Origin of the sequence: Rhizobium sp. BK538 (assembly GCF_014197575.1) — a bacterium.
Classification (GTDB): domain Bacteria; phylum Pseudomonadota; class Alphaproteobacteria; order Rhizobiales; family Rhizobiaceae; genus Rhizobium.
In genome coordinates this window covers 113,047-225,178 of record NZ_JACIFT010000001.1, presented here as the reverse complement: position 1 = coordinate 225,178, position 112,132 = coordinate 113,047, and the positions used below count along the sequence as shown (strand labels likewise).

Below are 112,132 nucleotides of genomic sequence, written 5' to 3'. Positions count from 1 at the left end.
GCGAAGGAAAGGTTTTCGACATCCATGTTGATGCCATAGCCAATGACGAACATCAAAATGACACTGCCGACCACCGCAAGCGTCGCACGAATGGGATCGCGTCTGAGTTCAAGCGCTTCGCAGCGCGTGTAGGCAAACATCCTTCGAAAATCGAAAAGTCGCCCCAGCCCACCGGCCGCTGCTTGCCCCGCGGCATCGCCTGTCTGCACATTCGCAGCCAGTTCTTCTTTGCCGGCATGCCGACCTATCAAACTGAAGCGAATACCCGATCACGATCTGTGGTTGATCACAACAATAACAGTAATTTGACGTTTCAATAATCACGAATCTGCCGGATGGCCGCATCTTCAATGCGTTGTGCCACGCCCAGGACGCCAAATAAAAACGAATCAACACAATTGATCCGATCAATTATCTCCGTTAGGTTGATCGCTAGCATAATAGTCGCGCAACAACCGGCGTTGGAAGGAGAGAACCATGAAAGATGGACCCCATGCAGTTGATGTTCACGTCGGGAAGACGATCCGCATAAAGCGTCTGATGCGGAAGGTATCGCAGACCGAGCTTGGCGATCGGGTCGGCGTCACGTTTCAACAGATTCAAAAATACGAAAAGGGATCCAACCGTGTTTCCGCGAGCATGCTGGTTGAGATTGCCGGCGCGCTCGATGTCGACGTCCGATCTTTCTTCGAGGACGTTAACCCCGGCACCGCCAACGACAATCCCACGCCCAGCGAGGAATTCGTCGTCTCCCGTGACGGCGTATTGCTTAACGCCGCGTTTCTGTCGATCAAGAACGAACAGGTTCGCAAGAAGATCGTAAAGCTCGTGCAGGCAATTGCCGGCATGGAACTGGACGATGCTCAATAGCTTTCTGGTCGGAGTTGGACGGTCCGAACGTTAGTGACAGTCGAGAAGCACGAGGTTCTCGCTGGCATCTTTCATTGCGACCTGCGTCTTCTTGCCGATCAGCTTTTCGAGATTGACGTCGAGCTCGCGTTCGGGGTCAATGCCGTCCCAATCGATCACGACCTGAAGAAGAGCCATGTTGGTCAAGTGCATCAAATTATGCAGCTTGAGCTTCTGGGCTTCATCTTTCGCTGCCGAGAGTAACCGGAATATTCTGGCATACTCGCTACCCGTTCCCTCATCCCTCGTCAGAATGTTCATTGCCACCGCCTTCACCTTCTCTGCTGATGAGCCTTCCGGGCTTCAACGAGATCCATCATTCTGGTCAGGCGTTACTCGGGCGTTACAGGCGTGACGGCCCCCGTGATTTCCGCCCGCAAGTGCTCCCAGTGTGAGGTGGCGGCAAAACCCCAGTCACGCTCCTGAACGGCAAACTCCACGTCTTGCAGATACTGCAGGACGAGTTCGGCATCCTGACGCTTGCGCTCAATTTTGGCTGCTCGGATCATCCGCAGGATCGACTTGGCGCGGTCCCCACTGGCGAAAGTGCAGCCCTCGACGACCTTGGGATAGGTACGCTGCGAAAAATGAAGCGCGCGGCCGGCAAGCAACAGCATCTTGTGTTCGGCAAGCGATAGAGCGCCCTGCCGGTACAGCCCGTCGATCGTCGGCTGAAAATCGACCCACGGGATGGAGAGCGGCAGCCAGCCGAATTCTTCGGGCGCGTGCACGAGCGCCACAGCCTCGTCGTCAATCAGGCGACCTTCCGCGTAATCCTCGTAGATCGAACCCAGACCGACCATGCCGAACGCTGCGCATTCGGCCGCGCGCAGCGCCCCCATGCTGGCGCCGCCCGCAACGACGACATTGTGCTGCAATGCGTAGAGGATCTCCTTGTGCCATACCGAGGGCACTTCCCCGAAGTAGCCATCGACAATCCCAATTGCCCGTGCGCCGTCCTGCACGGCCTGCAATATGTCACCACGCGCGGCCGGCCCGCGAAAGTCGATCGAAGGGTTCTCGTCTCGAAGACTGCCAATATCGGCGCCAAAGCTCGGGCCTGCGAAGATGACCTTCATTGCATTGCTCCCTGCATAGCGTTGACGGCGCGCAACCCGAGTTGAATGAATTCGCCGCTGACATCCACCTCGAGGCCAGGAACGATCATGCGGATGACTGAAACCGGCAGGCATGGGTGGGGAAGCGGCACGGCCACCACCTGATCGATACCTTTCGCCTTCAGGCGATCGAGAATGTGGCTGATATTTTCCTGGATGCTGCGCGGCGCCGTTTCGAAAGAAAATTTGGGAGCGACGGGCGCTTCGTCGCAGAGATTGATGAGTTCCTCCATCGGGCCGCCGTTGTCGAGCCTCTGGTAAAGACGCGGAGAAAAGTCGTCGCGGCTACCGGCAATCGCGGTCAAACGGCTCTGTGCCGCCTCAGTGATTGCGCGGAGCGCTGCGCGAATAGGATCGGGGTGGCAGCCGCATCCTCCGCAGACATGGGTCCAGCGCGTATCCACACGCTCCCCAAGATTGCCGGGAATGATAACTGCCAGAAAACTGGGGACGCCAATGTCGGTCGTCATGTCGAGCAGCAGGAGACGCATTCCTGCGCGCCTGATGCGATCTACGACAATATCCAGGACAGGATCGCCGAAGGCGGCCGGATCGATCCGCGTGCCACACAGTTGCTCGTGCGGGCGCAACTGCGTCAGTGCCCAGGCGTCACGTTCAACCAGCTCGCAAAGCCCGTGAAGCACAGCTTCCGCCGGTCGATTTCCGGATGCCAGACCATCACTCGACTGCTCGAACCCGCAGGGACGGACGCCCCGATGATCGAGACCGACGAGCGGCCAGGGCACGAACACAGGGCGGCCGGACATGATGTCCAGACCTTCGCTCCAGGCGATCGGCTGCGAACCGATCTCGGAGGGAACGCAGCGCGCGACCGAATCAAGGTCGATCATCGGCGCATGTTCGGCCTTCATTCCGTGCAGCGTCGCCATCACCAGGTCGCTCGGCTGCATCTCAGCAATGCGCGTCTCGACAGCTTCCATCGCAGCCGAAGTCATAGCGGCCTCTTCGTCGATGCCTTTTCCCTGAAAAACTGAAAGCGTGTAGCTGTTTGGCCGCGTCGCGAAAGCAACGGGGATCTCGACGAGGTCGAGCGCAGTGAGCAAACCCACCCGCGTAATGCCAAGTTCCTTGAAGTGCGGTTTGATGGCCGCGAATGTCTGCCCAGGCGTCAGTGAGCGGTCGTGATAGCTATTGATGCCGGCCGATGAAAGACTGAGATCTTGCGCCAGGCGCTCGAGTGCGGTCTGAACAGACATTCGCATCGACCTCAACGGAACTTCAGCGCGTGAACAATGTTTGCCGTGGCGTTTGTGTCAAGCTGCACGGCTTCCTGTTTCAGGACGGCTTGAGCGGCGGCGGAAAGGCGTACTGCAACTGGCTTGATCTGGGTGGTCGTCATTGTGTCATCTCCTGCTAGAAGCAGCATCGTGCTGCGGACAGGAGGAACATGCGCCGGCTGGCGTTATTTCGGCGTGACCAGGATTCGCGCCAGGACGGCGCCCAAAGCACCGTAGGTGTAACGCTTCAAGACAATCCGGCCATCCGAAGGCCGTCAATCAGCTGACGGGTGTCATCCGGATTGCGGTCCGGCACGAATTGCCAGACATCATCGGTGCGGAAATCGGGAAAATTCTCGAGCACGATAGAGGCATAGCGCGACGCAGTTCGCAGGTCACCGTTCTTGGCGTGGGATGCAGCCAGAAGGCGCGAGGTCGCAGGGCGATCCTTGACGCGATCCAAGACCTCGATCGCCTTTGCATAGTTTTCCTGCACGAAATGGATACCGCCGAGATTCCAGTAGTAATAGTCCGGTGGCAACGGATTGAGCTTGAGCGCTGCCAGGCTCAACTCCAGCGCCCGGTCACTTTGACCATCATGCAGCAGGGCATCCGCATGATCGGCGAGAATGTCGGCGTCATTCGGGTTCAGCATCTGCGCTTCGGCGAAAAATTCGAGACTATCGTCGAAGCGGCGGCGATAAAGAGCGACGAAGCCCAATTCGCGCATCGCCCTGCCACTATTCGGGTCGCTGTCACGAGCAAGCCAGGCGGAGCGGTCCGCCTCCTCCAGCAATTGCGTCTCTTTCATCCCGCGCACAAGCCACTCCATACCGAGCACGCGGGCCATTCCAGCGTGAGCCGATGAAAACCTGTCGTGGCGGGAGAGCGCTGATTTGAACCATTTGCGCGCCTGGCGCAGGTGCTGAAGATCGGTCTTCGAAACGAGCCGCTTTCCTTCAAGGTACAGGCGGTAGGCCGACGGATTGACGTCATGCGTCATATCCAGAAGCTCGCGGCGTTCGATGGTGTCGGCGAGCGTCATCACAATACGTCGGGCAAGCTGAGCGAAGGATTGGTTGACCTTCTGCATGGCAAGCGGCAGGTCGATCGCCCAGAGCACTTCGGCCGTCGAATTCTTCGTCAGTCGGCACGTGGAATAGATGTCATCCTCGCGACCGTGGATCGTAACATAGACGGTATAATCAAACCGCAGCTCGGGCGGCGTCGGCACAAAGGGATCGCCAGCGAGACTGCGATTGACGATTTCCAGGCTCGTGTGCGCAGCAATCACCTTGAAGCCGCGCTGCTGGCTTAGTCCGATCGTGACCTCTTCCAAAAGCGCGCGCCCGACACGCTGCAGCACCGGGTCAGACAAGATCGTATCCGGCGGCAGAATGAGGACCCGCGGCTGACCCACTGGGTCAGAAGGGACGTTGCCGGGTATTTCTTTCAAGGGGCCTGCAAGCGAGGCTGGCGTGATGATGCCGAGCTCCTGCGCCAGAGCCAGGGTCCGGCCATCCGGCTCCGCACCGTATTCAGCCTTCAGCTCGTTGCGGCAGCGCAAATACACCTGACGTGCGGCTGCGAGATCACCGGCGTCCACGTGCCGTTGCATCAGCGCTCGGCAAGCGACTTCGTTCGCAGGATCCGCCTCAAGCAGCGAGCCTGCAAGCATCAGGATGTCGTCGGACGTGCGTTTCTCTGGCGTTTCGAGAAGCGCAATTATATGAGCCTCGCGGCGTTGCTCGATGCGCTGACGCTCGACGACAATTCTCTCTTCGGCCTCGATCGTCGGCGCCTTGAACCCCTCGAGAAGATCACCGCCAAGCAGCTCCCACGCCGATCGCGGCAAGGGCGCCGCCGTATCGCTGAGGACCAGTACGTCTGCGTCCCAATCATCACGGTTGAAGGAAACATGCGCATTCGTCGCCTTGAGCAAGCGCGGCAGGCTGTCGGGAATGCTGCGATCAATCCGCGCCAGAAGCTGGCGCAGGCTGCCGGCTCGCTGTTTGGATTGATCCGACTGCCACAGGATCGCCCGCAGGATTTCCCGCTCCATCGCGTATTGCGGTGCAGTTACCAGAAAAGCGAGCAACGCGTAAGCCTTCTCCGGCAAGACGATCTCGCTGCCCTGCGCGAAAAGCGCGGGCGTTCCCAGTAAACGGAGAAGACGGTTCTGTTTGCCTGTCACGAGCAACTCGCGATTGGAGAATCCGATGGCGAGTATAGGGACAAACAATGGCAACGCAAAAGGATTATGCTTGTCCGGTTGAATTTATCAACCGGTAGATGATTTTGGCACGCAACCTACTGGAAAAGTGCCGCGCCTGAAATGCTATTGCGCCGTGATTCGGTCCGCTGACGTCACCAACAAACAAATGGCGCCGACCCTTCGATCGACGCCATTTGCAGTGCATGCAACTCGCTAGCTTAGGCCGCGGCCGAAGCAAAACCAGCCGTCGGTACTTCCGAGATCGTCTTTAGAACCTGCGAAGCGATCTGGTAAGGGCAACCCTGAGAGTTCGGGCGACGATCTTCCAGGTAACCGCGATAATCATTTTTGACGAAGGAGTGCGGAACACGGATCGAGGCACCACGATCGGCAACACCGTAGGAGAACTTGTTCCACGGAGCCGTTTCATGCTTGCCGGTCAGGCGCTTGTCGTTGTCCGGGCCGTAAACGTTGATGTGGTCCATCAGGTTCTTGTCGAACTGCGCCATCAGGGCTTCGAAATAAGCCTTGCCGCCAACTTCGCGCATGAACTTGGTCGAGAAGTTGCAGTGCATGCCCGAGCCGTTCCAGTCGGTATCGCCGAGCGGCTTGCAGTGATACTCGATGTCGATGCCGTACTTTTCCGTGAGGCGCTGCAGGAGGTAGCGTGCCATCCAGATCTGGTCGGCGGCCTTCTTTGAGCCCTTGCCGAAGATCTGGAACTCCCACTGACCCTTGGCCACTTCGGCGTTGATGCCCTCGTGGTTGATGCCAGCGGCGAGGCACAGGTCAAGGTGCTCTTCAACGATCTCGCGGGCGATCGAGCCGACGTTCGAGTAGCCGACGCCCGTGTAGTAGGGGCCCTGCGGAGCCGGGTAGCCGGTTTCCGGGAAACCGAGCGGACGGCCGTTCTCGTAGAAGAAGTATTCCTGCTCGAAACCGAACCAGGCGTCCTCGTCGTCGAGGATGGTGGCGCGGCTGTTGGACGGATGCGGGGTAACACCATCCGGCATCATGACTTCGCACATGACGAGAACGCCGTTCGTGCGGGCCGGGTCCGGATAAATCGCGACGGGCTTCAGCACACAGTCAGAGCTGCGGCCTTCTGCCTGCATCGTCGACGAACCATCGAAGCCCCAGAGCGGGAGCTGCTCGAGTGTCGGAAAAGCGTCGAATTCCTTGATCTGCGTCTTGCCGCGGAGATTTGGTACCGGGGTGTACCCATCGAGCCAGATGTACTCGAGCTTATACTTGGTCATTTGCGAGTCTCTCAAACATAAATCGTGAGCAAATCCTCAAGCGAACCGACCGTTGAAGCGACCAGGCCGCGAAGGGATGCCAAATTACATGCACGTGGCGTGCCAGTTTGTGTGCGATGATGTCGCTAGCCAATCGAGAGCGCCCGACAAGCCGACTGACCGAGTTTGCTCCACGGAGATGACCGAGCGTGGAACTGGCTGCGGACTCAAGCAGTTAGCTGCCGAAGGCAGTTGCGGAGCGTGAGTTCGGCCGACGCGACCGGAGAAGGCTGCAACATTTTTTTCGCAGTTCAACTCAGGCGATTATTTTTTGTGCATATGATTATATTTTATACCAACTGAGATTCCGATATAAATGCCGGCAGATTCGAATGCCCATAATCCCAACATCTTGTGCATGTTTTTCAATCAGATCGCGCAATTACTGTGCAGTTCTGTTATGGTCGTGTTATCGTCCTCGGGCGTCGATGAGCAAGGAGGCACTTTATGGCCATTGGTGTGCATCACGAGACGGCAACAATTTACGCGTTTCCAGCGAAGCGTTTTGCTGCGGCGGAGCGTCGCCCGGCAGTTGATATGGAACGGGATATGATCCCTTCGGTCTATGAAAGCTGCTGGTATCACGACGAGGCCATCAAAGAAACAGCAGAGCCAGCACAGCCAAAGTTCACGCCCCGCATCGTGGATTGACCTTTTCTTGATCGTGACCCTGCGCCGGACGGCATAGCACTGCGACGTAGTTTAGCCGGGGTCCCGCGAAGTCGCCCGCTCCCAACGCGGCGCTCTAGTTGAGGCTTACAAGTACCTGCCCGTGACGTCCAAGGGCGAAGCGTCGATTGCCCGCCGATGCTGCTCCTCGGCTTTGCCGGGTTTGCCCCGGCCGGAAATCACTGGACTCGACCTTGGTGCCATAGGACCCTTTCGCCTCCATGCGCGTCCAGTCTGGAGCCAGCAGTCGGCCTTGTTTTGCCGCAGTCAGTTGACCCTGCCCTACGCGTGCGATCCAGGCAATCGCCGTAAAAATCCCGATCCCGAACCGCGACGCAACGGATCGCGCCGACATCCTGCCTGCCTGCGCCGCCAGAACACGACTGCGAAGGTCATCGCTCACTGCACGTGCCATCATTGCCGCCTGATTCAAGGGCGCAGGGAATCACGTCAAAGAGCGACTGTCATCCAAATGCCGATTCCGCGTTCAGGGGACTGTCCCAGGTGCCAAGCGACGCGCGCCGTCGGCGCGGTCCGTTTCCAGCAGATACTCTTGCGCATCGCGCTCGGGCAGGCCATGAGGGGTCCTCGATATCGATCCCGGGCGATTTTTGATGGTGAGGAAGCAAATCGCGATCTTCGGCGGCGGCCCGGCGGGCCTGACGGCCGCGGAAAGTTTGTCGTTGGAAGGGCACGCCGTCACGGTCTACGAGGCCATGCCGACAGTCGCGCGAAAATTTCTCCTTGCCGGCAAGTCCGGGCTCAACATCACCCATTCCGAGGATTACGAGCGCTTCGCGTCACGCTTCGGCGCATCAAATGCCCGCTTGCGCGACGCACTGGACAGCTTCAAGCCATCCGATGTCAGAGCCTGGGCGGCGAGACTTGGTACGGAAACATTCGTGGGATCCTCGGGGCGCGTGTTTCCGATAGCCATGAAAGCTTCACCGCTTCTTCGTGCCTGGCTGCTTAGACTTGAGACCCAAGGCGTCAAGATCCTGACCCGGCACCGGTGGATAGGATTCTCTGGCGGGGGCTACCTCATCGAAACGCCGAAGGGCGTAAACGTGATCCAGCCGGACGCGGCACTCCTCTCGCTCGGTGGGAAGAGCTGGCCCCGCCTCGGCTCCGACGGAAGCTGGCTGCCTTGGCTCAGGGAGAAAGGCATCGCAGTCGATGACTTTCAGCCCGCCAATTGCGGTTTCGATGTCGATTGGAGCGAGTATCTGCGAGATCGATTTTCGGGCGAGCCCGTCAAATCGGTCACGGCATCCTCGTCGGCGGGAACGATCCCCGGAGAATTCGTCATCACCCGGCATGGTATCGAGGGCAGCCTCGTCTATGCCCATACGGCCGTATTGAGGGAGAGCTTGACGGCTGGCGAAGCCGCAACACTTTACGTCGATCTAATTCCGGGACGCACGCGAGAGCGCATCGCCCGTGAACTTGGAAAACAGGATCCGAAGGCAAGTCTATCGAACCGACTCAGGAAGGCTGCCGGCATTGACGGCGTAAAGGCGGCGCTACTTCGCGAGCTTGCGGGCGCCACAAATCTCGGCGATCCCCATCAACTGGCCGGTCTGATCAAGGCCTTGCCCATCCCCCTTCGAAGAACCCGCCCGATCGCCGAGGCGATTTCCTCGGCAGGCGGCATCGAGTGGGACGAGCTTGATCGGAACTACATGCTGAAGGCGTTGCCCGGCCTCTTCGTCGCCGGTGAAATGATCGACTGGGAGGCGCCGACCGGCGGCTATCTCCTGACGGCATGCTTTGCCACCGGCCGGGCAGCGGCCCGCGGAATCGAAGCCTGGCTCGGCCGGCGCTAGGTCTGCTATTTCCCGCATCGACACAGCTGCCCAACGCTACCGTTTCGGCTGGAACGTATGTTCCTTGGCCGGGAACTGGCCGGAGCGGACTTCTTCGGCGTAAGTTTGGGCGGCTTGCGACACCAGCGGGCTCAATTCGGCAAAGCGCTTGACGAAGCGCGGCTTAAAGTCGTTGAAAAGCCCCAACATGTCGTCCGACACGAGTACCTGCCCGTCACAGGCAGGCGACGCGCCGATACCGATGGTCGGCACGCTAAGCGAAGCAGTGATGTCGCGGGCGACAGGTTCGACGGTTCCCTCGACAACGACAGCGAAAGCGCCAGCTTCTGCGACCGCCAGTGCATCGCGGCGAATCTTTGCCGCCTCCTCGTCTGAATGTCCGAGCGACCGGAAACCGCCGACCGTATTGACCAACTGCGGCATCAGCCCGACGTGAGCAAAAACCGGCACACCTCGCGCGGTCAGGAAGGCGATCGTCTCCGCCATTTCCTCGCCGCCCTCCAGTTTGACGCCATCGCAGCCGGTCTCCTGCATCAGTCTGACAGCGTTGCGAAACGCCTGTTCTTTCGACTCCTGGTAGCTGCCGAAGGGAAGGTCGACGATGACGCAGGCATGCGACACACCGCGCATGACGGCGGCGCCATGAGCAGCCATCATGTCGAGTGTCACACCAACCGTCGTCTCCATGCCGTACAGCACCATGCCGAGGGAATCGCCAACCAGGAGAAGATCGCAGTGCTGATCGAGCAGGCGGGCGATTGGCGTCGTGTAGGCTGTCAGGCAGACGATGCGGTCGTTGCCCTTCATCGCCCGGATCGCTGCTGTCGTCAGCCGCTTCTGCTTGCCATGGATGCTCACTATGCCGCCCTCGAATTGTTGATTGATTTGATCCCGATCACCCTGTTGTCGAGGAGCCGCGTCGTGCCGATCCGCACGAAGAGCGCAACAAGGGCTGGCGCCGATTGCAGCGAAGACAAGCGCTCCAGCGTTTCAGGATGGCGTACGGCGACCACTTCGGGCGTAGCAAGCGGTTCCACCGCGATGAACCGTGTGAGCGCCGCCTCCATTTCCTCGGGGCTATCACAACCCTTGGCATAGAGCCGCTCGGCTTCTGCCAGCGCATTCGGCACGACCACGGCCGCGGCCCGTTCCCGCTCATTGAGGTAGACATTGCGCGATGAGCAAGCAAGCCCATCGGCCTCGCGCACCGTCGGGACGGCAACAACCCGAACCGGCTGGGCGAGATCCTCGACCATCCGTTTGATAAGCGCCACCTGCTGGTAGTCCTTCTCGCCAAAATAAGCGCGATCGGGCTGCACGAGATTGAAAAGCTTCGTGACGACGGTCGCCACACCTGCGAAATGCCCGGGTCGCACTTCCCCTTCCAGTTGATTTCCGAGTGCCGGGACATCAACGAGCGTCAGCATCGGCCGCGGGTACATTTCGCTCTCTTCAGGTGCAAACAGGATGTCGACGCCGGCAGCCTCGAGCATCGCGCTGTCGCGCGCCAGATCCCGCGGATACTTGCCGAGATCCTCATTGGCGCCAAACTGCAGCGGATTGACGAAGATCGAGACCACGCTCACCTCGTTCTGCGAGCGTGCGCGGGCGACCAACTCCATGTGACCGATATGCAGGAATCCCATGGTGGGTACAAAACCGATCGCTTTGCCGTCGCGCCGAGAGGCGCTAAGCCGATCGCGCAATTCAGCTATCGTGCGGACAACGCGCATAAAACCTCCTCCGAATTCGTCGGACCCGCCGAGCCGGCCGGACAAATGGTGGCGGATAGAACGCGATTTGACGAAAACCGTCAACGCGGGCTGCGCGATTATAACGATTAAGCAGTATGCTGGGCACGCGTTATTTGCGCGGCCGCGATGAAGCGATTGGGAATATTTGCCAGGCTCCATGTGCATCAGTGTCGAATCGAAGGCCACTGCAATGGGACCCCGAGTGACCGAATCGCACATCATGTGCACATGGGTCACAAATTTTCGCAGCGCCAATCCTCGCGACGATCGTCACGCGGCTGCGTTGCGCAATCTGGCGATCTCCTCGTGCGACTTTGTTTATTCTTTTTGTCCAAACTCTGCCCCAGTGATAGTAGAAGAAAGCCTCGATGGACGAATACCCTTCATGGGTGGCACGGCAATGTCCGAACAGCGACGGAGGGATGGTGACCAATCCTTATGAGATTCTCGGCGTCCGGCGAGATGCGACCGATGACCAGGTAAAGGCGGCGTATCGGCGCCGCGCGAAGGCGACGCATCCCGACTCCGGGGGCGATCCGGAGGCATTCAGCCGTGTGCAGAAGGCTTACGAGCTCTTGTTGGATCCAGTCCGCAGGAAGGTGTTCGATGATACGGGCTACGACGTTGAGCTCGCAGACGCCATCGACTTGCAAGCCCTTATGGTCATCGAAAAGTTGGTCAATCAGCTGACCTTGGACGAGCGCGAGCCCGGCACGTTTGATCCGCTCACCCGCATGCGATCTGACCTGTCGGAGGAAATGCGCAAGGCGCGTTTTAGCAAACGCGAACTCGAGCGCCATGCCTCGCGCATCGAGCATCATCTGGAAAGGCTGGAAAAGCGACCGGCGACCGACATTCTTGGCTCCATGCTGCGTGCCCGTATCAAGGCAATTTCGACAGCGATCGGCGAAACCGAAGCCAAGATCAAGGCCAGCGAGCGAGCATGCGAAATGCTCTACGACTACACTTATGAAGTGGATGTTCAGGAAGGCGAGGAGGGCCTCGCCGTCGAGGATCAGTCAGCGCCGGCCTTGCGCAACAAGCGTGACGACCGGCCACTTTGGGTCGTCCCCGCTGCTCAAGAGGGTTGAAGGGCGTTCGCCGCGTGGGTTACGCGGCGCGCTGCTCTGTGCCCTGGATTGCGGCGAGCTTCCACTCGTCCCCTCCCCTGCGCACGAAAGTCCAGACTTCCGTCGTTTCTGTCGGTCGAGTGTTGTCCCCGCTGACGAGCTTGCCGTTCGCCCGCTCGACGAGCGCGTCGATAGAGGAATAGCGCATCGCAAGCGTCGCGTATTCCGTGCCATCCTCCCGCCAGGTTTCGGCAACGTCGCCCTGCAGCAGCTTGACATTCGACACTTCGTTGCGCACGCCGTTCGTCGCATTCTCCCCGAGTTCCTCGGCAAGGTAGGACATGGCTTCCGGCGTCGTTAGGCGGCGCAACGTGCCGTAGTCTTCGGCGCCATAGGCGGTCTGCACCTCTGTCAGCAGTTGCTCGAAGCGGTCAAGATCGCGCTGACCTAGGCCGAGCTCGTCATTCGGTTTCGCGTTTGACTGCCGCTGTTGATAACCTGCCCCCGATCCAATCGACGGGATCTGAAATGACGCGTTACCGCCGGAAGCCATGTTGCTGGCGGTTGGGCGACTGGGACCGCCGTAGGCCGGCTGGCGGCGATTGGCGAAGAAACGCATGGCAAAGGAAATCGCAATGGCGATCAGGGCGACCTGCAACAGCATGCCGAGGAAGCCGAAGCCGCCGCCGAAACCGTGGCCGAGCAACATGCCAAGCAGGCCACCAGCGATAAGGCCACCGATCATCGATCGTCCAAAACCATTGAAAATGCCAGGCCTCTGCGTGCCGAGTGGCTGCTGACCGGCGTATGGCGCGTTGGTTTGCTGGCGGGGCGTCATCGAGCGCTCAATCGGGGCAGCCGGCGAAGGCGCCGTGCTCGTGGCAGGCGGCGCCTGGAACGTTCGCGTGCCGCGGCTGCCGAATCCGGAGCTGCCGGCGCGGCGCGCATCGGCCTCGCCGATCGAGGCAAATACGGTAGCGCCTGTCACAACGGCAATCGCCGCAATCTTGGCAAAACGCGAAACGGCACGAGGCATCCAATCTCTCTCCTGTCATGACAAACAACGCATGTCAGGGGCTTATATAGGGATTGCTTCGCGGGTTTGAAGCTTTAGGCGCGCCGATCTTTATTGGCAGACGTCGACCCAGGTCGCCCCTGTCAGTTGCGCCAAGCGCTCGGTCGATATGCGCACGGCCGAATTGGTGGACCCGGCAGCTGGCACAACTTCATCAAATCGCCGCAGCGAAACATCGCAGTAGATCGGCAAAATCCTTGGCAAGCCGAAGGGGCAGACACCACCAACGGGATGGCTGGTAACCTCCACAACCTCCTGCGGCCCAAGCATCCGGCCCTTGCCTCCGAAGGTGTCCTTGAACTTCCTGTTGTCGAGCCGCGCCAGGCCGCCGGCAACGACCAGCATCGTTTCCTCACCGACCCGCAGGCAGATCGTCTTGGCGATCTGAGCAGGATCGACCCCATGCGCCTCCGCGGCCAGCGCCACGGTCGAAGAGCTTTCGGCGGTTTCGATGATCTCGAGATCGGGAGCATGTGCGCTGAGGAATGCGCGGACGGTTTCTAGACTCATGCGCGAAAGCTAGCGCAGGACAAGGACCGAATGAACCCTAAATTGCCAGTGTCTACCCATGCGCTGATCCAGTCTCGATCAACTTCACGCTGTTTTCCTGACACAGGCGACGGATCGAAGGCGTAATGCACCGATCGGTGATGAAGGTATGTACTTGTGGAAGCTGGGCGATGCGAACGGGCGCAGTGCGTTCGAATTTCGTCGAATCGGCCACCAGAATGACGTGCCGCGCATTCGCGATGATTGCTTGCGCGACCTTCACCTCGCGAAAGTCATAGTCAAGCAGTGCTCCGTCCTCGTCGATCGCCGATGCGCCGATAACGGCATAGTCCACCTTGAATTGCCGAATGAAATCGACAGCCGCCTCCCCCACGATACCGCCGTCAGAGCCGCGCACGACCCCGCCGGCTATGACAACCTCGATTGTAGGAAGCAGCCTCAGTCGATTGGCAACGTTGATGTTGTTGGTAATGACCATCAGCTCATGATGGTTCATCAGCGCCTCGCCGACGGCCTCCGTCGTGGTGCCGATATTGATGAAAAGCGAAGCGTTATTTGGGATAAGCCCAGCGGCGGCCACACCGATCGCTTGCTTTTCGGTCGCTGCGATCTGGCGTCTCGCCTCATATTTCACATTCTCGGTGCCGCTTGGAAATGTGGCGCCACCATGAACGCGCGTCAAAATCTGGGCGTCGCAGAGGTCGTTCAGATCCTTGCGGATCGTTTGCGGCGTAACAGAGAAATGCGCGGCCAGCTCCTCGACGAAAACGCGGCCGTTCGACTTGGCCATCCCGACTATTTCCGTCTGGCGATCGCTCAGGAACATGAGTTCGGTCTCTTTCGCTTGCGTTTCGTTTCGCAGAGTTAGAATGCTTAACAGAGGCTCAGGCGGGCGCAAAGAGCGATCATCAGGCTCAAGAGAAAGATAGCACCTTCGGTTTAAGTGCCCCCACTGTCAGCTTCACCACCGAGGACCCGACGGTAAAGCCGATAACGAACCTTCAAAACTATTGGGAATTTGAGCACCCGCTGCACATCGGGCTTGCAAGAAGCGCCAATACGAATGTAGGAGACACCCGCGTTGAATTTGCAACTGCCATGGGATGCGTCCCGGCCTTTCGAGTTTGCTGTGGCCGAAGCATGGTCTTTGCCCACAAATGTGGATACACACGCAGAAGCTGTTGTAGATAAGAATGGGCGGAAATATGATCCATTCAAGCCATCGAAAGCGGTCTGTGCCGTTGCAGTCTCCCTTAGGCCTCGAAAGCAAAGGGCAAGGCAAGGGTCGAAAGAGTACTACAAGTGACGCGGATCAAATGCTCGAATTGAACACCGCAACAGGGATGAAGCGTTTGCAACGTTTGATCGGTGCCTACGTGATCAACATGGACAGCTCTTCCAAGCGATGGGCGGAGGTTTCGTCGCAAGCAACTCTGGCCGGAATGCAGATCGACAGAGTTCCAGGTGTGGATGGACGTTCAATCCCTGCGGCACAAAGATCCGGGTTTAACGAGAAAGAATTTCTGCGTCGGAACGGCCGACAGATGTTGCCCGGGGAATACGGTTGCTATCGTGCTCATATGAGGGCATTGGAGGCCTTTCTCTCAAGCAGCTACGAAAACGCCATCATTATGGAAGATGACGTGGAATTGCGTCAGGATTTCACGCCGAGGGCAGCTGCGATCTTAAGAGCAGTCCCGTCCGCCGAGGTCGTAAAGTTGCTCAATCACAGGTCAAAATGGTGTCGGACAGTCGCCATCTCGGAGTATGGAGATGCTGTTGGGCGCTGTTTGCACGGTCCGCAGGGTTCAGCGGCTTGCTATTTGGTCACGCGCGAAGGCGCCCGAAAGCTGCTTGAAAGCGCGGGCGATATCGAATTCCCCTTCGATATGACCCTTGAGCGCGGATGGAAGACTGGCGTTAATATCTATACCGTTCGGCAGAATATCGTCGAACTATCCGAACGCTCAGCTGTGAGCCAGATTGCCAACAGGGCTCAGTACCGTGCCGTGAAATTGCGAGGCGCCCGCAAGATCGGAACGCATTTTCTTCGCTTGATCGAATATGCGCGCCGGATAAGGTATGCACTCTCATGACAGTATCTGTACCTCGCAGCCAGACGAAGCCGGCAACCCTCGACTTCGTCATCGCCATTCTATGGCTAGGGATGATGTCAGTCACGTTGATAGAGAGCGACGTCTATCGATATGCTGCCATCCTGCTCATGGCCTTGACCCTTATGCTTCGTAAGGTCCCTCTGCGCGCATCGCTGACCGACTGGTTGGCGATCGTCTGCGTGGCTTGGGGTTTCTTAGCTTTGTTCAGGTTTCTCTTCGGGTTGATCGTAGACGGTGAAAGAGGCGCGTCGGAGTGGCTCTACGCTTTTGCGATCTTTTTTCCTGCGATGGGCGTGGCGCTGCATACGAGCTGGAACCTCATCAAGCCAATTTTGCTGGCTTTCTTCTGCGGCGCGCTTGTCCTCCTGATCATCTCGACGCCGCTATCGACGATCTTGGCGGGAGAGCGGATCTCCCCTGCTTTCCATCATAATTCTATTCACGGCGCGGTCGGATGTGGCTTTATCTTCATCGGGGCGTTTTACTGGGCCCTGCATCAATGGGAGATTGGCAGCTCAACGCGCACCAAGGCAGTTGTCTCAGCGATTGCCGTGATGGTGATCGGCCTGGCGATTCTCAACATTTACGGCGCCAAGTCCAAGGGCGTATGGCTGGCACTACTGCCAGCTCTTGGCCTGATGGTGGCAGCGACCCTTTTCTACCTCCGGCGAAAGACAGTGCTTGCCGCCGCCATGAGCGGCCTTTTGCTCCTGTCGTGGGGGATTTACGAGGTTCGCGACAACGTGGCGCACTTCGGAGCTGCAACGTTTAGTTCCGTTGTGGGGATCGTTGATCGATTGGATAGTGGTGTTTCCGTGCAACGCGTCCTGCAGGACGCGATCGCCTCCTCGGAGACGCCGATCTCCTTGGATGAGCGGCTGCAGCTGTGGGCCAATGCAATCGACGTCATCTCCGTCGCACCGGCGTTTGGCAACGGCAACACGTGGCTCACCATCTGGCAAACGACCCCTTATCGCGGTGTAACCTACACGCTGATGCACAACGGCTACCTCGAGATCCTCGTCCGCTATGGCTTCACCGGTCTGGCGATATTGGCGCTGATCGTTGTGTCGGCCATCTATCGTGTTTACCGGGCCTCCTCGGCAGGCATCATCAGCAAGAGCACCTTTGCTTGCTACCTGACGTTTGCGGTCTACTTCGCCTTCACTATCCTCAGCAATTCGAACAACCGGCTTGCCCTGGGCGAATCCTACGCCCTGCTGTTTGCGGCCACATGTTTTGCCTGTTCGATAAGACTGCGTTCAGGCTCCGTTGCCCACAGCAGTGACGTTCCTTTGCACACTGCCGATTTGCCTAACGCAGTTCCCGTCCGCGTGCAGGGATAGGGGCAGATGCGGGCGGTTTCCGACAGGTACGTTCGAAGCATTCTCGATTTGCCACGGCCTGCGAAGCGTGTTTTGGCCCTGCTTGTCGATTCATGCCTTTGCATCTTGACCATCTGGCTCGCCTTTTGCTTTCGCTTGAATGATTGGGTGACGCTCACCGGGATGCAGCTTGCAACAATCCCTGTGTCACTCGTGATTGCCCTGCCGATCTTCATCACAATGGGTCTTTACCGGGCAATCTTCCGTTTCCTCGGTTGGTCGGCGTTCATCACGGTAATCAAGGCCATAACAATTTATGGCCTTGCATTCATGGCCATTTTTACCGCCATCAGCTTCCCGGGAATACCACGCACGATCGGCATCATGCAGCCGTTGTTGCTGCTGCTGGCGATCGGCCTGTCCCGCTTCATGGCGAGATATTTCCTGAGTGAGGCCTACAAGCGGATCCTGCGACAGAACACGCAGACGAACATGCTCATCTATGGTGCTGGATCCGGAGGCAGGCAGGTCGCTGGCGCGCTCAGCGGCAGTGCTGATTTCAAGGTTGTCGGCTATCTCGACGATGACAAGAGCTTGCATGGAAGCCTCATCGGCGGCGTTGTGGTTTACGATCCAGAGAAAATCGTGGAATTGAGCGCGCGGCTGAACGTGCGCACGATCCTCCTGGCGCTTCCGAAGATCGATCGGTCCCGCCGCAATGAAATCCTGGAGCAGCTTCGTGGAGCACGCGTTGCCGTTCGTACTGTCCCCGACCTGAACGCCCTCGCCGGCGGCCAGGCAGAATTCACCGACCTGCAGGAACTGGATATTGAGGATCTGCTGGGCCGCACGCCGGTTCGGCCAGATCAAGCACTGCTGGAACGCAACATTCGCGGTCGGGTCGTGCTCGTGACAGGCGCTGCCGGATCGATCGGCAGCGAACTGTGCCGCGGACTGGCGCGGCTGAAGCCGGCGGCATTGCTGATCCTCGACCAGAACGAATATGGGCTTTACGCCTTAGAGAACGAACTGCTGGGTAGCAACACGGATACCGGGCTGCAGATCGTGCCCCTGCTTGCAAGCGTTTGCGACGAGCTTCGTATCGAGAAAATCATGGAGACCTGGCGGCCAAACACCGTCTATCACGCTGCAGCGTACAAACATGTGCCGCTGGTGGAAAAGAACCCCGTAGAAGGGGTCAAAACGAATGTCTTTGGCACTGCTGCGGTTGCGCGAGCGGCGATCAATACCGGCGCGGAAAGATTCATACTGATCAGCACAGACAAGGCGGTCAGGCCGACCAATGTCATGGGCGCTACCAAGCGACTGGCGGAAATGGCACTTCAGGGATTGGCGGCAGAGGGCGCCACAACCGTCCTGACCATGGTGCGGTTTGGCAACGTATTGGGATCATCTGGCTCGGTTGTCCCCTTGTTCCGCCAGCAAATTCGCCAAGGCGGCCCCATTACCCTGACGCATCCCGACATCATTCGCTTCTTCATGACGGTGCCGGAGGCAACGGAGCTCGTTATACAGGCAGGCTCCATGGCCAAGGGAGGCGACGTCTTCGTCCTCGACATGGGTGAACCCGTCAAAATCATCGACCTTGCCCGGCGTATGGTAGAGCTATCCGGCCTGACCCTCAAAGATGAGCGAAATCCGTCAGGCGACATCAGCATTGTCACGACTGGCCTGCGGCCAGGAGAGAAACTTTACGAAGAATTGCTGATCGGCGACAATCCCGAGCCGACCGAACATCCCAAGATCATGCGCGCGCGGGAGCGCTTTATCACCTGGGAGGCCCTGTCACCGAAACTTCAGCAACTGGGCTCCGCGGCCGACGGGGGCGATGTCGAGGAATTGCGCCGCATCCTGAGCGAGCTTGTACAGGACTATCGCCCATTTGACGGGGTGGTTGATCTCGTCTCCCTTCGCCAAGGCGTCGCCCAATGACAGCCTGCGTCAAAGGTTTGCCTTGCATCCTGCCGTCGGCTCGGAGCTGAGAATGCTACTGGTTACCGGCGCAACCGGCTTTGTCGGTCAAAATCTCCAGCAGGCATTACGCACTCGCGATGTCGCCTATAGGGCCGCTGGCCGTTCTGCGCAGGCAGGAAGTGTCCCTGTCGGGGACATTGATGGCGCAACGGATTGGAAGGCCGCCTTGCCCGGCGTCGATGGCATCATCCATCTCGCGGCGACAAACCAGAACGTCATCGATGGATCAAGCTCAGGAACTGACGTTTTCCGAAGGGTGAACACCGATGGGACCATCAACCTTGCACAGCAGGCGGCCGCATCGGGGGTCAAAAGGTTCGTCTTTATCAGCACCATCAAGGTGAACGGAGAACGATCGACCAAGGGGCGTCCGTTCACGCCTCACGATTCACCGGATCCGACGACCGAATACGCGGCCTCGAAGCTTGAAGCCGAACAAGCGCTGATTGCACTTTCCAAGACGTCTGGCATGGAGATCGTCATCATTCGCCCGCCGCTGGTCTATGGGCGAGGAGCAGTCGGAAGCTTCCGAGCTCTCACGAAGCTCCTTCGAAGCGGAATTCCATTGCCCGTGGCGTCGATCGACAATCGAAGATCCATGGTACACGTGGAAAATCTCACCGATCTCATCATAACCGCAGCATTTCATCGGGCCGCAGCCGGTCAAATATTGCTGGCAAGCGACGACGAGGCAATCTCGACCCCCGAGTTGTTGAGGCGGCTCGCGGCTGCGATGGATTGTTCGGCACGACTGGTTCCGCTTCCTCCGGCCATCCTGCATCTCCTCGGCCGGGCAACCGGCAAAGGAGATCTCGTAAGTCGCCTTACCGATTGGTTGGAGGTGGACATATCGCATACGCGCGCGCTATTGGACTGGACGCCGCCCCTTGATATGCGAACCGCCTTGAAGCGCTCATTTTGAGAGCTTTGGCGTTAATTTTTGACATAGGAACTAGAATCTCCCGATGCTCAACGGCTTTAACAGATCTCTGAAGCGACTATTTGATATCTGCGCCGCGGGCCTCGGACTTATCGTTCTTTCTCCGGCCTTCATTGTCCTCGTGCTCCTTGTGCGCAAATCGTCGCCTGGCGGCGCGCTTTTTCTTCAGGAGCGCGTGGGCAGGAGCGAGGTACCATTTGTCTGCATCAAATTCCGGACGATGGCGGCGGGCTCCCCCAACGTCGGCTCTCATGACGCTGCGTCCTCCTGGATCACGCCGCTTGGCCGGAAACTGCGGGCCTACAAGCTCGATGAATTACCGCAACTTATCAACGTCTTACGCGGAGACATGAGCTTCGTGGGTCCTCGCCCGTGTCTCCCATCGCAACATGACGTCATCGCCGCGCGACGCAAACGCCAGGTATTCTCCGTGCGACCCGGCATAACGGGACTGGCCCAGCTTCAGGGAATCGACATGTCGACGCCTGAGGCGCTCGCCGAAGCTGATGCCCGCTATATTCAAAAGGCCGGCTTTTGGCAGGACATCGTACTCGTGCTCAGCACTCTGGCCGGGCGGGGGACAGGAGACGCTGCCGCAAAATAGCTGCCAGCCAAAGTCGTGCTTGGCGGCCAACCTAAAAACGTCCACGCACCGGACTTCGATGATCGCAGCTTTCGAACCTGAGCCATCTGCGGTAGAAGAATAAGGAGTAGTGGAGGGGAGAATTGCCATGATGACGGGCAAAATGCAGCGACCCATCCCCAAGATAACCCGCGGCTCCTGTCATTGCGGAGCAGTACACTGGGAGTTTCGAGGCGCCATCCCGGATGCCACGATCTGTAACTGCACTGTTTGCCGGCGTTACGGCGTTTTGTGGGCCTATGAGTATGACGGCCAAGGAATTCACGTCGAAGACAAGACCAATGCACTGACGGCGTATATTCGTGGTTCGCGGACCCTTTCCTTCAACTTCTGTCGTCGCTGCGGCAATCTCGTTAGCTGGCGCGCCTTGAAGCCAAGCAGCAACGGTCAGACAAGAGTTGCAGTCAACCTGCGCCTCGCGGAACCTGCAGACGTGTCCGATATTCGCCTGCAACGCTTTGACGGTCTTCATCGTTTCGAGGATCTGCAGCCAGACGCGCGTAAGGTGGCCGATGTTTGGTTCTAGGCCAGGGGTCTGTCAGTCGCCAGGCAAGGTAAAGACCGCGCAGGGCTCCGCAATGCCCCTCAAGGCATGCTTCCCCAGAGGAACCAAGGTCGCATCGACCTCCGCCGCGAGCGTGCCAGACAGCAATACGGTATGTCCGAGAGGCTTGCACAACCCCTCGAGCCGGCTGACGAGATTGACTGCCGGCCCGATCGCGGTAAAGTCCAGCCGGTCTGCAGCGCCAATATTGCCCCAAAGAATCTCCCCGAAGTGAAGTGCTACACCAAAGGGCAGTGACGGCAATCCTTGGCCTCTGCGGATGGTCTCGAGATGGGTCATACCCGCCCGAGCAGAACCAACCGCACGCAATGCCGCCTCGCATGCGCTCCCGGCAGTTCCCGTAACGGGGAAAATTGCCAGCACTCCATCCCCCATGAACTTCAGCACCTCACCGCCGAAGGCGTGGACTGCACCTGCAATTCGATCAAACCAGGCATCAAGCGTCATGATCATCACCGCCGGTTCCGTCGCTTCCGAGAGCGCCGTAAAGTCTCGCAAATCTGCACACAGCAGAGCGGCACTTATCATTTCGCCCGAGCCGCGAGATAAAGCGCCGGCCTGCACCCGCAAAGCGCTCCGTCGGCCGAGATAGGCTTCGAGAAGCGCGGCCAACCCTGCCCTTGCCGCGAGCGCCGCCAAGGAAGGAGCGGCAAAGCGTGCCGCCAGGTGCAACTCCTCTATCTCGTCCGGGGTAAACGCTCGTGTCCCCGCCCATCCGAGCACCGGACCATCCGGCGCCGGGCCTACGATGTTCTCATGAACTGCTCCAAGCCCGGCCAGCCATTCATGTCCTGCCTGGTTGGGCAAGGTATCGACGAAGCTCAGCGCCTCAATGACGGCACCGGTTTCGGCCCGCCACAGCCATGTACGGCGGGCGATGATTGGGTGCGGCGCCACAAGTGTCAGGGCGCCGCCCGCCAGCGGCAACCCATCCACCAGCAGCCTGCGTCCCATTTCGGCCAGAAACCTCTCGGGATCAGGCGACGTGCCGGCTTCATCGACCAGCCATGCTAGGGAGGTGGGCAGATCCATGCCTGGATCATGCCATTCCGATTGAAAACTGTCACCGGCGCTTCTATCGCGTCAACGCGGAGCCGGAGAATGGCCACTAGGTCCGACCGGCCCAGCGATCCGGACCCGGATCGCGCCCGGCCGCGCATTCCGCCAGTCTGCCGATATAATGCTCCCAGCCTTCCGCATGTCCGGCACACTGCTCGGCATTCGGCAGTCCGGTGTGGGTCAACCGCAACAGGGTTCCGTCCGGTTTCTCGATCAGGTCTATCTCCACCAGGCTCGACCCGGGCGGTACAATCTCGCTCCCGTCCCAGCCAAAGCTATAGGCGAGCCGGTGGACAGGCACGACCTCCCGAAAGGAGCCGCGCGCGAAGCGAGCGCCGGTAACGTTGACGAGATAAAGACCACCTGGCTGCGGCTCGACTTGTGCCTCAGTTCCCATCCAGCGCAGGATCTTTTCGGGATCGGTGAGCAAGGCAAAGACCGCGGAAGGCGGTGCGGAAATGTGGGTCTCGCGGTGGACGACAAGGGGCTCCGGCATCAACTTCTCCAATGGTTGCCGCGACCTGGTCCGTCGACGGCCAATCCAGCTTTCGCGAACTCTCACAGAAGGGAGATAGGCGCAGGGGCTCAGCCAGCAAGTGCATCGGGCCAGTGGGGAACGCTCCGGTCAGATTAACCCGGGACCGAACACAGTTTCGCATGACAGTTGTGCGACGAAAATGGAACGGCAGTGGAAAGCGCTGTTACCGCACTGACACGGGCCACCATTAAAGAGGCTGCACCAAGCGTGCCCAACAATCCGGCACGCTTCCGAACCGGAGAGCGGCCCCCCGTGAAAATCATCCAGATCACCGACACCCATTTCAGCCCCGAGAAGCCGCATTTCAATGGCAACTGGGCGCCGCTTCTAAATTGGATCGAGGCAACCGGCGCTGACCTCATCGTCCATACCGGCGATCTCACGGTCGACGGCGCGGACAAGGAAAGCGACATCACCTTCTGCATGGATCTGATGCGTCAGACGTCGATCCCGATGCTTATCGTGCCGGGCAATCATGATGTCGGCCACATGCCTGGCTCGGATCAGCCAGTGAATGCCGAGCGCCTGCAGCGCTGGCGCGCACTTGCCGGCGACGACCGCTGGATTGAGGACACGAATGACTGGCGCCTCGTCGGCCTCAACTCGCTGCTTCTCGGCCACGGGGACGATGAAGAGGAAGCTCAGTTCGAATGGCTGCAGAACGCTTTCGAAAAGCGCAATGGTCGCCGGTTGGCGCTGTTTGCCCATAAGCCGCTCTTCGTTGACGAACCCCATGAAGGCGACACCGGCTACTGGTCCGTCCGCCCGAGCCAGCGCCGACGGCTCTACGATCTCATCGCCGCCCACGACGTGCCGCTCTTTGCCAGCGGTCACCTCCACCGGGCCTGGCAGGGACGCTTCGAAGGCACCTCGCTTGTCTGGGGTCCGTCGGCTGCCTTCGTCATCGACAAACTGGAGCGTGCGATGCCGGGCGAGCGTCTCGTTGGCGCTGTCATCCATACGCTTGGCGACAACGTCATGAGTGAGATCGTCGCCGTGCCGGGCATGACCGCGCACGTGCTCGATGAAGTGGTGCACGAGGTCTATCCAAAGGCCGTCACGAAGGAGGCGGCTGAGTGAGCGCCCTATCCCTTCGCGGCATTCATAAATCTTTTGGCGAAAACCCGATCCTGAAGGGCGTCAGTCTGGACGCGGAGCCGGGCGAGTTCATTGCGCTTGTCGGCCCGTCCGGCTGCGGCAAGAGCACGCTGCTGCGCATCCTGGCCGGCCTCGAGACCGCCGATGGCGGCGAGATCGTGGTCGCAAACCAGGATATCACCCGCCTCAAGGCGGCCGAGCGCAACATGGCGATGGTCTTCCAATCCTACGCGCTTTATCCGCATCTGACGGCCGCGCAGAATATCGCCGTGCCGCTCGTCATGCGCAGGCTGACGCGCGCTCAGCGCTTGCCTCTCATCGGGCCGTTGATGCCCGGCCAGCGCAAGGCGATCGCCGACATCAAGCGCGACGTGGGCAGCATGGCGGCTTCGCTGAAGATAGAGCACGTGCTCGAGCGCAAGCCAGGCCAGATGTCCGGCGGCCAGCGCCAGCGCGTCGCGCTTGGTCGTGCCATGGTGCGCCAACCGGCGATCTTCCTGATGGACGAGCCGCTTTCGAACCTTGACGCGAACCTGCGCGTGCATGCCCGTGGCGAGATCGTCGAACTGCACCGGCGCGCTGGCGTGCCGACCCTTTACGTCACCCACGATCAGGCCGAGGCGCTTTCGATGGCGGATCGGGTCGCCGTGATGATCGGTGGCGCGCTCCTCCAGCTGTCGCAACCCCGGCTCATCTATGACGATCCGCAGCATATCGAGGTCGCAAAGTTTATCGGACAGCCCCGGATCAATCTTCTTCCCTCGCAGATCGAGGCGGGTTCGACAGTGGTTCTCGGTGACGTTCGCTGTGTGCTTTCCAACCGGACGCTTCCGGTTGGCAGGGCTGTAACGCTTGGCGTACGCCCGGAGTTCGTCGGCATCACGCGCGGCGGTGAAAGCGGCCTGCCGGCCAGGATCGAGCGTGTGGAATTCCTCGGTTCCGAGATCATCATCTATAGCCGTCTGGAGGCGATCGGCGAAACCATGATCGCCAAGATCCCACCCGTCGAAGGTGCCGGTCTTGCCGCCGGCATGCCGGTCCGCCTGCACGTTGCCGGCGAGCATGTTCTTGTGTTCGGCGCCGATGGCGCGCGCCTGCAAGCTGCACCTTTGACGACCAGCGTTGCGCGGGAGGCTGCGCATGGCTGACATTGCCGCCGCCTCAGGCGTCATCGGACGTGCGCCGTCCAGGACCACCGAGCGTAACGAAGCCAGGACGGCTTGGCTCTTGTGCCTGCCGGCCATCGTGCTCGTCTTCCTGTTCATCCTCCTGCCGGTTGCGGCAGTGATCTGGCTTGGCTTCACCGATTTCGAACTCGGCTATGCCGGCTTCAAGTTCGTCGGTTTTAAGAATTATGCCGAGCTCTTGACCGATCGCACTTTCAAGCGCTCGCTCTGGAACACGTCGGTCTATACGGCGATCGTCACACCGATCTCGATCTTCATGGCGCTTGGCCTTGCCATGCTGATCGAGGCCGAGGGTATCGGCCGCTCCTTCTTCAGGACTGCCTATTTCCTGCCCGTCGCCTCGCTCCTCGTCGCCATGGCGACCGTCTGGCAATACCTCTTTCACCCGACCATCGGGCCGATCAACGCGATGCTATCGCAAATCGGCATTGCGGGGCCGAATTGGCTCGGCGCCTCGAGCACCGTGCTCTACGGGCTGTCGATCATCGGCATCTGGCAATCGGTGGGCTTTAACCTGGTGCTCTTCCTGGCTGGCCTTACCGCCATCCCCCGCGAACTCTATGCTGCGGCCGAAGTCGACGGGGCCCGTTCCGGGTGGGATCGCTTCCGCCTCGTCACATGGCCAATGCTCGGACCGACGACACTCTTCGTGACGACGATCAGCATCATCAACTCCGTGAAAGTCTTCGAAACGGTCAAGACGCTGACCGAGGGCGGACCGAACAAAGCCTCTGAAGTGCTCCTTTTCACGATCTACCAGGAAGGCTTCGTCTATCTGCGGGTCGGCTATGCCTCGGCCATGACTGTCGTCTTCCTCGCCATTCTGGTCGTCCTGATGTTCCTGCAATACCGAATCCAGGACCGACAGGTGCACTACTCATGAACGCAACCACCTTCCCCGTCGCTCGCATCATCCGTTTGTCTATCCTGAGCCTCGGCGCTCTCGTTTTCCTCGCCCCGTACATCTTCATGATTTCGACGGCCGGCAAGGCACAGAGCGACATCTTCACATCATCGCTGTCCCTCGTCCCGCAGCAATGGTTCTACGTCCAGAACTTCACCAAGGCCTTGTTGCGCGTCTCGATGGGCAACCTGCTTTTCAACGGCGTCGTGGTCTGCGTACTGATCCTTGTCATCCAGGTGGCGATCGCAATCCCCTGTGCCTATGCGATGGCGAAGCTCAAATTCCGGGCGGCCCGTGCCATGATGATGCTCGTCATGCTCGGCCTGCTGGTCCCGATCCACGCGACCGCGCTGCCGCTCTATGTCGCCTTCGACAAGGTCGCAGGCCTGAACAGCTACTTCGCGCTGGTCGCGCCCTTCACGATCTCGGTCTTCGGCATTTTCCTCTTCCTGCAGTTCTTCCGCTCCATGCCGGACGACCTGATCCACGCAGCACGTCTCGACGGCATGACGGAGGCAGGCATCATCGTGCGCGTTGTCGTGCCGAACGCCTGGCCGGCGATCACTGCCTTCGCGATCTTCTCTGTCGTCGCGCATTGGAACGACCTCTACTGGCCGTTGATCGTCATCTCGAACCAGGCCTATGCGACGCCACCCCTCGGCCTTCTCTACTTCCGCGCCGCGGAGGCCGGAGACGACTACGGTGCGCTGATGGCCGCCACTCTCATCATCACCTTCCCCCTCGTCGCCGCCTTCCTGCTGGCGCAGAAACGCTTCGTCGAGGGCATCACCATGACCGGTCTCAAGGGCTGACCGGTCTTAAACCAGGAGCCATGCGATGAAGCATTTCACACAGATTCTAGCCGCCGTGGCGGTCGCCATGACGGTGTCGCTTCCGGCCCGTGCCGAGACGACATTGACCGTGCATTATCCCATGCCGGGTTTCTTCAAGGACGTGATGGACACGATCTCGAAGAAGTTCATGGAGGAAAATCCTGACATCAAGATCCAGTTCGCAAACCCGTCCGCGACCTACGAGGAAGGCATCCAGACGATCATGCGTCAGGCCGGCACGGCCGAGATGCCGGACCTGACCTTCATCGGTCTGAACCGCCTGCGCATGGCCAACGAGCGCGACCTCCCGGTCGACCTGGGCCCGCTGATCGCCAAGGACAAGAGCATGGCGGAACAGGGCTTCTCGGATAACATCCTGAAGCTCGCGCAGGTGAACGGCAAGCAAGTCGGCCTCGCTTTCGCGACGTCGAACCCGATCATGTATTACAATGCCGACCTGGTGAAGGCTGCCGGCGGCAACCCCGACAATCCGCCGAAGACCTGGGACGAAGTCATCGAACTCGGCGCCAAGATCAAGGCGCTGGGCAACGGCGTCGATTCCATCGACTTCCGCTGGCAGGGCGACGACTGGATGTTCTCCGCGCTGCTGTTCGGTGCCGGCGGCAAGATGCTAAGCGAAGACGAAAGCAGCGTGGCCTTCAACGGCCCGGAAGGCCAGAAGGCGATGACCATCGTCGAGCGCATGGTCAAGGAAGCTGGCATGCCGGTCTTCACCAAGGCCGCTGGCGAACAGGCTTTCGTTGCCGGCAAGGTCGGCTTTGCCTTCCAGACAACCGGCGCGCTGCGCAACACGATCAAGAATGTCGGCGGCAAGTTCGACCTGCGCACCGCCGAAATCCCGCTGCTCGATCCGGTCAACGGTAAGCTGCCGACCGGCGGCAACGCGGTTGTCATCCTGACGCGTGAGGCCACCAAACAGGATGCAGCCTGGAAGTTTGCCAAGTTTGCCGCCGGGCCGTATGGCGCCTCGGTCGTCGTACCCGGCACCGGCTACGTGCCGAACAACGAGCTGGCCGCGAAGTCTCCGCAATATCTCGGCGACTTCTATAAGCAGAACCCGCTCTTCCAGGCCGGCCTGAAGCAGATGCCGCGCATGATCCCTTGGTATGCCTTCCCGGGTGCAAATGGCGTTCGCGTCACGCAGACGATCGTCGACAACACCTCGCGTGTCGTCGACCAGTCCGCAACCGCGCACGAAGCGCTGGACGACGCTGCTGATGAAGTAAAGCGTCTGCTGCCACGCAGTTGATCGCCAAGCTGATGAAGATGGCCACCGCTTCAAAGGAGGCGGTGGTTTGCTTCTTTCAGATCGCGCGAACCGTACCACCCCGCCGCAGGCAATAGGCGATATAAAAATGCCGCGCGGGTGCAGCGTTCTCGGCCATATCCAGGAGCAACGATGCCGCAGTTCTCCCCATGCTGGCGTCTGGCATTTCCATCGTCGTCAGCGGTGGATCTATCATCTGACCGATGGCAATGCCGTCGAAGCCAACCACCGACATGTCGCGCGGCACGCAAAGTCCCTCGCGGCGCAAAGCTCCGATGACCGCAAAAGCCAGGAGATCGTTGGAGGCAATGATCGCAGTGGGCGAAAACCGGGTCAGCGCGCCGCTCAAATCAAGCTGGTCGTAACCACCAACAAAGGGAATCTGTACCGGATCTAACGCTTCGATACCGTCCTCCAGCATGGCCTGCTGGTAACCCTCATGGCGCAGGCGCGCGCGATCGGATGCGGAGAAGGTCCCAGAAACAAACAGGATTGCTTTATGGCCGAGTGCGGTCAGCATTTTTGCTGCTTCGTATCCCGCCCTGAAGTTGTCGACGGTGACGGCTGCGGGAAATATCTCGGTTGGACGGTTGCCAAGCAGCACGGTCGGCGGCATCGACGAGGGCAAGTTCTGGGTGTTCGAAGGATCACATAAGGTCAGGATCAGGCCGGTGGGTCGATCATTCAACAATGCCTGTATCGCAGCAGCCTCCCGTGCCGGTTCATAATGTGATTGTGCAATCAGCACTCCGTGACCGGCCACCAGCATCCTGTCCTCGATACCGGATAGGGAGGAAGAGAAGACCGGGTTGGTGATGCTCGGGATGAGAACCCCAATAACAGGGCGTCTGCCGCCCTTGCCAATGGCAGGTGTTGATCGATAGCCAAGCTCGGCCGCGGCACGCCGAACGCGCCGGCTCATCGTGTCGCTCACGGAACCCTTGAGGCCAAGGGCTCGGCTTGCCGTCGCAAGCGAGCAACCCGCTCTTGCCGCCACCTGCTGCAACGTCGTCATGCTCGTTTTCCCCATCACAATGCCGGCCTCAATGCTCGGGCTATTTCGGCTTTTGCGATGAAGGTTTTATGTCGGTCGAAACGATCACATAGTCGAACGAGAGAAATTCAGCCAATGACCGCGGTAAAAGACGCTTGCACGCACGCAGTCGAAGACCGCGTGCTCGACGAGGTCTTCGGTTGCGCGATGGGAGTGGACGGATGGGTCGGCTTGTGGCGTATTCTTCGAAGGGACTGTGAGGAACTCGAGGATGAACTCAGACGTGGCCTTGTCGCAACGCCCTAGGTTGGAACGCGCCCGCCGGGAATGGCTGCTTGCAGCCAGCATCGCGACGAGCGTTGTGTTCTTCCTTTTCAGCGACGTCATCTTTGGATTGCTTCCGAATCCCCTATGGCTGGCGGTCATCTTCACTTGGCTTTTTTCAGTTGTGCTTGGTTCCGTATTGTCAGTCGTGCGTCATGCCGATCGCCTCGCGGAGCGACTGGGAGAACCTTATGGGACGCTTATTCTGACGCTTGCAATCACGTCGATCGAGGTGATGGCCATTACGGCGGTCATGCTACATGGCGAGAACAATCCAACGCTGGTGCGCGACACTCTTTTTGCCGTCGTGATGATCATCCTCAATGGCATGGTCGGCCTGTCCCTGCTGATCGGTGGCTGGCGACGGCATGAGCAGCACCACAATCTGCAGGGCGCCAACGCCTATCTGGGCGTCATCGTGCCTCTGGCAACCCTCAGCATGATCATGCCGAATTTTACGCATCCGACAAACGGACCGCCCTATTCCGCCGTCCAGCAAACGGTTCTCGCCTTGATATCCGTTGGGCTCTACGGCGTGTTCCTGACCTTGCAGACTGGTCGCCACAGAGGATTCTTCATCGATGACACCAGTGAGGTGGCGCAAGGGCACATCAGAACCACAGAAGAACCTCTATGGCTTCCCGTTATTCTGCTGGTTGCCTACATGGCTCTCGTCGTTTTCCTGGTCGAGCAGTTGGCAGCGCCAGTCGACTACTTCATCGAGACACTTCATGCTCCGTTGGCGCTCGGCGGCGTCATCATGGCTGTCCTCGTCGCGACACCGGAGGCGATCAGCGCCGTGCGGGCTTCGGTCGCCAATCATCTGCAGCGGTCAGTCAACATCTTCCTAGGATCGGTTCTATCCACGATCGGATTGACAGTACCTGCGATGCTGGTCATCAGCCACCTCACGGGGCATCCCGTCGTGCTCGGCCTGGAGCGCACTGACACCGTGATGCTCGTTCTGACACTGGCTCTCAGCATCATTACCTTTGCAAGCGGTCGCACGCACCTGATGCAAGGCGCCGTCCACCTCGTTCTCTTCGTGGCTTATTTCCTGCTGATATTCGAAGTTTAGGGAGCCGATCGCTGGTCACGAATTGGCGAGGCCCGCGGCACATCGACATTGCCGCACCTTCGCGATCAATGCTGATCGCGCATCAAGGCTGAACCATCATTTGGGCGGTGAGTACGGTCAGGTCAAAAAACCCACCGCCGCGGCGACCGGATTACGTCTGGTCTAAGCATGGGCGTGCGGATGATGAACGTCCCAGACCGCCCACAGCGACACGGCAGCAACAAGCACACCGAGTACGACAACCGTCCACATCGCACTAGCAGTGGCCGCAAAACCGAGCAGCCAGGGCGACGCGATCAGCCAGAGGCCGAGCACGAGATTTGCCCATTCCTCCCATTCGGAGAATACCGACAGTGCTGCTGTGGCCAGCGCACCAAGCATAACGGCAACAATCCAGGCGTTCCAGCTCGGCATTGCTTCAGCCGCGAACCCCATGATCCACGGCGAGACGAACAAGCAAACCGCCAGAACCAGGTTAGCCCAATCCTGCCTTTTCCTTCCTTCCATCAGAGTGAGTGCCATGATGACCTCCCAACATGAAGCTACTAGGCGTCGCGTGAACTTCACGCTTAAGTATATGAATTGGTGAGCTGTAAGACTTAAATCAAGACGCGATCCAATAATACTTAAGGCCCCGCGCCTGCAATCACTGCCACGCAAAGTATTGTATCAAGTTGGCAGCACCTCCATTCCGCACTGGTGGCAATTTTTCACCAAATCACAATCACAGGGCGTTTGTCCGCTGGCAAAAAAACAGCGTAACGGTGCATATTGAGCAGCCTGACATATCAGAACACGGCCGAGCTGGAATGCAAACCGATCAGCCGTTTGCTGCGCGCTTAGCGTCGCGGGCGTCGCCAAGCGAAAGAGCCTGCCGCTTTGCCAGCTCAATCAACTTTTCGCGTGCCGGCAGCGGCGTCAAATTGTGGTCTGCGGCAGAAAGCAGATGCAGTTGCACGTTCGGATAGGCGGACAATTTCTCGCCCGCGTCGCCAAAGTTGACCCGGAACATCTCTTGCCCTTCGTCACCTTCCGTATAGATGATCGAAAGCGGCGTGCCACGGCTGGCCAGCGCATGAAAATCGCGATGCACCTGCCTTGTGAGCTGAGTGAGCGGCTTGGCGGGCGCAAAGACGGGAGACAGGCTGCCAGCCATCCGGTCGACGAGACGCATGGAGATATTCTTTGTCACCGCCCCAAGGTCCACGTCGCCGGCCCACAGGCGGCGAACAGTTTCAAGATCCAGGGCATTCCTGAGATAGGCTTTCAGGGTCTTTGGCAAGCCTTTGAAACGCCAGCGGAAAGCTACCGGGTTGACGATCAAGCAGGCGTCCCAGCGCGGATCGTCAACTGTGCTTCTGAAGGCAACATACGCGCCACTGCAGCGTCCGATAAGAATAGTGCGCTGGCTCCTGCCGAGACCATCAATATAGTCTCGAGCGATTCCGACATCAGCAATTTGGGCCTCGTCATAGAGGACCTGCTTGCGACGCGCCACCACCGGAGGGCTATCCCCGACGCCAGCGCTATCGAAGCGCAAGGACGCCACGCCAACCTTGGCGAGCGCGCGTGCAAGCTCGACAGAGGAGCGAGCCCAACCGGCGGTATGATCGTAGGCAGTCGTCAGGATGACCGCGGTCACGCCGGAGGAATTATCAGTCGGCTCGCACAAGATACCATACAGGCGATCGGCCGGACCGAAACGAACGGAGGTTTCTCGGATCGCATCCACCCGGACCGATGCAGTCGCCCCGGGTTTCTTCGCCGGCAACGCGCTGCGGCCCCGATGTTGCGGTAGCGCCTGCAGCCAGTCGATCAGCTCATCGATGAGTGCGTCGGGAATGTCCTGGTTCAGGGGGTTGGACACGAGCGCATCATATCCCGCAAATGGTATCACGCGCAGCTGGCAGCCAGCGGCCTCCAGCCTGTCGCGAAACGTCGTGTCGCCTTCTAAGCCCGGGCGCTCGGCGATGAAAACAGGTGGCTGGTTGGCGATTTGGAGACCGTTGAGGTCGATTGCCTTGACATCCTCTGCTACAGCGCGTGGCATGCGCAATCCAGCGATTGATCCAGGTGCGCTATCACGCAGCTCCGGCTTTATGCCGAGACCATCGTCGATGAGCCTCGAAAACAACGAAAGCTCCCGCAGATAGACACGCCCTTTCAGCACCGGCGCAAGAAGAGCGATCGCTGCAAGCGAGGGCTCGCAATGAGCACGCATGAGGGCAAGACTTGCCCCAATACCCTGGCCGACAAAAATCACGTTCCGGGCGCCCGAAAGCATCTTAAGCTCGCTAGCGGCCTTCCCGATCACCTCGGACCATGCCGACAAACCACGTTCGGCCGAGGTGTCGTCGAGTGAGTTCACTGTTCCTGGATAATCGAAGCGTAGGCTTGCAACGCCGATTTTGGCGAACCGTTCGGCCAGGATGCGATAGAAACGGCGCGTGCACATTTCCTCGATCCCCCAGGGGTTGAGGAGAAGCACCGCAACATCGCTCTTCGGTACGTCACTATCGGCTGGTGCGAACAAACCAATATGCAACCCGAAGGCTGTTGGTTGCGAGGCGGAATGCTCCTTCCCGTCTTCCGAGCTCATAGCAGTCTGTTTCACCGTCAACTTCCCTTGCAAACGTTCTGATTAAGTGCCCGTCGAACGTATTCCTTACCGATATACTTGAGGCGTTAAGAATTGGCAGAAGCCATAGTGGTGTTGTCTTGGCTCTTGGTCGGTGCTTGATCACAAGAACGTGTCTCCCGATCAGGCTGGCCGCAGCCGCCGGGTTAGCGCCAGGCGAACGCCGGCCAGATTGAGCGCAAAAGCAGCCGCTGCGTAGGTGATGACACCCGTAACGATCGGCATAGTCAGGTCGAAGACAGCATTACCGGTCGGATGCCGACCCACGATGAAGGTCGGAACCGCCATTATGGCGGTTGCAAGGCTGACCTTGACGATCGGGCGAAGTTCGAGCGGCAAGCGATGGGCACGGTAAGACAGGAAGTAGCCCGCGATCACACCACCAATTTCGGCAATCAGCAACGCCCAGGCCGCTCCGACCAGCTGGAACCGTGGCACGAGCACAAACATGCCGATGATGTTGATCACCAGAATGATCATACCCTGCGCGCCCATCAGGCTCGGTTTCTTCGCCAGCTGAAAGCTCACATGCACGAACTGATAGGAAATGGAGCGAAACAGCCAGGCAAAGACCAGGATCGGGATCAGGGTTGCAGCGGCGTCGCGAAACTCGGCGCCAAGGATCAGGCTTGCAAAGCCTGGCGCTACCAATGCCAGACCGACGACCATCGGCATGAGAACGCTCAAGAGCACCTCAGCCGCTTCCATCAGATGCCGGTTGGTGGCCTTCTGGCCATCCTGCGTCAGCAGACGGATCGCCACTGGAATTGTTGCGGATCCGATCGCAACACCCGGAAACAGGATAATCTGCCGGACGAGATCTGCAGCCGCACCATAGACACCCGCAGAGGTCTCCCCGATATAGGTTACGATAATCATGCGGTCGAGAACCGTGTGCAGCACGAAGATGAAGGACGAGGCCGTCATCGGCAGACCAAAGCGCAGCATTTCCTTCAGCAATCCGGTATCGAACGGATGGCGCGGCCGGCGCCACACATCAGGCGCATAGATCAACAAGGTCACGAGATAGGAGCAGGCGACGCTCACGAGCAGGCCCTGCCCGCCCATGCCGAACCCCATCACGAGGCCGGCCGAAAAGATGAGCGTCAGCACAGCACGCAGGATGACCGACCACATGTAGGTGCCGGTCTGCTGACGTGAGCGGAATACCTCCTGCACGAACTCGAACAGCCCGACCATGAAGGCAACGAACACGGCAGGCACGACATAGGTCGAGGAGTCTGCGGCGATCAGCCACGTCGCGAAAATAACGAGCGGGCTGAGCAGCATCAGTCCCGCATAGGCGCACAGCGCGGTGGTGCGGACATCCTTCGATCCACCTTCGGAATCGAAACGCAGCACCGAGAATTTTATCCATCCGAACAGTAGGGTCGATATGACGCCGGCGACACCGGTGCCGACGACATAGATGCCGTATTCGTGCGGGCTCAGTATGCGGGTGAAGAGCACGACCGAGACGAACCCGAACAGGGCCGATACGGCGTTGGCAATCATGTATGTCGAGATCTGGCGAAACATCATTCGGCAGCACGCGTGAATTCGTCGATCACCTTCATCAGCGCCTTTGGTCGGCACCCGGCATCGAGCGGCAGCGGACGGTTGGGCTTGCCGTCGTCGCGCTTGAACCACATTGGCACCCAGGTATAACGATCAGTGATGCCCCAGGTCAGAATTGCACCCGGCCGCGCCACGTCAGAGATCGCTTTGAGGAAATCACGCGCTCGCGCCGCGACGATCTGGTCCCGGTCATATTCCCGGGCGGGCAGCTTGTTGTCGATCACGTCGAGTTCGGTCACCAGCACCTCGAGCTGCATTCCCTTCACTTCCTCGACGAATTTCGACAGCCCCTCCTTGTCGATTTCGATGTCGCCCGGAAGATGTCCCTGAATGCCAACAGCATGGAGCGGCACGTCGCGATCCTTCAGATCGCGCAGGAGGTCGAGCAAAGCCTGGCGCCGGTCGCGGCATTGGCGTGTCGGATTCTCAATATTGTAGTCATTGATGACGAGCTGCGCGGAGGGGTCGACGTCAGCGGCAGTGCGCAGGGCAAGCTCGATGTAGCGCTTGCCGAGCAGCTTCTGCCAGATCGAGTCACGGATCGTCGCACCGCTCTTTGGACGTTCGGCGATTGCCTCGTTGACGACATCCCAGCTTGGAATCCGCCCCCGGTAGCGCCCGACGACGGTGGTGATATGACGGACGAGTTCGCGCTCAGCTTCCGCCGTGCTCGCGATGGTCTGTGTCCATTCCGGCATGGCGCCGTACCAGGCAAGTGTGTGACCACGCATCTGCATACCGTTCTGATCGGCGAAGTCGATCAGCCGGTCAGGCTGATCGAAGACGAACTGGTCCCGACTCGGACGCAAGTCGAACCATTTCAATCCACCCTCGCCAACGACAAGCTGGCAATGGTCGACGATTGCCGCCTTGTAGTCGAATTCTGTGTCAAGGAGATCGGTGCGCACCGCCGCGCCGTAAGGAATGCCCCTTTTTTCATAGGCTGCCTTGGCAGTTGGGTTGCTTCCGACAAAGGGGTCGAGTGCGCCGGAGGATGCCAGTCCGGCACCCAATGCGCCGAGAACGAAGTCCCGCCTGCGCATAAATGGATATCCCTAGATTGCGTATAAATGAACCAGAATTCGACCGCGCACGCGGACAAGACCTTCATTCTCTCCTATTTAGTCGAGACTTGCTTCGCGCGCACGCGACAATTGAAATCGCTATTAATGGATACTTAAGGAAAATCAGGTCTCTTAACCATAAGTCTGCGCTTTCGCGCCGTGTCAATCAGAACCCGCCGCCATGTATGAAGCTGCCTCCCGACATCAGACTCCGGTCATCAGTACGCGTGGCTGGACGAGGAGCCGGGAGCAGCAGGATGATGTTGCCACGCAGCCGCGGCCGGTACTCAACATTGCCGGACCCCCTCTTCCGAAAAACAGCTCTTCCGTCTTCGAGGAGCTCTTCCAGTTCGACCTGACGCGCATCATCGATTGGTTACGCTCGGGCCTTGTCTGGATCGTTGCCCTTACCATCCTCGGCATGGTCGCCGGCTATGGCGTGGTGTTTGTGGTCAAGCCGCGCTTTACCGCCGGAATCGACCTCCTCGTCGATCCGTCAAACCTGCGGGTGGTCGCTGACGACATCTTCTCCGAAAGCATGCAGAGAGATACGCAGCTGCTCGATGTCGAGAGCAAATTGCGGGTCCTGACGTCGGGTAACGTGCTAAGCCGCGTGATCGACGACCTGAAGCTCACCGCCGATGCCGAGTTCGTTTCGCCGACCTCGAAGGATCCCGCCGGCGACGCGCTTCGCACACTAGCAAAGCGCGTCACCGCCCGCCGAGACGAGCGCTCGTTCATCGTCAACGTCGCCGTGTGGACGCAGAGCCCGACCAAATCCGTCACCATCGCCAATGCCATCGCGACCGGCTTCCAGGAAGAACTCGCCAAGGCGGAATCGGAAGGAGCCGGGCGGGCCGCGAGCTCGCTGTTTGCGCGTCTCGGAGATCTGAAGGCAGAGGTTGCCAAGGCCGAGGCCGCCGTTGAGGCGTTCAAGCGCGAACAGGGGCTGCAGTCGAGTTCGGGGGAACTCGTCAGCACGCTCATGTCAAACCAGACGAACACGCAGCTGATCGACGCCAAGGCGCGCGTCATACAGGCGCAGTCACGTTATAACGAGCTCGTTTCGACCAATCCGAAGAACCGCCTGAATGCTTCCGCGCTGCAATCGGAAACGATGACCATGCTGCGCACGCAATATTCTACGCTGCGACAACGCGTAACGTCTCAATCCGCCGTCCTCGGACCACGGCATCCAATGATCCTGTCGCTGCAGCCCCAACTCAAAGCACTGGAAGGCCAGATCGACGCCGAGACGGCACGCATTGTGCAAGCGGCCAAAGCCGAGTTCGATCAAGCAAGGTCGGCGCTTGATGCCTTGAACTCTGAGGCCAACCAGATGAAATCCTCGGTCTTCCAGGATACCACCGCGCAGATCCACCTTCGCGAACTGGAACGCGAGGCACGCGCCAAGGCCACGGTGTACGAAGCCTTCATGGCAAGGGCGGGAGAAGCCGCCGAACGCCAGCAGATCGACACCACCAATGTGCGGATCGTTTCGCAGGCAGTCGTCCCGACGGCCCGCAGCTTCCCCCCACGTGGCTATATGCTCGCCGGTGCCGGCGCCGTTGTCGGCCTCGGGCTCGGCCTTGCGATCGCAGTCCTGTCCGGGCTTTGGCGCGACTATCGTCGGCTGAGCGCAGCACAGGGCAAAGCGGATGGCTGACATCGCCAAGACTGCCAAAGGAGAGAAAAGCGCTACCTTGGCAGCCTTTCTCTTCCTGGCTATCTTCAGTTACTTCTGGGTCGGATTGAATGCGTTTCCAGATCCGAACGCCGCCAGCCTTTCCACACCCTATGGCGGTTCCTCAAACGTCCTCAATCAGTTGATCGTCATCGCCATGTCGGCCGTGGTGCTTGTGACGGTGCTGCAGAACCCGGCGCGTCACTTGCTGCTCCGCCCTTATGGCCTGCTGATCTGCCTGCTCGTTTGGCTGCTCTTGACCGGCCTCTTTGCCGGTGATCCGAGCGCCGCCTTTCGGCGCATCGTTTTTGCGATTCTCGTCTGCCTGTGCGCGAATGCGGTGCTGCTCATTCCCAGAGATGGTGAGCAGTTTGCAAAGCTCATGTGCATCGGCCTGACTTTCACGGTCGGCCTCTCCTATTTTGGCGTCATTGCGATGCCGCACCTTGCCATCCATCAAGCGACAGATGCGCTGGAGCAGTCACTTGCGGGCGACTGGCGCGGGCATTTTGGTCACAAGAACGTTGCCGCCGCCGCAATGGTCTATGCCGTTTTCTTCGGTTTTTACATCGCAACAGCGGGACACGCCCGGCTCGGTCTCATGATTGCGTTGTCCGCCGGCTTCTTTGTTCTTCATGCAGGTGGGAAGACCTCGGCTGCGATGCTTCCGGCAATCCTGCTGCTGGCCTGGATTTTTGAGCGCTGGATCAGGCTCGGAATACTGATGCTGGTCGGCGGCCTCGCGGGTTTGAACGCGATATTGCTGACCGCGGCAATCTCCCCGAGTTTCAGCAGCCTGCTTGCCTCAGCCGGGATCGATCCGACCTTCACCGACCGCGGCTCCATCTGGCGCCTTGCACTCTCGGCGATCGCCGAGCGACCGATCATCGGCTATGGCTTCCAGTCGTTCTGGCAGACCGATGCCTTGTTCAACAGCGGCCAGGCCATGACCACATGGGCAGTGACCGCCGCCAATTCCCATAACGGCTATGTCGAGCAGTTGATCAATGGTGGCATCCCGGCGCTGGCAATGGTCGTCATCTGGCTGGTGATCCTGCCCATCGGCTATGCCCGCCGAGCACTCGCCGGCCACAACGACATCGCGTTGACGCGCCTGTTTCTGCGGATCTGGCTCTTTTCGCTGTTTCTCGCCTGCCTCGAAAGCCCGTTCTTCGGCAACAGTGGACCGATCTGGTTCACGATGCTGATCGCCGTCTTTGGCCTGAGATTGCAAGCCAATGCGGGCCTCGTAGTTCACGCGCCGGCCTCCCTGGGGTCGGTTCCGGTAAGGGGCAAATGACACCTTAGAGCGCGTCCGTTGAACGCGGAGCCGGAATTTGGATGACAGGTGCTGTTTGCCGTGTGTGGGTTTTACTTTGTCATTTCGAAAAATGTCACACGCGCGTTAGGTTTAGTCGACAGATGAAGGGCGATTTTCCGCTAAGGATTTCAGCGAACCTTCCTTGATTTGGTTGACACCAACATTGTCTCGCAGGCACCCCGCAAGCGCTGTCCTGGCTGCGCTCGGTCGACCCGCTCAGCATCCATCTGAGTGCGCTGACCCTCGGCGAAATCATGCGCGGCATTGCGCTGAAACAGAAGTCGGATCCCAACGCCGCCGCTCATCTCACCGAATGGCTGCGCAAGCTGCGCCACGACCATGGCGACCGCATCCTGCCGGTGACCGGCCAGATCGCCGTCGAATGGGGCCGCATCGCCACGATCCGGCCGCGTGGTGACGTCGACGGGTTGATCGCCGCGACCGCGATCGTCCACGACCTGATCCTGATCACACGCAACGTCAAGGATTTCGAAGACACCGACGCATCTGTGATCAATCCGTGGGAGACACCGGCGTGAGCAGTTCAGTCTCGGGCTCCGATTGGATGACGCATTCTTCTGGGGTGGATGCGAGCATAAGGCATTCAGCGCCATCTATCGCAATCTGCTAGAGGATGTGCAGCTTTCAAGAGAACGCTTTGTGCTCTATTCGCATTGGTACAAGTCTCTCTGCGAAGAACAAATGATCGCCCAAGGCGGCGAGGCATATCTGCCGCAACAAGCGACAACCGTTCACCTGCAACAGAGTCCCGAAACCGAGCCCCCCCTGGCACTGAAGGCGAGCATCGGTCCCACGCGCATGATCGGCGCAACGGTCCTTGGAAAGGCACGTTAACCTCATGCTCAGCCGTCAATTGTAGAATGCTCGCCAGCCGTTTACAGCTTCACTGCCGATCGTCGGCGAAGTTGCCCTTAACGGTAACGGCAACAACCTTCTGTGCCGATTGAGGTTTGGACGATGCAAGAAAGCAAAGGATCTATTGAGGTCGTCGTCTGCATCCCGACATTCCGTCGGCCAGCATGGCTTGCACGCACGCTGACATCCTTGGCCGATCAGGTCACCGATTTCCCCTTTGCTATCGTCGTTGTCGATAACGACGCAGCCAACCCGACCGGCGCATGCTATGCCCGCGAATTTCTCGCCAAGGCAGATCGGCCATTCCTGGTTCTGACGGAAGAGCGACAGGGCAATTGCTACGCCATCAACCGTGCATTCGCCGAGGCAATGGCGGCGTTTCCGGAGGCCGAATTTCTCCTCATGATTGATGACGACGAAATGGCCCTGCCCGGCTGGCTTGCCGCGATCGTCGGTACGGCCAAACGCGAGGGCGCCGACATCGTCGGAGGACCTGTGGTCCGAGAGTTCGAAGTACCGGTGTCCGACGCTGTCACCCAGCATCTACTCTTCGGCTCGATAGAGGGCTCGACACGGGCAATCGATCAGATCCACGGCTCCGGCAACTGCCTGATCCGCCGGCGGGTATTTGCCGGTCTTGCATCGCCGCTCTTCGATGTCCGCTTCAATTTTCTCGGCGGCGGCGACATGGAATTCTTCACCAGATGCCGCAAGGCCGGCTTCAAGACCTGGTGGTGCGCAGAGGCAGTAATCCGCGAATTCGTACCGGAGGAGCGCGTATCAGCCCGCTTCCTGATGACGCGCTCGCTACGTACCGGGAGCATCAACTATGTCATCGATCGGATCCACAGCACATCGGCGACACGTGTTCTCGCAAAGAACGCTCTCAGTCTGGGCGCCGGCTGCCTGCGATCGATAGCGTTGTTCCTGCGAACCCGGCGGCTGCTGCCGGCAAGCCATCCGCTGCTGGTGTCGCTCGGCCGTACATTGGCGAGCCTCGGGTTCCTGCCGACCCCTTATCGGGCCAACAACTAGGTTGCGTTAGCCAAGAGCAACCTCGCGGATCACCTCGATTGGCGTGCGCGTATGCGACTGAATGGCAATCGTCGTCTGACCGGGCTTCAACCCATTCATGAATGCCTCCAACCCGGCCGCATCGAGAGCCGGCCCCTCCCAGTAGGTCAGGCACGGGCTTTGCGAGACACGTTCGTGCCGCTCGGCAAGTTCAGAGTCATTGGTCACCGCGACGCCATAAATCAGGTATTCTGAAAAATGCCTCATGCGGGCAAGCGCGTGCCACCAGGCAAGGCCGCTTGCCCCTTCGATGCGCTTGACGACGGTCGCTACCGTCCGCCGCTCCCACAGCACCATCTGGCTGATGAAATCATCGCCCGGCAGCGCCGGCGCGTTCAGGCCAAGGAGCCGATGGGCATTTTGCCACCAGCGAACGTGGCTTGGCCGGGACGGATTGATATCTCCCGGCGCAACATAGTGCGCGAGCTTCGGTGTTGATGCGATCACACTCAGGTCGAGCGGACGGCAGAAGCAATTGTCGGAATCGATGCACATCACCCGCTCGCTCGGTTGCGCCAGCGTCATGGCGATCTTGCGCATCTGCTGCAGGTGCCAACCATAGATGGGCAGGCGAAGGTATGGTCCCCACCAGTAGCGCCGTCCACGCCACTTTGGCAGTGACCAGAGTGATGGAAGTAGAGTGGACGAAACGATGACGTGGCGCCTTTCTCCTTCGAAGGAGGCGAAGGCTTCGGCGTCCTCATCGCCGATCACGATGTAGTGCATATCGTAGCCGCTAACGTATCGATCGATCGAGTCGCAGAGAAGACGGCAGCTCTCCAGGTCGCCACGATAGCTCGGTGTGATGAGCGAAATTGAAGAGCCCATGGGATCGTCGTTCCCGATCAACGACCTGCAGAAAGAGCCCGCAGCGAATGCCGGAGCATCGCATAGATCGCAACCGGATTGGTTGTCAGATAGCGCTTTGCCAGTCGACGCGGTTCGAGGATCATGCGATACAGCCACTCAAGGCCCATTCGCTGCATCCATTGGGGTGCGCGGCTCTTGTTTCCGGCCAGGAAGTCGAACAGGCCGCCAGAGGTCTTGATCAAACCGACATTGTGCAGCCTGTTGATGTTACGAACGACGAATTGCTGCTCCAGCGGCACGCCGAATCCGATCCAGAGGATATCCGGAGCGGCCGCATTGATTGCCTCGACGACCGCATCTTCCTCGGCACGGTCGAAGTAGCCGTTACGCCGCCCGGCAAAACGAAGCCCAGGGTAGGCCTTGGCCATATTCTCGACCGCTCGGGCATTCACCTCTTCGCTGGCGCCAAGGAAATAGAAGCTGACGCCGACCTGCACCGCGCGCTCGGCGACGGCATGCACGAGATCGGTAGTGGCAACGCGCTCCGGCAAGGGTTTGCTGGAAGAAAGCCTGGAAAAGAGCACGACTGACATGCCGTCGGCATGGATCTGGTCCGCCTGACGTGTCATCGAGCGAAAGTTGGCATCGTGCTCGCAGAGCGCGATCACCTGACCGTTCGCCGAGGTGGAGTAGAAAGGACGCCCACCGGCGCCCCTACGCTCGAGCGCCAACCGAATGAAGGCGTCCGCAGAGTCCTCCATGCCGGCCCGCACGATCGGCAGGCTTCCAAGCCGGCTCGTCGGCCATTCATTCATCGAATAACTCAGACGCGCTGACGCACTACTAGGCCTTGCCATTCACGCACCTTCGAAACAGGCATCGGTTCAAGCCCGATCAATAGCTGTTTCGACGGACGGTCGCTGTAAAACCTCACGCTATAGTTAATCCCCGCTGCACACGTGATGGTCGCAGGCGCTCCTGCTGAAGACACACCAAACATTGAACCTGAAATTGTAAGCCGACCTTTACGAAAAGGCGGTATCAACGCGGTGTGGCCGCCCGCCCGTTCAGAAGGTTCGATATGCCGAAACGTCGCTATCTCGCACTCGTCTCCGACGCCGCCCAAACCTGCGGTGTCGAGGAATTTGCGCGGCAGAGCGCAGTGCGCCTCGGTGAGCGGGCTCATCAGCATGTGTTGGACGGCGATATTCGCCGACTGACGTCAGCACTTGCTGATGTGGAGGCCGCCATCCTCAACTTTCCCGTTGTGGCCTGGAAGAGGAAGCTGGCGCAACCCGTTGTCGCAGCGCTCACCACCCGGCTGCATCGCAAGCAGCTCGTCGTGGTCCTTCACGAATGGGGCGCACTCGATTGGAAGCGCCGCCTGGTATTGGCCCCGGTGGTGATGCTCGCAACCCGGATCTTGTTTTCAGCGCCTGAAGTCGCTGCCGAATTTTCCAGAAGTCCACTGTCAGCTCTGTCAACCGGCCAGCGCGGGGTCATTCCCATCCCGCCGAATCTTGTTTTGCCGACTGCGCTGCATGACGGCTCTGTCGCCCGGACACTTGCACAACAGCGCAAGGCCGGGCGCATCATCCTTGGACAATTCGGCTCAATCTATCCCAAGAAGCAATCGACGGCCGTTCTGGAGATTGCCGCGCGCCTATTGGCACTGGGTCACGATGTCGGCGTCGTGTTCATCGGATCATTCATCCGCGGCACCGACAATGTGGAGCGCGACTTTTATGCGCTCTCAGACAAGCTTGGCATCTCGGGTCGGGTCGTCGTGACAGGCTACGTTGCCGGAGCCGAGGAACTCTTCGGTATTTTCAAGCAGGTCGACGTCTTCTGCTATCTCTTCTCGGAGGGATTGACAGCGCGTCGAGCAAGCGTGCTGGCGGCAAGCTTTTCTGGAAAGCCCGTCGTCGTCAACGGGCCGCAGCGGCGCGACGCCCTCTCCCACCATAGCCTCTTTCGCAAGCTGGTCGACGGCGGTACGTTACGCCTGGTCGACACCCATGCCGACGCAAACACCATGGCCGAGGCCGTGTTGGAAGCGAGCCAAAGTGATGTCGCATCGATCGACGCAAACGCGGAGGTCGACACCTTGTGGAGGACCGTCATCGCGGCACTTGATGACGAGCTGGCGGCCACGCGTTCCTAAGGCTCTGCGACGCTATTGCCGCCGGGACCGGGAACAATGGGTCGCGATGATCGTTGTTTGAGAAAGCGGCAGATGTGTCGCGAGGCCAGATGAAAGGACGTGGTTCGAGATGGAAATGACGGAGGGCCGCCGGATTGCGGAGGAGTATCTCCGGCTCGGCGGGAAGAGACGCGTCAAGATCGACGACAACCAGCAGACTGTTCGGGTATGGGAGGCGGATCCGCCTGCCGCAGAGCAGTTCTGGCATGATCGTGTAGAGGGTTTGGAAGCACGCCGCCGCAGAGAGGTCGAGTTCTTCCTACCGTCGATCAACTCCCCGTAACCCAAGTGGGGAGGCAGAAGGCGACTTCATGGTGGCCTGGACAATCGAGCCCGGCCGGCACAGTAAGGTATTCGCGCAGCTCGTAACGTCGCCGCGGCGGCGAAGCTGACATTCTTGCCTGCTGCGCGCAGCTTACAGGTCAGTTCCGAGACGGATTGCCGGCCCGCAATCGGCTAGGCTTCTGGGGGCTTAAGAAGAAAGCCTATCAAGCTCATAGAGCTGGTCCATGCTCAATGTCGCGATCTCGGCAAAAGATGTCTGGTTCTTGACGCGGCCACCATGAAGTATGACGACTTCGTCGCAAAACGAGATGGTGCTGCGGTGATGGCTGATAACGATTGTCGTGCGGCGACCGGCTCTTGATTTCAAGGTTTCGACAATCGCTGCCTCCGACAGTCCGTCCATGGCATTCGTGGCCTCGTCCAAAATGAGGATTTCCGGATCGCGCACCAGCGCCCTTGCAAGCGCAATGCGCTGTCGTTGACCTGCCGAAACGGTGGCTCCCCTGTAGCCAACGACGGTCTCGTATCCATCAGGTAGCTTGTCGATGAACTCGTGCGCCTCGGCAAGTTTGGCTGCGTTCATGGCCTCGGCAAGCGAAGCACTGTGGCCATAGGTAATGTTTTCCAAAATAGTACCATCAATCAGCTCAAGGTCCTGGCTGGCGAGCGCAATTTGTCTTCGCCACTGAACAGGATCGACATGATTAAGTGGGATGTCGTCGACCAGAATGTTCCCCTCATCGGGCTCAACAAATCGACACAGAAGATTGACGATTGTCGTTTTTCCGGCTCCCGATCGCCCAATTATTGCCGTCGAACGGCCTTTGTGAATGTCGAAGGTCGCGGCGCGCAGCACGACGGGTCGCGAGCCAGAGCCCGGATACTTGAAAGTCACGCCCTCGAACTTGATGTGCTGGCGAAGTCCCTGTACTGGACCATCGCCCTCCGGCGCCTTTGGCTTGTCAGAGGAATCCAGGAGCCATCTGACCTCTTCCAAAGAACCGCTCCAGCCTTGCACCGCGCTCCAAGCCATTTGAAGTGCACGCACATGGGGTTGCAGCCGATAAAGCAAGACTACGAAAGCCACGACAATCGGAAAACTTACGCCCCAAAGCCAGGCGCTGATGACAACAGTCAAAAAGAGAGCTGAATGCAACACCTCTGTCAGTGGTGGCAATACTGCCTGGCGGGACTGCAGAACGAAGCCCGCCTTTCTAACTGCATCTGAAGAGGAATCGAAGATTGCCTGCTCGCGCTGTTCTTGCCCGAAGGCGCGGATGAGGCGCCCGGCGTGCACCAGATGGAGCATCTTGGCAGCGAGTTCGCTGTTGAACGACGTGACGTTGCGGCTCGGGCCTTTGAGGCTGGCGGAGAGCAGCGCGTGAAGAGCCTGGATCAGCACGAGCCCGAGAGCAACGCCAAGTGTCATCTGCCATGAAAGAAGCAAGAGAAAAGCGAGCAGAATGACGACGGCCGATGCGTTTACGATCGTCGCAAGGGTGGTCTGTATTGCATCTGAAGCCCGCCAGGATTCGTTGGAGATGATATTGAGCAGCCGCCCAGGGCTTTCCTGAAGGAAGAATGGGAATCCGATCGTTAGAAGCTGGCTGGCAAGAGAACTTCGCATGGCATGGCCGGCTCTGCCGTAGATCATATTGGTGAGCACGGCGTTTGCGAACGCCAGCACATTCTTTAAGGTGATCAATCCGAGGATCGCGGCGGCAATCGCAATCAACCTTGCCCTGTCGTCCAACCCGGCGCCCACTTGTTGGAAGACCGCTGAGAGCCCGGCCATTCCCGACGGCTCCCTCTCGCCCGCGATGATGCCGAGCATCGGGATAATGAGACCAATGCCGGTGCCTTCGAGGACAGCCGTGCTTAGTCCCAAAACGACGACAACCGCAAGCAGGCCGATCTGCCGGCCGAGCGCCTGACGCAATAACCGAAAACTCAACGTCACGAATTCTAGCATGGTGGCTGTGACCTCACCGAGTGATGGGCGCGTACGCGCGCGAATTCGCGATATTCTCCAGCCATCATGCGAGCCCCTGAAGCGGCTCTACGGTTCTGGCTGGCACCGACTGATAGTACCGCGCCATGAGATCCATGCGCCGGGTCGCGCCGTCTGAAAAACGGCACAGCCACGGTGCATAAGTGGCGGAACGAAGGCCGTATCGCTCCCGACGCCGGATGAGCTGCCACTTTCCCGTTAGCGTGAGAAATGCATGTGTGAGCTCCGGTCGTTGCTCGTCAATGATGAGTTGATACAGGAAATAGAAAAAACACAAGGTTCCGTGCGCATAGCTCAAGGATGCCCGGCCTGCTTGCTCGGCGATTTTTCTTTCGATCGTGAGAATGCAAGTGGCAGCACGGCGCACCGTCTCAGGGGTCACTGCCACCCCAATGTCATAAAGGGCGCCGGAATCGTCGCAAAGAGACTGCCGTTGGAGGTTCTCGGCGACGATCTTCAGGTGGGTTTGGCGCATTTGCCGCTTGTGCCTGCTTGAAACGCTGTCGCTGTGGATACGATAGGCGACCAGGCTCTCATCGATCATTGCGGCTGGAAATTGTCGCGCAATGCGTCCGAAGAGATCGAAATCCTCGGCATGCACATAGCCTGCGTCATACACCAGCATGTCTTCGGGAATGACGTTGCGGTTATACATCACCGTCGAGTGCAGGAAGATGGTGAAGAACATCGACAATATGTGCCAATCGCCAGTCTGATAGATCGGATTTGGCCGACCGCGGACCACCCGATTGCCAAGAAGCTGGTCGATGCCGGTGCCACTGATTGCGAGTTGAGGCTGCTGGGCGAAGAGGCCGACCTGGCGGGAGAAACGGGATGGGTAGGAAATATCGTCCGCGTCCATTCTGGCGATAAGATCGCCTTTCGCCAAGGCGATGCCCTCGTTCAAAGTCGCAATCAGTCCACGATTTTCCCGCGAGACGATACGGATGCGATCATCGGCATTTCGATACCGTTGGAGGATCTCCAGCGAGCCATCGGTCGACCCGTCGTCAAGCGCGATGATTTCAAAGCGCCTGTAATCCTGGCGTAGAATGCTTTCGAGTGCGGCGGCAACGTGGGGTTCGCCGTTATAGACCGGCAGCACGACGGAGATCAGCGGAATAGACATCCTTCAGCTCCCACGTTCATCGCGGTTGGCATAGCTTGGGCGGTAGGCTGAAGCATCACGCTCCCGCTCGTCGGCCTGGCTTCGCCGCATCGACGGTGACACGCGGGTCCTTGCGGAGCTGACATAAGGGAAGTAGCGTTTGAGCTGGTTGAGCGGTTTCTCGAATGCCAGCCAGGAAATTGAAGCCAGCATCAATGTAGCTGTGGTTGCAATCACAAAGCGGCCGAGGCCCTGCTCTGAGACGTTGGCCGGGATCCAGGGCTGAGCCTTGACGACCAGCGACAGCACAACGGGATGAAAAAGGTAAACGCCGTAACTCATACGTCCGACGGCAGTCATCGACGGGCGCTCCAAGAAGCGGCCAAATGCTCCGCGCACGCCAGAGGAACAGCATCCGACCAGCACGACGAGTGGTATGACGGGGAAAACCTCCGCACCGATCCACGTCAACCATTCCACGACGGGTGCCATGGGGACTGACTTCAACCACAGGACGATCGTGGCGGCGGCCGTCAAAGGGACAATGCTCAGCCCGATCCATGCCGGCCAACACTCAGTTCTTCTTCGATGGACGGCCAGAAGGGCGCCGGCCACGAGCGCATCCACCGACGCCGGAGGAAGAAGGTCACGCGCAAGAGACGGTGTACCTGTAAATGGCCAATAGAAGCGGTAAGTCAGCGAGAAAGCTATGACAGCGACGCAAATCGGTGCAATCAACCGGCGCGGAGCCAGCAGGATGACCAACGGCCAGGCGATATAGAACTGTTCCTCGATGCTCAAGCTCCAGGTGTGACACAAGACCCAGGGCGTCCACTCGTTGCGAAGGGCATACCAGACGTTCGATAGATACAGCGCATGCCACTTGATGCTGCCCCGAGCCCCTTCAAGGTTGACAAACCAGATGAAGCCCAACATCGCGAAGTAAGGCGGAAATATGCGTAGCGCGCGGCGGAGGTAGAATGCTTTCAGCGCAGCGCCGGACTGATAGCCGACGGAAAAACGCGCATCTAACAGGAGCCGCGTGATCAGGAAGCCGCTAAGGACAAAGAACAACCGTACGCCGAGATGACCCAGAACCGATCCATCGACCGCGAAAAAATGGTGGTAGAGGACCATTGAGACGGCGACAGCCCTTAGTCCGTCCAGTTGCCGGTCGCGTGCAAGAGACATGGATCCCCTCAGCCTACTGGGACACACTCCTTGCAGAGCATTTCCCGATGGCATCCTTGCAGCCGGTTCTGCTGCTGATTGTTCCGTCCCGGACGGGACGCCTGAAGTATCGACGCAGGCACGAAAAATTCTGGTGGAATCGGGCCAAACTGTGACCTTGGCGCGCGATCAGACTTTAGTCCGATGCCGCGCCAAGAGCGGGCAAACATTTTTGAGCGCTCTATGGCGGGCAGGACGACATTCTTCTGGTCATGGGCTCCCTCTCATGCAGGCGGTGCAAGACGTGATCTAAAATGCAATGAGAGTGTGCCTGACAATGGCAGGCGAGTTCCCGATATCGCACCAGAAAGCAGGCTGGCGACTGACTATCACTCCCATGCACAACATCAGACTCCGTTTCAGGACAACCGCGGTTGTGGAATACCGCCAGACCAAAAACATGAGCTTCCTGAACTGTTTATACCATCGTGAAGCCGGTAGCAGAGACCAAGTTTACTACCATCCCTTGTCGGAAACTTCACTCGTCCTAACTTAGGAGCGGTACTGTTGAGGCAAAATTGGTTGGTCCCTTCGTCGCTGCCGAGGTCGGATATCAAAATGTTATGGAACCATCGTGTAGTCCGAATCACAGTCGGTCTCGTTCTGTTGGTGCTTGCCGCGATTGTTTTTTTACCTGGCCTAACGGGGGTCACCAGTCTTGATGGGACGGTCAACGCGCGTTTTGCCACAGTAAATGCGCCAATCGACGGTGCGATTGCGGAAGCGCCAGCGAGAGTGGGCGTCCCAGTGGTTGAAGGACAGCCCCTTCTCAGGATTGTTAACGCCCGAGTGAATCGAGCAACTCTCGCCTCGCTCCGGGCCGAGCACAATGCGGCTCTTGACCGCGCTGCGGCGCTCAGACGGGAGCGCGACGAGCTGATTGCACTTCGCCAGCAACTGTCTACACGATTAGAAGTCTATAAGAGGACCGCGGTCGCCAATCTTGAACGCGAAGTTGAAATCTTACGCAAGCGGGTTGCGGTTTCCCAAGCACAGGATCTTGTTGCGCAAGTCGATCTCGACCGACGACTGACGCTCGAATCGAAGGGTATTTTGACGAAAAAGCTCGTCGAATCGGCCCGGGCGGCCGGAGCAGCCACAGGTGGGGAAGTCGAAATCAGCAACCTGACTGTTGAGCAGCTGGAACAGAAGCTCGATGCCGTCCGGCAGGGCATATTTATCGGCGACGGACAAAACGATGTCCCTTATTCCCGGCAGCGTGAGGACGAAGTGCTCGTTCGGATTAATGATCTCAATACGCGCGTAGCGGAAAACGAAACACGCGCAATCGAAGTCGAAAAGCAGATCGCCGAAGAAAGCAACCGGGTTGACAGCCTGGCGTCGGCAACCGTCTTTGCTCCATTCGATGGGGTCGTATGGAGTAGCAACATCGTGAATGGCTCGAACGTCCTTTTGAATAATGAGCTAATGCGCGTCCTCGATTGCCGCGAGTTATTCGTGGATATTCTCGTACCCGAGGTCGACTATGACGAAATTTATGCTGGTCGGGCTGCCGAGGTGCGACTTTTCGGGCGCGGCGACGTCTTCAAGGCCGTGGTCCTGTCAGTCAGAGGCAGTTCTGCGATTATCGAGAAAGACGCCTTTGCGGCCAATCAGCCTGTGACGACGGCGCGTAGCGCTCGTATCCGGCTTAGTCTTGCTGCCTCCACCCTCAATACCGATTTTGCGAATTTCTGTCAGGTTGGACGCTCGGTGCAGGTGCGCCTGTCTAAGCACAATGTCGGTTTCAAAAAATGGATCGAAAGCCTGTGGTTCAGCATCTCGTAGCGCTGGCGCCGACCTTTCTCGTCCTTGCCTTCTTTTTTCTTGGACCTTTCAATTGGTCGCGTTCCCACACCTGGGCTCGGACAATTACGTGTGCTTTCGTGGCCGCGGTCGCACTGCGCTACATGGTGTGGCGATTGGTCGAAACCGTCCTTCCCTTTCCGAATGATGATCCAGGTTTTTACTGGGTCTGGTTCCTGTTCGTCGTCGAAATTCTGGCCGTTTTTGAGGTCGTGCTGTTTCTGATATTGATGAGCCGAAGCGTCGATCGCAGCGCCGAAGTCGACAGGCTCGCGCAGGCTTTCTTCGACCGGGACGAAGATGAGCTCCCAACGGTCGATATATTTATCCCCACCTACAACGAACCCCTCGATGTGCTGGAAAGGACCATTATCGGAGCACTATCGCTCGACTATCCGGCCCACAAGGTAAAGGTTTTTGTCCTCGATGATCAGCGTCGGGACTGGCTCAAGGCCTATTGCGAAGCAAGGGGAGCAATCCACGTCACGAGACCCGACAACACCCATGCCAAAGCGGGCAATATGAACAACGGTCTGAAGGTGAGCTCGGGCGACTTTATTGCAATCTTTGATGCGGACTTCGTGCCCTACCGGCATTTCCTGCGCCGGACGCTACCTTTCTTTTCCGATGAAAGCATTGGGATCGTCCAAACACCGCAGCATTTCTTCAATACCGATCCAGTCCAGTCAAACCTCGGCCTGGAAAACATCTGGCCGGATGAGCAGCGACTGTTCTTCGACGAAATCGCGCCAAGCAGAGATGTCTGGGACGTAAGCTTCTGTTGCGGATCGTGTTCGATCGCGCGACGCAAGGCAATCGACGTGATCGGCGGCTTTCCCACCGAGTCCATCACTGAAGACCTGTTGACCACGCTTGCCATGCTCAACAGGGGTTACAAGACACGCTACTTGAACGAGCGGTTGTCGATGGGGTTGGCGGCGGAGAACCTGACCGGCTATTTCGTGCAGCGTGAGCGGTGGTGCCGGGGCGGCATTCAGACGCTCTATCTGCACAACGGGCCCTTGCGCGGACCAGGTTTGTCGCTCTTTCAGCGGGTCATGTTCCTGCCCATTTCGTGGCTGGTACAATATTTGGTCCGATTCACCATATTGGTCGTTCCGATAGTCTATCTATGGTTCGGCGTGCTGCCGCTCTACTTCACCAGTGCGACTGACTATGTGTCCCACCAGGTGCCGCTGCTGGCCGCCTATTTTCTCTTGATGCTCTGGATAACACCGACGCGATATTTGCCGCTGATCTCAAGCGCGGTCGGTGCCTTCGCCACGTTTCGTATGCTGCCAACTGTTATTTCGAGCGTGGTGCGTCCGTTCGGCAAGCCGTTCAGGGTCACCCCGAAGGGTAGCGGCAACGAAGTTGGTGGATTCGACGGATACAGTTTGGCCTGGATCGCCAGTTTGATCGCGATCACGGCACTTGGCTTGCTCATCAACGTCGTGCCGGAGACCTCGTACGTCACGGGGCAGTTCTCGCCGGTCGCTGCTTGCTGGTCGGGGATCAACATTCTCGTGCTCGCCATTGCATCCCTGATCTGCTTCGAAAAGCCTCGACGACTATTCCACGCCTTTAAACTTGACGAGCCTGCAAATGTGGACGGCATTTCCGGTCGCGTCGTCAGTCTTGCGTTGGACAAGGCTGTCGTCACCGTACCGGCAGGAACCCGTTTGCAGTCAAAAACAGTGACACTGTCTCTTGATGGCTTTGAGCCCTTTGACGCCGAACTAACGCAGGTCACTCAGCGGCGCAGAAGCATAAGCCGTACCGGCGACAAGCAGTCCTATTACCTGCATCTCCATTTCGAGCTGGACGGGCAAGCGCGTGACGAACTGATCGTAAAACTCTATACCGGTCGTTATTCACAGGATGTGCCCGACATCGATAAGGTCGCTGTGTCGGTCAATCTTTTTTTGCGTACGTTCGGGCGAACACGCGGTTTATAGCTGAATTTCATTATGCGGAACTCCACCCTTCGGCCATTGGGTGCGCCGGCATCACGCTGCCGGCGGCGGATGGAGCCTGGTGGCGAGAGCGAAGGTTTCCTGAAACGCGAGTGAATAGAAGCCTGCCGCTTTGCTCCCTATGAACACAAGGTTCCAGCTACGGTTGGAAACGGCACTCGGGATTGCCACGAAACGATACCCTTGAAGGAGGTCATCACCGAAAGCCTGCTGGCCGGCGCTTGGAATGCCCGGGCCCAGCCAATTGGGATTGGGTACGGTCGCGGGATCGACGACATGCACTTCAGCCTATCGATGATGACGGCTGCCGTGAGTACGTGGGAAACCGTGTCGAGCGCACGAAAGCCGTTATGAAAATCTCCCTCTGCGGTCTAAGGCCCGTGAAGAGGTGGCTGAGATTGCTGACGCGTTCGGGAACCATCCGACATAGGTGAGCGTTAAGTCGACGTACTCTTCCTATAACAATCCCTAGCCCCGCTTCGGTGGGGCTTCCTTTAGCCCTGCAAGCGGCGGACCTCTCGCGAGAAGCGCATTGCCGATATTTGTCGCGCTCAGATAAACATGGCTCGCCCACCCTTTACTATTCTCAGGAGCCACGTATGAAAATCGAGCCGCAGCAGCGCATCTATGTCTGCTTTTTCCTTTTTGCGGTATCGATGGGAGCAATGCTCTCGCGTCTACCCGATCTTCAAGACGCTTTGCAGATCGACAAATCCGAGCTTGGATTGACGCTGATTGGAGCTGCGATTGGCGCTCTCATATCACTGACCTTTTCATCTGCTGTTGTGGCACGCCTTGGCGCGCGCACGACGGCATTCCTCACCGTTCTTGGAACCTCTGGGCTGCTTGCTCTCGTGCCGTGGATGAGTGCAGCACCTTTCGTCTTTGGGCTTCTCCTCTTGGAAGGGCTTCTGGCGGGAGCGCTGGAAATCAATCTTAACGTCGAGATCGATCGCATCGAGGCGCAGCTTGGCCGTGGCGTCATGAATAGGGCTCATGGATTTTGGAGTCTTGGTTTTTTCGTGACCGCCCTGGTTTCCGCTATCGTCCGCCAGGCGGGGCTTTCGGTGCAGCTTCATCTCGCTCTGACATTCACGTTCGTACTCCTGACTGGAACGATGGTCATCGCGGGCATGCGTAACGCCCCGGCCCGTCCAACGCTCGAACACGCTGATGCAGGGCACATTGCGCTTCCGACGCTTGGGCTGCTTCCGCTGTGCGTCATCGGCATCGCAGCGTTTCTTGTCGAAGGTGCAGGGATTGATTGGTCGGCGATCTATATGCGCGACGTCTTTAGCGCGGAACCGTTTGTCGGAGGGCTGGGTCTCACGCTCTTCACGTTTTTCATGGCTCTAACACGGTTGTTCGCCGACCCGTTTGTCGATCGCTTCGGCTCGCGCACGGTAGCCCTTACTCTGCTTCTCATATCCGCGGCCGGGCTTTGCGCCGTTTGGCTCGCTCCGCACCAATATGCTGCCCTTGCGGGGTTCGCACTCATGGGTGGGGGGTGTAGTGCGGTCTATCCGCTCGCTGTCTCGGCGGCGGCACAACGCGCGGATCGAGCCGCTTATCTCAACGTCGCAGCACTCGGCCAAATGTCGTTCGTCGTGTTTTTCCTTGCTCCTCCACTCCTTGGCTTTGTGGCAGAGCACGCCGGCATCCGCACCTCCTATCTCGTGTGCCTGCCGGTGATCTTTTCTGCCGTGGGATGCATCCGATCCCTGCCTTTTTCCCGAAAGATGGTTGCCGCATAGAATGGTGGCGCTCATCCGAACGCCGACAGCCGGTGCTGCTTGCTCGAAATTTCAACCGGAGCAACGACCAATCACAGCGTGAGCGATCCCGGGGCATGGCGATCGGAGCACAAACGAAAAAGCCTGCCGCGGGAGGAGGTGCGGCAGGCTTTTTCTGAAATAACCGAACAGCAGCTGGGAGGAGGAGTGCTGCTGTTCCGCAAGCGACCTTGGGAGGAGGATAAGGACGCTTGCCATACAAAGCGCTGCGGGAGGAGGTGCATCGCTTCGATGAATAGACTTTTACACCTTTTCCGCCCAAATGACAGGCAGGTTTCTGCATGACTGCCATGCGCTATGCGTCTAGCGGTCGGCTCGACAGGCATTCCGAACCGGCCTCATGCCAAAGAAAAAGCGCCCGCCAGAAGACCGGCGGACGCTCGAACAATCGAAAAATTTTGGCGCTATGTTCGCCTTAACGGCCAATCGCTGCCCGGGCAACGCTGCGGATATCCGCGCGATCGATGCCGAGATCGAAAAGCTCTCTGGAGCTCATGCGGCCGAGTTCGGAGACCGTCTGACGGTACTTGCGCCAATTGTTGAAAGAGCGTGCTACATTCATGATAAATCCCCTTTCCTGGGCTTTCGAAGCACAGCTGCCAGTCCTTGGCGCTTCGTTTGCTTCGATGGCATCGATATAGGCTCATCGCTGACCGGAGAACAGCATCAAGAGCTCACGCCACCCATGCAACAGGCGCATAGCAGTCTGGTAACCTCGCGTCCCGCACGTGCGGCGGCTGGGTGACCTCCACGATGCGATCGCTAGGTCCGGTCGGACCAGCCTTGTCCCAGATAGCACCCAGCCGAGTACTCGATTTTGCGATAGCGTGGACCCTGTTTGTGGAACTCGGTGACCCGCACTCCGTCGTTGCTCTTTAGAGCAACATCGATGCTCCGCGATCAAGGTATGTGTCGAGGAATTGCTCGAGACGTGCGTTTCTCGGCCTCCTGAATACCTCTTGCGGAGGGCCGGTGAAGACGATCTTGCCATGGTCGAGAAATGCGATCTGCTGCCCGACGGTGGCCGCAAAGCCGATTTCGTGCGAGACGACGACCATCGTCATCCCTTCGGCGGCGAGATCGCGCATGACATTGAGCACTTCGCCGGTCAGTTCCGGGTCGAGGGAGGACGTCGGCTCGTCGAAAAGCATGATCTTCGGCTTGAGGGCAAGAGCACGGGCAATGGCGACGCGCTGTTGTTGCCCACCAGAAAGCTGCGATGGGTAGTGCCCTGCGCGGCTTTCGAGGCCAACTTTCACAAGTTGAGCCATGGCCCGCTCTTCGGCATCCTTGCGATTCATCTTGTGAACGGTCTTCAGCGCCTCGCTGACATTTCCAAGCGCTGTCATGTGCGGCCAGAGGTTGAACTGCTGAAACACCATGCCGATCTGCGCACGGATCGCACGGTTTGCGGCTGGCGCAATACGCTCCCGCATGCCCTGTGCATTTTCGGTGAAGCCGAGGACCTCGCCGTTGATCGTGATCGTTCCGGAGGTCGCTTCCTCGAGAAAGGCCATGCAACGAAGAAGCGTGCTCTTGCCCGAGCCTGATGGTCCGATCAGGCAGGAGACCTGTCCCTGCGGGATCTCGAGATCGATGTTCTGGAGAACGGTGGTATCTCCAAACTTCTTGACGAGGTTTTTAACTGCGATTGCAGGGAGGCTCATGCGTTGAAAAACCTGAATCTGTTGAGTTTCGTTTCTACGAGCCGGCCAAGCCGACCGGTGATCTCTACAAGTACCCAGTAGAAGAGTGCGAGCACTGAGAGGGCTTCGACGAAGGCATATTGCTGGGCGCCGATGGCGCTCAGCGTCGCGGTCAGCTCGGGAACGGTGATAATCGAAAGGACAGCCGTCTCCTTCATCAGGAGAACCGCCATGTTGAGCGACGGAGGCAGCACGAGCATCGTCATTTCAGGCAGCAGGATGCGTCGGATGATTTGCCCCTGCGTCAGGCCCACGCACTCGCCCGCCTCGATGTGGCCCTTGGGCACGGCCATGAAGCCGGATCGGAAAATTTCACTGTAATAGGCCGCACCATAGATCGAGATGCCGATCAAACCGGCTGGCAACGGATCGAGCGAAAGGCCGACGAATGGACCACCGTAGTAGACGAGAAAGATCTGGATGAGGAATGGCGTACCGCGCAGCACTGCGACGATAAGGCCAAGCGCCTTGTCGAGCAGCACGCCACCGAAGCGGCGGCCGACAGCGACGAAAAACCCCAGAATGGCGGCGGCGATCGTCCCGACGACCCAGATCAAGACCGTGACGCCGGCGCCACTTATGATCGCCGGCAGCTGGTCAAGGATGACGTTGATGTCAAAGGTCATCGCGGCACTCCCGGAAGAGAACGCTCGATCAGGTCGCCGGCAAGCGCCACGATCCAGTTGATGACGAGATAGATGAGACCCGCAGCCGCAAATATCTGTAGCGGCAGGAAGGTGCTGCCTGCGAGGTCCTGTGCCATCCGCGTCAATTCGATGACGCCGACGACGGAAACCAGCGACGATGCCTTGAGGATGAGGATCGCCTCGTTGACCAGCGCCGGGAAGGTCAGCCTCAGTGCGATTGGCGCCTTGATACGCCGGAAGATCTGACCCGGCGTCAATCCCACCATTTCGGCGGACTCCACGAGACCGATCGGGACGCTTGCAAATCCGCCGCGCATATTCTCCGCCTGATAAGCCGCCGTGCAAAGCGAAAGGCCGATGATCGCAGCAACGATGCTCGGCACGTTCAGGCCGATCGCGGGCAACATGTTGTAGATCAGGAGCAACTGCACGAGCAGAGGCACGCCGCGGAAGAAACTGATAAAAATTTGTGCGGGAATGACGAAGGGCGCCTTCTTCGACAACAGCATGCCGGACAGAAGGATTGCGATCGCAAAGCCGATCAGAATGGAAACGACGCTTAACAGCACCGTATAGATCGACGCGTAAAGAAGCAATTCAAAGAGCTTGATGGACATGTCCGGCTTTTGCCCGCCTGGCTGTCATGGAGGCACAATGGCGTCTTTGATTGCGCCCCTAGGCCGGGGCGCATTCAACGATCGGCCCGCTATTAGAACGCAGGGTCCTTGACGGCGTCGGGCGTGTCGAAGGTCGCGCCGAACCACTTCTTCTGCAGCTCGGCCATGCGGCCGTCAGCCTTGATCTTCAGCAGGGCTGCATCGATGGCGTCCATCAGCGCAGCATGATCGGCATCCTTCAGGCCGATGAAACCGAAGTAGGACTTCTTGCCGAACGGCGGCAGGACGACTTCAAACGTTCCCTCGCGCTGCTTGGCAACGAAGGCGATATTTGGCAGTGAGTTGGCAACACCGGCAATACGGCCGGCCGCGAGATCCGCATAGGATTCGGTGAAGGCCGGGTATTCGCGGATATCTACCTTGGAAGGCAGCGTTGCCGAGAATTCCTTCAGCTGATCGAGTTGCGAAGTGGCTTTGCCGACACCGATCGTCTTGCCGGCAATGTCGTCGGGCTTGCTGATGGTCGCGTCGCCCGCCTTCTTCAGGATCGCGATGGTGGCTTCGGCAATCGGCGGCGTGAAGCGATAGCGCTCCAAACGCTTCTTGGTGATGGTCGCGGGTCCGGCAACCACGTCGAACTTGCCAGCTTCAAGTGCCGGGAACACGCCGTCCCAAGGAAGCGCCACCCATTCGATCTTGACGCCGAGTTCCTTGCCGATTTCCGCAAAAAGATCAACGTTCAAACCAGCATGCTCGCCGGCATCGATAAAATCAAAGGGAGCAAAGGCGGTTTCCGTGCCGACCTTGAGCGTGCCGGCTGCCTTGACGGCCGCAAGCGTATCGGCAGCATGCGCCGACAGGGTCGCTCCCACAAGAAATGCGGCGCCGACGAGGCCCTTAAGCAGTGAACGTGCGATCATGATTGTCATTTCTCCAGTTTCCGCACCCACCAGGATGCGTTCGAGTTCCCGAGTTCAGTCCCGTGTGCGGACTTCTGCGATCCGCTTTTGACTATACAAATAGATATACGCTAGCCTAAGGTGTCAACGTCAAAGTCGACAAACGCAATTTTTGTGCCGAACGGCCGCTTGGAGGCGCGAGTTTCGCGTTTGCATCGTTTTGCTGCGAGAGTGATGAGGTCGCGTCTTGGAGCCAATTTATCTCAGGATATTCACGGATATCGAGGCAAAGATCCTCAGCGGAGAATGGCGCCCGGGTGATCGCGTTCCAAGAGAACATGACCTCGTCAATGACTACGGCTGTTCGCGTATGACCGTGAGCAAGGCCCTGACGGCGCTTGTCGACCGTGGTCTTGTCGTACGGAAGCGGAAAACCGGGTCATTCGTCGCCTCGCCGCAGATCGACCGCACCGTCATGGACATCCAGGATATCGGCACCGAGGCGACCTTGGCGGGCTATGAGCATCGCCATCAGATTTTGACGCGAAGGATCGAGACCCTAGACCCTGTCGAGGCTGCCCGGTTGGACAGCACCTCGGGAGCCGAAATCCTTCGGATCCAGTGTCTGCATATCGTCGATGGTAGGCCCACGGCAATAGAGCGACGCATCATTTTGCTGGATACGGTGCCGCTTGCCAGAAACGAGAGCTTTGCGGGCGCGCCTCCTGCGAAATGGCTCCTTTCGCAAGTGCCGTGGTCGAAGGCCAAGCATGTGATACGGGCAGTCTCGGCCGATGCCGCGACGGCGCGCATTCTTGAGATTGACCGTGGCGAGCCCTGCCTCACCCTCATTCGTCAGACCTGGCAGAATGATCGCATGGTAACCTATGTCGAGATCACGCATCCTGGCGATCGCTTCCAGTTTGCAGGCATTTTTCATCCGGCCGAAAAGCGTGCGTCACGTCGACAGCCATAGTGAGGAACGCTTTGAGCGAAGAACAGATATTCCGGGGAATACCCCTCAAAGGGCTGCAGGCATTCGAAGCTGTCGGCCGCTGCGGCAGCGTGATGGCCGCTGCAGCGGAGCTGGACGTATCTCCCGGTGCCATCAGCCAGCAGTTACGCAAGGTCGAGAGTTTTCTGGGCATCACGCTTGTGGAACGGAGCGGCCGGACTGTCGAGCTGACGCAATGGGGTCGGCTTTACCACCGCGAGATATCGAAGGGCTTTGAGCAATTTGCGCTCGCCCAGCAGGTGCTGGAGCGTGCACGCAACGAAAATGCGCTCGTTCTCAGCGCACTGTCGTCCGTTGTCAACAAATGGATCGGCAGGCGCATTTTCGACTGGCAAGCGCTCCATCCCGATGCGCATGTGCGGGTGACCGGTCGCGACAAGGAGCCTCGAATGGGGTTTGATGAAGTCGATTTCCGCGTCAGTTACGGATCCGACGTCTTGCAGCATGACCACTACGCCGAACTGTTTCGCGATTGGGTCGTTCCGGCCTGCTCGCCGGCCCTAATTGAAGGCAGGAGACCGGCCGCCGCCGATCTGCTGTCCTATCCGCTGCTGCATGTCGAATGGGAGCGACATTTCACGCCCTACCCGAGTTGGGCGGAATTTGCCGCGAAAATCGGGGCGGACGTCAAAGGCCCACCCTCGGGTGTGTCGTTTACCCTATCGAGTAGCGCTATCGACGCGGCCGTCAACAAGCGAGGCATCGTGCTTGCGCAGATGTCGATGATCGCAGACGAACTGGAAGCGCAGACATTGGTCATTCCCGTCGATATCAGAATGCCGCTGCGCGAGAGCTATTTCCTTGCCTGGGATCGCTCCGCGCTGCAAAAACCCTACGGCTCGGAGTTTCGCGACTGGCTCATTGCCATCTCTCGACGACAGGCGCAGATCTCGGCGCCTCTCACTCTTTAGAAAAACTAAATCGGAAGTCAGTGCTGCGATATTGATGAAAAAAGTCGCGTGACGCTACCTTGGGCGCTCACAGATCAAAGCCTGCGGGAGAATGTCATGGCGCGTACCGACAAGATGAAACTGGGCACCTTCGTCTATACGTTCGGCTTTCATCCGGCCTCCTGGCTGCATCCGGCAAGCAATGTCCACGGCGCCAACGATTTCAGTCATCTCCTCGACGTTGCCAAACGGTCGGAGGCGGCAAAGTTCGACTTCATGTTCATGGCCGACTCTCCGGCTGCCGCCGTCGGCGACCCCGACGCTCTTGCCCGCATTCCGACCAAGATGAACCGCTTTGAACCGCTGTCGTTGCTATCAGCCCTGTCAGTGACAACGAAAGATCTCGGGCTCGTGGCCACTGTTTCAACCAGCTACTACGAGCCCTACAATGTCGCGCGCCTCTTTGCTTCTATCGACCATTTGAGCGGCGGCCGCGCCTGCTGGAATGTCGTGACGTCGGACCACGACGAGACGGGCTACAATTTCAATCGCGAGGGGCTGGACCCGCACGCGCTGCGCTACGAGCGCGGCAACGAGTTCGTGGACGTCGTTTTTGGTCTGTGGGACAGCTTCGAAGAGGGTGCGTTGCTCCTCGACCGCGAAAGCGGTGTCTACTACGACAAAACCAAGCACCACACGCTCAACCATAAGGGTAAACACTTCCAGGTGCGCGGGCCGCTCAACATCGCGCGATCACCGCAAGGCCGGCCCGTCATCGCGCAGGCCGGCGGCTCCGAACCCGGTATGGATATGGCAGCGCGCACGGCCGAGATCGTTTTCAGCCTCGCCTCGAACATCGATCGAAATCGCGCATTCTATGAAAACGTCAAAGGACGCATGCCCGCCTACGGTCGCAATCCCTGCGACCTCAAGATCATGCCGGGTGTTGTGCTGAACGTCGGCGAAACGGAAGCCGAGGCGCAGGCCAAGGTCAATTACCTCATCGACAAGATGCATCCGGACGTCGGTCGCCTGATGCTTTCCGAGTTTCTGGAAGCCGATTTGCGCGGCGTCCCATTGGACAAACCGTTTCCGATGGACCTTCTGCCGACGCAACCCAAGGGGTCGCGCGCGCTGTTCGAAGAGCTTACCGATTTCGTCAAGAGCGGGCGCCCCGTCGGCGAGTTGGTGCGGCACTATGCGGAGAAGCATACGGGCAACGGCATCACCGGCACGCCGGCACAGATTGCCGACTTCATGGAAGAGTGGTTCGAGACCCGCGCGGCGGATGGTTTCATTCTGATGTTCCCGACACTGCCCTCGAGCCTTGATGATTTTGTGAAGCTCGTCCTGCCTGAATTGCGCCGTCGTGGGCTCTTCCGCCAGGAATATGAAGGCAAGACGCTGCGGGAAAACCTCGGCCTTTCAATGCCGGCCAACCGTTTTGCGAAGGCACAGGTCACGAGCTAACAAGGGAGAGAGCAGATGGAAAAGGTGGCAACCAAGCCTATCGTCGATCAATCTGCGTTCAAGCTGTCGATGCGCCACCTGGCCGGTGCCGTGAGCGTGGTCACCGTTGGTGAATGCGAAGAACGGACAGGCTTTACCGCGACCTCGGTTTCTTCCCTTTCCGCAGATCAGCCGTCGGTGATCGTCGGCCTCAATCGCGGATCGTCCTCCTGGCCCGTGGTTGAACGGTATCGCCGCTTCTGCGTCAATGTACTTACCGCCGACCAACAGCATATCGCGCAATCCTTTGCGGGGTTCTGCGGCCGGCGCGGCGTCGAACGCTATCAAAACGCGCAATGGTATAGCCTTTCGACTGGAACACCAGCCTTGAAAGATGCGCTGACGGTTCTCGACTGCGAGCTCGAAACGGTGCTCAATCACCATTCGCACGCGATCCTTATCGGCCGCGTTTGCGCGATCGAAACGCGCGAGGATGTCGAACCCCTGCTCTACTGGCGCGGCGGCTACCGACGGCTGTCGGAAGAGGCGGTCATCCACCCCTGACCGCCGGCAGTGCGCCTATCCGCGACCTGTTTGGCGATGACGCATAGAAGTTCGAACATCATGGTGGCGCCAGCAAGCGCCGTCATGCCGGCCAGATCAAATGGTGGGGAGACTTCAACGACGTCGGCACCCACGATCTGTATTCCGGCAAGCAGCCTGATCATCTGCTGGGCCTCGCGGGTCGTGAAGCCGCCCGCCTCTGGCGTTCCCGTTCCCGGCGCCATGGATGGATCGATACTATCGATATCAAAGGTAACGTAGGCTGGCAGTTCACCAGCGATTTCTCGCGCCTCGCGCATCACGTCGTCAGCCCCACGGCTGACGAATTCTTCCATGTAGATGATCCGGATGCCCTGCTGCTTCGCCCAGTCATGTTCGCCCGGATCGTAGATCGAACCGCGAATTCCGATCTGAACCATCCGCTTCGGGTCCAGCAGTCCCTCCTCGATCGCTCGACGAAACGGCGTCCCGTGGGTGTACGGGTTGTTTCCGAAATAGCGATCATTGGTATCGGAGTGCGCGTCGAAATGGATCAGTCCAACCGGCCGGTTTTTCGCCACCGCGCGCAGCACGGGGAGCGTGGTCAGATGGTCACCGCCCACCGACAGGGGAATGGCGCCGACGGCGACAATCTCATTCATCCCCTCTTCGATGCGTTTGAGGCCGTCCATAAGGTCGATGGGGTTGACGGAGAGATCGCCGACATCGGCGACATTCGCGATACTGAACGGTTCGGTCCCTGAGACATGGTGTACGCGCCGCATGAGGCTCGACTGATTGCGAACCTCCCGTGGCCCGTGCCGGGCGCCCGCCCTGTTCGTTGTGCCGCCGTCCCAGGGAATACCGACAAGGGCAATATCAAGCCCGGCAGCCGTCTGCACGGCGGGTAGGCGCATGAAGGTAGAATGCCCGGCGAAGCGTGGAACTTCAGCAGCATCAACCGGTTGAAAGAAAGGTCCACTCATCGTTCTGTCCTGTGTCCGCAATGGCTGTCGCGCAATCTGCGATGCTCATGTCGCGCGCGCAAGCCCATGCCTGAAGAGAAGGGGGATGTTCGCGTTCTTTGAAACATTGCCTATGGCATCAGACAAATCGCGGGAATGCCCACCAATTTCATACCCATCGCCCGCCGCTTGCGGGCCAGCGGTCAGCGGCGAGTGCCGAGCACCCCGCACGAAACCGAAATTGGGATGGTGAGCCGGCGTAGTCGGGGCGTGCAGACAGCATATTCAACGAGGGCTCGCTCAAGTGGCTCTTTATCATTGTGACCAAGTATCGACTGCCGCCGGCGTAGTCAGGACTGTCCTCGAATATGAGGGTCCACGCGATCTGCTTGACGTCGCAAGGCAAGCTCGAGCTGTCGATCGTTCTTTGGAAATCGACAATCTGACGGCGCCCCAATGCGTAGAGGCGCTGATCACATCGACGCGGCAGGATACTGTTCACCAGTAGCCTTGCCAATCCGGAAGGCTATAACGTCGCGGCGAAACTGCTTATCGAACGTTTCCGGCACGGGATGACCTCTGCCGACGACCTATCCAGGGAACTGGAAAGGCATTTTGGCAAGGTGATTTCGGCAGTATCTCCGCCAAGTTTCGAGCGGACGCGCGCCTCTATTCAGGGCCGCCCCCTCCGGTAGAAACTTCGGGGAATTACGGGACTACTTGGCCTTTTGATACGGCAGGCTAATAGCGTGGAACAATGTGTCACGGCTGGGGTTTACAGAGTGGATCGCCAGGTGAGAATTTTCTCCTCAAATGTCGAGCGCTGGCCAAAGTGCGATCCACCATTTGCCCGTCGCTCGTAAGCCGAATCGGAGATCTTGTGTCGACCCCGGACTGGCTCGTCTTAGTCGTCGAGCGCCATCAAGCCTTCCACGTCATTGGATCTGCAGAGGAAGCCCTTGACATGCTTTTTGCCAATTGGCCGACCGCGAGTGGCGCCGCCTTCGTCCTTGCGATGGAGGCCTGTGCTGGGACAGCCACCGGCACAGTGACCCAGGACGAAGCCGAACTATCTTTCCTGGCGGCGGCCCTTGATGCAAACGTCGCATTCAGGTTTGCCTAAGTACTTCGGCGGCCCGTGACGGGCGCCGTTGCCTGATCTCAAACAGCCGCGCGAAAGTTCATCACAGCTCGATAACGCGACAACTCCCTGCCGATTGTTACATGCCAAAGACGTGATCCTGAACGTGGAGAAGCAATATACCTCCCAGATAGCGGTCATCCAGGCACGCGAAGCGACTTTGCGATTTGGTTCTTTATTTGTTCTGGTGCCTATGGCAGCCTACGGCAAGCTTGGCTGTGGAGGGATACAGGCATCATGAAAGACAAACGAACTGAATTTCGATTGCTGCATGAAGAACCGGGCGCCTTCATCATTCCCAATCCGTGGGACGTTGGAGCAGCCAAACTACTTGCAGCCTTGGGCTTTCGAGCTTTGGCAACAACGAGCGCCGGCATGGCGTTTTTGCGTTGCTGAAGGACAAGCGTCTCGGGAGGAGACCTTGAACCATTGCCGTTCTCTGGTGTCGGCGACACCCCTTCCGGTTTCCGCCGACCTCGAAAAGGGATTTGGCTCGGGCTTCATGCAGGGATGTGGTCGGCCTCGCTGGACCTCAGGCTTCCGGCCCACGGCGAGAACCTGCTTTGCGCGGCATTTCATCACAGCGGCTTTCGACGATGATGCTGACGCGCTCATCGTTGAAACCGTTGCTATTGCCGCTTCGCAGCAGCGAGCGTCGCGACAGTTCGACCTGGCTGCAGTTCTGCTCCCCATGTCTTGCCGAGAAAGCGCAGCCGTACTTTCGGCGGCGATGGCGGTTGGCAACCCAGGTTGCATGCGCGACGCATCGTTGCGGATTGCGGGATCGGTGCCCATCCTGCCACAGCCGCATTGAGGCTTTCGACCAGACCGAACTCGTTCCACAGCACGATTGCGTCCGCCCGCTAGCGGACTATATAGTCACGATAGTCACAATAGTCAGGAGATGTAAATGCAGCTATCACCGCACGACGAGAGAAGCTGGACCGTTGCCAACGCGAAGGCGAAACTCTCAGAAGTCATTGACCGCGCGCAAACCACGCCGCAGACGATCACCCGAAACGGCAAGCCTAGCGTCGTTGTCGTCTCTGCTGAAGAATGGCAGCGGAAGACCGCACGCAAGGGCACGCTCGCTGAGTTTCTGATGGAGTCGCCACTACGCGGTGCCGATCTCGACCTCGACCGTCAACGCGACCAACCACGTGATCTGCCGCTGTGAGACTGCTGCTCGACACCAATGTCCTGTCAGAAGTGACAAAGCCGCGTCCCGAGGGCCGCGTTCTCGAATGGTTGGATGGCCTTGACGAGGACCGCACCTTTATCAACGTCGTGTCGATTGCGGAAATTCGTCGCGGTGTTGCCCTCATGGACAACGGACGAAAGCGCGATGCACTGGTCGAGTGGCTCGCCCGGGATCTGCCACAACGTTTCGAACGCCGTGTCATTCCAGTGGACGAACGTGTGGCTCTGGCCTGGGGTGATTTGATGGGCGACGCAAAGCGGAGCGGCCGAGGCATGTCATCGATGGATGGCTTGATCGCGGCCACCGCGATTGCCCACGACCTCGCTCTCGCGACACGCAACACCAAGGATTTCGAGGGCTTCGGTATCGAACTCATCGATCCATGGGTCGAGTGAGGTGCCGGGTCGTCCGAGCACTTGCTATAGCGTGCTCGTGCGTATTGCCTTCCGTCTTGCGAACAACGTCGGCCCCCGGAACCAAGACTATTTCGCGGCTCAACGGCTGGCCTATGCACTCCCCTGCCGACGCCCTCACTGACGCCAACGCACGGCTCGGGGCCGGTGTGGGTCGCTAATCCTTCACCGAAATGGCCTTGCACTCGCAAAAGTCGGTCGCAAATCTCTGACTTTCGCCAGAGACTTTTGCGACAGAAACTCCTCGTTGTTTTTCAGCGCCGCCGACCAAACGACATCATCCTGTAAAGCGGCTGTCAAAGGCAAGCGAGTGGCGTAAAAGGCAGGCAGAGCGGCGCCAACGATGCCGACTGACAAACCGAGAAGCCCCGGTGTCAGGAGTACGCCCTCGTTTATAGTGAGTTCGAAGGATATGCTGGCGTTGTTTGCACCGATGGTGCTGGCCTGCCATCCGTTGAATACGAACCACGACACCACGAGGCCGAAGATCACTCCGACCGCCGCCAGCGCCACCGCCTCTGCCCCACATGGCAATGAAGGCTGACAGGCGGCTGAAACCCAGGGCGCGCACCGTAGCGATCTCGACCGCCCGGTCAGAAACCGAACTCATCATCGTATTGAGCGCGCCTGCAGTCGCGCCGAGTGCCATCAGCAACGCCACCGGCCATCCAAACATACGAATGAGATTTGATCAGGCAGCATCGGGACGGTGGAGTGTCTTCAATTCCATAAAATCCTCCAGTCCGAACATTCCGCCTTCTCGCCCGTTGCCCGATTGCTTGTAGCCGCCAAACGGGCTTCCATAGCGATGCGGGGCCCCGTTGATGTGGACCATTCCGGCGCGCAGTCTTGTCGCTACGCGCTCGGCGCGAGCAGGGTCACCGCTCTGAACATAAGCAGCCAGTCCATAGCTGGTATCGTTGGCGATCGTGATTGCCTCGTCTTCCGTGTCGAATTGCATGATGGCCAGCACTGGCCCGAATACCTCCTCACGAGCGACCCGCATGTCATTGTTGACATCGGCGAAGATGGTTGGCTTGACGAAGTAGCCTGTCTCAAAGCCTTCGGGCTTGCCGGCTCCGCCGACGAGAACGCGTGCACCCTCGGCAATGCCCGCCTTGATCAGTGCCTGCACGCGACCGAATTGGACATCGCTGACAAGCGGGCCGATGTGGCCACCTTCTTCTTCGGGATTGCCGACCTTGGCTTCGCGGCCGACACGCTCGGCAATCTCGACGACCTTGTCGTAGACCGATCTCTGAACGAGGAGGCGGGTCGGCGCATCGCAGGATTGGCCGGAATTGTTGAAGCATTCAAGGACGCTTCCCGTGATGCGGTCCTCGAGATCGGCGTCCTCGAAGACAATGTTGGGAGACTTGCCGCCAAGCTCCAAGGTTACGCGTTTGACTGTGTCTGCCGCGTCCTTGCTGACGGCGATGCCGGCGCGTGTCGAGCCGGTGAAGGACATCATATCGACGTCCCTGTGCCTCGAAAGCGCGGCGCCGACATTGACGCCGTCGCCGTTCACGAGGTTGAAGGTGCCAGCCGGGAAACCGGCCTCATGGATCATTTCTGCGTAGAGCATGGCATTGAGCGGTGTAAACTCCGAAGGCTTCAGCACACAGGTCGAGCCTGTCGCAAGTGCCGGAACCACCTTCAGTGCAATCTGGTTGATTGGCCAGTTCCAGGGGGTGATCAGCCCACAGACGCCGATCGGCTCGCGCAGCAGCACGTCGCCGTTCGGCAGCGTGTCGCGAATCTTCAGGCGCTTCAGGGCATCGATGAAACCCTGCAGGTGACCGACGCCGACGTCGGCTTGCTGTTCGCGGCTCATGGTGATCGGCGCGCCGAGCTCGAGTGTGATCGTCTGCGCCATCTCCTCGTAGCGGCGCTTGTAGATCTCAAGCAGCCTTTCGAGCAGCGCCAGGCGTTCCTCGACGCTTGTGCGGCTGTAGGTCGCAAACGCCTTCTTCGCAGCCGCTACCGCACGGTCGATATCGGCGGCCGTACCCATCGAAATCGCCGCAACCGGCTTTTCGGTAGCCGGATTGATGACTTCGAGATCATTCGCCGCCAGCGGCGCTACCCACTCACCATTGATGTAGAATTTGCGCTTGTCGAGCATATGGTCACTCCCGTCAGATCTTCTTCCGTTTTTCGTTCAGCCAATCCGTGATCAACTGGCGGTATCGCTCGCCGCTGAAGCTTGGAAAATGTCCGCCATGCACGACGCGGGCCGGCATGGTCAAAAGCCGCTCCATCGAGGCGAGATAATCGGCAGCGTTGGAATGGTAGCTGTCCTCGATCAGCGGCCCGTCATAAAGTATATCGCCGGAAAGAAGCGTTTCCGTCTGCGCTTCCCAAAGAGCGATACCGCCCGGCGAGTGGCCGGGCGTATGGATGACCTCGAAGGACCGGTCGCCGAGATCGATTATGTCCCCGTCCTCCAGGATGCGCGTCGCCGGCGCTTTCTTCACACTGTAGCATTTCGAGCAGTAGGGTTCCGGCGGCAGCGCGTCGAAGATGCTGTCGGTGACGTAGGGGTCGGCTAGGGTGTTTGCCCGCGTCGGATCGGCGAGCAGGTCGGCCTCTGCTGAGTGGACCGCCCGGCACTCGAACTCGTGATGGCAGCCGATATGGTCGAAATGGGTGTGGCTAGCGACCGCGATCAGATCGCGCTCGGTGACGAGAGGCACCCATTCGCGCAGCGACACGACGCCCATACCGCTGTCAACAAGCATATCGCGATCGCGCCCGCGCACGTGCCAGATGTTGCATCGGTAGAATTCCTGGATGAAGGGCTCAGAAATAAGGGTGACATCGTCCGCCAGCCGTTTCACTTCGTACCATTTGTCCGGGGCGACACGTTCCATGGTCTCAGCCTATGCCTGTTTCGACGGCAAGGCTACGATATCGCTGACATTGACAGCGAGCGTGACCGCTTGACCTGCTATCACCGCCGCCGATTGCGGCATGTGCGCGACGATGCTCGTTTCGGGAGCGCCGGCGGGCGTCAGATGGCAGCGATAATGCGTTCCGAAGAAGGCGCTGCCGGCAACCGTGGCCTGGCCCAGCGCAGTGACAGGGCCACCCCCCTCGCCGGCCCGGCGGAAATGTTCTGGCCTGATGCAAAGTGTCGCCGCCTGCCCGACGGACGGCAAGCCTGCCGGGAAGCAGGCTTTCGGCAATGCGACCTTCCCCAGCGTCGTCTCGACGATTGCTTGGGTGCTGTCAACATCTGTGAGCGTGCCGGGAACGAAGTTCACCTCACCCATGAAGCCGGCTGCAAACAGTGAGCGGGGATGCATGTAGATTTCGGACGGTGGGCCAAAGTCTTCGATTTTCCCTTGATTCATCACCACGATCCGGTCGGCGATTGCCATTGCCTCTTCCTGATCGTGGGTGACGTGAACGAAGGTTGTGCCGACGCGTTTCTGGATTGCTTTCAACTCGTCCTGCATCTGTCGGCGAAGCTTGAGATCCAGCGCGCCGAGCGGTTCGTCGAGCAGCAGCACGTCGGGATCGACAGCCAGGGCCCGGGCGAGCGCCACGCGCTGGCGCTGACCACCCGATAGCTCGTGCGGCTTCTTGTCGGCGGAGGACCTGAGGCCCACAAGGTCAAGGAATCCCTTCGCGCGCTCCTCGCGCTCCGCCTTGCCGACACCGCGCATTCTGAGGCCGAATCCGACATTGTCTTTGAGCTTCATATGCGGGAAAAGCGCGTAGTCTTGAAACATCGTCGTCGTCGGACGCTTTGCCGGTGGCACGTTGGTCATCTCCTTGCCGCCGATCGCAATCCGCCCTTTGGTCGGCGACAGGAAGCCTCCGAGGATGGACAGGAGCGTGGTCTTGCCGCAGCCGGAGGGCCCGAGCAGGACGATGAATTCACCCGCATTGATGTCGAGGGAAACGTCGTCCAGCGCGGTAAAGCTGCCGAAGGTCTTCGTCGCGTTCTCGATTGAAACTGGCGCGGTCATGATTTCTTTGTCCTTCCAAAAAGGAACAGTTCCAACACGATCAGCAAAGTGACTGAAACGAGAAACACCAGTGATCCGATGGCATTGGTCTTGGGATTGAGACCGGAGCGAAGCAGGCTCCAGATCTCGACAGGCAGCGTCACGTCGAAGCGCGAGAGCAAGAAAGCGATGATGAACTCATCCCAGCTGAACGTCATCGACAGGAAGAAAGAGGCGAGCAGCGACGGCAGCAGCATTGGCGCGGTCACGAGAGCCATGACCTTGATGTCGCTGGCGCCGAGATCGCGTGCTGCGCGCTCGATGTTGATATGGTGGTCGCCCATCGACGAATAGATGATCGCAAAGCAGAGCGGCAGATTGATCACCACGTGACCGATGCCCACGGTCCAGAGCGAAAGACCGATGCCCAGCACGTTGAGGACGGTCAGTAACCCAAGCGCGATGATAAGGTAGCTGACCGTCATCGGCGCGATGAGCAGTCCGCGTTGCCAAGCCGAGCCTGGCAGCTTGAAGCGCGCGAGCGCATAGGCCGCCAGAAATCCGAGAAGGCAGGCAACGAGAGACGATAACGTTGCCACCAGGAAGGAGTGCAGCAGCGCGGACATCAGCTTGCGATCGGCGAAGACGGCTTCATACCATTGCAGGGAAAACCCATTGAACGGCGGCACTGGCAGGCGTCCATCCTGGAAGGAAAACAGCACCAGCACAATAACCGGCAGGAAGATGAAGCCGAAGATCACGACGGCGTAGACGCTGGTGGCGATGTTTGTGAGCCTATCGCGCGTCATTACGTCCTCTCGATTTTCAGCCAACGCGCGCAGGCGACGTAGGCGGCGGTAACCGCGAGCATGAGGATGATCGAAAGCGCTGCGGCCATCGGGAAATCCGCGCGTCGGCCGAGCTGCAGCATGATGATCTGCGGCAGGACAAGCTCATTGTTGCCTCCGAGAATCTGCGGCGTGACATAGTCACCGATGCAGAGCACGAAGGTGAGGAACGCACCTGTCATGATCCCCGGCATGGTCAGCGGCAGAATGACATGCCAGAAGGTCTGAAAAGCGTTCGCTCCGAGGTCGGCTGCCGCGCGGCGATAGTTCGGCGAGAGCTGCACAAGATTGGCATAAATCGTCAGGGTGAGAAGCATGACGAAGAAATGGACGAAGCCGATCACCGTTGCCGTGCGGTTGCTGGCGAGCTCAAGCGGCTCGCTGATGACGCCCAAATTCATCAGGGTCTGATTGATTACGCCATTGCGCGACAGCACAAGCAGCCAGGAATAGGATCGAACGACGTAGGAGGTCCAGAACGGCAGGATCGCAAGAATCAACACCGTTCGTTGATATTTTTGCGACACCTGCCCGGCGATGATCCAGGCCAGAGGATAGGCAAGCAGGATCGAGAGAACCGTGACGATGGCGGTAATTTCCAACGAATTCGTCAGCCCGCGGAACAGCGCGTCCTTCTCGAAGAAGGCGATGTAGTTGCCAAAGTTCCAGACGCGGACGATCGATCCGCCCTGCTGCGCCCACAGGCTCATGGCCGCCATGAAGAGAAAAGGGGCGACGAAGAAGACGATCGTCCAGACAAGGGCTGGAGCCACAAAACCCCAGCCTTTGCGGCGTTCGGCATCTTCAAGAGGAAAAGCAGCCACGGACAAGCCTCCGAATGCCCCCTCCCGACAATAAGGGAGAGGGATGTGATGATGGCATGACGGATGACACGAAGCCGTCAGTTCTGCAGCATCTCGGTCCAGGCGTCCTGCATCTTCGCATCCAGTTCCGCGCTTGGGATCGGATAAAGTTGCGTGCGCTTGAGATAGTCAGCCTGCTCGTTCCAGCGCAAAGCGGTCTTCTGTTCGCCGGTCAGATGCTCGCCGGCCTTGGCGTTCGCCGGCATCGCCCAGTAGCACGAAGACGTCGCAAGCCGCGCCTGCCCTTCGGGGCTGACGATGTATTGCACGAACTTCAAAGCAAGATCCTTTTTCGTGGAATCCTTCATGACGCCGATCGATTGCGCCCAGCGCAGCGCGCCCTGTTCCGGAATGGTCCAGTCGAGGTTCGGCTTGTCCTTCACCAGTCCAGCCGTCAGCCATTCCCCGCCGCCGAAGACAATATCGACCTCACCTGTCGCAAGCGCCGTCTGCGACGAGACAACGTCGCTGACCTGCTTCGCGTTGGCCTTGAGAGCGAACAGTTTGTCCTTGATCGCCGGCAGATCGGCATCCGTCAGGCTTGCCGTCGCTTTGCCGAGATCAATCCCGGTCAAACCGATCATCGGCAGATAGTAGTCATAGACGGCGATCCGGCCCTTGTATTTCTCCGACCAGAGTTTCGACATGTCCTTCATGTCGGCCGGATCGACCTTCGTCTTGTCGTAGGAAACGGTATTGTACCCGAACTTCTCGGTGACGGCGTAGGTCTTGTCGTCGCGTGTATTGTTGGCCTCCATACGCACTTCCGGGAAGATATCCGCGTTCGGGAGCGCATCGGCCGGCATCTCCGCAAGGATGTCCTTGTCGACAGCGCGCTGCACGTCGACGCCATCGATAACGAGCACGTCCCAATCTCCCGGACGCGACTGATCGATGATGGAAAGCCCGGCACCGGTGCCCTCGTATTCCTTCAAGTTGACCTTGACGTTGTTCGCCTTCTCGAAAGGTTCAATCAATGCCGGATCGGTGTGGTCGCACCAGACAAGCGCGTTCAACTCTTCCTGCGCCAGGACTGGCGCAGAGGTAAGTGCAGCAGTCGCGGCGGCAAGCGCCAATGTCGCGGCGGAGGTCCAAAATCTGCGCGCAGATATGCCTTCAATAAAGTCAGTCATGATGTTGCCCTCTGGTCGGTGACGCTCGTTCCGGCGTCTTCATGAAAAAAGATTGAATGAGTTCATTTTTTAAGTCAATATGATTTTTGAGGGCATTCATTATTTGAGAGAGTGGACATGACGGGACTGCGCGCCAAGCAGAAAGCCGATCGCAATCGTCGCATATTGGAGGCGGCGGCGAGCCTGTTTCGCGAGGTTGGCTATGACAGTGCTCGGATCGAGGACATAGCGGAGCGCGCGGAGGTATCGGTCGGCACGTTCTACAACTACTATGAAAACAAGGGAGACATTCTCGTCGCCACGGTGTCCATGGAAGTTGAAGAGGTCCTGGAATCGGGCAAGGCAATCGTCGAAAATCCACCGCCAACGACATTGGAAGCACTACAGGTGCTTATCGATCAATATTTCGATCACTCGCTGGTCTATCTGAGCAAGGAGATGTGGCGCACCGCCATGGCGACGTCCATCCAACAGCCAGAAAGCCCGTTCAGTCGCCGATACACCGAACTCGACGGGCGTCTCTGCGATCAGGTTTCGATGCTGGTCCAGAAACTGCAGCTTCGCGGTGCCGTGATGCCGGGGATCGACGCGGTGGCAGTGAGCCAGATGGTCTTTAACAATCTCAACATGATGTTCCTTGAGTTCGTCAAAGATGAAGCGATGACACTTGAGACACTCAAGGAGCGTGTGGCGCGGCAGAACAGGCCGCTTGCCGTTTTGATCAGCAGCCCAAAAATTCAATAGCAGGAAACATAAGGGATGGACCATCAGCAATATGCCGTGCTTGCGGCGGCAGACCGCCTCGTCGAGGCCTTTGGCAGGCACGATCGCGACAGCTATTTCTCGGCATTCGCGCCCAATGCCACCTTCATATTTCACAATCTTGACCGCCGGCTCGCCACGCGCGCCGAGTACGAGGCCGAATGGGCCCTCTGGGAGACGCGCGACGGCTTTCGCGTCAGCGCTTGCCGTTCGAGCGACAGAGATATTCAGATCGCCGGCCCCATCGCCATATTCACCCACTCCGTCGAGACCGACCTAAGCTTCAACGGCGAACCCTCGACGAGCATCGAGCGCGAGACCATCGTTTTCGAGAAGCAGCCAACCGGTGAGTGGCTGGCCATTCACGAGCACCTCTCGCCACGGTCTTGAGAGCAGCCGATCGGGTGCCGCCCCTTCACGAGAGGGGCTGCACCTGGCAGTGATATTGTTGAGCAATTTGGGATGAAGGACAGGACGATGGCTGAGTTGAAGAAGCATCTAGAGGATCTGCGGAAGAAGTTTGGAGACGGCGCGGAGTTCTTCGACCCGCGCTTCCGGCGCGTGGCCGAAAAGATCTTCAAGGGCGGCACCCGTGCCGCGCCCTATTCCGGCATTTCGACCTTCGCAGGCTTGCCCTACAAGGAGGTCAATTTCGCCACTCCCGATTTCGGCGACCTGCAAGTTGCGGCAGTCGGCATCCCGATGGATCTCGGCGTCAGCAATCGGCCGGGCTCGCGATTTGGACCGAGGGCCGTGCGCAGCATCGAGCGGATCGGCCCCTACAATCACGCCCTTGACTGTGCTCCTGCTTACGATCTCAGGGCAGCCGATATCGGTGATATTCCGTTTGGCAGTCGCTACCGGCTGGAGCAATGCCATGACAATATCGAGGCGGCGATCCGAAAGATCGCAGAGGCCGGTGTCATTCCGCTCTCCGTCGGCGGCGACCACTCTATAACCCATCCAATCCTCAAGTCGGTCGGCGCCAAGGAACCCGTCGGTCTGATCCATATCGACGCCCATTGTGATACCGGTGGTCCCTTCGACCAGACCAAATTCCATCACGGCGGTCCGATGCGCAACGCTGTGCTCGACGGCGTTCTCGATCCGACCCGTACGATCCAGATCGGAATTAGAGGTCCTTCCGAATATCTCTGGGAGTTCTCCTACGAATCCGGGATGACGGTCATCCATGCCGAGGAAATCAACGGGATGGGCATCCCCGCGATCATCGAGAAAGCGCGGCAGATCGTCGGCGATGGCCCCACCTACCTGTCCTTCGATATTGACAGTCTCGATCCGGCCTTTGCGCCCGGCACCGGTACGCCCGAGATCGGTGGCCTGACCACCCGTGAGGCGCTGGAACTCTTGCGCGGTCTGAAGGGTCTCAACTTCGTCGGCGGCGATGTCGTCGAGGTCGCCCCGCAGTATGACAGCACCACCAACACCGCGCAGGCGGGCGCTCAGGTGCTGTTCGAGATCCTGAGCCTTCTGGTCTACAGCCCGGCAGTGACGGGCCATAAGTAGGCGCTATCGTTGAGCCACTGGCAGCTTTGTCCGAGCGTTGACTATTTTCACGCCTCTGAGCCGGCGCGCATCACGCCGCTTCTTGCGGTGACGCTGATCCGGGAAAGCCTGAGCTTCGCTCGTAAAAGCAGGTTCATGCTGGCGGCAGACTGGTTTAGCGCTGATTGTCCAAGAGATTTGAACCCAAAGCTTGGTTTTGGGATTCTGTGCCGATCACAGACGCTCTTGCGCGACACTATAGTCCGAATGACGCATTTAGGCTGATGCCGCGATCTTCGGTGCTAGATGAACCTCACAAAGGGGCGAGTGATGAAGAGATTGCTGATGTGTTCGCTGGCGGGTCTGGCGCTTGCAAGTTGCACGCCGACACAGCAGGGTGCCGGTATAGGTGCCGCAACAGGTGCGGTGGTTGGTGGCGCCGTGACGAATAACGTGCGTGGCGCCGCCGTTGGCGCTGCGATCGGGGGAGCCTCCGGTGCTGTGATCGGTAACGTGGCCGGTCGTCCGGGACAATGCGAGTTCCAGGATCGCAACGGTCGGCGCTACATCGCCGCCTGCCCGCGCTGACGGGTGACGAACATGCAACCGCCGTCGGGCCAATTCGCGCCAGCGGGCTAAGCACCAGCACATTGCCAGGCGGGCTTGGTGTGTTGTTTCTAAAGCAGCAACGGGCAAACTTCTTGCGCTCTAGCCCCGATACGGCTTCTGTCAGCCTGATCGCCAGCAAATGCGCGCCGTCGATAAGGCGAAATCCAGTCTTAGTCGCTTGCCCTCCCGTATCTCCGCGATTGTTCTGCGGAGGCCTGCGCGAGCCCACTCAGTACACGGCTTGGGAGAAAGATCCCCAGGGATGTGGCACCCTCTACCACCGATGCGCTGTTAGCGAGCATTGTCTGGCCGACCGGCCCCTGGTCCTCTCTAACAACGCTGCGCATCAGGGCATCGTTGTTGACGATCTCCATCAGTGTCGGTGAGCTCGCAAAGACGTTGTGGCGACCGCCATCGATATTGGAGACATCGATGACCGCGATCTCTCTCTTCTGAAGGATAGCGACCTCGGAGCCGTTGCCGACACGTGGGTGGCCGCCCGCCAGTCGCCGGAAAACCTAAGCGCGCGGTCGCGCTGCGAAACAATGATTGTGAACGGTCGCGGGATATCGCCAATGTCGTCAAGCTGGCTCAGGAAGACGTCGACGTCGATATCAGGTGCGGCAAGAACGACGCCACCCAAACGCTTCAGGCTGCTGGTGTGTCCCCTCAGGGCCAGATCGCGTAAGGCTTCGGTGACGACGAAGGCGCCCATCGAATGGCCGACCACGATTATTCTCTTTGCGTTGGTCTGCGCCCGAGCGCGGTAGTTGAATTCCGGGTGTCCTTGCTCAAAACAGAGTTGCGTGTCGTTCAGGTGACAAACCGACGGCGTTTCAATCGCGCACAAATCGGGTTCCCTTCCACGAGAGACTGCCAAATCTGGACTGCGGGCATGGTTGCGGGATTTTATGCTGATCACTTCGCTTCTTGAACCGCTCTATAGTTCGCAGCGGAGTACCGCGTCCTCGGGTTCTGGAGGACTGCGCAAGCTGAGCAGGGCATTTAGGGGAGCATCATCACTTGAGTTCTTACTCAGGACTTCTACCTTTCGCGCTGACCACCGAGACAAATGGATCGACGAATGAAAGGGGCATTTTTTCGCGGCCACGACATCTTGGCGATACCGTTTCAGCCGGGTTGCATTTTTTGTCATCGATAAGCTTGGCTGCATCAAGCACGCGAAGTGCCGCGTGCGATCGTAAAAGATGCGTTTATCCCATTGACTCCATGTCACGTTTTTCAACTTCCCGCGCATGGTGGGAAGTGGTCGTGTCGGTGAAGCATTGGGGGAATGACCGGCGTTTCCGATTTGGTGCAAGCACATCCAGTAAAGGAGAATTGATCATGTCTACTTTGATTGCAATTGTTTATCCGAGTGAAGCCAAAGCCGAGGAAGTGCGTCAGCGCTTGTTCGAGATGCAGAAGGAATACCTGATCAAGGTCGGAGATGCCGTCATCGCGACGAAGAACGACAGCGGCAAGATCAAACTCAATCAGCTGGTCAACACCACGGTTGCCGGCGCAGCATCGGGCAGCTTTTGGGGTTTGCTGATCGGTGTTCTATTTCTCAATCCGCTTCTGGGTGTGGCGGTGGGCACGGCATCCGGCGCCATCGGCGGCGCTCTGACCGACGTTGGTATCAACGATGCTTTCATGAAGGAGCTCGCCGCCAATCTTGATCCAGGCAAGGCCGCCTTGTTCGTGCTGATCCAGGAGATGACAGCGGACAAGGTCTTGAAGGAGATATCAGCCTTTGGCGGCGTCGTGCTCAAGACCTCCCTCGATGAAACAAAAGAGCAGGTCTTGCGCGACGCATTGCAAAAGGCGGCCGCTGCCAGCTAGTTTGTTTACAATGATCAAGCATGTCGGGCAGTGCGCGCATTTGGCCAGAAGGCAGGCTGGTGCGCGCCAAAACGATGGGCCCCGGCCTGGGGAATTCTCACGCGATGCCACTCCCCGTCAGTTCTGACGGAGGCCGGAAGATAGGACAACATTCCAGGGGCAAGTATGCAGGAAGCGGGCGGCAATCGCATGATCGGTTCAGTTGCAACCGGTATCCTTGTGCTTGCTTTGCTTTATGTCGCGCAATCGATCTTCGCACCGCTCATCTTTTCCTTGTTTGTCATCGCGCTCGTCTGGCCGTGTCAGGCCGCGTTGCAGCGCTTTCTTCCAAAGCTTCTTGCGCTCCTGATCACGCTGAGCGTCACCATGGTCGCCATTGTCGTCATCGGATCATCGGTTGCCTGGGGGTTTGGTAAGCTCGCGCAATGGCTCTTCGTCAATGCCGACCGTTTCCAGGCTGTCTATCTTGACTGGACAAACTGGCTGGAAGAGCACGGCCTGGCTGTCGCGGGTCCCTTGGCCGACCGCTTCGATGTTGCCTGGCTGGTCGGTTTTGTCCAGGGGATGGCTGGGCGGTTAAACAGCTTTGCCGGTTTCGCGGCTCTGGTCTTCATCTTCATCATGCTGGGCCTGCTCGAAGTGGAAGACTTCAATGCGCGTCTCGTCGCCCCCGCAGCACAACCTTACGGAATGCGCATCTTGGCGGCCAATCGAGTGCTTGGCGCAAAATTGCGCCGCTTCATGATCGTTCGCACCTTCGCGAGTATCCTCACTGGGTTGGTGGTCTGGCTGTTTGCGCTGGGTGCGGGGCTAGAACTTGCGCCAGCCTGGGGAGCGATCGCATTCGCGCTCAACTACATCCCTTTTCTCGGGCCCTTTGTCGCGACCGCGCTTCCGACGCTGTTTGCCATCGCCCAATTCGAAGCATGGCAGACGGCGGTCGTCATTTTCGCCAGCCTCAACTTTATCCAGTTCATCATCGGCAGCTATCTGGAGCCACGATTGACCGGGGCGTCGCTGGCAATATCCCCATTTTCCGTAATTTTTTCGGTGTTTTTCTGGAGCTTCATGTGGGGCATTTCGGGTGCCTTCATCGGTGTGCCCATCCTTATCGCGTTCATTGTGTATTGCGCCGGTACGCCGTCTGGAATGTGGATTGCAACGCTGCTCTCGGGCAGTTCCAAGGCTGACGCCGATCGCGGGTCGTGAAGCAGGCTCAGCAGCCAAGGACGATGTAGGGTACAGAACGACCACATAAGACCACCGTATAGCGACCTCGTTCACGGATCGTGCATCTGACGGTTGAGGAAAGAGGTCGAAAGGGCTAAATTGCGACGGGGAGGAACAACGAGTGCCCCAGGCAGCTTGCCGAAATATACCGGAACAAGCGCTGGAGATTCCGCATCGGCCGTGCGAACGGTTGTCCCCCTGAACCGCAGAAATCAGTTCGCTTGCATCATTCAGACGTCACGCTGCCTCGCTCCTGGGCCCAAGAGGAAAGTACGAATGAACTGCACATTTTTTTCTGTCGACTCAAGCAGCCTTTCCATCGCGGCATACCCGGCGCACGGCATCACGCTCCAAAGGATCCTTTCCATTTCGAGCGGTGGCATTGCCCACAGTTCCGCGACATCCGACGGCACTGCCTGCCGGGAACGCTTTCGCACTATGTTGGGCATGATCGGCGGCAATCACGGCCGCACGATGTCTGCTGGGCGAGCCACACATTACTGCACCGCCTTGCCTGCGGCCAAAAAACAGATGATGTGAAGATGATCGAAGGCGTCACGAACCATGCCAGGTTACCCGAGCTCGTGCCGGACCGCGAGGGCTTCGCGGGCCTGGATTGCGGGGCCGTTGAGGCAATCTCAGTAGACGGGAGGGCATCGTCCTTGCCTTCCTTTGAATTTTCGACCGCGGGCCTGCCGCGAGCGGATCAGTTTGCGACATGGCACAACAGTTTCGCGCCCATGCTCGAACTTTCTGATATCGACCCCATGACCGCAAATTTCAGCGGTCGGCAAAAGCTTTGGGATCTTGGCAGTCTTGTCCTTGCCGAAATCAGTACGGACCGCCTCGCATTTTCGAGCCTGCCGGGACATGTTCGGCGCGATCCGGTCGATCACTGGACGATGACGATCCTGTTGTCCGGACGGACCCGCACGGATGCCGTAAAAGCCGCGTTCACCGCGGGCCCGGGTGAGGTTCAGATCCACTCACTCGGCCGCTCCTTCGCCGGCGTCGTAGATAGGAGCGAGATGCTCATGCTGTTCGTGCCGCGTGATCTTTCCCTCGAGACATCGGCCACACTCGGCTCGGCGGAGTTTTCGACGCTCGGGACAGGCATGGGGCGGCTGTTTTCGGATTATCTGGTTGACGTCGCCAATCGCCTGCCGATGCTCGTTCAAGCCGATCTGCCCGGGCTAGCGGCAGCCACACGCGCTATGATCCTTGCCTGCGTGCAGCCATCTGCGGACCATATCGAGGCGGCCGAAGGACCGATTGCCAACGTGCTCCTCGAAAGGGCACGCCAACTGGTGCACAGCCGGTTGCTCGACCCCAAACTCGGGAGTGAGTTGGTGCGGCGGGAGCTCGGCATCTCGCGCACGCGGCTCTACAACCTGTTCGAGCCCTTCGGTGGGGTAATGCACTACATTCAGCACCGTCGACTGCTCAGTGCCTACGCCGCGTTGACAGACCCCAATGATCGGCGCCTCATATTCCAGATCGCCGAAGAGCGGGGGTTCAGCGACGGCGCAGAATTTGGCCGTGCGTTCAAGCGAGCATTCGGCTACAGCCCGAGCGAGGTGAGGAACCGAGGAGGCGGTGGCATCCCAGCTCGCTCGGACCTTGAGGATTGCCCATCGGAAGAGCGACTTGGCGTGCTTCTCAGAAGACTGCAAGGGTAAGCTAAAGGCCCAGGAAGCGATCCATCAGGCCAATTTGCGACCAACAAGAGCGCAATCTCACCGAACAAGAAAGCCAAGAACCGCTGCGTTCGCCAGATCGATAAAGAACGCCGAAACGAGCGGCAGGATGATGAATGCGATCGTTGCCGCACCATGGATTTTGGTTACGGCGGTCATATTGGCGATCGCTGTGGGCGTAGCGCCGAGCGAGACGCCGCAAAAACCGGCAGAAATCACGGCGGCTTCATAGCTGCGCCCCATTGCCGGGAACACGACGAACAGGATGTAGGCTACGGCGACGATCGTCTGGATCGCGAGCACTATGACGAGCGCGAGACCAAGCCCACTCAGGCCCCACAACTGCATGCTCATCAACGACATGGCTAGAAACACGTTCAACGAGAGATCGGATATGAGCGAGAGCGCGCGTGTGCGCGTCGGCCAAGGCAGGTTCGCCGCCACGAACGGGACCGTATTCGTCATCACGATTGCGACCAGCAGGCAGACGACGAACAGCGGAAGATTGATGCCGGCGTCTACGATGATCTCATGCAAGGCATAGCCGATGAGGATAGCAAGATTGGTTACAAGCAGGGTTCGCAACAGACTGACGTAACTGACGTCATCGTGATGGCTGCTTGTTGCTGCGCGTGACACACCTATCGTCAGCTCCTCGTTTGCGCGAGCGCTCAAGCGATGGCGTTTAATCAGAAACTGTGCGATCGGCCCCCCGATCAGGCTGGCGATGACGAGGCCAAGTGTTGCGCTTGCAATGCCAACCTCGAGCGCGTTCGTAAGACCGAAACGGTTGGTTATGATCGGAGCCCAGGCAATGGTCGTACCATGTCCGCCGATCAGCGACGTCGATCCGAGCAATATTGCAGTGCCTGGCGCAAGACCAAGGATGTTGCTGGTGCCAATGGCCACAAGATTCTGGATGACGAGGAAGACCAGCGTTATGCCGAGAAGGATGAGGAAGGGCTTTCCGCCTGCCGCCAGATCGGACAGTCTGGCATTCAGCCCGACACCCGTGAAGAAGTAGAGAAGCAGCATGTCCCGCGCGGCCAGGGTGAAACTGATCTCGACGCCAAAGAACTCATAGGCGATGAGCGTCGAAAGTGCCGCCAGAAGGCCCCCAGTGACCGCTTCCGGAATGCTCCAGTGGATAAGGATTGGGATTAAACGGTTGAGGTTGGCGCCAGCGAAGAATACGAGAATTGCGATGGTAAAGGATAGTAGTCCCGGGACCTGTATCACCGACATATGTCACCCCTACTGACGCCGCGACCCTTGCCACGTTTGCGGTTGTAGTCGTCACTTTGACACACGACATGCGGTTGAGCCAGTGCAAACGGCTTGCGCTTGTCACATGTGACCTTCCACCAGCCCGTCATGCGGCTGCGGTTTAAACCCCCAGGCGGATTTTGACCGGCGGGCCCGGCCAGTCTTTTGACGCATCGATCACAGGGAGTATGCAATTGGCAGGTGTCGATGACGCAGCCAACGTCGGCCCTGGTCCAGAAGGGGGTTTTCCGCGGATGACGGGTTGCTTGCGGGCTTTCGATCGCTCCAGTCGGATGAGGTAGCGCGAACGCACAGCTCAACGCGCTGGTGCACTCTGCCCGCAGATCCTGAAGAATGTCTGAAAGAAAGTCGCATGAGCACAGAAACTACCCCGGTCAAGAGCCGCAGTGATTTTGCGTGGTGGGCGGTGCTGAGCGGTCGACCTCTCAGGGGCACCTGCCCGCACGTCGGGAACAAATTTGGACGCAATTCATTTTGCTTGCTGCACAGAGAGGAGAACGACATGACGTACGACCCCAATGATCCCGTCCGCAACCCCAGTACCGATCCCGACCTGCGCACAGCGCCCCCACGCGGCCGCTCGAGCACCTGGATCGGATGGGTTGCTGCGATCGCAGTGATACTCGTTGCGGCGTTTGCGATCACGGAATGGTTCGGCCGGTCTGACACAGACCCGAATCCGACCGCTTCGACGACTGAATCTCAGCCGATGAAGCCGCCGGTGGCGCCGGCTGCACCGTCCAGCGAGCCGGCAACGCCAGCCCCGGCCAATCCTTCAACGGGCGGCACCACGCAGCAATAAGCATATTGTAGAGCGGGAGCCTCCTCTCTGGAGAGGCTCCCGCATTTTGTCGAACGCTGGCTTGCCCCCTCAAAGCCCTCGGCCTGCACGATTTATGAAGGATGCACCGCTGCCAGCAGCAGTGTCAGGACGCGTAGACAAAGCGAGTTTGTGCAGCAATCGCCGCCGGGTGAGGCAAATAGCGAAGAGCGCGCTTGACGAAATCCGATCCTTTCAGTTCGATGGCGCCGAAACAGGCGACCTCGATCATGACAGCCCTTGAAACCGGATGCATTATCGCACTGCTGTTGGCATGCGCGGCCTTAGTTGGCACGCGTGTTAGCCGTCGTCTGCCTGGCCATCACCTGTCCACAGACTCCAAGGAAGCGATCAAGCTCGCTACCGCCGTTGTCGGCACCCTTTCAGCACTTGCGCTCGGCTTTCTGGTTGCATCCGCCAAGACCGCCTTCGACGATGCGGAAACAGAATTGAAGACATCGGCCGCTCGCCTCGTTCTCCTTGACCGCGTATTGGCGCAGTATGGCGCTGAAACGGCAGAGGCGCGCGGGAGGCTTGCCAATCTCGTCGGGGCTCGCATTGAGCAGAGCTGGGGAGGTATTGCTGGCGTGCCCATTTCGGTGGGAACACCGGATGATCTCGGCGTCGAACCTATCCAGACGATATTGAGGGCGTTGACACCCGAAGACGACATACACCGCCTGCTCAAGACACGCGCGCTCGACGTCAGCGGCGCCATTGCCGAGGCGCATTGGCTCGTTCTGGAAACGGGGAGCGAAGGGCTGCCGGCAGCCTTCCTGGTCGTGCTGACATTCTGGCTGATCGTGATTTTTCTCACGTTCGGCCTTCTGTCGCCTTACAATGGCACGGTCATAACGATCGTTCTCGTCTGTGCGATATCCGTCGGAGGTGCGATCTTCATCGTCATCGACATGGCTCACCCTTACGGCGGTCTGATCTACGTGTCAGATGAGCCTCTGCGTATCGCTCTGTCCCGTATGGGGCGCGGTTAATCGCAGCAGCCCTTGAGGAGCTGGCCGCGGCGTACGCATCGATCAGTGCGTCGCCGTGCGCTTCCTCAAGGCAGCAAGAATATAGTCGTCCGCAATATCCGCGATCGCCATGGCGATTTCGGTCGACGAAAAGCCGACGAGTTTTTCCCCCTGGATGATCAGGTATACGGCTTCTTCAATCTTTTCCCGGCAGGCAGAAAGACTGTCGGCGTGATTGATGATGATGGGACGTAATTCCATGGCCCTTGTCTCCGGTCGATGCGGCACACGCTCTTGATGTGCGTTGAATGCTGATGTTGGTTAAGCAGCGCACCTATTCGTGACAACCGAGATGCTGTCGAATGACACCCCAACCATCGATCAGTTCAGCGAAAAGGCATTGCGGCCCATAGTCTCCTGCGCGGGAGCTAAGGTCTAACGCTTCAACTTAACCGTGCCTCGAAGATAGTCACAGAAATTGGGAATGGCTTGTGAAATTGACGTGACACTACCATTAATAGAACAGATAAAATATATACCTCCCAAAGTCGGTAATATGATAAAGGCGATATTTGCAGCTTCAACCTCTCAGTCTTGGCTTACATTTTCGCGCAGAGGCAAATTCGCCATGCGGCAGCAAAAATGTTGTGAACCTGCGATTAGTTTCTTGAAAAAATTTACTCTTGGTTGTATTTTGTCCAAACATCATCATAATGCCAGTCTGACACGAGGAAACGGGGGGTGCCATGAAGGCCAAGACTCCAAACGCTATTGATGCCTATGTGGGTGAGCGTGTCAGGTTAAGGCGAAAGCTACTTGGCATGAGCCAGGTTAGCCTGTCGGAATCGCTGGGCATTACGTTCCAACAACTCCAAAAGTACGAAAAAGGTGTCAACCGCATAGGAGCCAGCCGCCTGCAGCGGATTGCGGAGGTCCTTGGCGTGCCCGTTGGGTTCTTTTTCGACGAGGAGAAGTCGCAGGCCGCCGGCCTGCGTTTGAGCGCGGATACCGATGAAGTCGCGCATTTCATCGCTTCAAAAGAGGGACTGGCGCTGACACGGGCCTTCGTTGCGATCGAAGATCCGAATATTCGTCGAAAGCTGCTTGCACTTGCACGGAGCCTCGGCTCCACGCAGTCGGTCGCGGATGAGTATGGCTGGGAGCATGCGGACGAAACACGAGGATAACGGGTGCTGCATCTCCAAACATTTGGCGAACTGCGTCTGACGGACGAGGCCGGCAATGCCGTGGGATATCCCGCCAAAGCGCTGTTGACGATGGCGTATCTCTTCACATGCAAGGGCCGCGCGCTCACTCGCCAGGAGGTAGCGGCGTTTCTCTGGTCGGATGCCGAGCCTGATCAGGCCGGCCTCAATCTGCGAAAGCTGATTTCCCGCATTCGCCAGATCGATGACAGCGACACCGCGCCGCTGCAAATCACCGCGACGTCGGTGGCGCTGCGCGCGCACCGCCTCACCGTCGATATGCAGATACTGGATAAGCCGGGGCCGGCGATGAAGGGGCTGAAAGCGTGCAGCGATCTGCTTCAGCGCGATTTCGCAGGCAATGTCCGATCAGCAAGCAAGGCGATCGACAACTGGATCGCACGGGAGCAGCGAAGCCATAGGGTCAAGTTGCGCCAGATACTCATCGAGGCTGCGAAATCTGCACTGTGTGCAGATGACTACCGAACCGTGTCCGGCGCAGCCCTGCTGCTTCTCGAGCAGGATCCGACTGATGAGCCGGTTCGGGCGATGCTCCGCGGGCTGCCGGGCGTTGCCGGCCCGGGCGTACTGCTTGTCAGCGAAGGCGAGACAGCCAACCATGTGGTCCCGGCGCAGGCACGGAGCGCAAACCGCCGCGAGCCGGAAGAGCGGCCTGCTTCGACCCTGCCGCGACTGGTCTTGCTTCCTCCAACCTCACAGAGCGGTGTTGTGGGGCTGTCGCTTGCCGCCGCGCTGATAGAGGATGTCACGATCGAGCTATGTGCTCTTAGGAACGTTTCCATCGTTGCGCCGCACACCGCAGAGCAAATCCGGCGGGACTCTGACAAAGCGGCCGCTATTGCCCGCCACTCGATCTCCTATCTTCTCGACACGAGACTTTCAGGCGAAGGCCTATACGCACAGCTCGTCTACTTCCCGACCGACGAAATCATCTGGGCGACGCGCTTTCCCATGACCGCGGCAACACTGCCGACCCAGCGGCGGCTCATTGCTCTAAACCTCTCATCCTCTGTCGTGGATGAGCTTGCCAGGAGGGAGAAAGCCCGGCTCAGCCTGGAGGCCAACCCGCAAGCTTATCATTCCTATCTTGTGGGTGCGAGCCTGATGGGCAAGCTGACCCTGCCGCACATTCGCAGGGCGAGAGCCGCCTTCAAGGAGGCGTTGAAATACAATCACGATTTTTCGCCCGCGTTTACCGGCCTGGCACGGACCTATACCAGCGAATGGCTGGTGACCGCTCAAGGCAATGCGGAATTGTTGGGTCTTGCTGAGCAGAACGCATTGAAGGCAATCGAGCGGGACGAGGTTTTCGCCGGCGGCCACCGCGAACTCGGCGTGACAAAACTCTATCTCGGCGACGTCGATCAGAGCGTGGCGGCGCTCAGTCACGCGGAGGAATTGAGCCCGCATTTCGCCGACGTGATCTACAGCCACGCCGACACACTGGTGCATGCCTCACGTCCCAGGGACGCGCTGGCAAAGATCCAGAAGGCGATGTCACTCAATCCTATCTCGCCGGACAGCTATCTTTGGTGTGCCGCAGGCGCAAGCTACTTCCTCGAGCAGTACAACGACGCCATTGCCTATGTTGAAGCCATGAAGGACAAGGCGCCGGCTTACCGCATTGCGGCTGCGAGTTGTGCAATGATCGGTGACCGCAGGCGGGCACAGTTCTATCGGCAACGTGCGGAAACGCTGAACCCGGTCTTCGATGTGGAAAAATGGCTCTCCCTCGTTCCCATGAAGGAGCAGTGGCAGAAGGATCTCTACAGAGAGGGGCTTTTAAAAGCTGGATTTTGACACCAACGAAAGGAAGCATCATGTCAAGGGCAGTTGTATTTGGCATTGCAGGGGATGCGAAACTTTGGATTGCCGACCTCGATGCGGGGACCGTCAAGGAACTCGCGCCAACCGGTGAACTGGCGAAGATCGTGGACCTGCGCAAGGCGGGTGCCGCCGTCGTCAAAAAGGTGGACTTCGCGGTTGCGGTCTCTACAGCGAAGGCGGCGTTCTCCGGTCACTTCGAGCCCGCACCCTGACCGTCATTGAGCTGGCTGCCTATTGCGATCGAACGATCCCACCCTCTGAAACCCTTGCCCGCACCGGGCCCTTGCTGGCGGATTTCGGTATAACGCGGGTGGCCCGGCATACGGGCCTGGACAACATCGGCATACCGGTGTGGTGTGCTTACGTGCCAAATGGGCGGTCGATCGCGATCGCTCAGGGCAAGGGTTTGACCGATGACGATGCCAAGGCTTCGGCCGTCATGGAAGCGTTGGAGCGCGTCGTTGCCAACAGGCCGGCCGTTCCAACGTTGCGTACGTCGGCTCAGGATCTTCACGCGGCGGGCTTGTCTTTCGATACGCTCTCCTGCCTGATCGGCCACCAGGAGGAGGACATCCGGCCGGACGAGCAAATCGACTGGGCGCGCGGCAGGGAGCTGCTGACGGATCGGGAGATTTATGTCCCATTCGAGGCGGCGCTTTTGGACAGGACGCGACGCAACCGCTTCTGGATGTCTTCTGATGGTCTTGCCTCCGGCAACACGCAAGAGGAGGCAATCCTGCATGGGGTGCTTGAGCGTATTGAACGCGATGCCTATTGTCTTTGGCAGATCGGCAGCGAAGAGGATCGGCTTGAGCGCTGTATCGATCCGCTGGGCTTCAGCGATCCGGTGGTGGACGAACTTGTTCGAAAGATCGAGGCGGCAGGGCTCGCTGTGCGCCTGTTCGACATGACAAGTGATATCGCTGTTGCCTGCTTTACCGCCATCCTCGGGCCTGCAAAGCGAGGCAAGGAAAACATCCGCTTTGTCGAAGTGACTGGTGGCAGCGGCGCGCATCTTTCACCTTTGCGGGCGGCCATACGGGCAATGACCGAGGCCGTTCAATCCAGGGTCACCTATATCAGCGGCGCACGCGACGACTTATCGCCAAAGGCGTTTGAGTGGCCTGTGCCCGCAGAGACCTTGCGCGCCCTCGATGCCATGCCGGTCGCTCGTACCAGGAACGTACCCTCGCAGCAGCATGGCGTCAGATCGCACCTCGCGGAGGTCCTCGATGCGTTACGTGACCGACAGATCACATCCGTCATCGCGCTGCCACTCAGCGATCCGCGCCTTCCCTTTCACGTTGTCAAAATATTTGCTCCGAATCTTGAAAATCCCGAAGGCGCGCGGGCGCGTCGTTTTGGCACTCGCGCGGTTGCCAAGGCGGTGTTCTCATGAAGGTCGTCTTTGTCGGGCCAAGCCTGCCGGATGCCGCCCTCTTTGTCGGGAACGAGGTCACCATATGCCCGCCTGCCGTTCAAGGCGACGTCTTGGCCGCTGTAGGCAGGGGCGCCCGCGTAATTGGCGTCGTCGATGGCGGTTTCGAATACATCGCGCCGGTATGGCACAAGGAAATCCTTTATGCGCTTTCGCGCCACGTTCGAGTGTTCGGCGCCGCAAGCATGGGCGCATTGCGGGCGGTTGAATGCGGGGTTTTCGGTATGGTCGGCATTGGTCGCATCTACAGCGAGTATGCGACAGCTGCGACAGTAGACGACTCGGATGTTGCATTGCTGCATGGACCGGAAGAACTTGGATACAAGGCGCTGACAGTACCGCTGGTCAACGTCAGGGCGACTCTCGATGAGCTCGAGCGTCATCAGGTCTTGACGCGAGGGCTTCGCATGGCGCTTGAAGCCGCTGCGGCAAATCTGTTCTTCAAGATGCGGACATGGCGAGCAATTGTAGCAAATGTCGATGTTCCCGCGGCAGACAGGCAGCAATTGCTGTCGCTGCTTCGATCGAGCGAGGTCGATCAGAAGCGAGCAGACGCTCTCGCCCTGATCGAGGCCGTTCGGGCTGCGGATGATCACCCTGTGCCTGCTGAAGTTACATGGCAGTTCAACGAGACCTTTATTTTGTCGGAAAAGCTGTAATTTGTCGGCCAGCACATGAAATGCAACAATAAAGTGTGTCACGTGTTTTTCACGGGCCTTTTGCGCGTATCCTGAATATTCTCTCCCCCGTTCGAGGGAGAACAAAAATGAGTGCAGCATCGGCGAACAGACCGATCGACCTGGGTAGCAGTGAGCGATCTTCCGACGATTTGGAAGAACTCGTCGCACTGGCGCGCATGATCGCTTACGCAAAATACGCGGCCGAAGACGTCGACCTGGTGGGGGCGATGCACTGTCTTGGGATGGCGCTGAATGAAGTTCTGCGTGAAATTGGCGACGGTCCGCATGAGGGTTTGGCGGACGTGCTGGCGTCTAAAGGGGCGATCTGCCTGAACTGACATTATTGAGGGGACTGCGGGATAGGCCGGCGCCATGCGCCGGCCTATGTCAGTTTCTTGGAGTAGACACAGAGCTTTTCAGACTGCTGATAATCATTGCTCTTATAGTAGTCCGCAACGCCGCCGGTACTGCGAGAGACAAGCCACACGTGCACGTAGCCCATGATGCGCGCCTCCTCCTCCAATCGTTTCAATAGGCACGAACCGATTCCTGAGCGCTGGTGCTGTGGCCGTATTGCGATTTCCGCGACGTGAATCCCGCGACCCATCACAGACGTGTGCGGCAAGCCAAAGGCAAAGCCGACGGGCCTTTGTGCGTCAAACGCTGCCACGGCTAGGCACATGGGCGTCGTTGTCAGTTCGTCGATGCGGGAAATGGCGTTCTGAATGGACCATTCTTCGTGCCAAGGCGGCTTGGCGTAGGCTTGAACGATGATGTCAGCGCTTTGCAGCGCCTCATCCCGTGTCATGCGTCTATAAATGATCGGCATTCACATCACTGTCACCATAACTGCGCGTGAACACGCGTCATGGTGCCTTCCTGTTCATTCCACCCCGTGACGTTAAAGCACAGGCGCGGCGGGCCGTGTTGTGACTTCATCGTGACACGCCCACTGCGCGCAGGCAAAGATTGAAATTACGAGCACTTTTCGATTGGTATAGTGACATATGCACGCCAGAGTTTAAACCCTTGCGCTATAGCGCGCTGGACGACGCCCACGACCTTGACACCAAAAGAAAGTGACTTAATCTAATCTTCGGATCCGAGATGCTCGATGTGTGGAGGCAACGAGCTCGGCCTGGATCCTGTTCAGGGAGGAAATAGGGTGAGGAAGAAGGCAATTACGCTTGCGCTTGCTGCCAGCACGATTTTCACACTGCCGCAGCTCAGCATCGCTCAAGACACCATCACCGGTGATATCGTCGGCAAGCCCGATGCGCCAAACAAGATGGTTTTCCGCATGACAACGGACGGCCCGCGCAACAACGAGCCGGCTTATGCTCAGGGCTATAGCAAACTGTTCAACGACTTCATTGCCAAGCGCCCCGATTGGCAAATCGAACTGCAGATGATGTCGGGTGACATCGGGCAGGAGCAGGCGCGCATGCTCGAGCAGGCGAAGTCCGGTTCGGCTCCCGATTGCGCCGCAGTCGATTCCTTCGTGTTGCCACTCTTCAAGAAGGCCGGTGTACTGCAGTCCTTCTCGCCCTACTTCAGCAAGGATGAGATTGCGCAACTCTTTCCATTTATCCGCGATGGCATAACCGGCACCGATGGCAACATCTATGCATGGTGGTGGTCGACGGATCTGCGCGTCCTTTATCGCAACAAGGAAATCGTTCCGGATGCTCCCCAGACTTGGGATGACCTGAAGAAGGCAGCATTGTCGTCTGTCGAACAAGGCATGGAAGGTGTTCTGTTCAATGGCAGCCGCTATGAAGGAACGACCTTCGACTGGCTTGCGAATTTTTGGGCGCAGGGCGGCAAACTGGTTGACGACGAGGGCAAGCCGATATTCGGTGAGGGCGAAAATCGCGAGAAATTCATCAAGGCCGTCAATTATTACCGCGACCTCGTCGAGTCCGGGGCAGCGCCGAAGCGCGTAGCAACAATCGGCAATTACGACGACTTCAATGCGGCCGCGGCAGCTGGCACGACCGCGCTTTTCGTCGGCGGCAACTGGCAGTATGCCCAATTGAAGACGGCACTTGATCCGGACGAATTTGCGAAGTGGAGCTTCTCGCCGCTTCCAGGACCAACGGCAGATCAGCGCTCGACCGGTACTGGTGGCTGGACCGTCGCCGCGTTCAGCAAGGATCCCGCCAAGGTCAAGGTCTGCGCCGATCTCGCGCGCGAGGTCTACATGGGGCCGGCCAACGCACTGCAGGAGCAGCTTCCCACACGTGCTGACCTCTACGACAAGTACGAGGTGTTTTCGAGCGACGCGAACAAGACATTCGCTGCAGCCTTGAAGGTCGGCCAAGCAAGGCCTGGAGCGCCTGTCTATCCGGAGATCTCGAACCAGATCCAGATCATGATGGGCAAAGTCCTGACCGGTACCCAGGCGACCGAGGCTGCTGTTGACGAGGCCTTCAGTGCTTCTCTCAGCGCCTTCAAACGGAGCTGAGGGATCGATCGGCGGCGCAGAGTCCCTCCTTTGCGCCGCCGGCTCCAACTGGCGGCATCCTTTAAGGACAATGGACCGGATTGATCGATGATGAATGCTAGCATCGCGGCCGAACGCCCCCAAAGGCTTGGCGCAGGTACCTTGCGCCGGCGCAATCCTTCGCCCCTGCCCTGGCTTGTTCCGCTCATTTTCGTGCTGGGCGTCTTCTACCTCTATCCGCTGCTCGACGTGTTCCGCTTTGCGTTCACGAACATTTCGCTCGTCGGTACCGATGAGCAATATACGCTGCAGACGATCATCCATACCCTATCGAAACCCGAACTTGTCCAGATACTGTGGGTCACCTTCGTGTTCACCGCGTCCAGTGTCGTTGCGCAACAGGTGCTCGGGTTCTTCATCGCTCAGGTCGTCGTGCGCAGCGAGAAGCGGGGCCTGTTTGGATCGACCATCGTGCGAACCACGGCGCTCGTCGCATGGGTCGTGCCCGGCATTGCCGGTGGCATTATCTGGAAGATGCTGTTCAACGAGGCGCCCTTCGGCGGCCTGAACAGCCTGCTACGGATGGTGGGGGCTGCGCCGGTACAGTGGCTCTCCGATCCCGCCATGGTCATGTGGTCCGTCGTGATCTCCAATGTCTGGCGCGGGACGGCCTTCTCGATGGTCGTCATGTATGCGGCCATCAAAGCGATCGATCCCGAGCTCTACGAGGCTGCCGAGATGGACGGTGCCAATGCACGGCAACGCATGTTCTACATCACCCTGCCGCAACTGCGCACCGCGATCCTGGTCAACATGATCCTCATCACGATCCAGACGCTGAACACCTTCGACGCCATCATCTCGCTGACGGGCGGCGGGCCGGGACGAGCAACCGAAGTGCTTTCGCTCTACACGTTCAATGTCGTGTTTCGAAACTACGACCTTGCGGCCGGCGCTGTGTTATCGATCCTGATGCTCGTCATCAGTCTCAGCCTGGCGCTTGTTTACGCGCGCTTCCTTCCACGAGGAGAGCCGGTATGAAAACTTCGAGAGAAGATAGGCTCGGCGATCTATTCAGCTACATTTTTCTGGCTGCTACGTTCCTGTTCTTTGCCTGGCCATTGCTGTGGCTTCTTTCATTGGCGCTCAGGACGCGCAAGGAAGTGTTTCTCGGCGTCAGTCGGTTCATTCCGAAAGCCCCTACCCTCGATAACTTCGCGACCATTCTGTCCTCCGACAAGTTTGCCGGATACCTCTGGAATGCCTTGATCCTGTCGACATCAAGCGCCATCGGCTGCCTGGTGGTGGCACTGCCGGCCGCTTACGCCTTCTCGCGCTTTCCGTTCCGCGGGAAGGGCCCATGGATGATGGTCCTGCTCGCCTTCCAGATGATCTCGCCGCTCGTCATCATGGTGCCGCTTTATCGCTACATGGCAGCCATCGGTCTGACAGACAGCCATTTCGGCGCGGCAATGGTCTATATTGCGCTTGCGGTGCCGATGGTAACCTGGATCCTGAAGGGCTTCGTCGACGGCATTCCTCGCAGCCTCGACGAGGCCGCGTTCATCGATGGGTGCAGCCATTTCGCGGTTTTCTGGCGGATCATATTGCCGCTATCGACTCCCGGCATTGCATCTGCCTTCATCATTACCGTGATTGCCGGCTGGTCGCAGTTCCTCGTACCCTTTCTGCTTATCAGCAAGGAATCTCTGATGCCGATCGGCGTTGGGATTTTCCAATATGCCGGAACGCAGAATGATTCTTCCATTCAACTCCTGGCCGCGGCCTGCCTGGTATCGGTCGTACCGGCGATCGTCGCCTTCCTTTCCCTTCAACGGCTCATCCTCGGCGCGATGACGGCAGGGGCCGTCAAGGGCTGATCTTTGTTTCAAATCGCAGGATATCATTATGACGCTTACGCTCCTCCAACGCCTTGAACGCATCCGTGCCCGTTCCGCGGAACTCGAATACTGGCGCTCGCGTGAAACCGTCCAGATCGACGGCTGGACATTCGGTGGAGAGCCGATTGCCATCGGCGCACCATGGCCGCGCAGCGACGGTACCGTTCATTTTGCGGCGACTGCCAAACTGCCCGGCCATTGGCCGCTGGAAGATGCTCGTCTTTTCCTCGATCTCGGCGGGGAAAGCCTGATCACGATCACCGATGAGGCAGGGAACGAAAAGAGGCTTGGCCTCGATCCATATCACCGGGAATTCCTCCTCCCTTCGCGGAATGTCCAGATCGCATCGGAGACGGTGGCACGCTTGCCGTTCGGGGAGCCCGTGCGCGGTCCGAAGCTGGAGCGCGCAGCGCTGATCTGGCTGGATACGGCAGTCGACAAGCTTTGGCTGCTTCTGCGCCAGATCTGCGAGGCAGTGGATATTCTCGATCAGCATGAAGTGGTTCCGCACTTGCTCGATATCGCCGAGGATACGATGCGTGGATTGGAATGGCCGTCGGCAACCACAGCCTACGTGGCGCGCACCGCCCCTTCCCCGATGCAGCAAAAGATCTGGCAATTGCCGCCGCTGGAAGTGTCACCTGAGGGCCTCAATCAGGCCGAGCGCGCCAGCGTGGTTTTTGCCTACGAGACGCTGCTTGCGCGGCTGAAGAGACTGCGTGAACGGTTCCCGCCACAGGGCGAGATCGCGCTGACGGGACACGCGCATATCGATCTGGCCTGGCTGTGGCCCTATGGCGAAACGAGGCGGAAGATGCGCCGTACCTTCCATACCGCGCTTTCTCTGATGGAACAGTCTTCCGATTTTCGCTTCAATCAGTCGACTGCTCACTACTACGCGCAAATCGCGCAGGACGATCCAACACTTTTGGCGCGGATTATCGAGCGTGCCCGAGAGGGACAGTGGGAGACAGTGGGGGGCATGTGGGTCGAGCCTGATACGAACATGCCGACCGGTGAAAGCCTTAGCCGGCAGATTCTCTATGGGCAGCGCTATTTCGAAAAGACATTCGGCGTTCGCCACAGTGTTTGCTGGCTACCGGATTGCTTCGGCTTCTCCGGCGCCCTGCCCCAGCTGTTACGCCAGGGCGGAATGAACAGCTTTTTCACCATCAAGGTCAATTGGTCGGAGACCAATAAATTCCCATCCGATCTCTTCTGGTGGGAGGGCCTGGATGGCAGCCGGGTTCTTACCCATACGTTCGATAACCCAATGCATGGCTATAATGGCTTCGTGCGGCCGGATTGCTTTGTGCCAACCTGGCGGAACTTCAAGGACAAGGACAAGCACGACACGACCCTGCTTGCGGTGGGGTATGGGGATGGCGGCGGCGGCGTCACGCCTGAGATGATCGTGCGCGAAGAACAACTGCGGGCATTTCCCACCTTACCGAAGGCGCGCTGGACGAAGGTGCACGACTTCTTCAAAGGCGCGCATGAGCGCGCAACGGAGAAGGATCTGGCAACCTGGCGCGGCGAAATCTACCTCGAACTGCACCGCGCGACCCTGACCAGCCAGAGCGTCGTAAAGCGACTGCATCGCAAAGCTGAACGCAGCCTCATTACGGCCGAGACGCTGTTTGGACTTGCGCATCTGATGGGAGCCGACCAACCCAGATCGATGGAGCCGGAGTGGCGGGTCGTCTTGAAGAATGAATTCCATGATATCCTGCCTGGCTCGTCCATCGCGGAAGTCTACGTCGATGCCGCCAACGAACTCGAGTCCGTCATCGCCGCGGGGAACACGGCACAGACCAAGGCGATGGAAGCAATCGCCGGGCAATTGCCGGCCGGCACCGGCGACAACGTACTCGTTGTCAATCCGTCCCTGTCCGCACGCCCGCTGCGGCTGACGCTTCCCGACGGAAAAACGGTCTCCTGCGAGGCGATGATCGCGCCGCTCGGCATTGCTGTCGTCGCCCCCCAGGCGCTGCAGCCCGCGCCCGGCCTTTCCGTCAGCCGTGAGCATTTGGAAAATGCCGTTCTGAAGGTCACCTTGGCCAAAAATGGTTCGATCGCCAGCCTTGTTCACAAGGCGACTGGTCGCGAAGCGCTGGAGGGTGGTGGCAATCGCCTCTTCGTCTACCCGGTAGACAAACCGCGCAACTGGGATGCCTGGGACGTCGAGGAAGACTACGCCCAGCGCGCAGAAGAGATCACCGCACTCGATAGCCTCGAGGTGATCGAGAACGGGCCACACCGGGTGGCGATCAGGATCGTCAGAACGTGGCGGCATTCACGCATCACGCAAGTGTTGTCGCTTGGCGCCAATGCGCGGCGTCTCGATATCGAGACCGAACTCGATTGGCACGATCGCCGCGCGTTTTTGCGCACCGAAACGAGCGTGGCCGTTCGCAATGGTCGGGCAACATGCGAATGCGCCTATGGCGTGGTCGAACGGCCGACGCACTCCAATACGTCTTGGGATGCCGCCATGTTCGAGGCGCCCGCCCACCGATTTGCAGACCTGTCGGAACCGGGATTTGGCGTCGCCATTCTGAACGACGCGAAATATGGGCATAGCGTTCGGGGAAATGTCCTTGGTCTGTCGCTTCTTCGCTCACCGATCTATCCTGATCCGCTTGCCGACGAAGGAGTGCAGACCTTCACCTATGCGCTGATGCCGCACGAAGGGACGTGGTATGACGGCGGGATCCGGGAGGAAGCCGAAGACCTGAACCAACCGCTCTTGGCGGCGCCTGTGGCAGGACGTGCGATCGGCAACTGGCAGCCGCTCGGGGCAACCGGGATCGATGCGGCACTCTCGGCCGTGAAGGCTGCGGAAGAAGGCGACGGGCTGATCGTGCGCGTCTACGAACCGGCGGGGCGCCGCGGCGCATTTGAGCTGAAGCTCCCGTCCAACTGGCGCAACCAGGGAGCGGTCAGCATCCTGGAAGAGCCGATGTCTGAAACGCCCGCCACCGGGTTGAAACCCTTTGAGGTCAAAAGCTGGCGAATTTCAAAGGCTTGAATCAAGGGATGATGAGAAAGGGGCCGGCAATGGCCCCTTTTCCTGTTGGAGCCGATCACATAGTGTCGCTTGAGACTGGCTTGGGCCATGCAGAAGGGAGATTGAAGGTGTTGGTGTCGGGCTCGAACACGGAGCAGGCTGCAGCCGCGAACCGGGCCATGATCCTTTCCGCGATCCATCGTGGTGGTCCGATCTCACGCACGGAACTGGCCGAGCAGTCCAGGTTGACCAAACAGGCCGTGACGCGAATTGTCGAGCGGCTGCTTGATGAAGGCCTGATTATGGAGGCGCGGCGGCGACACGGTTTAAGGGGGCAGCCGGCCATTGAGTTGGAGATCGATCCGGACGGCGTCTTCTCGATCGGCGCGAACATCGATCGCGACCATCTGACGATCGTTGCTGTGGACGCCGTCGGCACTGTACGTGGGCGCATCCACCACGAGCGTCGCTTTCTGTTGCCAGACGACTTCGTCGCGCTCGTGGGCGACGCGCTCTCGTCCTTTCGTCGTCGCAAGATCATTCAGGAAAGCCGGCTCGCAGGCATTGGTCTTGCCATCCCCGACTGGCTTGGCGAGGTGCCGGTGATCGGATTTCCCGCGCAATATCGGCGTTGGAATGGCTATGACGTACGCGGCGCTTTGGAGGCACTCTCCGACCATCCCGTCTTCATCGACAATGATGCCAATGCTGCTGCGCTCGGCGAGATCGAATATGGCCTTGGCACTGAAATCGACAGTTTCTTCTACATTTTGGCGAATGCCTGCCTTGGCGGCAGCCTGGTGATCGACGGTGTTCGCCACAAGGGGGCCAGTGGTATCGGGGGAGAAATCGGCTGGCTGCCTGTTGTCTTTGATGAGGGACCCTATGCCGGCAGCACCCAACCGCTCGGCGAGATGTTTTCGCTCTTCATCCTGCTTGACTATTTACAGCGAAATGGGATCAAGGCGAGGACGCCCTCCGATCTCCTGGAGCTTGATGAGGCCGGCCGCAATCTCATAAGCGCATGGTTGCGCAAGGTGAGCGTCAAGATTGCGCAAGCGGTGGTCAACATAGGAATGATCGTCGACCCTGAGGGGGTCCTTATAGGAGGCCGTTTTCCGGTTCGCCTGATCGACGAACTCCTCCTTTATGTGCACGAAGAAATTGCCCGCATCGGTGCGCAGGCGCCGTCGCTACACCGGGCGGCAGGATCAGAAGATGCGGCCGCACTTGGCGCCGCCGCAATTCCGCTCGCGCACCGGCTCGGACTTCCCTCGGCCGAACCGGCACAACGGGTTCGCAACCCGCTCGGCGGACATCCGGCCCAGACGTCGAACTTGGCACCGGCGTAAGACGGCATGACTGTCGTTGAGGCTTAAGCTCGTGTGTCCGGTAGCGCCATTGCGTCCAGGGGGCGCAAGGCTGCACCGAGCGCAACACCCGCCCAGGGAAACGTCGCGCGTCTGATCTGTTGGATCCATGGCGCAATGACCAGGTCGCGGATCTTGTCGTCGCGTTCCTGCGACATGCGCTCGACCACCGCATCCAAGACGTTATTGGGCAAGGCGCCGCCAAGGAGGATGGCACCCGGCGCTATAAAGCCTGAAACAGCGAGCACTGCCTCGTGCAGATGGCGGGCGGCGGTCGCGAGCCAGCTGTCCTCGTCGGCTGAGCCAGCTTCCAGCGACGGCAACGTTGCAACATCGTTCAGACTGGCTCCGTCGATCCCGGAGCGCATTTCGCCGATTTGTCCGGCGCGTCCATGGATGCCCCGGAACACCCTGCCCCCTATCAGGAGACCTGCACGAACCGTGTAATCGGTAAGGATCATGACCATCCCGCCCTCGGGGTCTCCGATACCCAGCGCGCGTTCGGCTTCGATTGCTGCCTCGGTGTCATCGAGGAAGAAAAGCGCCTCGCTCTCTCCGGCCAGAACGGTTTCTATCTCTTGGCGAGCCAAGAAAGTGTCGGGCGACGTTGCGATACCGCATCCGACAAGCTTGGAAGGACCCGCGGTTCGGCGAAGATCGGCGACCGCGGCGACAAGATCGTCGCGCGTCGCGAAAGCTTCCTGGCCAACGACCTCGCCCGCGAAATCCACCAAGGCGACATCACCATTGAGCTTGCCGATACGGACGCCGAGTGAGTAGCGAGCTTCGGCACGCAATCCGAATTCGGCGGCAGTGTAGTGTGCGGTCGTGGAGCGCTTGCGTTCGGTGACGAGTCCCGCCAGCCCAAGGCGGCGGACAATTCCAGTGATGGCCGGTTCTGTTAGGCCAAGCTCCCTGGAAAGCTCCTGACGTGTCAGCGCACCACGGCGCCGTAGCAACCTCAGGGTCGTTCGTGAATTGTGCTCGGCAATATCGACTGGACTGATGCCGGGACGATCATCGTGTCGGGACCGCTGCCTGGCTACGCCGGAGATCGAATGGCGTCGAAGTGTTTTCAAGCAAGCGATATCCCATAAGCTGCAGCTACGCTGGCGATAGATCACGCGCAACCGACAAACCTATCGCGCAATTTTCCAACTGCATCAAGAACCTGGCGCCTGGTAGACCGGAATTTGGCGCCAGCGGCACTCAGGCGGTCGCACCAGGGGCGCGATGGGCTGTCTGTCGCAATACTGCGACAGTTGGCGCCCTGCAATCTTTTCTATCACCTCCTGCGTCCCCGGGCCTGGAATTGCCAAAGCGACGCCTTTGCGCCAAGTTGGTCTCACAATTGGTCGGAGGAGCCAATGGGTGAACTCGCTGCGCATGCGAAGCACGTCTACACGTGTACCCAGGGGGATTCGGCGGCAGCCAACTCATCCATCGTCGCGTCCTGGCGGCGGTGCATTGCCATGCACAGGCTCGCCCCGGAGCAAATGCGCGCGCCGCTTCGACTTTCCGAACAGGAGCTGAAAAAGGCTCGGGAAGCCTCCGGGAAACTCATTGCCGACGCGTCTGCCGAACTCGATCGTTTGTTTGCGACGGTGGGCAAGAGCGGTTGTTGCCTCATATTGACCGATCACAACGGCGTGGCGCTCGAACGCCGCGGTGTGGCTGGCGATGATAAGCATTTTCATGAATTGGGCCTGTGGACCGGCTCCGTTTGGACCGAAGCGAGCATTGGCACCAATGGCATCGGGACCGCGATTGCCGACGAGCGTTCAGTGACGATCTTGCGAGATCAGCACTTCTTTAGTTCGAATATCAATCTGAGTTGCACGACGGCGCCGATCAGGGATCATCGTGGCCAACTGGCCGCCGCGCTCGACATATCGACGTGTCGCGACGAGGTGAACGAGGTCACGTTGGGAATCCTCGGTCAGATGGTTCGTGACGCGGCCCTGCGCATTGAAATCAATCTCTTCAGAAGCGCCTTTGCCGGAGCCCGCTTCGTCATGGTACCTGCCGCCAGCAACCCAACGGCAGCGCTGCTCGCTGTCAACCGACATGATCTCGTCCTCGGCGCTACCCGCGCCGCACGGCTGGCCCTGCAGCTTGATGATCGGCGTATTTCGGTGGGGCTGCCCGCCGCCGATGCCCTTCAGGAGCAGAGCATTGCCGCAGACGAGGATCTTGTTGAGGCAGAACGGGCAGCCTTGGTGCGCGCCCTTTCGCGCTCAAGCGGAAATGTGTCTCAGGCTGCCGTTGCACTCGGCATGAGCCGGGCAACGCTGCACAGGAAGATGAAGCGGCTCAATCTGCATTGACAGCCTTGGCGCTGGCTTGTCGCACGGGTGCGACACTGTGCACTGCGGTATTCTCCAGGGTAACTTTCTCCCGTTGTAAAACGCGCGCAGTTTCCTCTCACCGGTTCGCTCCGAACCTGGCCCTTTCAAGGAGGAGGATCAAATGCTGCATCAGAAGATCGTCGAGTCGCCGTTCAAGACGAGATATGGCAACTTCATTGGCGGAGAATGGCGCGAGCCGATCGAGGAGCGCTACTTCGACAACATCACGCCCGTTACCGGAGGAAAGCTTTGCGAGGTGGCCCGCTCCAGTGAACTGGATGTCAATGCCGCACTTGATGCTGCACACGCCGCCAGGGAGAAATGGGGCAGGACGTCGGTCGCCGAGCGGTCCAATATTCTGATGAAGATCGCCCAGCGCATGGAGGATAAGCTAGAGCTCCTCGCGCAAGCCGAAACATGGGACAACGGCAAGCCGATCCGCGAGACGATGGCTGCTGACATCCCTCTGGCGATCGACCATTTCCGCTACTTCGCCTCCTGCATTCGCGCGCAGGAAGGTTCTATCGGCGAGATTGACCACGATACCGTAGCTTATCACTTCCACGAGCCGCTCGGTGTTGTCGGCCAGATCATCCCCTGGAACTTCCCGATCTTGATGGCGGCATGGAAGCTTGCTCCCGCACTGGCCGCCGGCAATTGCGTCGTGATCAAGCCGGCGGAGCAGACCCCGGCGTCATTGCTGGTCTGGGCCGAACTCGTCGGTGATCTGTTGCCGCCGGGTGTCCTCAATATCGTCAACGGTTTCGGTCTTGAAGCCGGCAAACCCCTGGCGTCCAGCCCGCGGATCGCCAAGATTGCCTTTACTGGCGAAACGACGACCGGTCGTTTGATCATGCAGTATGCCAGCCAGAACCTCATCCCGGTGACGCTTGAACTCGGCGGCAAGTCACCGAACATCTTCTTTGCTGACGTCATGACCGAGGATGACGACTTCCTGGACAAGGCGCTGGAGGGCTTCGCCATGTTTGCGCTGAACCAGGGCGAGGTCTGCACATGCCCCAGCCGTGCACTTATCCAGGAATCGATCTACGACCGGTTCATGGAAAGAGCGGTCAAGCGTGTCGAAGCCATCAAGCAAGGCAATCCTCTCGACGCGGCAACGATGATTGGCGCTCAGGCATCGAACGAGCAGCTGGAGAAGATCCTCGCCTATCTCGACATCGGCAAGCAGGAGGGCGCTGAAGTGCTGGCGGGCGGCACGCGCAATGATCTCGGCGGCGAGCTCGCCAACGGCTACTACGTCAAGCCAACGATCTTCAAGGGCCACAACAAGATGCGGATCTTCCAGGAAGAGATCTTCGGGCCGGTCGTGTCCGTAGTCACCTTCAAGGATGAAAAGGAAGCACTCGAGATCGCCAACGACACGCTCTACGGTCTCGGCGCCGGCGTCTGGAGCCGCGACGCCAACCGCTGCTACCACTTCGGTCGCGACATCCAGGCCGGTCGTGTATGGACGAATTGCTACCATGCCTATCCGGCGCATGCAGCCTTTGGCGGCTACAAGCAGTCGGGCATCGGTCGTGAAACCCACAAGATGATGCTCGACCATTATCAGCAGACGAAAAACATGCTCGTGAGCTACAGCCCAAAGGCCCTCGGCTTCTTCTGAGAGCAGTCGTTTGCGCGCGATCAACGGTTCGCTCCCATAACGGGAGCGGGCCGCTTCAGGAGAGATGGTGATGGAAACAACGAATAATGCCCAGCCACGCGTGACCGCAACAGACAGTGCGATCGCACTCATCGAGGAGATCAGGAAAGATCATCCGGACATACTCTTTCATCAATCTGGCGGCTGTTGCGACGGCTCATCGCCGATGTGCTATCCGGCTGATGATTTCATTGTCGGCGACCACGACGTCAAGCTCGGCGAGATCGCAGGCGTCCCTGTCTATATCAGCGCCAGTCAATTCGAGGCCTGGAAGCACACACAACTGATCATCGACGTGGTGCCGGGGCGCGGCGGCATGTTCTCGCTCGAAAACGGCCGAGAAAAGCGCTTCCTTACCCGTTCCCGCATGCTTGCGCCGGGCCGTGACCAAGAGGGTTGGCGCGACAAGTAGGGCGAGGCAAAAAGGCAGCAGACAACGCAAGCCTGCCTGTGCAACGCGGGCCGAGCGACGGATGTTGTAAAAAGTTTGGGTTCCGACTTGATATTTGGCGGCAACGATGCCATTTAGCGCTCACCACCCGTATCGATAGCCTGCAGACATGTCCTCTGGATGTGTCGCGTTCGCTGTCCGGGACAGAAAAGGCGCTCCCCGAAAGGGTTGAGCGCCTTTTTCTCTTTGACATCTGCTGTTGCTCGCCCGAAACAGCGTATGATGCGGCACGAGGAGAAACTGTAGATGAACGATAACGTCATTCAATTCCAACGTCGCAAGCCGCCGCGGCCGCCGCGGCCAGGCCTTCGCAAGCTCGCGATTGCAGTGGCTATTCTTGCGTTGTTCCTAGCGGCATGGGCTTATTTTACTTTTTTCAGCGCCCCGGTCTGACGTCTGTTCCTCCGGCGCAAAGGCGTGCGGCTGACCGCGGCAGGTCCAGCGCGTTCTGATAAAGCTCTCCCATTCAGACTTTCATCTCCGACGAACCGCGCTACTCTGTGAACGGAACGGCATGCAAAACCCGTTCTGAATGCAGAGTTTCGCCGGAAGTGTCGTAGCATGAGAAACGTACGTGTCGCGAAATGAGAGATTCCGATGAAAATGCCCGAAATCGACAATGTCGACCGAAAGATTCTCAGACTGCTTCAAAGTGAGGGCAGTCTCAGCCACGCCGCGTTGGCCGAGCGGGTCGGGGCATCGAGCGCCTCATGCTGGCGGCGCATCAAGGCGCTGGAGGCAGCTGGCATGCTTGGGCCGACTGTGCGGCTAGTCAGCCCCGAGGCCGTTGGTCGTGGTCTGACCGTGTTTTGCCAAGTGCGGATGAAGGCACATGATCCGGTCGCGAGAAGTGAGTTTGAGCGCTTCGTGGAAAGTCACGAGGAGGTGCTCGAATGCTATTCGATGTCGGGCGATTGGGACTATCTGCTGCGGGTCGCCGTCGCCGATGTTCAGGACTATGAACGGCTGCTTATGCAAGGGATTCTGACACACCACGCAGTATCGACATCCTCGTCGCATTTCGCCTTGAAGCGGGTCAAGTACTCGACGTCGGTGCCGGTGTGAGCGGCGTATCTTACAAGGTGTCGATGTCTTGCGTTACCTCAGTCGTGTTTCCTCAACTGAAATCCCCGGACCTTGGTCCTAGGCTAGCCGGACAAACGTCCTGCCGCCATCGAGGAAAGGTCTGAAAATGGCGATTGCGAATTGACGATCCGGTCGAGCCATGGGCAAATTCCAGGCAGGAATCTTGGAATGCATAGGAATGACGATACTCGCACGTCGAAAATTTGTTGCGGCCCTGTGCTGCACATCAATCGCGCTATCGCTGGTGGCGATGCCGTACAAGATCGTGGTCTCAGGCGCCTCGCTTAGGCTTGATCTCCAGACTGCCGAGGCCGCCAAAGGTGGCAACGGCAATGGTGGCGGCAACGGCAATGGAAACGGCGGAGGCAATAGTGGCGGCGGCAATGGCAATGGCAATGGCAACGGTGGAGGAAGCAGCAACAGTGGAGGAAATGCCCACGGCAACGGGAATAGCGGCGGCAGATCGAGCAGCGGCACCAAAACCGGCAGTGGCTCGACGACTGATCCCGACGATGAAGACAGCTCAGCGATGGAAGTTCGTCACCGGGATGGCATGAGCGAAGTTATAAGGAATGGCCGTTACATCATGAAAGACGCCAGGGGGCGCACGATTGTCAACCGGCGCGCGACCTCAGCGGATGAAACGCGCCTCGAATCCTTTTCTCATTGATCCTCGCGCCCGTCGATGGCATCTCGCAGTGCCATCGCCGCTTCCGTTCGGTTGGCGACACCAAGCTTGGCCATGATCTGGGTCATGTGATGTTTTATGGTCTTTTCGTGAAGATCGAGCTTGCGTGCGACATGCTTGTTGCTCAAACCGGACGCGACGAGTTGCAGGACCTGTTGTTCACGCGGGGTCAGTGCCACAATAGCCGAGGATCGCTTGGGAGCGGGCGAAGAGCGACTGGAAAGCAGCCGTGCTGATAGTGCCGGGGCGACATAGCTTTCGCCGGCCGCCACGCTACGGATGATTTCGGCAAGTGCCCTGGAGCCGACGCCCTTTAACACATACCCTTTTGCACCGCTGTTTAATGCAGCCGTAACGTCGTCGCTGGACTCGGAAACCGTGAGCATGACAATCTTCTGTAAGGGTACTGTTTCCAGAATTGGAGCGATCGCGTTCAAACCGCCGCCAGGCATGGAAATGTCCATAAGCAGGACATCCGGCTGCAGATTCTCAGCCACGTTGATCGCATCGTCCTTCGTGCTTCCTTCCGCGACGATTTGAAATCCGTCGATCTCCGAAAGGCTGCGAGTTACCCCCTCCCTGAATAACGGGTGGTCATCGATCACCGCGACGCGAATTGCTGTTGTCATGCCTGGGTAATCTCCTCGTTGCTGAGCGACATGCTGACAATGGTGCCTTGTGCGGACGATTGGAGATGGAAGGTCCCCCCAAGGCTCTCGATCCGCTCTCTGAGACCCGCAAGGCCGAGGCTGGTGGGCCCGACGTCATCGGGATTAAAACCGGAACCGCCGTCAGAAACCTCAATGCTGATGCGGTCACCTTCCATGCGATGCACCACGCGTTGTTCTATGCCGCCGCCGTGGCGGTAGCCGTTGTTCAACCCTTCCTGCACGAAGCGGTAGATACAGATCTTTGCGGAGGGCGAGAGATGCTCGGGCGCTTCTGCTATCGATAAATCAACGCGTGATCCGGTTCGCTGTTCATGCGCACGGACGCCGCGCTCCAATATCTCTGGCAGGCTCGCTGCCTCGATCTGCGGCAACACGAGGCCGTTGCAGATCGTCCTGATCTCATGCATGGCCTCGTCGAGGCTTGCCTTGATGGCTGCAATTTCGCGTTCGCGTAATGTCGCGGGCGTCGCAGGATCGACCAGCATATTGCTGTCCAGGCGTAGCGAAGCAAACGCGACGAGTTGCGCCGGTCCATCATGAAGGTCGGCGCCAATGCGCCGCAGGTGGCTCTCGTTGAGCGCCGCGGCGCGCTGAGACGCGCGTTGGACGCGCGCCCGCAGCGCCTGATTTTGCGACAATAGTGCGGAAAGATCATCAATGCGGCGTCTCAGAGCGCGCCGCTGCTCTTCGATGGTCCTGCTGCCTCTCAAGACGATGGCCGACAGAACGATGAAAAAGGCGAGCGTGAACGCCGCAACGGCCATCCAGCTATGCAAGCGCGCCCGATTGAGGCTGCGCTGGAAATCGTTGGCTACTTCATAGAATTCGGAGACGGCGACGACCTGCCCCGACCATGGCTGCAGAACAGGATTGTAGATTTCAAGCAGAGGCTTGTCGCTGGCCCGCTCGGCCTGATCCTCCGGGTCTTCCAGGCGATCGAATTGGGCGACCATCTTGCCGGAAAAAGCCGTCCTGAGATCGTCGCTTAGTTCGAAGCGCTTTCCTTGCATGCTTTTGTCGTTCGAGTAAAGAACGGTGCCGTCCGCGCGCCAAAGCCTAAACGACATCAGGCGGTTTCCAAGTGCGCCCTGCCCGAGGGTCTCGTCGAGTGCGCGGGAGACAGTATCGTCGAGCTCCTGGCCCGCGAGCATGTCAGGCAGGAGGGGCGCGATCACGCTGTCGACATAGAGGGCCGTCGACGCCGCGGAATTACGGGTGACCGCGTCCTCGATTAGACTGCTCACGAACGCGCCGACGAAAGCCATCGCCACCAGCGATACGACACCTCCGGTGAGCAGAAACTGCTTGGTAAGCGATTGCGAATTCCATCGTCTTATGAGTTCACGGGGCCGCACGAGATATCTCGGATCGACCGCCCAGCGGCGGCTCTTCAGTTCATTGAAATTGCAGAATTACCGCCTTCCTCGGAGGGGTCAAACAATATCGCGTCACAGCGAGTGGTTTTCAGACCTTTGGTCTGTGACGGATCAGACCTAGGTCCTAGATGGCTGAGCAATGGTCTGAGCGCCGTGGAACTGATGCCGAACGCAAGCTAACGTCGTTGTTGATTTGGAACGCGGGGTGACCGCGCCAGGCCGGAAAGCTGGCTTCGAGCCCGCCCCGCTCTCCGTCATGCTTTCCGGCCGAAGGAACAACGCATTGCGAAGTGGCATTGAGCCAGGAGGTTAATATGAGCATTTCCACTATTCTTGGACGCAGCCTTATTGCGCTAACAATTGCAGTTGCGCCGTTGGCAGGCGCCGCAATGGGCTTGCCCAATATCGCCTATGCGAAGGGCGGTAACGGCAACGGCAATTCCGGGGGTGGCAGTGGAAACGGGAATGGAGGCGGCAACGGCAGTGGCGGAAGCCATGCCGGCGGCAACTCCAACCACGGAAAATCGAGCGCTGCTGGTACCCATGGAAAGAGCAAGGATCGCGACAGCAGCCAGCGCCCCACGTTGAGGTCGTTGTTCACGCATGAGAAGAAGTCTGGAGCAGCAACAAAGACCAAGGTCACGTCGACCAGTGCGAAAGCTCCGAAGTCCGATTTTGCCGGAATGAGTTCGCTCAACAGAAACTACCACGCCTACATGCATTCCAACGATCCGCGAATGGCGGCGGTTTCGGCCTACGTGATGGCCTATGCCGAGTTCGAGGCCGAGAACGGGCCCGACGCCATTCCTACAGACCCGGCTCTTGGCGACGAAGCGCTGCGCGACGCGCTTTCGGGCTTCACCAAGGATGGCGTTGTGACGGACGCAGCTCTTGCACGCGCGAAGGACATCTTGGGTGTCGGACCAGCCGTCGGCAAGATTGATCAAATTAGAGATACTCTTCCCGTCAAAGAACCTGTGTCCGATCCCGATGCCAGCGAGCCGGTTGAAAACGAGGCGCCAGCGGCCGTGATCGTCGTGCAGCCCTGAGGCTTACGAAATGCAAGGTCATCGCGGGATGCACTCACATGAGGAGCCCCGCGGTGGCCTGCTACCTACGCCTGCTATGAACCATCTTGCTGCCTAAGACATTTGTGGGCCGATTGCGCCTCCGGTTCATAAGCCAACTGACGTCGTTTTACGTCGTTACCACCCCGTGTCGTCGCAGTCCGAGGACAACTAGGTCACGGTAGCTGCCACCTGCTAGGCTCTTCCAAACTCCCACAATTGCACTAGGCTCCTCGTCAAGGCGCTGAGGAGCGCTCTGCTGCGCGCCTGCCACCATGCAGGCGACACCAGGCATCCGCGAAGGGTTTGCCGAATCTCCCGAATCGAGTTAGTTCTGTAACTACGCAAAAAGGGCGAATTATCGTCCCAGGGCGAAACAACAACCGCATCAACCTTTCACGAACGATATCGGCGCTTAGGCTATTGAAACGAACTGAGGAAAGAATCGTGAACCGGCACTTAAGCAGCCTCGACTTCATGCAGAGCTTTTCCACCAAATTGGAACTCGCGCTGCAAAATCTCTCGATGGCGCAATATCCACCCGATGCGCGCCGCGAGATGCGGAAATTCTCCTCATCGGAAGTCGCAGCGCTCCTGGATGTCTCGGAAGCCTATATCAGGCAGATCGTTCTGAAGGACAAGGGTCTGTCGCCCGAGACGACGTCAAATGGCCGTCGCATGTATACGCTCGAGCAGATCCTCGAGCTTCGCCTGATGCTGGCTGAAAAGGGGCGCAAGAAATGGATGAACCCGCGCCGTGTCGAGGACGAGGAATGCCAGATCATTGCGGTCACCAACTTCAAGGGCGGCTCCAGCAAGACATCCACGACCATCCATCTCGGTCACTACCTGGCACTCAAGGGCTACCGGGTGTTGGCGGTCGATCTTGATCCGCAGGCATCACTTACCAGTTTGCACGGTACCCTTCCTGATTTCGATCCTCGGGAAGACGAAACGCTCTATGCTGCCATCCGCTTCTTAGATCCCAAGCCGACGAAGTCGCTCGTCCACAACACGCATATTGCCGGCTTTGACGTGATCTGCGCGGGTCTCGATCTGACGGAGTTTGAAACAGCGGTCGCTCTCGAGATGCGTAAGAACGGCGGCACGAGCTTCCTCCTGCGGGTCTCGCAGGCGCTCGAACAGGTCGCCGACGACTACGATGTCATTCTTATGGATTCGGCGCCTTCGCTGAACTTCCTGACGCTTTCGTCGCTGACCGCCGCCACCGGCGTCGTCATACCGGTTCCCGCCCACATGCTCGATGTCGATTCAACTGGGAAATTCCTCGAACTTGCCTCGTCATACATGCAGATATTGAGCGAGATGGGAACCTCGGCGCAGTGGGATTTCGCGAAGTTCCTGGTGACGAAGTTCGAGGCCAACGATCACCCGCAGGCCAATATGACCGCCTTGATGCGACAGGTTTTCGGTGAAGACCTGTTGCTGAACATGGTGGCGAAATCAACTGCGGTTGCCGACGCCCTGACATGGAAGCAGAGTCTCTACGAGGTGCAGCGCTCCCGGTTCTCGGCACCGAAAACCTACGACCGTGCGATGGAGTCGATCAACGCGGCCAATGCTGAGATCGAGAAGTTGCTCTGGGCAGCATGGGGGCGCGAATGAGCCGCAAAGATTCCCGTGGCATGTTTGCCAATGTTCTTGGCCAGCTTGAACAACCGACCGCTGCGCCGGTCGCCAAGCCGACGACGTCTCCGCACCTTCTCAAGGTCGCTGCAGGCGTCAGGCAGATACAAGAAAAGGGCGAGGTGCTCGACAGGCTTCTCAAGGACGGCGACCACATCGTTGAGGTAGACCCCGATGACGTTGCGCCGTCCACCATCCCGGACCGCTTCGACGGCGCCTATGACGAGGCGGCGATCGAAGAGATTGCGACATCCATCAGGGAGCGCGGGCAGATTGTCCCCGGCTTGATCAGGCCGCACAAAGGCGATGGGCTGCCCTACCAGATCGTGTTCGGTCGGCGGCGATTGGCGGCAGTCAAGGCGCTTGGACTGAAGTTCCGTGCCATTGTGCGGGAACTTAGTGACGAAGAGGCAATCGTCTTCCAGGGCGAAGAGAACGCAAATCGCAATGATCTGTCGTTCATCGAGAAGTGTGCATTCGCATTGTCGCAAGAACAGGCCGGATATCGGCGTGACGTGATCTGCGCATCGCTGGCAACAGGAAAGTCGCACGTGTCGGAGATGCTGAGGATCGCAACCGCGATCCCACGAGATGTACTGCTTGCGATTGGCTCCTCGCCGGAGATCGGCCGCCGCCGCTGGATCGACTTCGCCGATGCCTTTGCCACGCGCCAAGACGGTGCGACACGCATCAGGCAATCACTGGGTGAGGACAAGGCCGGAACCGGAAAGGATCGCTTTGCGATCGCTCTTGGCGCGCTCAAGGCTGAAGCGGCGCCGACGGTTGCGCAGTCTGCCGTGACGGAAATACGAGCAAATGGCTTTCTTCTGGCGACTGTCAGCTACGCGAAGACGGGCGCCAAGATCAGCTTTACCAAGGCTGTTCCGGCGAGTTTCGTCGATTTCTTGAATGATCGTATGGAAGCGCTTCACAGCGAATTCGTGCAGTCGACACAACGCAGCAGCAAAGGATAACACCGCAAAAGAAAAAAGCTCCCGAACGTTGCCGTCACGGAAGCCCTTCTCATAGGTTAGCAGCTAGAGAATCGCATTTCCGGGAATCGCTGTCAAGAGTTGGCACCAGTCTGGTGGGCCTATTTCTTTTGCCTTCGACAAGGTGAAGGTGATGGAATCAGGAAATGTGACGACGCCCTTTGGGCGGCGTTCAATGACGCTTGGCATGCTCGCCAGCCAGAAGGCGGCGAGCGAGCTTCAGGCCGATCAATCGGTCGACAAGTGGAAAGTCTACAGGTCATTGTGTGCAGCCAAGCCTATGCTTGGCGTGACGGATCGCGCTCTTGCAGTCCTGAATGCGCTGCTCAGTTTCTATCCGAAGAATGTCCTATCGGAAGAAAATGGTCTTGTTGTCTTTCCATCGAACGAGCAGCTTTCGCTGCGTTCGCACGGCATGGCCGAACAGACGATCCGTCGCCACCTGGCGGTGCTGGTAGACGCCGGACTGATCATCCGCAAAGACAGTCCAAACGGCAAACGCTATGCCCGTAGGGCCAGGCAAGGCGAGATCGGAGAGGCGTTTGGCTTTTCATTGGCGCCGTTGATCGTACGCTGCGAGGAAATCGAACGCTTGGCAGCGGAGGTGGCGGCGGAACGGCTTCACCTGCAGCGTTTGCGCGAGCAGTTCAGCCTTTGTCGCCGGGATGTTGCGAAGCTGATTGAGACCGCGATGGAAGAAGACCTGGCGGGCGATTGGGAAACTGCGTTCAGCTACTTCAGGGAACTGGTCGATACCATACCGCGCACGCCGACGGCCGATCAGATTGCAACGGCGCTTGAAGAAATGACGACGCTGCGCGACGACATCACTAACAGATTGGAAACACTGCTAAAAACAAGAAATACGAGCGGCAATCCCGCTCAAAATGAGCGTCACATACATAATTCAAACCCCGACTCTATTTTTGACCTTGAACCAGCTTTAGAAACAAAGCAGGGGGAAAACTCGGCATTCAAGATTGAGCCTCACACCGTTGCGCTGGGGCAAAAGCAAGAGCGTGATGATCGAGGTGCGGCCCGGCCGCAAAACAGTGCAAGAGACGACGGCTCGGGCCTGAAGTCCTTCCCGCTCGGTCTCGTGCTGCAGGCTTGCCCCGACATGGTGAGCTACGGGCCTGGTGGCAAGATTGCCAATTGGCGGGACATGATGGCCGCGGCGGTCGTTGTCCGCGGGATGCTGGCTGTCAGCGCGTCGGCCTATGAGGAGGCAGCCACGACGATGGGACCGGAGAATGCAGCAACAGTGATGGCATGCATCCTTGAGCGCGGCGGCCACATCAACTCGGCGGGCGGTTATCTCAGAGATCTGACACGTCGCGCGGAAAAAGGCGAATTCTCGGTCGGGCCGATGTTGATGTCGCTTGTGCGCGCGCGAGGTGGCGGAACGAGAAGGGCTGGGTAGCGGCACATGCGGATGGGCAACAACGGAAACGGGCCGAGGGTCGTGTGTCATCGATCCGGGCCGGAACCGCGGCATTGCAGATATCGCAGAAGGTTCGTGGTTTGGTGATCGGTCGCCTAATCAGGTAACGCGAAACGGTAGCGGCAGCGGAGCTGGCACATCCAGCGAGGTTTCAATTGGGAACATCATGCCTGCTAGGCGTCGTTGGCCCAGATGACCTGGGCTCGCGCCACACCCTGGTCGGCATTGGCTATGGGTGACAGCCCGAGATTCGTTGCGTCCGCCAGGATCGCTGCCAAAAGAGGACTTTCGTTCCGGCACGTGCCGCCGGTCCGCAGATTGGTGAATGTGCCGAGGAAACCAGTGTGCTCGACAACCTCGTTGAGCAATTCGGTAATGCGAATTCTCGGTATCATTGCGTCTGCTTGATTGGCCAGGACTTCACCTTCGCCGGAGATGACGGCCTTCACGGGTGTAATGCTCAGACGGCTTCCGTCGAAGCTGACGTCTTCGGAATTGCTCGAAATCGTGAAGATGCTCCGCGATCGCCAGGTCGACCTGCTGAGCCTCGAAGAGAAGATCGACACGTCTTCAGCCGCCGGCGAGCTAATCTTTCATGTGTTCGGCGCCATCGCGCATTTCGAAAGACGTCTCATCTCAACAAAGGATCGTATTGCCGCTGCGCCGGCGAAAGCAAATAGCCCGGCCGCGAACCGCTCGACGTGAAAAGGATCGAAGCGGCGATCAAGCTTATCGGGGCCAGAAGAGCGAGTTTTCGCGCATGAACTCTGATGTTCATTGTAAAGTAAATTCTGCAAACCTTCGGCATTCCCTTGTTATGGGGCCTGTTGTTTGGAGCGGCTGCGCAGGGCTGGAGACAGAGCTTTAAAACGACGGTTGAGCAGACTCTGATGCGCGGGTTGAATACCGCATTTCCGTGTGTTCGTCCTGGGCTGCCTCGGTCTGCCAGCGGGCGTCGATTTGGAAGTTATCGGCCACACCCTTCCGCGGGCAGACGGCCCCAAAGATGTGGGCCCGCATTTGCTCTTCTACGTTTTGAGAGTAGAATTCGCGTTAGGGCAGAATGGAGCGCCAAAGCCCACTTTTGGGGGGGTAGATCGATGTATATTTCCCACGACGCGTCGCATGTGCGCCAGCGAGAGGCGAGCCTCGCCCGGGAAAACCGAGCCGAGATCGTCAGAGCGCTAAATCAGCAACAAGTTACCCGTCGCGAATTGCTGCGCTGGGGTATTTTCACAGCGAGCGGATATCTCGCCTGCAAAAACGGCCTCAGTCCTTTTGCCAAGAGCGCTTACGCCGCCGTTCCGACCGGCGCGCCGCGGACACCGCTGTTCGGCATCAGGAAATTCTCCCAGCGGCTGAGCCGGCTACATCTGCCCAAGCCGCTGCCAATGGTCCGGACGCCCGACGGCCATGCCGCCTTTCCCGCCCGCCTGGGCGAGCGGCCGGCAAAGCGCCTGTCCTACCACACCGACTTTTCGGCCGATCCGACGAACCCGGCATTTGTTAATCCGCTGACACACCGTGGGCCGATTGAAGGCCGCCCGCCCGGCGAGATCTTCGCACATCAGCGCTGGGACGAGTTTTTTCCAAAGGTCGGCTACATACTCAGGCTCGGCCAGATTACCCAAAGCGGAACCGGCGGATTCCTCCACGACGATTTTCCGCACCAGCAGCCAAACAGCGTCTGGACCTATGGCGATGGCAGGGCTGCCGAGTGCACGCTGCCCCCGTTCCTGATCAAGGGCCGGTACG

Annotated in this window: 111 protein-coding genes and 7 pseudogenes (2 of these 118 running past the window's edge); 70 read left to right on the top strand and 48 right to left on the bottom strand. The window is 58.9% G+C overall.

Annotated elements, in window-relative coordinates; translation table 11 throughout:
* A protein-coding gene (locus tag FHX09_RS01105) for an ABC transporter permease (RefSeq protein WP_184449089.1) crosses the window boundary here: on the bottom strand, positions 1-140 show its beginning. 499 nt of this gene lie to the left of the window's left edge; the window shows 140 of its 639 coding nt (coding positions 1-140); the start codon lies at positions 138-140; its stop codon lies beyond the left edge, outside the window.
* A gap of 337 nt (positions 141-477) precedes the next feature.
* Between FHX09_RS01105 and FHX09_RS01100 the strand changes: the two genes are divergently transcribed.
* Positions 478-870, top strand: coding sequence for a helix-turn-helix transcriptional regulator (locus FHX09_RS01100; RefSeq protein ID WP_007795623.1), 393 nt, complete (start codon positions 478-480; stop codon positions 868-870).
* A 30-nt stretch (positions 871-900) separates the two neighbouring features.
* Here the strand turns inward: FHX09_RS01100 and FHX09_RS01095 are convergent, their stop codons facing one another.
* The 6 genes from FHX09_RS01095 to FHX09_RS01075 form a co-directional block, all read right to left on the bottom strand.
* A complete protein-coding gene (locus FHX09_RS01095) occupies positions 901-1,170 on the bottom strand; it encodes a hypothetical protein (protein WP_007795619.1) in 270 nt (89 codons plus the stop codon).
* Between the two features lie 71 nt (positions 1,171-1,241).
* Positions 1,242-1,988: a TfuA-like protein gene (locus tag FHX09_RS01090; protein WP_132588021.1), complete on the bottom strand. Its 747-nt coding sequence runs from the start codon at positions 1,986-1,988 to the stop codon at positions 1,242-1,244.
* A complete protein-coding gene (locus tag FHX09_RS01085; RefSeq protein WP_132588022.1) occupies positions 1,985-3,244 on the bottom strand; it encodes a YcaO-like family protein in 1,260 nt (419 codons plus the stop codon). Before FHX09_RS01085 ends, FHX09_RS01090 begins: the two co-directional genes overlap by 4 nt.
* Before the next feature lie 11 nt (positions 3,245-3,255).
* A complete protein-coding gene (locus FHX09_RS30265) occupies positions 3,256-3,387 on the bottom strand; it encodes a hypothetical protein (RefSeq protein ID WP_007795609.1) in 132 nt (43 codons plus the stop codon).
* Between the two features lie 125 nt (positions 3,388-3,512).
* Positions 3,513-5,459, bottom strand: coding sequence for a tetratricopeptide repeat protein (locus tag FHX09_RS01080; protein WP_184449087.1), 1,947 nt, complete (start codon positions 5,457-5,459; stop codon positions 3,513-3,515).
* A 239-nt stretch (positions 5,460-5,698) separates the two neighbouring features.
* On the bottom strand, positions 5,699-6,739 hold the full coding sequence (locus FHX09_RS01075) for a glutamine synthetase beta-grasp domain-containing protein (protein WP_007795602.1): 1,041 nt from the start codon (positions 6,737-6,739) through the stop codon (positions 5,699-5,701).
* Positions 6,740-7,225: 486 nt separating this feature from the next.
* Between FHX09_RS01075 and FHX09_RS01070 the strand changes: the two genes are divergently transcribed.
* Positions 7,226-7,429, top strand: a complete 204-nt coding sequence (locus FHX09_RS01070; RefSeq protein WP_184449085.1) for a DUF2735 domain-containing protein — start codon at positions 7,226-7,228, stop codon at positions 7,427-7,429.
* A gap of 283 nt (positions 7,430-7,712) precedes the next feature.
* On the opposite strand, the pseudogene FHX09_RS01065 reads toward FHX09_RS01070, so the two are convergent.
* Positions 7,713-7,862, bottom strand: a pseudogene (locus tag FHX09_RS01065) (IS630 family transposase); the annotation flags it as partial.
* A 199-nt stretch (positions 7,863-8,061) separates the two neighbouring features.
* Here FHX09_RS01065 and FHX09_RS01060 point away from each other — a divergent pair.
* On the top strand, positions 8,062-9,273 hold the full coding sequence (locus FHX09_RS01060; RefSeq protein ID WP_132588025.1) for a TIGR03862 family flavoprotein: 1,212 nt from the start codon (positions 8,062-8,064) through the stop codon (positions 9,271-9,273).
* A 36-nt stretch (positions 9,274-9,309) separates the two neighbouring features.
* Here the strand turns inward: FHX09_RS01060 and panB are convergent, their stop codons facing one another.
* Both panB and panC read right to left on the bottom strand, forming a co-directional pair.
* Positions 9,310-10,131 (bottom strand): 3-methyl-2-oxobutanoate hydroxymethyltransferase, encoded by an 822-nt coding sequence (panB, locus tag FHX09_RS01055; protein ID WP_184449083.1) that lies wholly within the window; start codon positions 10,129-10,131, stop codon positions 9,310-9,312.
* On the bottom strand, positions 10,131-11,006 hold the full coding sequence (gene panC / locus FHX09_RS01050; protein WP_184449081.1) for a pantoate--beta-alanine ligase: 876 nt from the start codon (positions 11,004-11,006) through the stop codon (positions 10,131-10,133). Before panC ends, panB begins: the two co-directional genes overlap by 1 nt.
* 446 nt (positions 11,007-11,452) lie before the next feature.
* Here panC and FHX09_RS01045 point away from each other — a divergent pair, with 446 nt between their 5' ends.
* Entirely contained in the window at positions 11,453-12,118 is a 666-nt protein-coding gene (locus FHX09_RS01045) for a J domain-containing protein (protein WP_132588274.1), read from the top strand.
* Positions 12,119-12,137: 19 nt separating this feature from the next.
* Here FHX09_RS01045 and FHX09_RS01040 read toward each other — a convergent pair whose 3' ends face one another.
* From FHX09_RS01040 to FHX09_RS01030, 3 genes are all read right to left on the bottom strand, one after another.
* The gene (locus FHX09_RS01040; RefSeq protein ID WP_184449079.1) at positions 12,138-13,133 is read right to left on the bottom strand and encodes a Tim44 domain-containing protein; all 996 of its coding nucleotides are present in this window, start codon (positions 13,131-13,133) and stop codon (positions 12,138-12,140) included.
* Positions 13,134-13,223: 90 nt separating this feature from the next.
* Positions 13,224-13,682 carry a YbaK/EbsC family protein gene (locus tag FHX09_RS01035; protein ID WP_184449077.1) on the bottom strand — a complete coding sequence of 153 codons (459 nt, stop codon included), beginning with the start codon at positions 13,680-13,682 and terminating at the stop codon, positions 13,224-13,226.
* 52 nt (positions 13,683-13,734) lie between these two features.
* Positions 13,735-14,508, bottom strand: coding sequence for a DeoR/GlpR family DNA-binding transcription regulator (locus FHX09_RS01030; RefSeq protein ID WP_007801638.1), 774 nt, complete (start codon positions 14,506-14,508; stop codon positions 13,735-13,737).
* 490 nt (positions 14,509-14,998) lie between these two features.
* On the opposite strand from FHX09_RS01030, the gene FHX09_RS01025 reads away from it, so the two are divergent.
* The 6 genes from FHX09_RS01025 (at position 14,999) to FHX09_RS01000 (ending at position 21,228) form a co-directional block, all read left to right on the top strand.
* A complete protein-coding gene (locus FHX09_RS01025; RefSeq protein WP_165933026.1) occupies positions 14,999-15,778 on the top strand; it encodes a glycosyltransferase family 25 protein in 780 nt (259 codons plus the stop codon).
* Positions 15,779-15,963: 185 nt separating this feature from the next.
* Entirely contained in the window at positions 15,964-17,145 is a 1,182-nt protein-coding gene (locus FHX09_RS01020) for an O-antigen ligase family protein (protein ID WP_246699361.1), read from the top strand.
* A 6-nt stretch (positions 17,146-17,151) separates the two neighbouring features.
* A complete protein-coding gene (locus FHX09_RS01015; RefSeq protein ID WP_132588031.1) occupies positions 17,152-19,077 on the top strand; it encodes a nucleoside-diphosphate sugar epimerase/dehydratase in 1,926 nt (641 codons plus the stop codon).
* A gap of 52 nt (positions 19,078-19,129) precedes the next feature.
* Complete coding sequence (locus FHX09_RS01010) at positions 19,130-20,041, top strand: NAD-dependent epimerase/dehydratase family protein (RefSeq protein WP_184449073.1); 912 nt, start codon at positions 19,130-19,132, stop codon at positions 20,039-20,041.
* A gap of 43 nt (positions 20,042-20,084) precedes the next feature.
* A complete protein-coding gene (locus FHX09_RS01005; RefSeq protein ID WP_184449071.1) occupies positions 20,085-20,663 on the top strand; it encodes a sugar transferase in 579 nt (192 codons plus the stop codon).
* A 127-nt stretch (positions 20,664-20,790) separates the two neighbouring features.
* Positions 20,791-21,228, top strand: coding sequence for a GFA family protein (locus FHX09_RS01000; protein WP_184449069.1), 438 nt, complete (start codon positions 20,791-20,793; stop codon positions 21,226-21,228).
* Positions 21,229-21,240: 12 nt separating this feature from the next.
* Here FHX09_RS01000 and FHX09_RS00995 read toward each other — a convergent pair whose 3' ends face one another.
* Both FHX09_RS00995 and FHX09_RS00990 read right to left on the bottom strand, forming a co-directional pair.
* Positions 21,241-22,299: an adenylate/guanylate cyclase domain-containing protein gene (locus tag FHX09_RS00995; protein WP_184449067.1), complete on the bottom strand. Its 1,059-nt coding sequence runs from the start codon at positions 22,297-22,299 to the stop codon at positions 21,241-21,243.
* Between the two features lie 76 nt (positions 22,300-22,375).
* Entirely contained in the window at positions 22,376-22,822 is a 447-nt protein-coding gene (locus FHX09_RS00990; RefSeq protein WP_007801623.1) for an SRPBCC family protein, read from the bottom strand.
* 294 nt (positions 22,823-23,116) lie between these two features.
* Between FHX09_RS00990 and FHX09_RS00985 the strand changes: the two genes are divergently transcribed.
* Genes FHX09_RS00985 through FHX09_RS00965 form a run of 5 tightly spaced genes read left to right on the top strand, consistent with a single transcriptional unit; the run spans position 23,117 to position 28,156 of the window.
* Positions 23,117-23,944: a metallophosphoesterase gene (locus tag FHX09_RS00985; RefSeq protein WP_132588036.1), complete on the top strand. Its 828-nt coding sequence runs from the start codon at positions 23,117-23,119 to the stop codon at positions 23,942-23,944.
* Entirely contained in the window at positions 23,941-25,110 is a 1,170-nt protein-coding gene (locus FHX09_RS00980) for an ABC transporter ATP-binding protein (protein WP_184449065.1), read from the top strand. Before FHX09_RS00985 ends, FHX09_RS00980 begins: the two co-directional genes overlap by 4 nt.
* Positions 25,103-26,032, top strand: a complete 930-nt coding sequence (locus FHX09_RS00975) for a sugar ABC transporter permease (RefSeq protein ID WP_132588038.1) — start codon at positions 25,103-25,105, stop codon at positions 26,030-26,032. Before FHX09_RS00980 ends, FHX09_RS00975 begins: the two co-directional genes overlap by 8 nt.
* On the top strand, positions 26,029-26,865 hold the full coding sequence (locus FHX09_RS00970) for a carbohydrate ABC transporter permease (protein WP_184449063.1): 837 nt from the start codon (positions 26,029-26,031) through the stop codon (positions 26,863-26,865). Before FHX09_RS00975 ends, FHX09_RS00970 begins: the two co-directional genes overlap by 4 nt.
* Before the next feature lie 25 nt (positions 26,866-26,890).
* A complete protein-coding gene (locus tag FHX09_RS00965) occupies positions 26,891-28,156 on the top strand; it encodes an ABC transporter substrate-binding protein (protein WP_184449061.1) in 1,266 nt (421 codons plus the stop codon).
* 55 nt (positions 28,157-28,211) lie between these two features.
* Here the strand turns inward: FHX09_RS00965 and FHX09_RS00960 are convergent, their stop codons facing one another.
* Complete coding sequence (locus FHX09_RS00960; protein ID WP_184449059.1) at positions 28,212-29,189, bottom strand: substrate-binding domain-containing protein; 978 nt, start codon at positions 29,187-29,189, stop codon at positions 28,212-28,214.
* 114 nt (positions 29,190-29,303) lie between these two features.
* Here FHX09_RS00960 and FHX09_RS00955 point away from each other — a divergent pair, with 114 nt between their 5' ends.
* Positions 29,304-29,474, top strand: a complete 171-nt coding sequence (locus FHX09_RS00955) for a hypothetical protein (RefSeq protein ID WP_165933027.1) — start codon at positions 29,304-29,306, stop codon at positions 29,472-29,474.
* Positions 29,440-30,570 carry a calcium:proton antiporter gene (locus FHX09_RS00950; protein ID WP_184449057.1) on the top strand — a complete coding sequence of 377 codons (1,131 nt, stop codon included), beginning with the start codon at positions 29,440-29,442 and terminating at the stop codon, positions 30,568-30,570. The genes FHX09_RS00955 and FHX09_RS00950 overlap by 35 nt, the downstream gene beginning before the upstream one ends.
* 162 nt (positions 30,571-30,732) lie before the next feature.
* On the opposite strand, the gene FHX09_RS00945 is transcribed toward FHX09_RS00950, so the two are convergent.
* From FHX09_RS00945 to FHX09_RS00930, 4 genes are all read right to left on the bottom strand, one after another.
* Entirely contained in the window at positions 30,733-31,092 is a 360-nt protein-coding gene (locus FHX09_RS00945) for an SPW repeat protein (protein ID WP_132588043.1), read from the bottom strand.
* A gap of 298 nt (positions 31,093-31,390) precedes the next feature.
* Positions 31,391-33,184, bottom strand: a complete 1,794-nt coding sequence (locus tag FHX09_RS00940) for an alpha/beta fold hydrolase (RefSeq protein WP_184449056.1) — start codon at positions 33,182-33,184, stop codon at positions 31,391-31,393.
* 147 nt (positions 33,185-33,331) lie between these two features.
* Positions 33,332-34,750: an oligosaccharide flippase family protein gene (locus tag FHX09_RS00935; protein WP_132588045.1), complete on the bottom strand. Its 1,419-nt coding sequence runs from the start codon at positions 34,748-34,750 to the stop codon at positions 33,332-33,334.
* Positions 34,747-35,829 (bottom strand): endo-1,4-beta-xylanase, encoded by a 1,083-nt coding sequence (locus tag FHX09_RS00930; RefSeq protein WP_184449055.1) that lies wholly within the window; start codon positions 35,827-35,829, stop codon positions 34,747-34,749. The genes FHX09_RS00935 and FHX09_RS00930 overlap by 4 nt, the downstream gene beginning before the upstream one ends.
* Positions 35,830-36,031: 202 nt before the next feature.
* Between FHX09_RS00930 and FHX09_RS00925 the strand changes: the two genes are divergently transcribed.
* The 5 genes and pseudogenes from FHX09_RS00925 to FHX09_RS00905 all read left to right on the top strand — a co-directional run bounded on the left by FHX09_RS00925 (position 36,032) and on the right by FHX09_RS00905 (position 40,766).
* Positions 36,032-37,516 carry a GumC family protein gene (locus FHX09_RS00925; RefSeq protein ID WP_184449054.1) on the top strand — a complete coding sequence of 495 codons (1,485 nt, stop codon included), beginning with the start codon at positions 36,032-36,034 and terminating at the stop codon, positions 37,514-37,516.
* Positions 37,509-38,834, top strand: coding sequence for an O-antigen ligase (locus FHX09_RS00920; protein ID WP_184449053.1), 1,326 nt, complete (start codon positions 37,509-37,511; stop codon positions 38,832-38,834). The genes FHX09_RS00925 and FHX09_RS00920 overlap by 8 nt, the downstream gene beginning before the upstream one ends.
* A gap of 168 nt (positions 38,835-39,002) precedes the next feature.
* Positions 39,003-39,394, top strand: a pseudogene (locus tag FHX09_RS00915) (type II toxin-antitoxin system VapC family toxin).
* 22 nt (positions 39,395-39,416) lie between these two features.
* The gene (locus FHX09_RS00910) at positions 39,417-39,710 is read left to right on the top strand and encodes a hypothetical protein (RefSeq protein WP_184449052.1); all 294 of its coding nucleotides are present in this window, start codon (positions 39,417-39,419) and stop codon (positions 39,708-39,710) included.
* 123 nt (positions 39,711-39,833) lie between these two features.
* The gene (locus tag FHX09_RS00905; RefSeq protein WP_132588050.1) at positions 39,834-40,766 is read left to right on the top strand and encodes a glycosyltransferase family 2 protein; all 933 of its coding nucleotides are present in this window, start codon (positions 39,834-39,836) and stop codon (positions 40,764-40,766) included.
* Positions 40,767-40,772: 6 nt separating this feature from the next.
* On the opposite strand, the gene FHX09_RS00900 is transcribed toward FHX09_RS00905, so the two are convergent.
* Positions 40,773-41,633 carry a DUF6492 family protein gene (locus FHX09_RS00900; protein ID WP_132588051.1) on the bottom strand — a complete coding sequence of 287 codons (861 nt, stop codon included), beginning with the start codon at positions 41,631-41,633 and terminating at the stop codon, positions 40,773-40,775.
* Between the two features lie 17 nt (positions 41,634-41,650).
* Positions 41,651-42,430, bottom strand: coding sequence for a WecB/TagA/CpsF family glycosyltransferase (locus FHX09_RS00895; protein ID WP_184449051.1), 780 nt, complete (start codon positions 42,428-42,430; stop codon positions 41,651-41,653).
* A 266-nt stretch (positions 42,431-42,696) separates the two neighbouring features.
* Between FHX09_RS00895 and FHX09_RS00890 the strand changes: the two genes are divergently transcribed.
* The gene (locus FHX09_RS00890) at positions 42,697-43,779 is read left to right on the top strand and encodes a glycosyltransferase (RefSeq protein ID WP_184449050.1); all 1,083 of its coding nucleotides are present in this window, start codon (positions 42,697-42,699) and stop codon (positions 43,777-43,779) included.
* A 109-nt stretch (positions 43,780-43,888) separates the two neighbouring features.
* Complete coding sequence (locus FHX09_RS00885; RefSeq protein WP_037084232.1) at positions 43,889-44,101, top strand: hypothetical protein; 213 nt, start codon at positions 43,889-43,891, stop codon at positions 44,099-44,101.
* A 189-nt stretch (positions 44,102-44,290) separates the two neighbouring features.
* Here the strand turns inward: FHX09_RS00885 and FHX09_RS00880 are convergent, their stop codons facing one another.
* The 3 genes from FHX09_RS00880 to FHX09_RS00870 form a co-directional block, all read right to left on the bottom strand.
* Complete coding sequence (locus tag FHX09_RS00880; RefSeq protein WP_184449048.1) at positions 44,291-46,075, bottom strand: ABC transporter ATP-binding protein; 1,785 nt, start codon at positions 46,073-46,075, stop codon at positions 44,291-44,293.
* Positions 46,076-46,139: 64 nt separating this feature from the next.
* A complete protein-coding gene (locus FHX09_RS00875; RefSeq protein WP_184449046.1) occupies positions 46,140-47,243 on the bottom strand; it encodes a glycosyltransferase in 1,104 nt (367 codons plus the stop codon).
* Between the two features lie 3 nt (positions 47,244-47,246).
* Positions 47,247-48,413 (bottom strand): acyltransferase, encoded by a 1,167-nt coding sequence (locus FHX09_RS00870; RefSeq protein ID WP_184449044.1) that lies wholly within the window; start codon positions 48,411-48,413, stop codon positions 47,247-47,249.
* Positions 48,414-49,010: 597 nt separating this feature from the next.
* Between FHX09_RS00870 and FHX09_RS00865 the strand changes: the two genes are divergently transcribed.
* Both FHX09_RS00865 and FHX09_RS00860 read left to right on the top strand, forming a co-directional pair.
* Entirely contained in the window at positions 49,011-50,240 is a 1,230-nt protein-coding gene (locus tag FHX09_RS00865; RefSeq protein ID WP_184449042.1) for an HlyD family efflux transporter periplasmic adaptor subunit, read from the top strand.
* Positions 50,222-52,216, top strand: coding sequence for a glycosyltransferase (locus FHX09_RS00860; protein WP_184449040.1), 1,995 nt, complete (start codon positions 50,222-50,224; stop codon positions 52,214-52,216). The genes FHX09_RS00865 and FHX09_RS00860 overlap by 19 nt, the downstream gene beginning before the upstream one ends.
* 51 nt (positions 52,217-52,267) lie before the next feature.
* On the opposite strand, the pseudogene FHX09_RS29540 reads toward FHX09_RS00860, so the two are convergent.
* Positions 52,268-52,587 (bottom strand): annotated as a pseudogene (locus FHX09_RS29540) (RES domain-containing protein); the annotation flags it as partial.
* 246 nt (positions 52,588-52,833) lie between these two features.
* Here FHX09_RS29540 and FHX09_RS00855 point away from each other — a divergent pair.
* Entirely contained in the window at positions 52,834-53,988 is a 1,155-nt protein-coding gene (locus FHX09_RS00855; RefSeq protein WP_184449038.1) for an MFS transporter, read from the top strand.
* A 454-nt stretch (positions 53,989-54,442) separates the two neighbouring features.
* On the opposite strand, the gene FHX09_RS00850 is transcribed toward FHX09_RS00855, so the two are convergent.
* From FHX09_RS00850 to FHX09_RS00830, 5 genes are all read right to left on the bottom strand, one after another.
* Positions 54,443-54,589, bottom strand: a complete 147-nt coding sequence (locus tag FHX09_RS00850; protein WP_007801566.1) for a DUF1127 domain-containing protein — start codon at positions 54,587-54,589, stop codon at positions 54,443-54,445.
* Between the two features lie 313 nt (positions 54,590-54,902).
* Entirely contained in the window at positions 54,903-55,694 is a 792-nt protein-coding gene (locus tag FHX09_RS00845; protein ID WP_007801564.1) for an amino acid ABC transporter ATP-binding protein, read from the bottom strand.
* Positions 55,691-56,359 carry an amino acid ABC transporter permease gene (locus FHX09_RS00840; RefSeq protein ID WP_007801562.1) on the bottom strand — a complete coding sequence of 223 codons (669 nt, stop codon included), beginning with the start codon at positions 56,357-56,359 and terminating at the stop codon, positions 55,691-55,693. Before FHX09_RS00840 ends, FHX09_RS00845 begins: the two co-directional genes overlap by 4 nt.
* Complete coding sequence (locus FHX09_RS00835) at positions 56,356-56,997, bottom strand: amino acid ABC transporter permease (RefSeq protein ID WP_132588060.1); 642 nt, start codon at positions 56,995-56,997, stop codon at positions 56,356-56,358. The genes FHX09_RS00840 and FHX09_RS00835 overlap by 4 nt, the downstream gene beginning before the upstream one ends.
* Before the next feature lie 92 nt (positions 56,998-57,089).
* Positions 57,090-57,917 (bottom strand): transporter substrate-binding domain-containing protein, encoded by an 828-nt coding sequence (locus FHX09_RS00830; protein WP_132588061.1) that lies wholly within the window; start codon positions 57,915-57,917, stop codon positions 57,090-57,092.
* Positions 57,918-58,143: 226 nt separating this feature from the next.
* Between FHX09_RS00830 and FHX09_RS00825 the strand changes: the two genes are divergently transcribed.
* The 4 genes from FHX09_RS00825 to FHX09_RS00810 all read left to right on the top strand — a co-directional run bounded on the left by FHX09_RS00825 (position 58,144) and on the right by FHX09_RS00810 (position 61,814).
* Positions 58,144-58,872: a UTRA domain-containing protein gene (locus FHX09_RS00825; protein WP_132588062.1), complete on the top strand. Its 729-nt coding sequence runs from the start codon at positions 58,144-58,146 to the stop codon at positions 58,870-58,872.
* Positions 58,873-58,883: 11 nt separating this feature from the next.
* Positions 58,884-59,822, top strand: a complete 939-nt coding sequence (locus FHX09_RS00820) for a LysR family transcriptional regulator (RefSeq protein ID WP_184449036.1) — start codon at positions 58,884-58,886, stop codon at positions 59,820-59,822.
* 96 nt (positions 59,823-59,918) lie between these two features.
* On the top strand, positions 59,919-61,271 hold the full coding sequence (locus FHX09_RS00815) for an LLM class flavin-dependent oxidoreductase (RefSeq protein WP_183718741.1): 1,353 nt from the start codon (positions 59,919-59,921) through the stop codon (positions 61,269-61,271).
* A 15-nt stretch (positions 61,272-61,286) separates the two neighbouring features.
* Positions 61,287-61,814, top strand: coding sequence for a flavin reductase family protein (locus FHX09_RS00810; RefSeq protein WP_184449034.1), 528 nt, complete (start codon positions 61,287-61,289; stop codon positions 61,812-61,814).
* Here FHX09_RS00810 and speB (FHX09_RS00805) read toward each other — a convergent pair.
* Positions 61,775-62,779, bottom strand: coding sequence for an agmatinase (gene speB / locus FHX09_RS00805; protein ID WP_132588066.1), 1,005 nt, complete (start codon positions 62,777-62,779; stop codon positions 61,775-61,777). The genes FHX09_RS00810 and speB (FHX09_RS00805) overlap by 40 nt on opposite strands.
* A 736-nt stretch (positions 62,780-63,515) precedes the next feature.
* Between speB (FHX09_RS00805) and FHX09_RS30260 the strand changes: the two genes are divergently transcribed.
* The 6 genes and pseudogenes from FHX09_RS30260 to FHX09_RS00775 all read left to right on the top strand — a co-directional run bounded on the left by FHX09_RS30260 (position 63,516) and on the right by FHX09_RS00775 (position 65,495).
* On the top strand, positions 63,516-63,881 hold the full coding sequence (locus tag FHX09_RS30260; RefSeq protein WP_281412114.1) for a DUF982 domain-containing protein: 366 nt from the start codon (positions 63,516-63,518) through the stop codon (positions 63,879-63,881).
* A 28-nt stretch (positions 63,882-63,909) separates the two neighbouring features.
* Positions 63,910-64,140: a hypothetical protein gene (locus tag FHX09_RS00795; RefSeq protein WP_132588069.1), complete on the top strand. Its 231-nt coding sequence runs from the start codon at positions 63,910-63,912 to the stop codon at positions 64,138-64,140.
* Positions 64,137-64,392: pseudogene (locus FHX09_RS00790) on the top strand (isocitrate lyase/phosphoenolpyruvate mutase family protein); the annotation flags it as partial. The gene FHX09_RS00795 and the pseudogene FHX09_RS00790, both read left to right, overlap by 4 nt.
* Positions 64,393-64,495: 103 nt before the next feature.
* A pseudogene (locus FHX09_RS29530) lies at positions 64,496-64,618 on the top strand (hypothetical protein); the annotation flags it as partial.
* A 191-nt stretch (positions 64,619-64,809) separates the two neighbouring features.
* On the top strand, positions 64,810-65,076 hold the full coding sequence (locus FHX09_RS00780) for a type II toxin-antitoxin system Phd/YefM family antitoxin (RefSeq protein WP_183718787.1): 267 nt from the start codon (positions 64,810-64,812) through the stop codon (positions 65,074-65,076).
* A complete protein-coding gene (locus FHX09_RS00775) occupies positions 65,073-65,495 on the top strand; it encodes a type II toxin-antitoxin system VapC family toxin (protein WP_132588070.1) in 423 nt (140 codons plus the stop codon). The genes FHX09_RS00780 and FHX09_RS00775 overlap by 4 nt, the downstream gene beginning before the upstream one ends.
* A 300-nt stretch (positions 65,496-65,795) precedes the next feature.
* Here the strand turns inward: FHX09_RS00775 and FHX09_RS29525 are convergent.
* The 7 genes and pseudogenes from FHX09_RS29525 to FHX09_RS00740 all read right to left on the bottom strand — a co-directional run.
* Positions 65,796-66,201, bottom strand: a pseudogene (locus FHX09_RS29525) (ABC transporter permease); the annotation flags it as partial.
* Between the two features lie 3 nt (positions 66,202-66,204).
* Positions 66,205-67,638, bottom strand: coding sequence for an aldehyde dehydrogenase family protein (locus tag FHX09_RS00765; RefSeq protein WP_184449029.1), 1,434 nt, complete (start codon positions 67,636-67,638; stop codon positions 66,205-66,207).
* Between the two features lie 13 nt (positions 67,639-67,651).
* Positions 67,652-68,386 carry an MBL fold metallo-hydrolase gene (locus FHX09_RS00760; RefSeq protein ID WP_132588072.1) on the bottom strand — a complete coding sequence of 245 codons (735 nt, stop codon included), beginning with the start codon at positions 68,384-68,386 and terminating at the stop codon, positions 67,652-67,654.
* A gap of 9 nt (positions 68,387-68,395) precedes the next feature.
* The gene (locus FHX09_RS30395) at positions 68,396-69,490 is read right to left on the bottom strand and encodes an ABC transporter ATP-binding protein (RefSeq protein ID WP_184449027.1); all 1,095 of its coding nucleotides are present in this window, start codon (positions 69,488-69,490) and stop codon (positions 68,396-68,398) included.
* Complete coding sequence (locus FHX09_RS00750; protein ID WP_184449025.1) at positions 69,487-70,278, bottom strand: ABC transporter permease; 792 nt, start codon at positions 70,276-70,278, stop codon at positions 69,487-69,489. Before FHX09_RS00750 ends, FHX09_RS30395 begins: the two co-directional genes overlap by 4 nt.
* A complete protein-coding gene (locus tag FHX09_RS00745) occupies positions 70,278-71,141 on the bottom strand; it encodes an ABC transporter permease (protein WP_184449024.1) in 864 nt (287 codons plus the stop codon). The genes FHX09_RS00750 and FHX09_RS00745 overlap by 1 nt, the downstream gene beginning before the upstream one ends.
* A gap of 77 nt (positions 71,142-71,218) precedes the next feature.
* Positions 71,219-72,313, bottom strand: a complete 1,095-nt coding sequence (locus FHX09_RS00740) for a spermidine/putrescine ABC transporter substrate-binding protein (RefSeq protein WP_184449022.1) — start codon at positions 72,311-72,313, stop codon at positions 71,219-71,221.
* A gap of 117 nt (positions 72,314-72,430) precedes the next feature.
* Here FHX09_RS00740 and FHX09_RS00735 point away from each other — a divergent pair, with 117 nt between their 5' ends.
* The 4 genes from FHX09_RS00735 (at position 72,431) to FHX09_RS00720 (ending at position 75,169) form a co-directional block, all read left to right on the top strand.
* Positions 72,431-73,057, top strand: a complete 627-nt coding sequence (locus tag FHX09_RS00735) for a TetR/AcrR family transcriptional regulator (RefSeq protein ID WP_184449020.1) — start codon at positions 72,431-72,433, stop codon at positions 73,055-73,057.
* 15 nt (positions 73,058-73,072) lie between these two features.
* A complete protein-coding gene (locus FHX09_RS00730; protein ID WP_132588076.1) occupies positions 73,073-73,465 on the top strand; it encodes a nuclear transport factor 2 family protein in 393 nt (130 codons plus the stop codon).
* An 87-nt stretch (positions 73,466-73,552) separates the two neighbouring features.
* Positions 73,553-74,602: an agmatinase gene (gene speB, locus FHX09_RS00725; protein WP_132588077.1), complete on the top strand. Its 1,050-nt coding sequence runs from the start codon at positions 73,553-73,555 to the stop codon at positions 74,600-74,602.
* Positions 74,603-74,911: 309 nt separating this feature from the next.
* Positions 74,912-75,169: a glycine zipper domain-containing protein gene (locus FHX09_RS00720; RefSeq protein ID WP_007801507.1), complete on the top strand. Its 258-nt coding sequence runs from the start codon at positions 74,912-74,914 to the stop codon at positions 75,167-75,169.
* A 394-nt stretch (positions 75,170-75,563) separates the two neighbouring features.
* Here FHX09_RS00720 and FHX09_RS00715 read toward each other — a convergent pair whose 3' ends face one another.
* Positions 75,564-75,920 carry an alpha/beta hydrolase gene (locus FHX09_RS00715; RefSeq protein ID WP_348649145.1) on the bottom strand — a complete coding sequence of 119 codons (357 nt, stop codon included), beginning with the start codon at positions 75,918-75,920 and terminating at the stop codon, positions 75,564-75,566.
* 617 nt (positions 75,921-76,537) lie between these two features.
* On the opposite strand from FHX09_RS00715, the gene FHX09_RS00710 reads away from it, so the two are divergent.
* The 4 genes from FHX09_RS00710 to FHX09_RS00695 all read left to right on the top strand — a co-directional run bounded on the left by FHX09_RS00710 (position 76,538) and on the right by FHX09_RS00695 (position 79,944).
* Positions 76,538-77,035, top strand: a complete 498-nt coding sequence (locus FHX09_RS00710) for a DUF1269 domain-containing protein (protein WP_007801503.1) — start codon at positions 76,538-76,540, stop codon at positions 77,033-77,035.
* Between the two features lie 189 nt (positions 77,036-77,224).
* Positions 77,225-78,244 carry an AI-2E family transporter gene (locus FHX09_RS00705; RefSeq protein ID WP_245505395.1) on the top strand — a complete coding sequence of 340 codons (1,020 nt, stop codon included), beginning with the start codon at positions 77,225-77,227 and terminating at the stop codon, positions 78,242-78,244.
* 297 nt (positions 78,245-78,541) lie between these two features.
* Positions 78,542-78,805 carry a hypothetical protein gene (locus FHX09_RS00700; protein WP_183718726.1) on the top strand — a complete coding sequence of 88 codons (264 nt, stop codon included), beginning with the start codon at positions 78,542-78,544 and terminating at the stop codon, positions 78,803-78,805.
* Positions 78,806-78,927: 122 nt separating this feature from the next.
* Complete coding sequence (locus FHX09_RS00695; RefSeq protein ID WP_246699359.1) at positions 78,928-79,944, top strand: helix-turn-helix domain-containing protein; 1,017 nt, start codon at positions 78,928-78,930, stop codon at positions 79,942-79,944.
* Between the two features lie 57 nt (positions 79,945-80,001).
* Here FHX09_RS00695 and gltS read toward each other — a convergent pair whose 3' ends face one another.
* Positions 80,002-81,207 (bottom strand): sodium/glutamate symporter, encoded by a 1,206-nt coding sequence (gltS, locus tag FHX09_RS00690; RefSeq protein WP_183718722.1) that lies wholly within the window; start codon positions 81,205-81,207, stop codon positions 80,002-80,004.
* A gap of 544 nt (positions 81,208-81,751) precedes the next feature.
* Between gltS and FHX09_RS00685 the strand changes: the two genes are divergently transcribed.
* Positions 81,752-82,051, top strand: coding sequence for a hypothetical protein (locus FHX09_RS00685; RefSeq protein WP_132588080.1), 300 nt, complete (start codon positions 81,752-81,754; stop codon positions 82,049-82,051).
* Between the two features lie 124 nt (positions 82,052-82,175).
* Here the strand turns inward: FHX09_RS00685 and FHX09_RS30255 are convergent, their stop codons facing one another.
* Positions 82,176-82,301, bottom strand: a complete 126-nt coding sequence (locus FHX09_RS30255) for a hypothetical protein (protein WP_281412112.1) — start codon at positions 82,299-82,301, stop codon at positions 82,176-82,178.
* On the opposite strand from FHX09_RS30255, the gene FHX09_RS00680 reads away from it, so the two are divergent.
* Complete coding sequence (locus FHX09_RS00680; protein WP_183718720.1) at positions 82,300-83,061, top strand: DUF4239 domain-containing protein; 762 nt, start codon at positions 82,300-82,302, stop codon at positions 83,059-83,061. The genes FHX09_RS30255 and FHX09_RS00680 overlap by 2 nt on opposite strands.
* Before the next feature lie 42 nt (positions 83,062-83,103).
* Here FHX09_RS00680 and FHX09_RS00675 read toward each other — a convergent pair whose 3' ends face one another.
* Complete coding sequence (locus FHX09_RS00675; RefSeq protein WP_184449016.1) at positions 83,104-83,301, bottom strand: hypothetical protein; 198 nt, start codon at positions 83,299-83,301, stop codon at positions 83,104-83,106.
* A 485-nt stretch (positions 83,302-83,786) separates the two neighbouring features.
* On the opposite strand from FHX09_RS00675, the gene FHX09_RS00670 reads away from it, so the two are divergent.
* The 6 genes from FHX09_RS00670 (at position 83,787) to FHX09_RS00645 (ending at position 88,549) form a co-directional block, all read left to right on the top strand.
* A complete protein-coding gene (locus FHX09_RS00670) occupies positions 83,787-84,227 on the top strand; it encodes a helix-turn-helix transcriptional regulator (protein WP_132588083.1) in 441 nt (146 codons plus the stop codon).
* A gap of 3 nt (positions 84,228-84,230) precedes the next feature.
* Entirely contained in the window at positions 84,231-86,066 is a 1,836-nt protein-coding gene (locus FHX09_RS00665; protein WP_184449014.1) for a peptide antibiotic resistance protein, read from the top strand.
* A gap of 20 nt (positions 86,067-86,086) precedes the next feature.
* Positions 86,087-86,305 carry a hypothetical protein gene (locus FHX09_RS00660; protein ID WP_132588085.1) on the top strand — a complete coding sequence of 73 codons (219 nt, stop codon included), beginning with the start codon at positions 86,087-86,089 and terminating at the stop codon, positions 86,303-86,305.
* A gap of 35 nt (positions 86,306-86,340) precedes the next feature.
* Positions 86,341-87,492: a YcaO-like family protein gene (locus FHX09_RS00655; RefSeq protein WP_183718785.1), complete on the top strand. Its 1,152-nt coding sequence runs from the start codon at positions 86,341-86,343 to the stop codon at positions 87,490-87,492.
* Entirely contained in the window at positions 87,489-88,190 is a 702-nt protein-coding gene (locus tag FHX09_RS00650; RefSeq protein ID WP_184449012.1) for a TfuA-like protein, read from the top strand. Before FHX09_RS00655 ends, FHX09_RS00650 begins: the two co-directional genes overlap by 4 nt.
* A 107-nt stretch (positions 88,191-88,297) precedes the next feature.
* A complete protein-coding gene (locus tag FHX09_RS00645; protein WP_007801476.1) occupies positions 88,298-88,549 on the top strand; it encodes a hypothetical protein in 252 nt (83 codons plus the stop codon).
* Between the two features lie 44 nt (positions 88,550-88,593).
* On the opposite strand, the gene FHX09_RS00640 is transcribed toward FHX09_RS00645, so the two are convergent.
* Positions 88,594-89,040 carry a GNAT family N-acetyltransferase gene (locus FHX09_RS00640; RefSeq protein WP_184449010.1) on the bottom strand — a complete coding sequence of 149 codons (447 nt, stop codon included), beginning with the start codon at positions 89,038-89,040 and terminating at the stop codon, positions 88,594-88,596.
* A gap of 351 nt (positions 89,041-89,391) precedes the next feature.
* Here FHX09_RS00640 and FHX09_RS00635 point away from each other — a divergent pair, with 351 nt between their 5' ends.
* The 5 genes from FHX09_RS00635 (at position 89,392) to FHX09_RS00615 (ending at position 96,920) form a co-directional block, all read left to right on the top strand.
* Positions 89,392-90,678, top strand: coding sequence for an extracellular solute-binding protein (locus FHX09_RS00635; protein ID WP_085990715.1), 1,287 nt, complete (start codon positions 89,392-89,394; stop codon positions 90,676-90,678).
* A gap of 90 nt (positions 90,679-90,768) precedes the next feature.
* On the top strand, positions 90,769-91,698 hold the full coding sequence (locus FHX09_RS00630) for a sugar ABC transporter permease (RefSeq protein WP_183718781.1): 930 nt from the start codon (positions 90,769-90,771) through the stop codon (positions 91,696-91,698).
* Positions 91,695-92,537, top strand: coding sequence for a carbohydrate ABC transporter permease (locus FHX09_RS00625; RefSeq protein ID WP_132588089.1), 843 nt, complete (start codon positions 91,695-91,697; stop codon positions 92,535-92,537). Before FHX09_RS00630 ends, FHX09_RS00625 begins: the two co-directional genes overlap by 4 nt.
* A 28-nt stretch (positions 92,538-92,565) precedes the next feature.
* Positions 92,566-95,589, top strand: coding sequence for a glycoside hydrolase family 38 C-terminal domain-containing protein (locus FHX09_RS00620; RefSeq protein WP_184449008.1), 3,024 nt, complete (start codon positions 92,566-92,568; stop codon positions 95,587-95,589).
* A gap of 158 nt (positions 95,590-95,747) precedes the next feature.
* Positions 95,748-96,920, top strand: coding sequence for an ROK family transcriptional regulator (locus FHX09_RS00615; protein ID WP_245505403.1), 1,173 nt, complete (start codon positions 95,748-95,750; stop codon positions 96,918-96,920).
* Positions 96,921-96,943: 23 nt separating this feature from the next.
* On the opposite strand, the gene FHX09_RS00610 is transcribed toward FHX09_RS00615, so the two are convergent.
* Positions 96,944-98,017 (bottom strand): ROK family transcriptional regulator, encoded by a 1,074-nt coding sequence (locus FHX09_RS00610; RefSeq protein WP_183718708.1) that lies wholly within the window; start codon positions 98,015-98,017, stop codon positions 96,944-96,946.
* A gap of 288 nt (positions 98,018-98,305) precedes the next feature.
* Here FHX09_RS00610 and FHX09_RS00605 point away from each other — a divergent pair, with 288 nt between their 5' ends.
* The 6 genes from FHX09_RS00605 to FHX09_RS00580 all read left to right on the top strand — a co-directional run bounded on the left by FHX09_RS00605 (position 98,306) and on the right by FHX09_RS00580 (position 103,162).
* On the top strand, positions 98,306-99,265 hold the full coding sequence (locus tag FHX09_RS00605) for a helix-turn-helix domain-containing protein (protein WP_184449006.1): 960 nt from the start codon (positions 98,306-98,308) through the stop codon (positions 99,263-99,265).
* 142 nt (positions 99,266-99,407) lie between these two features.
* Positions 99,408-100,916 (top strand): aldehyde dehydrogenase, encoded by a 1,509-nt coding sequence (gene adh, locus FHX09_RS00600; RefSeq protein WP_184449004.1) that lies wholly within the window; start codon positions 99,408-99,410, stop codon positions 100,914-100,916.
* Positions 100,917-100,986: 70 nt separating this feature from the next.
* On the top strand, positions 100,987-101,367 hold the full coding sequence (locus FHX09_RS00595; RefSeq protein ID WP_184449002.1) for a DUF779 domain-containing protein: 381 nt from the start codon (positions 100,987-100,989) through the stop codon (positions 101,365-101,367).
* A gap of 285 nt (positions 101,368-101,652) precedes the next feature.
* The gene (locus tag FHX09_RS00590) at positions 101,653-101,799 is read left to right on the top strand and encodes a hypothetical protein (RefSeq protein ID WP_184449000.1); all 147 of its coding nucleotides are present in this window, start codon (positions 101,653-101,655) and stop codon (positions 101,797-101,799) included.
* Positions 101,800-102,003: 204 nt separating this feature from the next.
* Positions 102,004-102,471, top strand: a complete 468-nt coding sequence (locus tag FHX09_RS00585; RefSeq protein ID WP_007800464.1) for an Lrp/AsnC family transcriptional regulator — start codon at positions 102,004-102,006, stop codon at positions 102,469-102,471.
* Positions 102,472-102,670: 199 nt separating this feature from the next.
* A complete protein-coding gene (locus FHX09_RS00580; RefSeq protein ID WP_184449244.1) occupies positions 102,671-103,162 on the top strand; it encodes a hypothetical protein in 492 nt (163 codons plus the stop codon).
* Here FHX09_RS00580 and FHX09_RS00575 read toward each other — a convergent pair.
* Positions 103,156-103,809, bottom strand: coding sequence for a response regulator transcription factor (locus tag FHX09_RS00575; RefSeq protein ID WP_184448998.1), 654 nt, complete (start codon positions 103,807-103,809; stop codon positions 103,156-103,158). The two genes, FHX09_RS00580 and FHX09_RS00575, sit on opposite strands and share 7 nt — an antisense overlap.
* Positions 103,806-105,206 carry a sensor histidine kinase gene (locus FHX09_RS00570; protein ID WP_184448996.1) on the bottom strand — a complete coding sequence of 467 codons (1,401 nt, stop codon included), beginning with the start codon at positions 105,204-105,206 and terminating at the stop codon, positions 103,806-103,808. Before FHX09_RS00570 ends, FHX09_RS00575 begins: the two co-directional genes overlap by 4 nt.
* Positions 105,207-105,541: 335 nt before the next feature.
* Between FHX09_RS00570 and FHX09_RS00565 the strand changes: the two genes are divergently transcribed.
* From FHX09_RS00565 to repC, 4 genes are all read left to right on the top strand, one after another.
* Entirely contained in the window at positions 105,542-106,276 is a 735-nt protein-coding gene (locus FHX09_RS00565) for a hypothetical protein (protein WP_184448994.1), read from the top strand.
* A 465-nt stretch (positions 106,277-106,741) separates the two neighbouring features.
* Positions 106,742-107,920 (top strand): plasmid partitioning protein RepA, encoded by a 1,179-nt coding sequence (gene repA, locus FHX09_RS00560; protein ID WP_007800474.1) that lies wholly within the window; start codon positions 106,742-106,744, stop codon positions 107,918-107,920.
* Positions 107,917-108,915 (top strand): plasmid partitioning protein RepB, encoded by a 999-nt coding sequence (repB, locus tag FHX09_RS00555; protein WP_183718692.1) that lies wholly within the window; start codon positions 107,917-107,919, stop codon positions 108,913-108,915. The genes repA and repB overlap by 4 nt, the downstream gene beginning before the upstream one ends.
* 151 nt (positions 108,916-109,066) lie before the next feature.
* Complete coding sequence (gene repC / locus FHX09_RS00550) at positions 109,067-110,356, top strand: plasmid replication protein RepC (RefSeq protein WP_183718690.1); 1,290 nt, start codon at positions 109,067-109,069, stop codon at positions 110,354-110,356.
* A gap of 197 nt (positions 110,357-110,553) precedes the next feature.
* Here the strand turns inward: repC and FHX09_RS00545 are convergent.
* Positions 110,554-110,805: pseudogene (locus FHX09_RS00545) on the bottom strand (Tn3 family transposase); the annotation flags it as partial.
* Positions 110,806-110,833: 28 nt separating this feature from the next.
* Here FHX09_RS00545 and FHX09_RS00540 point away from each other — a divergent pair.
* Positions 110,834-111,082 carry a recombinase family protein gene (locus FHX09_RS00540; RefSeq protein ID WP_246699358.1) on the top strand — a complete coding sequence of 83 codons (249 nt, stop codon included), beginning with the start codon at positions 110,834-110,836 and terminating at the stop codon, positions 111,080-111,082.
* Between the two features lie 185 nt (positions 111,083-111,267).
* Positions 111,268-112,132 carry the beginning of a multicopper oxidase domain-containing protein gene (locus tag FHX09_RS00535; RefSeq protein ID WP_246699357.1) on the top strand. 1,670 nt of this gene lie beyond the right edge of the window, so the window shows 865 of its 2,535 coding nt (coding positions 1-865); its start codon is at positions 111,268-111,270; the stop codon falls past the right edge of the window.

What these genes read in the sequence shown, in the direction of transcription:
- FHX09_RS01100 (WP_007795623.1), top strand. Translation starts at nt 478, where the DNA reads ATGAAAGATGGACCCCATGCAGTTGATGTTCACGTCGGGAAGACGATC.
- FHX09_RS01095 (WP_007795619.1), bottom strand. Translation starts at nt 1,170, where the DNA reads ATGAACATTCTGACGAGGGATGAGGGAACGGGTAGCGAGTATGCCAGA.
- FHX09_RS01090 (WP_132588021.1), bottom strand. Translation starts at nt 1,988, where the DNA reads ATGAAGGTCATCTTCGCAGGCCCGAGCTTTGGCGCCGATATTGGCAGT.
- FHX09_RS01085 (WP_132588022.1), bottom strand. Translation starts at nt 3,244, where the DNA reads ATGTCTGTTCAGACCGCACTCGAGCGCCTGGCGCAAGATCTCAGTCTT.
- FHX09_RS30265 (WP_007795609.1), bottom strand. Translation starts at nt 3,387, where the DNA reads ATGACGACCACCCAGATCAAGCCAGTTGCAGTACGCCTTTCCGCCGCC.
- FHX09_RS01075 (WP_007795602.1), bottom strand. Translation starts at nt 6,739, where the DNA reads ATGACCAAGTATAAGCTCGAGTACATCTGGCTCGATGGGTACACCCCG.
- FHX09_RS01070 (WP_184449085.1), top strand. Translation starts at nt 7,226, where the DNA reads ATGGCCATTGGTGTGCATCACGAGACGGCAACAATTTACGCGTTTCCA.
- FHX09_RS01060 (WP_132588025.1), top strand. Translation starts at nt 8,062, where the DNA reads ATGGTGAGGAAGCAAATCGCGATCTTCGGCGGCGGCCCGGCGGGCCTG.
- panC (WP_184449081.1), bottom strand. Translation starts at nt 11,006, where the DNA reads ATGCGCGTTGTCCGCACGATAGCTGAATTGCGCGATCGGCTTAGCGCC.
- FHX09_RS01040 (WP_184449079.1), bottom strand. Translation starts at nt 13,133, where the DNA reads ATGCCTCGTGCCGTTTCGCGTTTTGCCAAGATTGCGGCGATTGCCGTT.
- FHX09_RS01035 (WP_184449077.1), bottom strand. Translation starts at nt 13,682, where the DNA reads ATGAGTCTAGAAACCGTCCGCGCATTCCTCAGCGCACATGCTCCCGAT.
- FHX09_RS01030 (WP_007801638.1), bottom strand. Translation starts at nt 14,508, where the DNA reads ATGTTCCTGAGCGATCGCCAGACGGAAATAGTCGGGATGGCCAAGTCG.
- FHX09_RS01025 (WP_165933026.1), top strand. Translation starts at nt 14,999, where the DNA reads ATGCTCGAATTGAACACCGCAACAGGGATGAAGCGTTTGCAACGTTTG.
- FHX09_RS01015 (WP_132588031.1), top strand. Translation starts at nt 17,152, where the DNA reads ATGCGGGCGGTTTCCGACAGGTACGTTCGAAGCATTCTCGATTTGCCA.
- FHX09_RS01010 (WP_184449073.1), top strand. Translation starts at nt 19,130, where the DNA reads ATGCTACTGGTTACCGGCGCAACCGGCTTTGTCGGTCAAAATCTCCAG.
- FHX09_RS01005 (WP_184449071.1), top strand. Translation starts at nt 20,085, where the DNA reads ATGCTCAACGGCTTTAACAGATCTCTGAAGCGACTATTTGATATCTGC.
- FHX09_RS01000 (WP_184449069.1), top strand. Translation starts at nt 20,791, where the DNA reads ATGATGACGGGCAAAATGCAGCGACCCATCCCCAAGATAACCCGCGGC.
- FHX09_RS00995 (WP_184449067.1), bottom strand. Translation starts at nt 22,299, where the DNA reads ATGGATCTGCCCACCTCCCTAGCATGGCTGGTCGATGAAGCCGGCACG.
- FHX09_RS00990 (WP_007801623.1), bottom strand. Translation starts at nt 22,822, where the DNA reads ATGCCGGAGCCCCTTGTCGTCCACCGCGAGACCCACATTTCCGCACCG.
- FHX09_RS00975 (WP_132588038.1), top strand. Translation starts at nt 25,103, where the DNA reads ATGGCTGACATTGCCGCCGCCTCAGGCGTCATCGGACGTGCGCCGTCC.
- FHX09_RS00970 (WP_184449063.1), top strand. Translation starts at nt 26,029, where the DNA reads ATGAACGCAACCACCTTCCCCGTCGCTCGCATCATCCGTTTGTCTATC.
- FHX09_RS00965 (WP_184449061.1), top strand. Translation starts at nt 26,891, where the DNA reads ATGAAGCATTTCACACAGATTCTAGCCGCCGTGGCGGTCGCCATGACG.
- FHX09_RS00960 (WP_184449059.1), bottom strand. Translation starts at nt 29,189, where the DNA reads ATGACGACGTTGCAGCAGGTGGCGGCAAGAGCGGGTTGCTCGCTTGCG.
- FHX09_RS00955 (WP_165933027.1), top strand. Translation starts at nt 29,304, where the DNA reads ATGACCGCGGTAAAAGACGCTTGCACGCACGCAGTCGAAGACCGCGTG.
- FHX09_RS00950 (WP_184449057.1), top strand. Translation starts at nt 29,440, where the DNA reads ATGAACTCAGACGTGGCCTTGTCGCAACGCCCTAGGTTGGAACGCGCC.
- FHX09_RS00945 (WP_132588043.1), bottom strand. Translation starts at nt 31,092, where the DNA reads ATGGCACTCACTCTGATGGAAGGAAGGAAAAGGCAGGATTGGGCTAAC.
- FHX09_RS00935 (WP_132588045.1), bottom strand. Translation starts at nt 34,750, where the DNA reads ATGATGTTTCGCCAGATCTCGACATACATGATTGCCAACGCCGTATCG.
- FHX09_RS00930 (WP_184449055.1), bottom strand. Translation starts at nt 35,829, where the DNA reads ATGCGCAGGCGGGACTTCGTTCTCGGCGCATTGGGTGCCGGACTGGCA.
- FHX09_RS00925 (WP_184449054.1), top strand. Translation starts at nt 36,032, where the DNA reads ATGTATGAAGCTGCCTCCCGACATCAGACTCCGGTCATCAGTACGCGT.
- FHX09_RS00920 (WP_184449053.1), top strand. Translation starts at nt 37,509, where the DNA reads ATGGCTGACATCGCCAAGACTGCCAAAGGAGAGAAAAGCGCTACCTTG.
- FHX09_RS00905 (WP_132588050.1), top strand. Translation starts at nt 39,834, where the DNA reads ATGCAAGAAAGCAAAGGATCTATTGAGGTCGTCGTCTGCATCCCGACA.
- FHX09_RS00900 (WP_132588051.1), bottom strand. Translation starts at nt 41,633, where the DNA reads ATGGGCTCTTCAATTTCGCTCATCACACCGAGCTATCGTGGCGACCTG.
- FHX09_RS00895 (WP_184449051.1), bottom strand. Translation starts at nt 42,430, where the DNA reads ATGAATGAATGGCCGACGAGCCGGCTTGGAAGCCTGCCGATCGTGCGG.
- FHX09_RS00890 (WP_184449050.1), top strand. Translation starts at nt 42,697, where the DNA reads ATGCCGAAACGTCGCTATCTCGCACTCGTCTCCGACGCCGCCCAAACC.
- FHX09_RS00885 (WP_037084232.1), top strand. Translation starts at nt 43,889, where the DNA reads ATGGAAATGACGGAGGGCCGCCGGATTGCGGAGGAGTATCTCCGGCTC.
- FHX09_RS00880 (WP_184449048.1), bottom strand. Translation starts at nt 46,075, where the DNA reads ATGCTAGAATTCGTGACGTTGAGTTTTCGGTTATTGCGTCAGGCGCTC.
- FHX09_RS00875 (WP_184449046.1), bottom strand. Translation starts at nt 47,243, where the DNA reads ATGTCTATTCCGCTGATCTCCGTCGTGCTGCCGGTCTATAACGGCGAA.
- FHX09_RS00870 (WP_184449044.1), bottom strand. Translation starts at nt 48,413, where the DNA reads ATGTCTCTTGCACGCGACCGGCAACTGGACGGACTAAGGGCTGTCGCC.
- FHX09_RS00865 (WP_184449042.1), top strand. Translation starts at nt 49,011, where the DNA reads ATGTTATGGAACCATCGTGTAGTCCGAATCACAGTCGGTCTCGTTCTG.
- FHX09_RS00855 (WP_184449038.1), top strand. Translation starts at nt 52,834, where the DNA reads ATGAAAATCGAGCCGCAGCAGCGCATCTATGTCTGCTTTTTCCTTTTT.
- FHX09_RS00850 (WP_007801566.1), bottom strand. Translation starts at nt 54,589, where the DNA reads ATGAATGTAGCACGCTCTTTCAACAATTGGCGCAAGTACCGTCAGACG.
- FHX09_RS00845 (WP_007801564.1), bottom strand. Translation starts at nt 55,694, where the DNA reads ATGAGCCTCCCTGCAATCGCAGTTAAAAACCTCGTCAAGAAGTTTGGA.
- FHX09_RS00840 (WP_007801562.1), bottom strand. Translation starts at nt 56,359, where the DNA reads ATGACCTTTGACATCAACGTCATCCTTGACCAGCTGCCGGCGATCATA.
- FHX09_RS00835 (WP_132588060.1), bottom strand. Translation starts at nt 56,997, where the DNA reads ATGTCCATCAAGCTCTTTGAATTGCTTCTTTACGCGTCGATCTATACG.
- FHX09_RS00830 (WP_132588061.1), bottom strand. Translation starts at nt 57,917, where the DNA reads ATGATCGCACGTTCACTGCTTAAGGGCCTCGTCGGCGCCGCATTTCTT.
- FHX09_RS00815 (WP_183718741.1), top strand. Translation starts at nt 59,919, where the DNA reads ATGGCGCGTACCGACAAGATGAAACTGGGCACCTTCGTCTATACGTTC.
- FHX09_RS00810 (WP_184449034.1), top strand. Translation starts at nt 61,287, where the DNA reads ATGGAAAAGGTGGCAACCAAGCCTATCGTCGATCAATCTGCGTTCAAG.
- speB (WP_132588066.1), bottom strand. Translation starts at nt 62,779, where the DNA reads ATGAGTGGACCTTTCTTTCAACCGGTTGATGCTGCTGAAGTTCCACGC.
- FHX09_RS30260 (WP_281412114.1), top strand. Translation starts at nt 63,516, where the DNA reads ATGTGTCACGGCTGGGGTTTACAGAGTGGATCGCCAGGTGAGAATTTT.
- FHX09_RS00780 (WP_183718787.1), top strand. Translation starts at nt 64,810, where the DNA reads ATGCAGCTATCACCGCACGACGAGAGAAGCTGGACCGTTGCCAACGCG.
- FHX09_RS00765 (WP_184449029.1), bottom strand. Translation starts at nt 67,638, where the DNA reads ATGCTCGACAAGCGCAAATTCTACATCAATGGTGAGTGGGTAGCGCCG.
- FHX09_RS00760 (WP_132588072.1), bottom strand. Translation starts at nt 68,386, where the DNA reads ATGGAACGTGTCGCCCCGGACAAATGGTACGAAGTGAAACGGCTGGCG.
- FHX09_RS30395 (WP_184449027.1), bottom strand. Translation starts at nt 69,490, where the DNA reads ATGACCGCGCCAGTTTCAATCGAGAACGCGACGAAGACCTTCGGCAGC.
- FHX09_RS00750 (WP_184449025.1), bottom strand. Translation starts at nt 70,278, where the DNA reads ATGACGCGCGATAGGCTCACAAACATCGCCACCAGCGTCTACGCCGTC.
- FHX09_RS00740 (WP_184449022.1), bottom strand. Translation starts at nt 72,313, where the DNA reads ATGACTGACTTTATTGAAGGCATATCTGCGCGCAGATTTTGGACCTCC.
- FHX09_RS00735 (WP_184449020.1), top strand. Translation starts at nt 72,431, where the DNA reads ATGACGGGACTGCGCGCCAAGCAGAAAGCCGATCGCAATCGTCGCATA.
- FHX09_RS00730 (WP_132588076.1), top strand. Translation starts at nt 73,073, where the DNA reads ATGGACCATCAGCAATATGCCGTGCTTGCGGCGGCAGACCGCCTCGTC.
- speB (WP_132588077.1), top strand. Translation starts at nt 73,553, where the DNA reads ATGGCTGAGTTGAAGAAGCATCTAGAGGATCTGCGGAAGAAGTTTGGA.
- FHX09_RS00720 (WP_007801507.1), top strand. Translation starts at nt 74,912, where the DNA reads ATGAAGAGATTGCTGATGTGTTCGCTGGCGGGTCTGGCGCTTGCAAGT.
- FHX09_RS00710 (WP_007801503.1), top strand. Translation starts at nt 76,538, where the DNA reads ATGTCTACTTTGATTGCAATTGTTTATCCGAGTGAAGCCAAAGCCGAG.
- FHX09_RS00705 (WP_245505395.1), top strand. Translation starts at nt 77,225, where the DNA reads ATGATCGGTTCAGTTGCAACCGGTATCCTTGTGCTTGCTTTGCTTTAT.
- FHX09_RS00700 (WP_183718726.1), top strand. Translation starts at nt 78,542, where the DNA reads ATGAACTGCACATTTTTTTCTGTCGACTCAAGCAGCCTTTCCATCGCG.
- gltS (WP_183718722.1), bottom strand. Translation starts at nt 81,207, where the DNA reads ATGTCGGTGATACAGGTCCCGGGACTACTATCCTTTACCATCGCAATT.
- FHX09_RS00685 (WP_132588080.1), top strand. Translation starts at nt 81,752, where the DNA reads ATGACGTACGACCCCAATGATCCCGTCCGCAACCCCAGTACCGATCCC.
- FHX09_RS00680 (WP_183718720.1), top strand. Translation starts at nt 82,300, where the DNA reads ATGACAGCCCTTGAAACCGGATGCATTATCGCACTGCTGTTGGCATGC.
- FHX09_RS30255 (WP_281412112.1), bottom strand. Translation starts at nt 82,301, where the DNA reads ATGATCGAGGTCGCCTGTTTCGGCGCCATCGAACTGAAAGGATCGGAT.
- FHX09_RS00675 (WP_184449016.1), bottom strand. Translation starts at nt 83,301, where the DNA reads ATGGAATTACGTCCCATCATCATCAATCACGCCGACAGTCTTTCTGCC.
- FHX09_RS00670 (WP_132588083.1), top strand. Translation starts at nt 83,787, where the DNA reads ATGAAGGCCAAGACTCCAAACGCTATTGATGCCTATGTGGGTGAGCGT.
- FHX09_RS00660 (WP_132588085.1), top strand. Translation starts at nt 86,087, where the DNA reads ATGTCAAGGGCAGTTGTATTTGGCATTGCAGGGGATGCGAAACTTTGG.
- FHX09_RS00650 (WP_184449012.1), top strand. Translation starts at nt 87,489, where the DNA reads ATGAAGGTCGTCTTTGTCGGGCCAAGCCTGCCGGATGCCGCCCTCTTT.
- FHX09_RS00645 (WP_007801476.1), top strand. Translation starts at nt 88,298, where the DNA reads ATGAGTGCAGCATCGGCGAACAGACCGATCGACCTGGGTAGCAGTGAG.
- FHX09_RS00640 (WP_184449010.1), bottom strand. Translation starts at nt 89,040, where the DNA reads ATGCCGATCATTTATAGACGCATGACACGGGATGAGGCGCTGCAAAGC.
- FHX09_RS00630 (WP_183718781.1), top strand. Translation starts at nt 90,769, where the DNA reads ATGAATGCTAGCATCGCGGCCGAACGCCCCCAAAGGCTTGGCGCAGGT.
- FHX09_RS00625 (WP_132588089.1), top strand. Translation starts at nt 91,695, where the DNA reads ATGAAAACTTCGAGAGAAGATAGGCTCGGCGATCTATTCAGCTACATT.
- FHX09_RS00620 (WP_184449008.1), top strand. Translation starts at nt 92,566, where the DNA reads ATGACGCTTACGCTCCTCCAACGCCTTGAACGCATCCGTGCCCGTTCC.
- FHX09_RS00615 (WP_245505403.1), top strand. Translation starts at nt 95,748, where the DNA reads ATGATCCTTTCCGCGATCCATCGTGGTGGTCCGATCTCACGCACGGAA.
- FHX09_RS00605 (WP_184449006.1), top strand. Translation starts at nt 98,306, where the DNA reads ATGGGTGAACTCGCTGCGCATGCGAAGCACGTCTACACGTGTACCCAG.
- adh (WP_184449004.1), top strand. Translation starts at nt 99,408, where the DNA reads ATGCTGCATCAGAAGATCGTCGAGTCGCCGTTCAAGACGAGATATGGC.
- FHX09_RS00595 (WP_184449002.1), top strand. Translation starts at nt 100,987, where the DNA reads ATGGAAACAACGAATAATGCCCAGCCACGCGTGACCGCAACAGACAGT.
- FHX09_RS00590 (WP_184449000.1), top strand. Translation starts at nt 101,653, where the DNA reads ATGAACGATAACGTCATTCAATTCCAACGTCGCAAGCCGCCGCGGCCG.
- FHX09_RS00585 (WP_007800464.1), top strand. Translation starts at nt 102,004, where the DNA reads ATGAAAATGCCCGAAATCGACAATGTCGACCGAAAGATTCTCAGACTG.
- FHX09_RS00580 (WP_184449244.1), top strand. Translation starts at nt 102,671, where the DNA reads ATGACGATACTCGCACGTCGAAAATTTGTTGCGGCCCTGTGCTGCACA.
- FHX09_RS00575 (WP_184448998.1), bottom strand. Translation starts at nt 103,809, where the DNA reads ATGACAACAGCAATTCGCGTCGCGGTGATCGATGACCACCCGTTATTC.
- FHX09_RS00565 (WP_184448994.1), top strand. Translation starts at nt 105,542, where the DNA reads ATGAGCATTTCCACTATTCTTGGACGCAGCCTTATTGCGCTAACAATT.
- repB (WP_183718692.1), top strand. Translation starts at nt 107,917, where the DNA reads ATGAGCCGCAAAGATTCCCGTGGCATGTTTGCCAATGTTCTTGGCCAG.
- repC (WP_183718690.1), top strand. Translation starts at nt 109,067, where the DNA reads ATGGAATCAGGAAATGTGACGACGCCCTTTGGGCGGCGTTCAATGACG.
- FHX09_RS00540 (WP_246699358.1), top strand. Translation starts at nt 110,834, where the DNA reads ATGCTCAGACGGCTTCCGTCGAAGCTGACGTCTTCGGAATTGCTCGAA.